Genomic DNA, 115,343 nt, shown 5'->3' with positions numbered 1-115,343 from the left:
TGCCGCCATCATTGCTAGCGTGCCCGCTGCATTTTTGGCTCTTGGCTTCTTGAAAAACGGCACCGCGTTACTAATGGCCTCCACTCCTGTCAGAGAAGACGAGCCAGAAGAAAAAGCTCGTAAAATCAAAGCCACTGAGATGCCCGGAATCACGGTTCCCGGAATGGCTGTTGCATTTAGCGGCTCTTGGCCGGTAAATATTTTAAATAGGCCAACTAAAATCAATAATGTGATCACAGCGATAAAAGCGTAAACTGGGAACATTAAAAAACTGGCAGATTCTCGTAAGCCTCGCAGATTAATCAGCATAATCAATAATACAATTACAATTGAAATCGCCACTCGATGAGCATAAAGCGAAGGAATCGCAGAAATTATTGCTTCGGAGCCGGCTGAAACCGAAACCGCCACCGTCAGCATATAATCCACCAATAAAGACCCTCCGGCAATCAGTCCAGCGTTCTTCCCGAGGTTTTCACTGCTGACAACATAAGCACCGCCGCCATGGGGATAAGCGTGAATAATTTGCCGGTAAGATAAGGTCAACGAAATTAAAAGAATAATCACAAAGGCAGCAATTGGCAATGAATACCAAATAGCAGCGGCTGATAAAGTGACCAGTACCAAAACAATTTGTTCTGTCCCATAAGCAATCGAGGACAAGGCATCGGACGATAATAAGGCCAAGGCAGCAAAACGACTTAATTTCTGCTCGTCGTTGTCGCCTGATTTTAACGGTTTACCTACTAAAAGGCGTTTCAAGTAATCCAATTTTTACTCCTCTTTCTGAAATTTTCTCTCTAAAAATTTTCATTCTCAAACAACGCCTAATACTACTGCTAGCGAGGTTTAAAGTCAATTGATATCTGTGTCTTGTTGCGGATTCTCATTATTTTATCTAACAAATTCAACATTCAAAAGACCTGCATTTATTCAATTGTGAAAAAAATTTTTTTCTTGTTCCAAAATTTTCGATATTCGTAAATTCGCAGAACTTCCTGTTAAAATTTGACTCTCAATTAACTAATTTGCTGTGCATCAGTTCAAGCCAAAATTATTCTTCAAAAGATATCTCACAAGGCCAGTCGCCTCATTTTAATGTCTTATGGCAAAATGATGAGATTTATTTGGTGAAATTTTAAAAGCCTGTGATTAAAGACCTTCACGGTACTCTTAATCACAGGCTTTACTATTCGTTTAAAAAAATTATTTAACTATTCTAAAGGTTTTAATCTCATAAGGAGTTAAATCAAACTCAATAGCGTTTTTTCCAAGTTTCTCCTCATTTTTTTCCATCAAATTTGTAGCAATAATTTCTTTGGCAAGTATTGAAAGTTTCACCTTTCTGGAGCCACCAGTATGATCATGTACTCTTAAAATCCAGCCATTACCATCTTCAGCCACCTTCAAAGCATCTACCATAAGTGGTAATTGGTCAGCTGCTTCGAGTTTAAAATTCAGGCTCTCAAGATCTACACCATTAGCTACAGCTAAAGAATCATTGATTTCCCAAGCCTCTTCAACAGTTTTCCCGGCAACAAAATCCCCCTGATGTGGTAAGAGACTATAGATAAACTCGTGATCACCGATATCTGCTGTTGGATCTGGATAAATGCCGCCTTTTAGAAGCGTCAATCCCATAACATTTTCCTTGATATCATAACCATATTTGCTATCATTTAATAGACTGACTCCATAATTTCTTTCTGAAAAATCAGCCCACTGATGGCCGACAGATTCAAACTGAGCAAAATTCCAACTGGTATTGCTATGAGTAGGCCGTTTAACATTGCCATATTGAATATCGAAAGTCGCCTCGGTATTACGAATATTAACGTTGAAGCGGGCTTTTAGCAATCGCTGCCGCTCCTCCCAATGAGATTTTGTCAGAAAATCAATCCGTTTTGTATGATTATAAATTCTCATTTCTTGCGACAGAGTAGATTTTCCAAAGCTATATTCAAAAAGAATTGAAGTGTAGATTGAATTATTTTCCACAATAGTGATAGAATCCGCTTCAAGTTCAATTACTTTTTCTTTGTAAAAAATATCAATGTCCCAAGCATCGTAATTTAATGGCTTATCTTCAAACAACTGCAGCACATTCCCTTTACCTTCTATAACCTCACGACTTGCCTCTTTATCGAAAATACTGGTCAACTGGCCTTTTTGATTCCAAGATAGATGATAGAAATCAGTTTCTAAACTGTTCTCAGCAACTTGGCTGACTGCTTTTTGCTGAGTTTTGGCTGTTGTCCCTTCTTCAAATTCAAGATTTACTTGAGCAAACTGTTCAATATTTTCAATGAGTAGCGTGTAGCCATCTGCTTCTTTCACACTCTGAATTACTTTTCCAGTGGCGTCTTTGTAGATTCCTGTTCGTTTTTCCGGAATGGTCACTAAAGTATTTCTTTGCCAGTTAGCTGTATTGATTAGCGTAAGCTTATCTTGATTAGCAGTGGTAAACTCATTCGTTAACTGCTCAAGTTCTGTAACAACTTCCGCAATTTCTTTTTTGTGATCCTGATAGACTTCTTTAATCGAGGATCCGGGAATAATATCGTGGAATTGGTTTCGTAACAAAACCTCCCAGATATCATAAAGTTGTGTTTTCGGATAAGTCTGTGCTTCTTGCATTTCTTTAAAACTATATAAAATTTCTAGTTTTCGTAAGGCCAATTCAATTTTACGATTCATTTTTTTAACAAAGGCTTGAGAGGTATACGTCCCCCGATGATACTCTAGGTATAATTCGCCATCCCAAATATGCACAGGATCTGTTGCGTGATTAATTGTCTCATGTAGTTTAGTAAAATAGTCATTTGCTTTTCCTGTTTTGACTGCTGGTAAGCCAGGTATTCGGTCCATTCTCCGTCGATTTTCAAGCATGTCGCGGGTCACACCACCGCCGCCATCGCCATGTCCATAAGAAAGCAATAGATTACTATTCAATTCCTTATCTGCATAACCTTTATAAATCCCTAAGACGGACTCCGGTTCCAACTCGCCATTATAGGTATAGAACCACTCTTCTGCCCAATCATTATTTTCGCCGACAACTGGTGTCGTAATAAAATGAGTTAAAATATCAGTCCCATCAATCCCCCGCCAATAAAAAGTATCATGGGGCATCCGGTTAAATTGATTCCAACTAATTTTCGTTGTCATGAAGGTTTCAATTCCTGATTTTTTCAGAATTTGTGGTAAAGCCCAGGAATAGCCAAAAACATCAGGCAGCCACAAATAATGCATGTCTTTATCAAACTCTTCTTTGACAAATTTTTTACCATGCAAAATTTGTCGTGTTAGTGATTCTCCCGAAGGAATATTACAGTCAGCCTCAAGCCACATTGCACCGTCGACTTCCCAACGTCCTTCAGCAATTCGTTCTTTAATCTTTTTATACAAATCAGGATAGGCTTGTTTGATATATTTGTAAATTTGCGGCTGAGTTTGCAAAAATTCGTATTCAGGATATTGTTCCATCAAGCGAAGTACTGTTGAAAAACTTCGAGCAGCCTTCTCACCTGTATGTTTCAAACGCCACAACCATGCAACATCAATATGGGTATGTCCGATAGCCGTAATTTCTACTTTGGCGTCTTTCGGTAATTTATCAATTTCTTGGTTTAAAAAATGATCGCTTTCTTTAACTGACTGATAAAAAATTTCACTTCCAGGATAGGACCAATCAATTAGGTTAAAAGCATTATTTAGCTGCTTAACTAGCAGATATTTATCTGGATTATCATCTGCTAACTGTTGGGCAGTCTTTAAAACCATGTCGCTTAGGAAAAATAAGTCATCGGCAGTTGGCCTTTGCTTAGCTAATTCGGCTGTCCGAAATTCATGTACTTGAATAATTTCCGGGCCACCACCCTCAAGTCCAGACCAAAGTTTCAAGGACACATTAATTTTTTGGTTGCGATATTTTGGGTCAACATACACTTCCTTATGATTTGAATCGACTCCCTGATAAGGCTCACCATTGATAAACATTAAAGATTCAAAGCCATCATTATAGCCTCCGCCAGTTCGACCAAAGTCAAAGATGAACCATAAATCCTCATCATCAGGGATTTCAACCTCTTTTTGAACCCATAAATATAAATCTCGTCCGCGCCACTGTTCGCCTAATGAAATCTTTCCAGAAAAATCTTTCGGTGGGAAAAGCTCTTCTTTTGAAATATCTTCCTGAGCTTGCCACTCCTGCAAGTTAATTAGTTGTGAATAGCGATAATTCTTAAGCTCATCAATTCTTTTCCTCAGCTTTTTTATCGTTAGATACTGTTCAATCATCCTTTTGTTGCTCCTCCCATACTAAATCCTTTAGACATATACGTTTGCGATAAAGCATATAACACGACAACCGGAATCGTGTACAGAACGGAAAAGGCTGCTAGTCTGCCATAATTGACCATGCCAAAATTCCCAAAAAACTGGAAGATGGTCACAGAGGCCGGCATTTTATCAGGCGTTTGAATTAAAATGTAAGGAACAAAAAAGTTCCCCCAACTGCCTGTAAAAGTAAAAATGGCGACTGTAAAAATCCCCGGTACCATCAATGGCGCAACGACTTTTCTCACTCCTTGCCAAGTAGATGCTCCATCAATCCAAGCAGATTCCTCTAAGTCAATAGGAACTGAATCCATAAAGTTTTTCATCATCCAAATACCATAAGGAAGTGAAGAAGCAGTTAGGAAAAATGTGACTGCTATCAAGGAATCCTGAAATTTCAAGAAAATAAATAGTTGATAGACTGGCACAATTACGGCCGTCATTGGTAATGAGGTCATAAAAAGAACTGTCATCAGAAAACTTTTTTTGTATCTTAATTGATAGCGTGATAGCGGATAGGCCGCCAGTACGCATAAGATGACGACAAACAATGCCTGACAACCTGAAATTAATATTCCAATTACAAAAGAGCGAATGATACTTGGATCAGTTAAAATCGAAGTAAAATTTGAAAAAGTAATTGATTCAGGGATTTTTAATGACTGGATGGCACCTGTATCAACTGAGGCAAAAAGCATCCATAATAGTGGTAATAAAAATAAAAGTGCCAACGCTGAAAGTAATACATAATGAACAATCGTTTCGATTTTTTCAGAGCGTTTAACCATCTCTTTCACCTACACCTTCACTTTTAGAGTTTTCATGTAAATTAGGCTAGCAGCCGCCCCTAATGCTAAAAGAACTAGGGAAATTGCTGTTCCGTAGCCAAGTTGATAACTGACAAAGGCTTGCTTATACATGAACACTGGTAAAGTCGAAGTTTGATTACCCGGTCCACCACCTGTCATTGTGTAAATCAATGTAAAGACTCCTAATGTTTGCAAAGTTACTAACATTAGATTTGTCGAAATAGTCCCTTTTACCATTGGAATAGTAATTTTCCGAATGACTTGCCATCTAGAAGCACCATCCATAATAGCTGCTTCTTCGACTTCTTTTGGAATATCATCTAATGCAGACTGAAAAACCATCATTGAAAAAGCTGTTCCCCGCCAAATATTGGCAATGACAACACTGGCCATTGGAAAAGTAAATAACCAGGCTATTGGCTCAAAGCCCATTAAACCGACTAACCAGTTCGCAGTTCCATTGTCACTTAAAAAAGCCACCCAACAAAAGGAAACAACCACTTCTGGAGTCACCCAAGCTGCGATAATAATTAAGCCGACAACTCGTCTGAAGGTTTTATTTTTTTCTTTCATCATAAAAGCAATTAAAAAGCCTAAAAAACATTGGCCTATCACGGCTGAAAATAAAACAAAGACAATTGTCTTTACTACACTAGTCCTAAAGTCCGGATCACCAAACATCCGGGTAAAATTCTCAAAACCAATAAATTTCAACTCACTTGCCGCTGCACCAGTTAAAGCCAAATTGGTAAATGAAAATATAAATGTTAAAATAATTGGCCCCACAAAGAAAATCAATAATAAAATCCAAGAAGGTGTTAAGAAAAATATTGCCTTCTTATTATCTGAAAATGCCTTCTTTTTGCCGGGTAGTTGTGCCGATTTCTCCATCTGATCCACCTCCAAATAAATAGTCTGTGACATAAGTTGGCATGTAGCTTTTGATGCACTTTTTGCCTAGAATAATTTCACTTAAAATTTATGTCACAGACTTTATCGATTGTTGCTAACTACTCAACATTTTCTTCTCCGACAATTCTTGTAACATTTGTTGCATATTCAGCAGCAGCTTCTTCTGGAGTTTTACTACCCGTTGCAACTGCCTCTACCATTGTTTGAATTTCGACAGAAACGTTCGGATATTTGTCATCAGCTGGTCTGAAATGTGCGTAAGATAAAAACGAAGTTGCTTCTTCAATGAACGGTTGTTCAGTATACTCAGGTAGCTGTGCTGAATCATCACGAACAGTTAGGTTGCCTTCTGCAATCGCACGGGCGGCTTGTTGTTCTTCCCCACCTAATGCTTGAATTACACGCCAAGAAGCTTCTTTGTTTTTAGCTTTTTCAGGAATAGCCCAGGTCCAGCCACCGGACATTGTCGTAAATGGTGGTTCGCCGCCATCTTGAGTTGGCATTGCCGCAAAGCCAAAGCGTTCTGTCATATTTTCAACTGGTGTAGAGCCTGTTTCCGTCCAGTTACCAGAACTCCAAAATCCATCTAAGACCATACCGACTTGATCATTAGGGAACATATCTTGGAAAATTACAGAACCATAGTTACTATTAATCGCAATAGAAAGAGATGGTCCTAAGCTCTTTTCGTTATATACTTCATTCACAAAATTCAAGGAATCAATAATACCTTGCGAATCAACAATCCATTTTCTAGATTCAGAATCAAATAAAGTATCTTCTGTTCCGTACAAAAGCATCTCAAAGGTTTGCATTGAAACCGATTCTCCATTGGCTTTAGCAACCCCCATTGCAAATGGAATCACATCAGAGTTAGAAGATTTGATTGCCTCAGCTGCCGAAATAATATCTTCCCAAGTTTCCGGTTGCCAATCTGTAGGCAAGCCTGCCGCTTCAAAAACATTTTTGTTATACCAGATTCCCCGCGAATCAGAAGTACCCGGGACAGCATAGACACTGCCGTCTTGAGCAGTTACACCAGTTTTTAATTCTTCTGTATAATTGCTCCATTGATCCCAATCTGCTAAATAAGAATCTAGATTAGTTAAGTAACCTGCATTGGAATCAGAATTTAACATAAAAGTATCTTCTGCTACTATATCTGGGGCAGTACTTTCTGATTGCATAGATAAAGCAACTTTTGAGAAATAATCTCCTTCACTTGCGGTGATTGGCGATAAAACAATTTTAATATCATCATTTTCTTTTTCAAATTCAGGGATAAATGTTTCGTTTAAATAATTAGTCATCTTATCGTTATCACCCGTGTTGCGCCAAGTGATTTTTACTTCGGTTTTTCCTGAACTATCTCCACTACTGCCGCTATCAGCTGTGGAATTATCTGCCCCTCCACAAGCACCCAATGCTAGTGATGCACAAAACAAACCTGTTGCAAATGCCATTTTCTTTTTAAACACCATTACTTCTTCCTCCTAAATCTAAATTTTTAACAAGCCTACCTTATGTAAGCGATTTTATAATAACGCAGTTTTCTTCCCTCCGTAAATTCGTATTTTCTCGAAAAATATCGTTTTCTTGACTATATTATCATTTTTGTAGACTAAGTAAAAAAGTGAGTATTTTTATTAAATAACCTTCATTGACAAGCCCTCGCTTTTTTTAGATAATTGTGAAAACGCAACCAATATTGTGCTTGTTTCCATGAAAGGAAGAGTAAAATATTATGAAATCAAAAACCTACCGAAAAATTTTCTTTTCTTTTTTACTAGTCATTTCTATTTATTCCATTTTTGTTATTTACATTTTTGCAAAAAATGAAATTGATCAGCACCACGCTGAAGAGAATATGAAGTCGCAACTTCTTTTACAAAACATTTCATTTCAGCTAGATCAGCAAATGAATTTTGCCATGAGTTCATTTACTTCACTGGCTGATCAACCATCCGTGGTCGAATATAGTCAAACCTCTATGACAGACTATGATTTGTATTCAAAAGTGTACGATGAAATTAAAGCCAATAATGTGCTGATGAAGACTCCTAGTTATTCTGTTGCTGTGATGAATTTGAAGAACAATCTTGTAGTTAGTTCAGATGGCTATTTTTTAAAGTTTGATTTCTTAAACTTTTTAACTAAAAATTCCAGTGTTGATACTTTATTAAATGAGATTGTCAATTCAGAATACGATGTCTCAATTGTGGAGACACAAAATGACCAATTCATTTTAATTTATAAAAAAGCTATTGCTGATGAAACAACTTACTTTTTGGCATACTGGAATAAAAATGAGATGACTACCTTACCTCTAGACAATCTACAAATAGTCAGTGCCCAGGCGGTTAATCCAGAAGGAAATTTGCAAAATATCTCTACTGACAATACTATATCTAGCGAAAACCTTGAACCTGCTGGGATAACTAAAGAATCCGATTTATTTCCATTCTTAACCTTTGCCCTGCTGTCTCAAGATAACTTTTCCGGCGTATCCCTTACTACAATTTCTTCTTTATTATTACCAGTCTTGTTACTGGGAATAATTGGCTCATTTTTACTCTTTGCATTAAGTAAACGCACCTATGAACCGTATCTCCAAGCACTTAACACTGTAAAATCTAATTCAAGTATTAATTTATCTGATAGTGACCTATCATTAGCAATGAATGAAATTATTGAGCGTTCCACCAGCCTCAATTCTTTTCACGGAAAAGTCTCAGAAGAAATAAAGGAACTCTTTATCAAGAATCTACTGCTTAACCAGTATGATATTACGCAAACAAAAAATTTGTTACCATCTTTCCATCTTGAACATTTGAATAGTAAAGGTTTTATCGTCTTCCTTTCCTTTTTGGAAGGTACTACTCAAGATGCAGCACTTGAGACAGCCGAAATCGGTAGGGCTCGAAAATTACTGTTGCAGGAAATTGTCCCCGAAAGTAATTTTGAAACAATTTCTTTTAATGAAAACAACTTCGCCGTAATCATAACTGGTTATCGCCAATCAGAGATTTTATCTGCCCTCGATAATTTCCGGGAAAATATTGCTGATTCTGCAAACTTGAATATCTACTATTTTCTATCTAAGCCCTTCAGCAATATCGAAACGTTTAAATCTGTTTTTCTTGAATCCTATGATTGGTTAATTGAATCCTTCACAGAATCGTTATCTGAACAGACGCATTTTGAACAAGAGTATGTTGGGACAAGTTTTTCTTATTCGGTTGAAGAGGAGCAACAACTGATTCATTACCTGAAGGTTGAAGATTTTCGACACGCCATTCAAATATTTAAGCATATTCTCGGCGATAATTTGCAGCATGATGCTGAACTAAAAAATATTTTTGATTTTACAACTGCCTTCAGCTTAACTATCAAACGAATTATCGTTGAAAAAAATCTTGACTCAGCAACTTTTTATAAGGAAAACAAAAATGACTTTGAGTTATTACGTTATGGAACAAGCCCAGAACAAGTAAATGTGGCCTTAGAGAATATTTTTAGTTACTTAATTGAAAGTATCCAAGAACTTTCAAATTCGAGTATTTCAAAAATCGACGAAATTATTCACTACATCAACGAAAATTATCAAGAAGATTTATACTTAGGTGCTATCTCTGAAAAGTTTGGTCTCACTGAATCTTATTTAAGCCGGTTAATAAAAGAAAAACTGGATATGACTTTTAAGACTTACTTGAATAATCTAAGAGTCCAAAAAGCTAAAAATATTATGGCTTCTAGTAATGTCTTAATTCAGGAGGTTTCTGAAATTGTTGGATTTAAAAATGTGAACTCTTTTATCCGTGTTTTTAAGCAAATTGAAGGAATTACCCCCGGGCAGTTTCAGCGAAAAAAAGATAAAAACTAAGAAAGAAAAGAGGAAAGTATTTCAAAAATTAGCTTGCTTTTTCCTTTAATGATATTTCGAATCAGCCATTTTTATCTGCCCCTTTGACACGCAACGTGTCAAAGGGAATAATAAGGGTGACACACAATACATCGTGTAATTTAGCAGATTCTTGTCATAATAAAGTCAGGGGGGACAAAGATGGATATTGGGGCAAAAATTAAAGAGCAGCGCCTGCATCATGGATTGACGCAAGAACAGCTTGCTCAACATTTAAATGTTTCTCGTTCAGCCTTATCTGGTTGGGAAGTCGGCCGCAATTTACCAGATATTGCCAGCTTGATTCAACTTGCCGACCTCTTTCAACTTTCCCTCGATCAATTATTACGGGAGGAATTGAAGATGAAAGAATTCTATGTGAAGGATCAACCTTTGAATACTAGCCGGGATTTTGAATTTATGGATAGCTTTGGCAATGCTATTTATCAAGTAAAGGAAGTCAGTTTGTTGCCAACACCTAAAAGCTATCACCTGTATCATAAAGAGAAAAAAATCGGAGAAATTAGTCAGCGGCGCTTCAATTTCCTACCTCGTTTCTATATTAAGATGACCGGTTTCAAACAAGTGCTCATCAAAAAAGATATCGAAGCCTTTCGCACCAGCTATCAAATTCAGGGAGAATCTTTGAGCATTAGTCCCGGCTGGCTCACCAAAAATTTTGACGTCATGCAAGCGGGCCGAAAAGTCTTAACGGTCAGTAAAGGTAGTCCTCTTTGGTCAAATGGGTATCGGATTATTATTTTAGATTTGGCACTTGAAAAATTGCTGATTGGCTTTATGGCCGGAATTTTGCTGATGCAAAACTTTGAAAGGCCCTATACGGAAAAATAATGGACAACAAAAATAGCTGTTAAACCCGGATAAATGTATCAACCCCCAAAAGTTAGACTAAAAATCTAACATTTTGGGGCCACTACAAAATTGCTCCGCTGGTTTAGCAGCTATTTTTTTCATGATTGCTTTTATTGATTTTTTAAAAAGCTAGAGATATATTTTTTGGCCAACTGCAAACTCGCTTGATTATTCGGCCAACAAAGCTGTTTTTCAATTGCTGACTGCCAAGGTAGCCAACGATATGCTTGATGTTCTGCCGCTGCTATCACTACCGACGTTTCTTCAGTAATCCCTAAAAAGACTTCCTTTTGAATCAACAACTGCCCAGCCTCAACTAACACTTCTTGATGGCCTAAAGAAATCAATTTTTCTGGTGCCAGTTGAATACTTGTCTCTTCATTGACTTCTCTGATGGCCGCTGCCAGAGCGGTCTCGCCTTTTTCAATGCCACCAGTGATTGGCTGCCAAAAAGTATAATCGAAATTGTCTACTTGCAAAATTAGCAGGCTGGCTATTTTTGAATTATAAAGCCACACTTCAACACTTGCTTTATTCTGCATCTTTCACCTCGGAAATTTTTTAGCCATAAAACGAAATTGCCTTTTTTATCATAAATTTCAGCGCCGAGCCTATTCAAAAATCGGCCACTGGCGAGTGGTATCAAAACTTTCAGCTTCATCTTGGGCCTTTTTAACAATCGCATCTGGATAATCCAGCACCTTCAATAAGCGAATTGCATTTCGGGTTCTGGCTGGTCCTTGGCGCAAGACATAATCAAAGGAGACCCCTTGGCCTTCTGTCACCTGTTCTTCAAAATGGACATCTGTACAATAGTTTTTCAGAATTTCGGTTAGCTCAATATCGTGGGTGGCCACATAGACTAAAGATGGGTAGTCGCTCAGCCATTTGACAATGCTGGCGGAGGCGGAAATTCGTTCAATTGTATTGGTCCCTTTTAAAATTTCGTCAATAAAACAATAGCAGCGTTCTTTGGTTTTCACTTTTTCTAAAACCCGCTTGATGGATTTAATTTCAGCGACAAAATAACTGTCGCCTTCAAAAATATCATCCTCCACCGCCATTGAGGTCAACACATGACCCCGCTCTAAAATAAATTCTTCCGCCAAACAAGTATAAATCGTTTGTCCCAAAATACAATTTAAGGCAATCGCTCTGACATAGGTGGATTTTCCGGAGGCATTGGAGCCGGTCACCAGTGTATTTTTCTGCCAGTCAACGGGATTGGCCACCGCATTTTCAACGAGGGGATGATAAACTGTTTCCCCTTCAACGCCGCCTTTTTGAAAGGTCGGCGGACAGCTGACTGGCAACAGTGAGCGATAATTTAAGACGGCTGCGGCTACCTCCAACTTGCCTAGGACCTGCCACAAATCAATCGCTTCTTGATTGTGCTTGGCTATCCGGTCGACAACAAAATGATAGGAAATAAACGGCAGCATCAGCATAATATTAATGTATTCAAAAAACATTTCCGATTCGCTGTTAGATTTAATTCTAAAGGAGACGGCAAATTTTAAAATACTCTGCAACGGCTTGAGGGATTGTTTAATCTCTGCTTGTTTTGGCGTTGCGACTTTAGAAATTTTCTTAGCAGTGCTAATCGACTGCACCAAATAAGACATGCTGCTTAATTCCATATCGAGTTCTTGTTTTTTCGTCTGGTAGTAGACAATATTAAAAATAATTGCCCCTAAAGCAATAAAAAGCCCAATGCCTAAATTAAGGAATAGCAATAAAATACCAAAAAACGGCAGCAGCCCCAGTAAAATAAAAAACCATAGGGAGCCTAAACGATTAGTTGCGCTTTGGGATAAATAGCGCACAACAAAGTTTTTGTCCCGTTTGCCTAATTTAGCAAAGGCATACTCGACGTCTTCCCGCTGCTGGGGATTTTCCTGATAAAAAGTGATTAATTCCTCCAGTTCTGCTTGGTCGGCTTCGCTGAAATTAAAACTTCGCAGCCGCTGATACAAGGCTTCAGAACCGATACTGGAATAGGTGTGATTGATTTGGTCAAAAATATCGATTAAATCCAAATCATACCAAGTGATGTCATCGACTTCACTATCGGTAGTATGATATTTTCTAGCTTCCAAATAGGCTTCCTTCAAACTTTTTTCTTTATCAAAAGCGGTGGAGTTGGGTAATTTCCCCCAACCATAGCGAACCTGCCGCCGCAGTTTAATACTATTCCAAATACTAAAAGCAATTAGCAGCACAATCACCGCTAAGATAATGCAAATTATAAATAATTGTTCATTCATGCAACTGCCCCCTCTTCATCAGCCCATTATACCAAATAAAAAAGCGACAAAGAGAGCCATTTCACAAATCAGAAAAATATTTTTTCGATTTTTCGACCACTGAAAAAAGTCCCCGCCTAATTTAGACGAGGACTTTATGCAAGCTGCTTAGATACTCAAAAATTTCAATCTTGATTACTGGTAGAAAACATGAAACCAGATAATAAATTTTTAATGGAAAATATGACTTTCATGGGACTTCTTCGTTAAGACTTTTAGTTTGTCAACAATATATGGATAGAACCAAACGCCGATAACCGCAAAGACGATGAAAATGCCGATTAAAATCGCAATATAAGTCACAGCATTCGGCCAATAAATACCGCCGGCGGATTCCCGCAGCAAATCAACCGCATAGGTAAATGGCAGATACGGATTGATTAATTGGAAGAATTTCCCAGAGACTTGAATCGGATAGTTCCCACCACCGCCGGAAATCGACAGCACGAGAATAATTATCGCAATTCCCTTGCCGACATTGCCGAACAACGCAACTAGGGTATACACCATCATTGAAAAGACGAGGGCAATCAATAGTGAAAAAATCACGCTATACACTGGTTGCGCCACATCGACCCCCAGCAAGAAAATATTTCCTAAGACGACAATAATTCCTTGAGCTAATCCCATTGTTAAAAATGTCAACAGTCGGGCAGAGTAGGTTTCCCGTTTAGAAAATTTACCTTTGTCTTTTTTGTCTAAGAAATACTCCGTTGTGGCGATACTGGAGAAGAGAACTGCCCCCACCCACAAACACAGCGCCGTGTAAAACGGCGTGCTGGCGGAGCCGTTGTTGTCAATCGGATATAAAATATTTTCCTGTAAATCAACCGGATTGGCAAAGAAATCACTCTCGGCAGTCGCATCTGATTTTAAGAGTTTGATAATTTCGCCTAAGTCATATTCGCTTTCCCCTTGCCGAATCGCACCGGCGGCTTTTTGAATGCCGGTTTTAATACTCGGCCAATCGTTATTGATTAAATCCACAGCCGAGCCTAGCGCCGTTTTTAATTCGGGTAATTTTTCATTGACCGTCGTCAGTGTGTTTTGGATGTCGGTTTCAATACCCGGCCAATCATTTTTCAAAAAATTGGCAGCAGTATTTAGTCGCGTTTCCAAAGTTGGCAAGGTATTATTATATAAATCAGCGCCTTTATTAATCGCTGCGACAATGGTATCCATGTTGTCGTTAAGCATCGTGCTGGCATCGTGGACCTCTTGGCGAATTGCCGGCAGCTGCGCTTGATATTTTTCTAAAATGGTAATGGCGTTGCTGACGGTGGTCGAAGTCGAGGTCAGCAGCGAATTAAAATCAATTTGTTGCGCCTGATTCAACAAGCCCTGCGCGGTGTCAATCGTTGTGATTAAATCAGTCAAAATTGTACTAACCGTATTGCTGATACCATCAGCGTCAATGCTTGCGGCCACGTTGGCAACAGCATCAGCCGCTGTTTGCAGTTCTGTCAGTAGACTATTGGCTTGATTGATGAAATCATCTGAGTCCACCGCTGAAATTAAATTATTGACCCGTGTTTGCAGTGTTGCCAAATTAGTTTTGGCATTTTGCAGACTGCTGATAACCGTGGCCAAATCTGTGTTCCCAGCAGCATTTTGTAAATCATTTAAAAAACTAATTAAGTTATCAATAGTAGTTTGCTGTTGCGTCAAGCTATCAGAGAAATTCTGCAGACTTTGTTTAATTGCAGCTTTTTCATCAGGAGTCAGCTGATTATCGGCAATCGCACTTTGAATCGTTGCGCTAATAGAAGACGTGGTGGTCGCAATATTGCCGATGGATTCCACCACTACTTTGACACTACTAGTAATGCTAGGCAGCGCATTTTGCAGCTGCTCTGCACCATTTTTAGTCGCCGTCGCAAACTCATCTGCCTGTTGGCCTAGTTGTTCAATCTCCGGTAAAGCCGTTTGCACCTGCTGGATTATTTGCAGCCCTTGTTTAGCTTCGTCAATTCCTTCGGTCATCGTGTTTGCCACAGAATCAAAATCACTATCGATTTCTGCCAGCTGTTGACCAGCGCTTTGAATTTCAGGGATTTTTTCCTGTAGGGTTAAAATAATACTCGCCTGTTGTTTTAACTGGGGCATTTTGTCATTTAAATCAATTAATTTTTCCCCAAGGGCATCAACCTCTGGCAGATAGTCAACAAACTGATTCACTAAATCCAATTTGTTTTCAATATCTGGCAGTTGATCGTTTAGCTCCAGCACTTGATTTAAATAGCCGTCAATGGTGTCCATATTTTCATCTGTATCTAAAATCAAACTCTCCAATTTATTAATGCTTAATAAATTAGCGTCAATATCATAGCCGACTTCATTGAAAACTTTGACCAAAGTATCACTGGCGGTGCCGACAAATTGACTGGAAATCATCGTTTGAATCGTCGTCGCCCCTTTATCGGTAATTTTCGGCGCAATCGCATTAATTTTTTGATTCAAGGTGTACTCAATTTGCGGCTTTTTGATGTCGCCAGTCGTAAAACTTAATAAATCCTCAGAAAAATCGCTGGGAATCACAATCCCCGCATAATATTTACCAGATTTCACGCCTTCTTCTAAATCAGCTTCTGATTTAACAAAGACCCAGCCCAGCTGGTCATTGTCGTGGAGTTCTTCAATCACCTGATCGCCGATATTAATCGTCTGGTCATTGAAGGTCGCATCTTGGTCTTCACTGTATACCGCCACCGGTAATTCTCCGGTATTAGAATACGGGTCCCACAAGGCTTTTATATTGAACCAAGCATACAGAGATGGGATGACCATCAGCGCAATAATTAATAAGGTAGCAATCGGATTTTTGAAAATCCGTTTCCAGTCTAAAATATATAAGGTAAAGGTATTTTTTATATGTTGTAAAGCATCTTTTCCGTGTTTCACTAGTCTTCCCTCTTTACGTTTCTTTGCCAAAAGCCAACCGATTCTATCGCTCAATAAATGTAGCAGAATTTCCAGCATCCCTCAACTGACAAAGCCTTGCTGCAACCCACTTTTTCGACAAATTACGACAGGTGTCGTATTGAAAACTCTTTCTTGTTAATTTTTTCTTAAAAGCTCTTCTCTCGTTTTTTACTTTAGCATGGGAAGCGACCGTGAACCATTGTTACGCCTTGACTTGTGCAGAATATAGCAAGCAAACCGCAAATTTTTTTCTGCGAAACTTTTAAAAATAACCTGACACAAAATAAGCAGCAAGCAACGAAAGCTCTATGCCTTCATCACTTGCCGTTTATAAAAACGATTATCGACTGCCAAAGCTGGAAAATCAGCCGGCAATTCATTTTTTTTAATTTCAATGAAGTTATTGCGCTGGTAAAAATGCTGGGCTGCTTGAAAAACTTCATTTGTACCCAAATAAATTTCTGAAAAATGCTCTCTTTGGGCAAATTGCAGCAACGCCTCCAGCAAAGCTGCTCCAACCTTCGCCTTGCGAAACTCTGGAGCTACGAACATTTTTTTCAATGCTCCTTGCTGGTCGTTAAATTTCGCCAGGGCAATCGTCCCGATTAGCTGGCCTGCTTCCGTAACAGCCAGCCAAAAATTTCCGCCCGGCTGCTGATACACCTGTGGGATTTGCAATAAATCCGGCTGCTCTGCTATGCCAATCGCAATGCCGAACTCTTCCCGTTGAATATCACAGATAAATTGAGCAATCTCTTGTGCATTTTCATTGCTAAAGGGTTGAATAATTATTTTCATAAAGACCTCCTATTTTTGCCTTCTGCCAGTCACTTCTCAGTGTTGCTTTTCAAATGAATAGACTAGTAACGGCAGCGTACGCCCGGGAATACTTGTAGGCCGTTCGCTAAGATATTCAAAACCGTATGCTTGGTAAAACTCTTGAGCATGGGGATCAGATACCACATATAATTCACTGACGTTTTTTGCTTTGCACCACTCAAAAGCTGTTTGCAAAAGCCTTGCACCAATTCCTTTTCGAATCACTGTCGGATTGACAAAAAGATTATCTAGAAAAAATTTTCCCGCTGGATATTCCTCCTCAAAAACAATTGAAAAATACCCTAACAGCTGCTTTTGATTCTCCGCTACTACAGTAGTGCTTTTTTTAAGATATTCTGGCGTGATAGTCAAATCTTTCCGCCATAATTCCAAATATTCCTGTGGATATTTCCAATAACTTTTAGCCGCAAAAGTTAGTTCGGTTAGTTTTTCTGCATCTTGCTGCGTTGCTGGTCTAAAATTCATCTAACGACTCCTTTATATGGCTCCTTTTTACATACTGTTTTGTTCTGCCGTCAGCTTTTAACTTAATAGCATCTTCACGACAAAATCTCAAAACGATTGCTACCACTACGATTGATTTTTTCAGCAAAAGCTAAAATAGCCCGATACACTTTTTTCATAAAATAAAAATCCGCTAACTCAGCGAAATCTATTTGCGGTAAAACTTTAAAGGTGACCATCACTTTTTCTTCAGTAATGGTTATCGCAATTTCTTTTATATATTGCAACTGCCGCATCCCAACAGCCTGATAGCCAGCCTGCGCCAAGCGAGACGTTGTGATATCTAGCTTATCACTGAAAATCAAAGCCAAAGTCATCAACTCAGTTGAATTAAATCCATTGCTGTGATTTTCAATTGCCGACAAGATTAGCTCTTGGTGGGGAGGAGTCAAATGATGGGTTGCGAAATATTCTTTCGCAAAGTCCCGGCCTCTTTTCGCATGCCCTTCTTTTCCTTGAAGAGCACCTGTATCATGCAAAATCGCCGCAATTTTAGCCGCCTCCAAATAATCTTGGGGTACCGTCAGCTGCTGCAAGATAGTCTCCACCATTTTAGTGACATTGTTGACATGATCCCAATTATGATAAGCCCAGCCACCAGTCGCATCTTCAAACTCGCCAATTTTTTGATAGTGGGCCTGCAAAAGCGGGTCTTGATAAATACTTGTAAACATTTCCTCCGCCTTCTTTCAAAATGATATTTCTTTATCATACCATAGAAATAAGTTGTGTTTTACTGGAAAAAAGCTGCCAGCAACAACAAAACTATATTATACTAATAATTAGCATCTTACTTTTTACGATTACTCTGCCAGTATAGAAAAGAGGCCTCCTGTGAACAAATACTTGTCCAAGCTGAAGCACCAGCATTTAATTATTTTATTGATTTTAGCCCTAATTGCTCTGCTGTCTATTTTCCCAGCGGCTTTAGGAAATTTTGTCTACTGGCAAGACGACATTCACTTTCATGTAAATCGCTTGGAAAGTTATACTGAAGCTCTGAAGCATTTAGATTTTTTCCCGCGAATCTTTAGCAGTATGGGAAATAATTTTGGTTATGCCGCTGATCTTTTTTACCCGTCTATTTTATTGGCTCCTTATGGCCTTTTCCGGCTCCTTGGCTGTAATTTCAGCCAAGCTTTTTACTTGTTTCATTTCACTGTGAGTTTTATAACAGCTGCAATTGCGTTTCTTTGCTGTAAAAAATTTGGCCAGCCAGTTAAAGTCAGCTTACTTTTTTCAGCGTTTTATACCCTGTCCACATATCGCCTCATTGATCAAAATGTTCGTGGCGCTCTGGGAGAGACGATTGCCTTTGCTTTTATCCCTCTGGTTTTCTTTGCCCTGCACCAAATTCTATTTGCTAAGAAAAATAACTGGCTGCTGTTAGCCTCCAGCTTAACTTTTTTAATCGCTAGCCATTTGATTACTGCTTTTTACACTGTCATCGCAGTGATTATTTTCTTTGGCATCTGGACTCTAAATGCAAAAAAAGCTGCTATTAAGCTGGCCTTTATCACGCTAGTAAAGGCTGCTGCAGCAACGCTTTTATTCTCTGCTTGGTTCTGGCTACCATACCTTGAACAAGTTTCAGCTATTGCATTTAATTTCTCTAAAACCAGCTTGTGGAGTTCCGGCCTTGATTTTTCTTTGGGGACGTTATTACAAAACACTATCTCAAATGCCGGCCGTTCTGCTGACGGACTGGAGCCTAATTTCGGCATTCTCATTTTAATCGCTATCATTACTGGCTTGCTTCTCTTTAAAAAAATATCAAAAACTGAAAAACTACTGCTAGCCATTACCATCGTATTCATCCTACTATCGACCAATCTGTTTTTCTGGTCTCTTTTTAAAGATACCTTTTTAGCCGTGGTCCAGTTTCCATGGCGCTTACTCATCTTTGTCAGCTTTTTTGGCTCTCTCCTAGCGGCACTCTTAGTCAGCCGCTTAATCAACTTAGAAAATAAATTCAATTTCATTTTAGCTATCTGGGCTATCTGCTTTTTGACCATCAGTTTTAATGGCAATGTCTATGCCCGCTCGGAATATAATCAAAGTTCATTTTTAGATAACGAAAATTACACTGAATTTGATAGCAGTCAATTAGGTCACGGAAAAGAATACATTAAAAAAGACACACCAGCTAATTATCTGTTGCAAAATCCATATCCCAAAACCAATGATTTCCACCAATACCGCACGCTTATCACCCACAGTTACCAAAAAGATACTTACGAGCTTACAACTACAGACGCCACAGCCTTGGAATTACCAAAATTTTATTATCTCGGCTATCAGATTGAAGTAAACGGCACCCCAACCGATTATTATGAACAAAATGGCGTTATCGGTATCGATATATCTGCTGGGGAAAATAAGATTGAGGTTGTGTATGGTGGGACTGAAATTCAGCGCTATGGAATTTGGTTATCTTTAGGTAGCTTGATGATCATCAGTATCGGGAAAATCGCCCTTTATTTGAAAGCGAAAAAAGTCTGAGTCACTAGCAGGCTTTTTTATTTTCTTTCCACCCGCCCCAGAAAAAAAACTACCGCAGGCAGTTAACCCGGTTAAGAGTAAAAAAATCAGCGGCGAATTGTGCCATCCCCAAAGGCTAATCAAATTGCCACCGACAATCGGCCCGAGGGTAGAGCCGATTTTGATTACCTCTGAAATACTGAAATAGACACCTTTTTCATGCTCCTGCGCCAATTGGTCCACCGCATAATCAAAGCGGGCACCTAATAATAATTCAGCAAGTGAGTAGCCAGCAATAAATAGCAACAACCAGAATAAATTTGGAAATTGCAGAACTGTCAGCAGACTGCCAGCAAATAAAAGATTGCTCAGAAGTAGTACGCTGGAAGATGAGCGCTGACTGCTGATTTTTAAAATTGGAAATTGCAGCAAAATGATTAAAATGGCACTTAAAGATAACAATAAGCTATATAGCTCTCCGCCTTCGGGTGAGCGCCAAGTCAAAAATTGGGCGATTGTTGAGTTGAGCTGTGAATAGCCAAAATAAGAACAGGCCACGCCCAGTAAAAGCCAAATAAAAGATTTTTTCAATTTGAAATTTGGTCGTGGACTTTCTTTTGTAAAATTTTTCTCCGCAGTCATCTGCAAGCTATCTTCTACTAAAAAAAAATTTTCGATTCCCACCACTAGATAAGCCAAGCTTAAAAAAAGATAAGGCTGAACGGTTTCTTCCAGATGAAAAAAGGAGTTGAGCAAGGGCCCGCAAACAGCGCCAAGATTAATGGCGCCATAGCGTAAATTGAAGATCAGTAGCCGTTTTTTTCCGCCGGACAAACTGAGGGCTTTTTTACAAGCCGGTTCATAGAGAACATAACAGATACCGTTTGCTGCATTTAGTAGGAGAAACTGAGAAAAGTTTTCTGCCAGTGAGATACCTAAAAAAATTACACCCCAGACAATTGGTACTACAATCAATAGCTTTTTTAAGGCTATCCGGTCAACTATTTTCCCAGAAAAAAAGGAACACAGAACGCTCAATAAAGGATTGACGCCAACAATCAAGCCCACTTCAGCGGGAGTGAAGCCAGCTTTTTGGCTCAAATAAATTGCCAGATAAGGAACACTCATAAAGTAACAGACTCTAGAAATCAATGTGCCGGATAATAATATTTTGCTATTGCGCTGCTTTGCTTTCATAAAAAAACCTCCTTGACCTGTGCTACACTGAGTATAAGAAGAACTGCCGAAAGTCGCTTAAAAATGTCAGTATACTAACAAACAGGAGGTAAGCCGATGCATTATGGGAAAAATTTAAAAGCGGTGCGCAGAGCTAAAGGAGTTAGTCAGGAAACTTTAGCCGCCGGAATTATGTCCCGTTCAAACCTCTCTAATTTTGAAAATGAGCTGTATGTCCCTAGCTTTGATAAGGTGTTGGAATTATTACGGCGCTTAAATATTAGCGTGGAGGAATTTTTAGCCCTCTGTTCGGCTGATTACCAGCTGCTGCAAAACTTTCGCAGACAAATTGTCGCCGCTGAAGCCTTGGGGGATTTGGCAACTATAAAAAAAATCAATCACCAACTACCTAGCTTAACCGAAAAAAATCTAGACTTTGCTGATTTATTTCTACTGACTAATTATGTCCTCTTAATTTCTGGAGAGGACCCCTCGCTGACCTATTTAGAAATAAAAGAACAAGCTGGCCACACACTTTTGCGCAATGGCACCTGGTATAGTCAGGATTTTAGACAGTATAATAATTTTTTTCATCTTTATGCTTTAGCTGAAAATCAGATTTTTTATTATGCTGCCCGTAAAAAATATCTACGGGAACAGACACTTTTGGAAACTCCTTACTTAGTCAATTTATCTTTGAACTATTTCATGCAGTTGGCAGGTTTAGCCCATTTGCATGAGGCCCGCGAAATTTATCATTTTGCTGAAGAATTGATTGATTATCACCAACTGACTGCTCAACGGAAAATCTTAGACCATTTGCGTTACTCCTTAACTGGAAGCTCTGAGAGTCAACAAGCTATCGACGAAAAATTACTGCATTATCTTCAGCAGGTAATGGTATTTGCTGGAAAACATGCGAGCCAATAAAAAAGAATCAGCGCCGCAAAGTCAGAAGAAAATTCTAACTTTACGGCGTTGATTCTTTGAGTAACCGATATTAATTAAGCTTCAAATTGATTGGTTTCAGCCAATTTTTTAAACCAGTAACCGGATTTTTTGATTGTCCGTTTGCCATCTTGATCAAGGTCAACGGCAATAAACCCGTAGCGATTTTTATAGGCATTCATCCAAGACCAGTTATCCATGCAAGTCCACATATGATAGCCTAAGCAATTAGTGCCCTCAGCGATTGCTTGAGAGACATATTTTAAATGACCGCTGATAAATTCAATCCGGTAGTCGTCTTCAATCTGGCCATCGGCATTAATATATTTTTCTTCCCCTTCAACGCCCATGCCATTTTCGGAAATAAAACACGGAATGTTGCCGTAATTTTCCCGGGTATTCGTCAAAATATCGTAGATGCCTTTTTCATAAATTTCCCAACCACGATAAGGATTCATTTTTTTACCGGGCATATCATAATTATCAAAATAATCATCCGGCATCGGACCATGACTATGATCGATTGGTGTTTCCTTAGCTTTGATTCGCCGCGGTTGATAATAATTTATTCCTAACAAATCGACGGTATTATTTTTAATTGTATCTAAATCGCCAGCTTGAATTTCCGGCAGCATGTCCAACTCTTTTAAAATTGTCACCAATTCTTCGGGAAATTCGCCTTTAACAGCTGGGTCCAAGAATGAACGGTTGAAGAAAGCATCGGCAATTTTTGCGGCCTTCACATCTTCTGGATTTGCTTCATCCCTTGGGTAACTTGGTGTCAAATTCAAAATAATTCCAATTTCACCAGGTAAATTCATGGCATGATAGGCTTCAATTGCTTTCGCGCTGGCTAAATTTTCATGATAGCCAACAATCACTGCCTTGCGCATATCAATTTCATTTGGATAATGAAATTGATAGAGATAACCGCCCTCAACTGGTACAACCGGCTCATTATGGGTAAACCATTTCTTCACACGATTGCCAAATAGTTCAAAACAAGTCTTGGCAAACTCGACATAGGCATCCACCGTTTTGCGATTGACCCAGCCGCCTTCTTTTTGCAGCGCCATCGGCATATCAAAATGATACAAATTGAAAAATGGTTCAATACCATTGGCAATCAATTCGTCGATATAGCTGTTATAAAATTTTACAGCTTCAGGATTAACAGCTCCCCGGCCTTCTGGAATCAAGCGGCTCCATTGAATTGATGTCCGAAAAGAATTGTGACCAATTTTTTTCATCAGCTGAATATCTTCTTTATACTTTTTATAGACCTGCGAAGTTTTTTCTGGTCCTACGCCGTTAAAAAATTTTTCCGGCTCCTCTTGGTACCAAAAATCCCAAATGCTGTCTCCTTTCCCATCATTTGGGAAACGTCCTTCCGTCTGCGGCCCACTCGCTGAAGAGCCCCACCAAAAGTTTTCTGGAAATTTATATTGCATCCTATTCTTCCTCTCTTATGTTTTAAGTATATGATACCTAACAAAACGAATTAAATCAATCATTTTTAAAACTATGACTAGACATACTCGAAAAATTCTGCTAAATTATGAAAGTAATCGATTGCAAGAAAAATTTAGAGGTGAAGAAAATGAATGGGTTTATGGATAAACTATCAGAAAAAATTATGCCCTTAGCAAATAAGCTTGGGCAAAATCGTTATCTAGCCGTTTTAAGGGATGCCTTTATGTTGTCATTTCCATTAACAATGTTCGGCTCAATTGTCGTAGTAATTAACAATTTACCTTTTTTCAGCGATGCCACGAAGGGAACGCTATCTACACTTTTTGGCAATGGGCAAAATGCAACCATGAGCATCATGACGGTTTTTGTTACATTTGGTATCGGCTATTATTTATCAAAATCATATGATGTCGAAGGAATTTTCGGCGGAGCCGTTGCGTTTGCTAGTTTCTTAATTTTAACTCCCTTCTTCATGGTGTTAGAAAATGGCGAGGAAGTTTCAGGAGTGTTGTCTTTAGATCGCTTAGGAGCTAAAGGGATGTTTATTGGTATGATTGCTGCCTTTTTAGCTACAGAAATTTACTGCCGCATCACAAAAAGAGGTTGGCAGATTAAAATGCCTGATGGAGTGCCACCGGCTGTTACTAAATCTTTTGCCGCGTTAATTCCGGCGGTTGTCACCTTAACTGTTTTTCTGATTATCAATGCAATTATGACTGGCGTGTTCAATGCCAATCTGCATGATGTTGTTTATGAAGTGATTCAAAAACCATTAACAGGTTTAGGTAGTAGTTTACCAGCCACTTTGATTGCTTTATTTTTAGTTCAGTTCTTATGGTTTTTTGGTTTGCACGGACAAATCATTGTCAATTCAGTAATGGATCCAATTTGGAATACTTTAATGTTGGAAAATTTGGATGCCTATAAAGCGGGGCAAGATTTGCCTCACATCATCACCAAGCCTTTCATGGAAACTTTTACCGTTGGCTTGGGAGGTTCTGGGATGACCTTAGCCGTTGTCATTATTATGGCTTTTGTGTTGAAGAAAAAACAATATCGTGACATTGGCCGCTTGGCTTTGGCCCCCGGAATTTTTAATGTGAACGAACCGGTTATCTTCGGTCTGCCAATTGTGTTAAATGCTACCATTCTTATTCCTTGGGTCCTCGCACCATTAGTTGTGACCACGCTAAATTATTTGGTCATGGCGGCCGGCATCGTACCGCCTCCAACCGGCGTTTCAGTCCCTTGGACAGTACCGATTATTGCCAGCGGAATTTTAGCAACTAATTCTTGGCTAGGCGGAGCCTTGCAAGTTGTCGACTTCCTCATCGTCGCAGCACTTTGGTATCCATTCATGCGGATGCTAGACCGCCAAGAAGTTAGTGACATCTAGTCTCAAATCTAAAAGCCAAGGCAAAGCTCAGCCCTTTGCTTTGGCTTTTTTCACGATTGTCTAGACAAACAAATTTAGCTATAATATTTTTGAGGTGGAAAAAATGCCAAAATACGAAGAAATTGCCAATACAATTAGAAACCGCATCAAAAGTGATATCTATCCGCCTGATTCGCTATTGCCAAAACAAATTGATTTGGTCAAAGAATTTTCAGTCAGTCGCATGACCATCCAAAAAGCCTTAGATATTTTAACTTTGGAGGGATTGTTGACTTCTAAAAAAGGAGTAGGTACGACTGTTTTGCGTCAGCCTTTTTTGACTAAGGACACGTCGACACTTTCTGAGTACGGCGGCTTAAGTCAGGAAATGGCCGAAGCTGGCCGCAAACTGATTAGCCAAGTCATTGAATTCAGCGTTGAATTTCCCGATGCCATCGTCCAAGAGCGCCTGCATATCACCGAAGAGGAGCCGGTGTATAAAATTGTTCGTCTGCGCATCGTTGAAAACGAGCCCTTTATTTTGGAGCACACCTACATGCCGATTCACTTGATTCCAAATTTAAAAAAAGAAACTTTGGAGTCCTCTATCTATCAATATATTTTAAATGAGCTGGGCTTTAAAATTACCGGAGCCTATCGCACTATTCACGCGGACAAAAGCAGCAGCTATGATCAAAAATATTTAAACTGCGGCGAGCATGATCCCGTTTTGGAGATTCGCCAAATTGTCTATTTGCAAAATGGCCAACCCTTTGAATATTCCCGCAGCCGCAACCGCTATGATGTTAGAGACTATTCTTTTTTAGATTTAAAAAAATAAAAAAGTCTGCCATTCTGGTCATCATATTTTGAGAATCAGAATGGCAGACTTTCTAGTTTTTTATCAACTAAAGCAGATGATGATTATTAGGGAAATCCTTCAAAACGAGCCAACTCTTTGCTAACTTTTAAAACCACGATAACTAGACTCAAAAGTTTCTAGCAGCTATCAAGGGTTTTAAACTCTCTAGCCAAAAGAAAAATAGCTTTCAAAATTAGCAATTTTTTGGGGAAATTTCTAGTAACTAGTTTGCTCCTTGCCAGCCATTTTCAAATTGTTTTACCATATACAAGTGATGCTCGTGGAACAATTTTTGCTCCAATTCTGCCATACTTGCCCAAAAGATGGGTTCTTTTTCAACTGGCTCAGCGATTTTTTCCAGTAGCTGACAGGCGTAAAAATAACCGATATTATGCTGTGGCCACTCAGGATATTGTGGTGATACCCAATGCTTTTCAGCTTGTCCCAAAAATTTGCTAACATGGGCTGAAAAACCTGTTTCCTCTAAAATTTCCCGCTGAAGGGCAGCAATTGGCTCATCCTTTTCTTCGAGGCCTCCGCCAACTAAAAACAAATAGCCATCCGTTGCGGCGACAGTCAAAAATTTTTGCTGGGCATTTTGAATAATCCCATAGGCGCCGATTCTTTTTTTATATTCCAAACGATGCTCTCTTTTGCCAAAAGATTCCATGACGCACCTCTTTTCTTGGGTTTGTGGTTATAATATTGTGTTTTTTTGAAAATGATGTAGATGTGATTGTTTCAAACAAATACCATCCTTACATTTAGCTATAAAGCTTACTCCGATATTCTCCAAAGTTAAACTAAAAAATTCTCTCTTAACCATTCTACAATTTAAACTCCCTATTTTACCAAGTAATATTTTCTGCTTAAAATTTTTTCAAAAAATCCCCCTCCCCTTAAATGATTTTTCCAACTGACCAGTTTATCTAGGTAAGGAGAGGGGTGTGTCAAAATGCAAACGAAGCCGAATTACAATTTGCTGTACGTGACGCAGTTTATTTGTTCGCTATTTATAGTGGTGGTTCACAGCGGGACCCTGACGGAAAATCCTGAACTTCACTTTGTGATTAAAACGATGATATGCCGGGTAACTGTGCCCTTTTTCCTCGTTGTGAATGCCTTCTTTTTCAGACAGAAAAATGCTGAGGAGCGCAAAATTTGGCTGAAAAAAATTTTGCAGACGTATCTTTTCTGGTCACTGATTTATCTGCCTTTGGGGCTACAATTTGTCCAACAAGAACTCCAGCTCAGCGGTCTGCTGCTGATTCCCGCAGCTCTGGTTGGCTTAATTTATACGGGAATTTATTATCATTTATGGTATTTTCCGGCACTTTTATTTTCCCTTTATGTCGTCCCGAAACTTTTACGAAAGTTCGGCTACATAAAATTGGCTGGGCTCCTTTTATTGCTATATATAATAGGAGCCAGCGAAACATATTCTGCTTTTATCACCATGCCCTTTTTAAAAAATATTTTGAACGGCTATCTTGCCTTCTTTTTCACCACGAGAAATGGGGTATTCTTTAGTTCGATCTTTATTTTGATGGGCTTTTTCATCGCTGATCATTTTGAAAAAATTCAACGGCAAAAAAGCGTCTTGACGATTGGTTTATTAGCTAGCTTTGTCCTGATGGCCATTGAGGGGCCGCTGATTTACGCCAACCAAGGGATTGATAAGAATTTTCTCTTCTTTTTACTGCCGCTGCTGTTCTTTGGTTTTCCTTTGCTGCTAAAAGCCTCAGCCAAGAAAAGCCTCAAGCCGTTAAAGAAAGCTGGGCAATTTATTTTCTTTGTCCATTTGCTTCCAATTGAAATATTCAATACACTAACCATGACAGGCAATGAAGTCACAGCCAATTTAGGTTGGACACGCCTATTTTTGGGGGTTTTTATCCCCATCTTGCTTTTACGAATTGGGCATATGCGAAAAAGGCGCCAAGGCAATACCATTTTTTTAGAAAAAGCTAAATGATTTTTCAGTACAGACTGTTTTTTTTGAGGGGATGAATGATGTGACGCAACTGCGGGATTATTTGCTAATTAGACGCATCCGGGCCGGCGATGATGAGGCCTGGGAAGAGTTAGTCAATCTATATTATGGAACAATTTACAGCTATTGTTTTCGCCGCTGTTATGGGCAGCGGCAATTGGCAGAGGATTTGACTCAGGAAATCTTTTTGAAGTTAATCAAAAATCTGGAGCGCTTTCAGTTTACTGGCAAGTTTTTTAATTATCTTTTTACGATTGCCGTCAATACCTGTAATAGCTATTATCAAAAGAAAAATTTTGACTATGCTGAGCTCCATGAAAATATTGCTGAGCAGGCCGAAAGCGAGGCGGCTCTAAAGCATTTGGTTGCCGCAGATACGGCCGAAGAGCTGCAAATTTATTTAGATGAGCTGCCGGATATGCAAAGAGAAGCCTTGATTTTAAAATATTTCCATCAGCTAAAGGTCAAGGAAATCGCTAAAATTACCGAAGTCAGCGTTCCCACTGCCCAGTCCCGCATCAATCAAGGGCTGAGCAAACTTAAAAAAATGCTGGATAGAGAGGAGTTTCATTTTGAATAAGAAATTAACTGAATTATTGCAGGCTCAAGAGTTACCGATAAATGAAGCCAAAAAATCCCAGCTGCTGGAACTCGGTCGCCAACAACTGGCGCAACAGCAAGCCACACGTTTTTCCTTTTGGCAGCTCTTCAAAATCACTTTCCGCTTTATCAGCTTGAAATTTTGGCTGGCACAGCTTTTAGTTTTGGGCATCTTGCTGGCTTATCTCCTATTAATGTTGAACAATCAAGGCGCTGAATCGGGTTTCGTTGCCAACTATGTCACAATTAATAGCAGCATTAGCATGCTGACCTTACTGTTTCTCTTTAGCAATATTTTGATTTTCGGCAATCTGGTTACACCTTTTCTTCACGGGATGGCCCCGTTAGAGCAAACTTTAAAATACAGTTTGCGGGAACATTTAATCATGAAACTAATCATTTTTGGCCTTTATGATTTGTTGTTGGCTATAGCAATTGCCTTATTTTCTGAATTTTTATTATCATTACTATTTTGGCAAATCGTACTGTTTCTCCTTGTGCCCCTTAATTTATTATCTTTGTTGTTATTGAGTCTGCTGACAATAGGACGACAAAAAATTCTCACTATTGGGAAATGTCTGGTCGTCGGTTTATTTATCGGTGCTTTTCAAATCATCGCTTCCCGAACGGATATCTATCAACAGCCACTGTTGTTCTGGAGTATTGCGTATCTGCTGACAGCCGTGGTTTTGGGGCTGCTACTCTATCAAAATTTCCGCAAAAAGAATTGGGGGCAAAATTAATGGAATTATTATTAGTCGATATCAGTAAAAACTACGACGACCAGCCCGTTTTAAAAGACATCACGATGCGGTTGTCCCCGGGCATCTACGGTTTTTTAGGGGAAAATGGCGCTGGAAAAACGACCCTGCTGCAGATTTTGACTGGCTTAACCAAGCCCAGTCAAGGGGAAGTTCTCTACAACTCTAAAAATATTTTGGAAAATTTAGCGGCTTTTCACAGTGAGTTAGGCTTTTTACCACAGGATTTTAATTATTATCCGGAATTTACCGGCCTGAAATTTATGCTCTACTTGGCAGCGCTAAAAGGACTTAATAAAAAAGTAGCCAAAAAGCGTTGTCTGGAATTATTAAAATGGGTTGGCCTCAGCAGTATGCAAAACAAAAAAATCAAGAAATACTCTGGTGGCATGAAACAGCGGTTGGGTATTGCACAGGCTTTGATTAACGATCCAAAAGTTCTCGTCTTGGATGAGCCTACGGTCGGACTTGACCCGAAGGAACGGGTTAAGTTTCGCAAGCTACTGAGCTCTTTTTCCCAAGAAAAAATTGTCTTGCTATCGACCCATATCGTCTCAGACATTGAATACATTGCCGATGAAATTTTTATTTTAAAAGATGGTCAGATTGCAAACCACGGCACAGCGGCGGAGCTGGTTGCCACTGTTGAAAATTTTGTCTGGGAAGTGGTTGTCACGCCGGCCGAATTAAAAAATTTCAGCGCCAAGTATCCCATCAGTAATCAAAAAAATGAGGACGGCACAATAATTTTACGGGTTCTCACTACAAAAGCGCCTGCAACTAATGCCAAACCGGTCCAGCCAACCTTAGAAGATCTTTATCTCTATTATTTTAGAGAGGAGCAAAGCGATGATTGACTTAATAAAATTTGAAATGGCAAAAATTACTAAGGAAAAAATTTTTGGCGGCGCCTTTTTGATTATGCTGATTGTTGTCTTAGCTGTGATTTTGGCGACCTTGTACGGCACAAATTTAATTAGCGGCACAGAAGGTGAGCGTTATGCCGGTCAAGAAACTGCCAACCGCAATGCAGAAATTGCCAACGCTTATGCCGGCGATTTAACGGATGCAAAAATTGCCGATATTTTAAGTGCCTATTTACAATCTACGCAAGAAAACAAACGGCAAATAGCGGCTGGCGAAGACAAGCGAGATGATTTTTTTGGGGCTTTCCCTTACCAAATTCAAAACACTTTTATTTCAGACAAGCGGGAATTTTCCCTGCAAATTGATGCCGCTTTTGAAGAGCATCAAACCCTCAGCCTCTCAGATATTAATTATCATTCCATTGAGGATTTGAATTTCTATGGTGCTAAAAATGGTACCTCACCAGTGCAAATGGGCAATAACTTACCTTGGGGCGAACTATTGGAAACGGTCGGCCGGGCTTTTTTACCGCTAGCTCTATTTTTGATTTTAATTTGTGCCAATTTGTTTTCCATGGAATTCTCCCGCAATACCATACCCGTGGTGGCCACTACTAAATTTGGTCCCACCAAGATGATTTATGCCAAAATCATCACCGCTTGCGTCATCACTATCAGTGTCTATTTGCTATTGCAGGTCGTGATTTTTCTGAGCTTTTTCTATCTTTATGGGCTATCTGGTTGGCAGGTCAGCATTCAAGCCAATTTCCCTTGGCGCCTGTTTGATTTTCCAATTTTGCTAAATCAAGTGCAAGTGTTACTGATTAGTTATGGCATGCAGCTCGCCGCTCTTTTGGCAACCGTTGGCTTCACTAGCTTAATTGCTATTTTCGCCAAAAATCCCTTTAATTCTTTGGCCATTGCTTTAGGTGTCTTTTTTGCTCCACAGCTGCTGAGGGAATTCATCCAAAGTGGCATTATCGCCAAATTTTTAAGCTTATTTCCGATTAACAATGGCGACCCCGGCACATTCTTTCGGACCTTAGCCTCAGGAGAAACTTTTTTTACAGATAATTTCCTTGTCAACATCAGCCTTTTATTAGCCTTTTTCATATTAGGCAAACTGCTTTTTGACGCCATTATCTGCTGGCGGATGAAGCAATTGAATTTTTCTTAAATTTTTCAGATGAGGTTGTAACGTTCCTTAAAACAGCACTGAATTTTCCGAACAATATCTGGCAAGCACCAGCAAATATTGAGAAGTTGCGACGAGGTCTTCTGGAACACAGTCCCACATGTACTTTCTGCCTCGAGGATTCACTAGACCACACTCACAAATGCAAAATAATTCGGGATTTCATCTGTTAACAAGACTGATGTCATAGCCTCTTTTGTTATGCTGAAAAAAGCTTGCCCCTCAACGTCAGTCTGCTATCATAGACAAAAAGCGAGGTGCTTGGATGATTAAAGGAAAACAATTAAAAATTGGCGACACAATCGCCTTTATTAGCTTATCAGCAGGGCTAGCCGGCATTCCGGCGCTGGCCTACCGTTGGCAAATTGCCAAAGAACGTCTTGAGAAAATGGGTTATCACGTTGTGTTGACCGAAAATGCTTTGCAATCACCAGAATTTTTGCAAGCTCACCCAGAAAAAAGGGCAGCTGATTTAATGGCCGCTTTGAAAAATCCTGAGATTGATGCAATATTTTGCATGGTCGGCGGTGCGGACACCATTCGCCTGTTACCATATATTGATTTTTCCGTTATCAAAGCCCATCCCAAAATTTTTGTCGGCTACTCTGACACCACCATCAATCATTTTATGTTTTACCATGCTGGCGTGACCTCCATTTATGGGCCAGCCGTGTTCACTCAATGGGCTGAAAATGTTCAGCTCAGCGACTACACCACGCAACATTTTTTTGATTTAGTTGCCGAAAAAAAAGTCCCGTTGCAGCTTGAAAGCGCGCCGGTTTGGACAAGCGGCTTTCTCGATTGGAACAACCCTGAAAATCAGCTGATTCCAAGAAGCTGGCAGCCAGAAACCCACGGCCACGAATTTTTACAAGGCAGTGGTACAGTTTCCGGCACCCTTTTAGGCGGCTGTCTGGAAACTTTTTTTATGATGATGGGCACAAAAATTTGGCCATCAGCGACTGAATGGCAGGGGAAAATTTTATTTATTGAAACCTCTGAGATGAAAATCTCACCTGAATGGCTGCAGATTTTTCTGCGGGGGCTATCCGCCCAAGGAATTTTCCATCAGCTTAACGGCATCTTGATGGGCAAGCCTCAAGATGAAGAATATTATCAAGAATACAAAGATGTTCTCCTTGAAATCATCAAGGATGAATGCCAGCTACCCAACCTAGCAATTGTTTACAATTTAAATTTCGGTCACGCCGATCCAATTGTCAGCCTGCCTTTTGGCTGTGAAGTCCAAATTGATTGTGACCAACAGACGGTTGCCTTGATGGAGGCAGCAGTCGAATAAAAAAGAGACACTGTTCAAAAGCAAATCAATAAAGTGACCACACCAAAATTAAATTTTCGGGGTGGTCACTTCGCAATAAAGGACATTTTTTTAATGTCCTTTATTGATGCTGATAAACAGACGTCTCTTTTATTTATTTTCTAAAAAATCCTCAATCATGCGCATTTCATGCAACGCCACTTCTTTTGGCAGCTGATCCAACGGGAAAAAACGGCAGTCGGTGCTTTCATCCGTTTCTGTCAAAATCTCTCCGCTAAATTTTTCAATCAAATAGCTGGAAGTCACAAAAGAACAGGCGTCACCATTGGGATAAGTATAGAAAAAATCCGCCCCGCCAAAAACATTCAACAGAGTTAAATCTTTTTCCTCTGCCACTAAGCCAGTTTCCTCTAGCAATTCTCGACAAGTGGTCGTTTTCGGATCCTCATTGATTTCGACAGAACCCGCTGGCAATCCCCAAAAACCATTATCGCTACGTTGAATAAAAAGCATCTGCTGGTCCTTCAAAACAATACCACAAGCTCCCGCCACCACCAGCGGCCGACTGCCAACTTCTTTTCTTAAATCTAATAAATAATCTGCCATAAATTCTCCTTTTTTAGTTATCCAAATTTTATTTAATTGTAGCATATGAATTTTGTGAAAATAATTAGTGCATGGTTTTGTTTGGGGAACAGTGTTTCTTTCTTCATTTCCCCACTAAATCAACTTAAATCTCTTCAACAATCCTCCTTCATGACTAATGTCATAAATAGTCATGACGAAAGCTTCTTAATTCAGCGGCAGAATTTCGCTAAACTTAGCTTATCAACAAGAGATGAGGGAGCGAAAATGAAAACAATCGTCAAACTAAAGCAAGTGACTGTGACATTTAAAAAGAAAAAGGCCTTAGCCAATTTGGATTGCGAGCTATTCGCCGGCGAAGTCGTCGGGCTAGTTGGACCCAATGGCGCTGGCAAAACAACTTTGATGAAAACCATCTTAGGTCTGACGCCAACGAGTCAAGGTAGCATCACAGGCCAAGAACAAAAGATGGCCTCACTGATTGAACAACCTGGCCTTTATCCATTTATGACAGGCCTTGAGCATCTGGAATTATTTTCTGATCAGAGCCGTAGCCAATTGGAAATTGACCAGCTGATTCAGCTGCTAGACCTAACAGAATTTATCAATCAAAAAACGAAAGATTACTCACTTGGCATGAAGCAACGTTTAGGAATTGCCTTAGCGTTATTAAACAAACCGCAATTAGTGATTTTAGATGAGCCGATGAATGGACTCGATCCTTATTCAGTCAAACTTTTAAAAGAAGCCATTTTGATTTATCGCAAGGCTGGCATCAGCTTTTTGATTTCCAGTCACATTTTAAGTGAACTGGAACAAATCGTCGATCGTGTGCTTTTGGTAAAGGCCGGCGTGCTCGTCGAAAATGTCGAGCACCCAGAATTGTTGAATGATTTTGAAGAAGGCTTGTTAGCCAAATTAGCTTAAGGAGTGGATGACTATGACAACGACTATCAAACAAGAAGTATTCAAATTAACAAAGCAACAACTAATTATAAAACAAAGCCTTGCACTAACTCTTTTAATTATTGGCATGGCTCTTGTCACCAAATTTGGAAATTTTGAATTGCTGACAGCTGAAAACTTGGTCCCAACTTTATTTAACAGTAGTTGGTTGATTGTCTTTTCCATGGTTTATCTGGCCAGCCAAATCTTTTCGATGGAATTTCGTTTTGGAACAATCAAAAATATGCTGCAAAAAGATGGCAGTCGCTCAAAAATATTCTTCAGCAAATTTTTACTACTGGTAGGCTATTCCTTTTACCTAAACATTTTGGCAATGATTTTGACGGTAGCAATCAGTCTGGTTTTGTTCCCAGAAGTTTCATTGGAACAAAGCGCTATCTGGCAGACGCTACTGACAACAGTCGGTGCTGGTTTTGTCGGCATGTGGCTGTTTGCCAGCCTGTCTTTGATGATTTCATTAATCGTGCAAAATGAATCTTTGGCGGGAATGTTAGGACTGATTTCTTATTTCATGTCCTCTGTGCTGGCAGGTGTCCAATTCTTAGTATTGGATCAGGCCGCTTGGCTCAAATGGAATCCCTTCAATATGCTAAACTTGGCCAATCAATTAGCAGACAGCAGCTTGTCCCAGATGACTTTGTTATCCACTGGTCAACTGGTTATCGGAAATTTTGTCTACATCGCTCTTTTCATTTTAATTGCCAAAGTGGTCTTTCAGCGGAGAAAAATTTAAATAATATTGCTAAAAAATGGCTTTTCGTTTTTAATTAAAGTAATCAGCTGGAAAGGATGGCCTATGCAAAAATTTCACTTATTTCCAAAGGGCGAAACTGTCAGCTCCATTATCTGGATGCTCTTTCTCCTGATTCCAATTATGTCATTATTTCCATATGATACATTTCAACGGCAATTTGCCGGTGTTTTATTACTACTATTTGCTTGGTGCTACCGCAACACTTTATTCCGCGGAAAATATTTTTATTACTGGCTACTGCTGCAATATCTGATTGCTTGGTTTTATACTTTGAATTTAGGCTATGTCTATCTCTTTATGTTTCCTGCGTGGCAATTGGGCTTTTCCCCGCTACGCAAACAACAATTTTGGTTGTTTTATGTCGGTCAGCTGGCCCTAATGCTTTCCGGGATGCTTTTAGGTCCGTTGCAAAATCCGGCTTTCGGCGGCAATCAATTAATTATGAGCATTGCCTTTAGTTTATTTACCGCTGTGGCGCCACTGGCTGGTCAGGAATTTTATCAGCAACAGGAACAACGCAAACAGCTTTATCAAGCAAATAAACGGATGGAGTCTCTGATAAAAGGTGAAGAGCGCAACCGGATTGCCCGTGAGCTCCATGATTCCTTGGGCCAATCTTTATCAGTGATGACGATTAAACTGGATTTGACGCAAAAAATTCTCGCAAAAAAGCCCGACTTGGCGAAAGACGAGCTGAAGGAGGTGGAGCATTTATCCCGCTCCACTTTGAAAACTGTCCGAGAAATTGTTTCCGATATGCGCAGGCGCTCCATTCCAGAAGAAATGGTCGACATCAACCAAGCGCTGACTGCAGCTAAAATTATTTTAACCACAGAAAACGAAGAACTAGCTCAGTCACTAGGCAGCCATCAGCAAACGGAATTGAGTAGCATTTTACGGGAAGCCGTCACCAATATTATCCGCCATAGCAAAGCAACCTACTGCAAAATTATTTTTCAACAGGCAGATGAATGGCTGCAGATTAGCATCCAGGATAACGGCATCGGCGCCAAAAATTTAATTTCTGGAAATGGTCTGACAGGCATGCAGGAACGAGTCCAAAGTTTGCAGGGCACGCTGGTCATTCAAGATGACCACGGCACGCTATTAAGAATTTCCTTGCCGCTGGAATATGACAGCACGGAGGAATAAAAAAGTTTTTAGCCTATAAAAAATTTCCCACCATGTGCGAAGCATTCTCCTGTTTGAAGCTAGCGAAAATACTAGTTCGCAATTTAATTGCAAACTATTTTTTCATTTCTTACTGCATAGTAAATTAGTTTGCATTATAAAATTATTCGGAAAAATTGGAGGTTAAAGATGATTAAAGTATTGATTGCCGAGGACCAAGGTGTGCTCTCCTCCGCTTTGGCGATGATTTTAAATCTGGAGGAGGATATTGAGGTTGTGGGAACCGCCAAAGATGGCGTTGAAGCCAGCTTGCTGCTTGCCAAATATCAGCCGGATGTCCTGCTGACAGACATCGAGATGCCCCAGAAAACAGGATTAGATTTGGCGGCAGAATTGCAGGACAGTCCGATTAAGGTCATCATTTTAACCACCTTTGCCCGGGACGGCTATTTTGAAAAAGCCGTCGCTACTAAAGTCGCTGCTTATCTCTTAAAAGATACCCCCAGTGAAGAATTAATCGAGCATATTCGCTCAGCGATGGCCGGCAAAACTTTTTATGAGCCGAGCCTCATCACCGGCTATATGAACAATCAAAAAAATCCCTTGTCCCAAAAAGAGCAGGAAATTTTAGCTTTGATTTCCCAAGGCGCAACCTCTAAGGACATCGCCGGCCAGCTTTATTTATCCGATGGCACCATTCGCAATTATATTTCAGAAATTATCAGCAAACTAGGTGCTAAAAATCGCATTGACGCTGCCGCCAAAGCAAAGGAAAATGGCTGGCTCTAGATTTTTGATTTTCCTGTTGAGTAGTCTGCTTAATTGGGAAATAATTTTTCTATAGTTAACTTCTCGAGCATCGCTGTTCTTTGGTCAGCGGTGCTCTTTGTCATGCCACCAAAGCTGAGCCATTTTCTTTTTTTAATGCCCAATTGTTTAACCGTCGCTCCTAAAAAAACTTTTTTTATTGGATTACCGCAAACAAATTTTAAATACCACGTCGGTGATGTAGCCGTCGTGATAATTGTTAAGCTGGAAATATTATCTAACAGCCCTTTGACACCAGTCTTAGTGACTTGATAAGCAAATGTCATTTTCATGACTTTGTCGAAAAAGCCCTTCAGCATTGCCGGCAAATCATTCCACCAGATCGGTGTAATCAGTAAAATTTGATCCACCTGCCGAATCATCTGCTGATACTTGGTGACTAACGGATCGCAAGTCGCCCCTGTTTTGAACAGGCTCAATTCCTCAGTTGTATAGCTCGGATTAAATTGATCTTGATATAAATCAATCAACAGATACTCTTGCCCCGCAGCCTCTAAATCCACCAGCACTTTCTCTAAAACGGCATGATTAAAACTGCCCGCATAGGGATGACAATAAACGATTAGCTTTTTAGGCATCTTTCTCTCCTCCATCCAGTAAGTCCGACAAGGTTCGTTCAATTATTTCCGGCTGCACGATAAGCACACCACGGCTGGCTAACAATGAGTAGCCCTGTAAAAAGGCCCACAGTCGTGCGCTCAACGAGGACAAACTCTCCGCCAAATTAAATTCTCCACGGGCCTCCTCGACATACTTTAGAAACACCGTATAAAGTGTTTGTGATTGAGTATCGTTTGCCACTTGCTCACTATAGGGACTAAAAAATAGAAACTCCATCTGCAAAGGCTCTCTCGCTAATTTCTGAAATAAAAATCCAGACAACTGCCGCAAACCAGCCTTACCGCTATTTTCAGTAGGGAATTTTTTTTGATATTCCCGTAAAATTTCCTTCGCCAGCTCATCTAGCACCTGTTGAAACAAATCCACTTTGTTGGCAAAATGTTTATAAATATTGGCCGCTGAAATCCCACTAGCCTGCGCAACTTCCCGCAAAGAAATTTCCTGAAAACTCTTCTTTCGCAGAAGATAACCGGTCTGTTTTAAAATTCTTTCCTTCGTATCTGTTTTCCGCAAATCTTCCATAAAGGCCTCCCATAAAAAAGGTTAACGTTGTTATCGAAAAAACGATAACACCGTTAACCTAAATTTGTCAAATCGAAGAGAATCCCCCAACGAAAAATTTCCCCCACTTACTTTCTGCTATAATTAAATTTACTATTGAAAAGGACAAGCTTATGAACATAACTATCAAGGAAATAAATCATGGCCAAGTTGTCGGTTATCAGCTGACTCCCGAAGAAAAACTATCGATTGGTACTGTCATTATTTTTGGCGGTTCTGAAGGCAGCTGTCGCCTAGACTTAGCCAAAAAAATTTGCGAGAACGGCTATGAAGTATTAGCCCTTTATTATTTTGGCAGACCTGCTTTAGCCCCAACCTTAGACAATATCGATATCAGCTTTTTTTCACAAGTGCTGGATTTTTTAGGTCCACAGCGCCAAGCGCCCATCACGCTCCTCGGCCTTTCGAGAGGGGCCGAGTTGTGTCTAATTTTGTCTGCCTACTATCCTGAAATCAAGCAGCTAATCTTGATTTCCCCTAGCAACTACTTTTTTCCCGGCCAAGCTTTGCAGTCAGCTTGGGCTTACCAAGGCCAAGCCTTGCCTCATGTCCCCATGCCAAGAAGTTTTATTTTCAAAAATTATTTTAAAAGGAAACGTCCTAGCATCGCCATTTTTGAAGAACTACTTTCTCAAACCCATGCTTTAGAGCACTATCAAATTCCTGTCGAAAATTTTTCTGGTAAAATATTATTATTTTCCGGTGGGCTCGATCAGACCTGGCCTGCTTCTGCCATGGCTCAGAAAATTGCCAGCCGAGCGCAAGATGCTCAGCACCTTCATTATCCCCGTGCCGGGCATAGCTTTATCCATAACACTTATGATGGGCCTGATTGGGAAGCCGACCTCTTCGCCGACCACCAAAGCTGGCAGATTATGCAAAAATCTTTAGCCCAGTGGCATAGAACCAATTTGTGAGGGAAGAATTTGGACAAAGGTTGTAAAGCGATTTTGTTGATATCATAACAAGACTTGAATATTTTACTGATTAAAGCTGGGTAAGGATTCATTTAATAAATAAGTCTCCACTAAATCGTTCAACCCCATACAGGCGTGCTGTTTAATCTATTAGTATGATAGTGGTAATGTGATTTACAGCAAAATTATGGAAATTCTCCTAGCGAATTATGTTTCATAAACGGCTGTTTATGGCACGTTGTTTTTGAGAGAAGTTTTGGTAGAGGTTTTGCCTGAAATTTTGGCGAAATTTTGAGTTTTTTATTCTCTCCCAAAAACTATCGTTTTTGAAACGCAAGGAAAAACAAATAATCCACCAAGAATTGTCTTGGTGGAAAAAAATTTTACTTAGTTGATGAAATCCGTCGTTAGTGGACTAATCTTCGTTAATTTAGTGTGCTTCTTTGTCCAACAATAACCTGTGAATAATCGATAAATAAAACAAATTTTGGCTTAACTCTTGAAATAGTCACTTTCCTACGACTAGTCTTTGCTAATATTCATAATATCTTCGTCAGTCCGATTTCCATAAATTTTGAATTTCTTTAATTCAGTTTCAATTTTCTGGAACTCATCATCAGACAACTCAATATCAGTGGCTTTTTGATTTTCTACTATTCTTTCAGCACTTCTTGTACCAGGAATAGGTACAACAAAATTATACTTCTTTAGCATCCAAGCTAATGAAACTTGTGCTGTAGTTGCACTTTTTTCTACAGCAATTTGGTTCAGATAATCCAGTAATGGCTGATTCAAGGAAATGTTTTCATCTTTAAATCGTGTAATACCACGACGTATATCATCACCATAGTAATTTGTATTTTGTCGAACTTTGCCGGATAAAAATCCACTAGCTAAAGGTGCAAATGCAACAAATCCAATTCCTAATTCTTGACATAAAGGAATTACTTCATCCTCAAACATTCTTTCCATGATGGAATATTCACTTTGAATAGCTGTTAGTGGTGTAATTTCATGTCCTGTTTTTATATCTATGGCTTCTACTTGAGATAACCCCCAGCCACCTATTTGCTTTTCGGAAATTAATTTCCCCATCACTTCAGCTACCCATTCAACTGGAAAATCTTTATTTCTTCGATGTTCATAATACAAATCAATATAGTTTGTCTGTAGTCGTTCCATTGATTTTTTTAGATGTTTTCGAATATCTTCTTCAACTTCTTCTTTTGACATCTTTTTCCCGTTTGTTCGTATATTAAATTTGGTGGCAATCTGAACATTGGATCTATGTGCTTTTAGCGCTTTACCAAGTAATACTTCATTTTTACCTGATCCATAGCCTTCAGCTGTATCAAAAAAAGTATAGCCTGAATCTAGAGCAGCTTGTAGCAGCTTCAAGCTTTGATCTTCGTCGGGAATTTCACCATATCTGTGAGAAAGTCCCATAACTCCATATCCTATTTCTGAAACTCTTAATTGATTTAGCATTCTTGTTTTCAATAATTATTCCTACTCTCTTTTTTAAAATAACGTATTACTATTCAGTGAGTTTTCAGGGATTTTTTGAATAACATCCCAATGTTCAGCAATTTTCTCCCCTTCAAATCTAAAAATATCCATACCGACAATGCCTAAATCATCTGGGTTCATCTGGAATAAAATGTGAGTTATAACAAAATCACCGTCAGCAAACAAATGTTTAAAATCAACTGTTCTATTTGGAAATTCATTTTTTAGATCATTTACATGTTCTAGCAAACTATCTCTACCATCACCTGCCTGTGGATTGTGCTGAATATAGTCTTTTGTCATCAATTTTTCTGCTGTTTTTGCGTCACCTTTTAACATGACTTCATTATAAAACTCAATTATCTTTTTCTTGTTTTCCTCTTGTTGCTTACTTAAAGTTTCTACTTCTACCATTTTATATTATCTTCCTTTCGTCAAATCTACTTTTTTTAGTGCACAGCGATAACCATACGTTGTCATACAACGACCACAATGACGACAGTCGGATGGTAAATGATTTATTTCGTTCCACCGATTCGGTAAATTTGGTTCCCTTATCAGGGGTCGAGCCATTCCGAATATTTCTACGTCATATTCGTTAAGCATCAAATCCAAATCTTCATATCGCTTTAAGCCACCTGTTAAGATTAGTGGGATTTTCATTGCTCCCTGTAGCTCTAAAAATGTATAAGAAATTACTCCCTCATATTCAACTGAGTTCAATCCATTTGATTCTAAAAGTAAACAGAGTTTCATCAATTCAGTTGGTGGTAAATCAATTGAATTTAGCTTTATTGACACATGAAAATTGGGGTCAAATTCTTTTATCTCTCCGATAATTTCAATAAAAATTCTGCTTCGATTAAAAATATCACCTCCATACTCGTCTGTTCGTTTATTCATCGCCGGGTTTAAAAAACTACTTAAAACAAAATTATGAGTACCATGAAGTTGGATACCATCAAAACCTGCGGTCAACGCTCTTTTTGCTGCTGAAACAAATTTGGTTTTAACCTCCTTTATATCGTCTACGTCCATCTCATTAATTTCGACAGGAATATAAGTATTATTTCCAATCTTTCTTTGGTAAATCCCAAGAGCCAGTTGAGGCATAACTTTACAATTATATGAATGAATCATATTAACTAGCTCCTGATAATCATCCAATGGAGCCTCTTGATGCAATCGTAATAAACCAGTATTAAAATGGTCTACCTCAGCAACACTCGTAAAGCTAAGGAATATTAGTCCAACACCACCTTGAGCTAGTTCTTCATAGATGCCCATAAGATCGTTTGGTATACCGCCTTGTGATGTTGCTAGATTTTCTCCTGTTGCAGATCTAACTAATCGATTTTTTAACTCAATAGTATCCAAATCTATACTTTCAAAAATTTTCTTCATTTATGAGGCTCCTTTCCTATCAATAAACAATAATAATCACAAATGGGTAGTATTTGAAGTCTAAATAGGCGATAATTGCATAAGGTAAATACCTTATACCAAATCATATTGGAGGGACAAAAATGTATAATAATCAACTAGATGCTTTTATTATGGCAGCTGAACTTGGTAGCTTTTCTAAAGCAGCTAAAGCCCTTTATATCACACCATCCTCATTGATTCAGCAAATTAATATTTTAGAAAAAAGAATAGATGTTTTACTTTTTGAAAGGTCATCTAAGGGCGTCACCCTTACACCTGCCGGAATCTCATTGTTTGAAGACGCAAAGAACATCGTTCGTATGTCTAAAATGTCCATCGAACGTGCACAGAGTATTCAGTCTGATAGAGAATCCATAATTCGTGTTGCAACTTCATTTTTTACGAAGTGTCGTTATGTTACAGATATATGGAATCAAGCAATTGTACAAAATCCAAAATTAAAAATCGAACTCATTCCACAAACGGCTTTAAAGGAATTAACAAAAAACCCACTAGAAAATCTAGGGGTTAATTTTGATTTACAAGAAGGGGTTTACTTATCAGGTTTATATAAAAATAATGGGAATTTTTTTCAATTGTCATCAGCCAAAATGTGTATAGGGGTTCCTTCTCAACACAGACTATATAGCAATGAAATAATTAATTTTAGCGATTTAGAGAATGAAACAATTATTTTGTCTAGACAGGGTAATTCAGAATCATTCGATAAAGTAAGAAATCTCTTAATAGAAAATGTACCAACCATCAACCTCATAGATGTTGACTATTATGATATAGATATTTTTACGACCTGTGAGATAAATAATTTTCTTTTACTTTCTCTTGATGTTTGGGAGGATATTTATCCCACGGTGAAAACTATTAACCTCAATGTAGACATTACTATTCCATACGGAATTATATATAGTTTGGATTTAAACAATGAAGTATCTACTCTAATATCTACTGCCCAAGCCATGAAAAAAAATGGATTTTTTCTAAATCGTTAATTTTAGCTTTTTTTGATTTCAAACTGAAAAAGTATAATATTCCATTTATCAATTTATGTTTTCTCGCTTACTGAATTTTTCTTGTAGTTCCTAAAAATGTTAAAGATTATCTTTGTTGTTAAGTTTAAAATTTCTGTATCTCCATCTGAATTCCACAAGTTAAACCTAGTGGATTACCTTTATCTTTTAGTCCATTAAACCCTGAGTTTGTCTACTTCTACCTTAGACTGTATCTAGTTGCTTCAGATTAATTAAATTACACCTAGCTTTTTGCTGAAAATTTTATTTCACTAATTGTTCTTACTTACAAAATCAGTAATACCAGGCATCTATTATTTAGACCAATGAATCAAACGTCCTTTTCACAAGCAAACACCCGCCAAACGTTGGTCTGGCGGGCTAGTTTGTCTAATGGTCATTATGTGAACTTGACGTTAAATAACAAAATTATTTGTTCAATACTCATTCGAATATCCAGATTCTTCTTTTGATTAGTACCTGCTTTCGAAAGATGATAATCAATGATTCAACTCCACATAACATCATTCGTCAGTATTGGTGTTTTTACATTGAAAATACACACTAACACTCTCACAAATGACTTCGAAAAATTACTTCTGGTTGATAAGCAGTATTTACAACTTCTTGTTCAGACAGCATAAAATCAACTACGGCTTTACCAATTTTATTTAACTGAAAATCAAGAGAAGAAAATCCCATACTTTGGCTATATGGAGTGTTGCCCTCACCAACTAGTTGATAATCTTGCATATGATAGATATTTTGTTCCTGCAATGCTTTTGCAATTCCAGCTGCTATTTGATCTGCTGTTGTGTAAATAACTTGAGGCACTTGTCTTGTTCGAAAAAGTTGTTTAGCCCAAGTATAGCCGTCATCATAACTTTTCAATCCAATAAAATAATCTTGATTCTCCACCGGCGTTTCAAAGTATTCTTTGAAGACTTGAATTTTATTTCGAGAGCTTCTACTCAGTGTAGGCTCTCTCTCAATAGTAAAAATAACTTCTGACAAGTTCTTACTCTTTATTTCTCTAAAAACAGCTTGATAACCTGCTTTTCTATCAGGATATATCATTGGAATAGCTGAATCTTTGAGTTTTTCAACTGAGATTACTTTACCATAGTCTTTTAAATTGTTGAGTATTTTCTCTGGCGTATTCGTTGAAGTGAGAACCAGACCGTCAACAATTTTCTTCTTAAATAATTCAAAATAGGATTCCTCTGCTATGGTTTCATAATAAGTTGGTAAAAGCATTATACGATAATTTTTTTCTTTAGCATGGTGTAAGATCGAGTTGACCAATTCATCGTAGCAATAATCATTAACTGGTAAAATAATTCCCAACATATTGGTCTTACCGGTACTAAGATTAATCGCATTTCCATTGGGGATATAACCTAGCTGATCTGCAACGGTTCGAACTCTCTCTTGTAATTCAAGAGATACATATTTTTTGGAATTCAACACTCGAGATACCGTAGTTTTAGAAACTCCAGCAATTTTCGCAATATCTGAAATAGTGGGCATGGTTTTGTTTTCACTCCTTGACAAGAAACGCGTTCCAGCATTTATACTTACTTCATGATACCGATTTATTAAAGAAAAAGGAAGGTAATTGAGTATGGAAATTGAACACATTGGCCTTTGGGTAAAAGATTTAGAAAAAATGAAAAATTTTTATTGTGAGTATTTTAAAGCAAGTGCATCTGAACTTTACCATAATCCTAAAACAGGATTTCGCTCTTATTTTCTAAGCTTCTCAAACGGTGCTAGATTAGAAATCCAAAACAAATCCGGTTTATCCGAGTTAAATAATTTTGCTTATGGTTTTGCTCATCTAGCAATTAAAGTTGGCCCACCAGCCGTTGTGGATGAAATGGCAAAACAATTTCTATCAGATGGTTTTGAAATAACGAATGGACCCCGTTGGACTGGTGACGGTTATTACGAAGCTGTGGTAAGTGATCCCGAAGGGAACTTAATAGAGTTGACTGCATAAGCTCAACAAGTGTTAAGTTTTCAATATAGAATTATAGGTACCTTACTTAATATTTAAACTGCCAGAAACATAATAAGATTTGAAATGGTGTGATTAAAATAGAAAAAGACTTTGATTATGAACAAATGCTTGCAGGCGAACTTTATAATGCTTACGGGATTCTTCCTGAAAATAATTCATCCTTAGGTAAAAAATTAGCTCAAGAGATTAATTCTTTGCCTATCGGTAACTATGAAGAAATAGTAACTCTTGAAAAAAAATTATTTGGTAAAACCGGAGCTTCAATCTATGTCAATCCACCACTATATGTTGATTATGGACGACATATCGAAATTGGAAATAATTTTTATGCAAATATGGACTGTATTTTTCTAGATGTTAATAAAATTATCATCGGTGATAATGTATTAGTCGGTCCACGTGTCAGTTTCTATACAGCAGGACACCCGACTGACCCTGAAATTCGAGCAACGGATCTTGAATTTGGCTTACCCATAATCATCGAGGATAATGTTTGGATTGGTGGAAATTCAGTAATTTTACCTGGAATTACTATTGGCAAAAATTCAATCGTTGCTGGCGGCTCTGTAGTTACTAAAAATGTTCCAGCCGATTCTATTGTTGGTGGCAATCCGGCTAAATTTATCCGATTGATTGATCAACGAGATAAAGATAAATGGCAGAAAAAAATGTGTGAGTATAATTCAGGTAAAAATCAAAAATGAAGAAACAACAAATCTTAATGATCCGAAAAAGCTGTCCAGATTTTTTTGGCCAGCTTTTTACTTGGTATAACGTGATTTATGTGATCCTTCAGAAATCCATCTCATAAACTATCGTTTTTGATACACAAGAATAAACAAATAATCCACCAAGAATTGTCTTGGTGGATAGTAATTTTTATGAGTAGATGAAATCCGTCGTTAGTGGATTCAATTGAAGATAAATATTGACTGATTTCACTTTCATTTAGTCGCCTTACTTCACTATTTTGGAAAACTATATATTTCTCCATCCGAAATAAAGCATTCTTTTTCAAGGATATATAAATCAACAATATAGTCTAACTCTTCTAGCCTTTTCATTCTTTTGAAACCTAATTTTTTAAGTACTTTTACGGAGGCCGTATTATTTAGGTCAGAGGTTGCAAAATGGCTGATTTGGTTAAAGTGCTTGAACATATAGTCCAAAAAAGCTTTGCCAGCTTCTGTTGCATAACCACGCCCCCAGCTATCTTGACAATATCCGTAGAGAAATTCATAGTTATCACTACTTTTCATTCTTCTAACACCACAATAACCTAAGTATTTCCCTGAATTTTTTTCAATCACTGCAAGTTCAAGTTCGTCACTTTCATTGCCAGTTTCCAAATCATTTTGAAATTTCTTCTTTCTTTCCTCGTAGCTCAGTGTGGTTATACCACCTGTATATTTTTTTGCTATCGGGTCAATCATCATCTGCCAAAACCTTTCGTAATCTTCCAGTGCATGCTCTCTTAACAATAATCGCCCAGTTTCAATTTCCATACGATTCTCCATTTCTGTTAAACTATCCATTCTCAAGATAAATACATAATGTATTCGTTTCTATTTCTTATCACCATACTATTCAACCAATAATCAAGTGTCTTGCAAATTTAATTATAAATTTCTATTCTATCCCATTGAACAAATGCCATTTTTTCCTTCCAAAAAATTGGTGTTCTTCAATCATTATTGTAGCAAAGTAAAATTACCAGTTCCAGTAAACTTAAAAGGTAATAATTAACCAAACTTGACTACTGAATCCACTAAACCCTGAGTTTGTCTACTTCTACCTTAGATTGTATCTAACTGCACCAAATTAATTAAATTACACCTAGCTTTTTGCTGAAAATTTTATGTCACTAATTGTTCTTGCTTACAAAGTCAGTAATACCAAGCATCTATTATTTAGACCAATCAATCAAACGTCCTTTTTCACAAGCAAAAGCCCGCTAGACGTTGGTCAGGCGGGCTAGTTTATCTAATGGTCACTATGTGAACTAAGCACTCAATAACAAAATTTGGGATATGACTATCCGAAGAACTAATTATTGAGATAGCCAATAGCTTCACCAATTGCATGTCCCATAAGATAAAAAAATGCTAGAATGAAGCAGCATAGTCCAATTATTTTCAATACATTCACTGTTTTTTGAAGATGAACTAAATCCTGAGTATCCTTTTCAATTTTGTTCATGTATTCTTCGTCTCCTTTTAGCATAAAATCTAAGGATGTTTCGTAAAGATTGCTGACAAGAATTAGACTGTTAATGTCTGGCAAAGTTTTTCCAGTCTCCCAATTTGAAATAGTTTGCCTAGATACTTTAATGTTTCTTGCTACTTCTTCTTGAGAAAGATTTCGTTTTTCTCGCTGTAATTTCAATTTAGCTGCTAGTTCCATAAACAGCCCCCTTTTATTTATACCTATCATATATGACTTACAGCGTTATTTCAGCCAAATATCTTTATATATGATATCCAATGTATTTGACGTAAGTTAAAACATTAGCATTTTTACTCCGATTTTTTACTTTGTATAAGGAGTTTTATATCTACCACTTATCCTCGTCATCTAGTTGAAACTCTCCCATTAAAACGCCTTTTAAGTAAACTTCATAATCAGAATTAGTTTCTTCTTTTGGCATTTTTTCAAGGCATTTCCGAGCATAACATTTCATTTCTTCAAAGGTTAGGTTGTTTTTGTCCACTAAGCAAGCAATTTGAAATTGCAAGCCAATGTTAGTCATCTCCAACTCTCGTATACGTTTTTCTAAGTTATTCATAATCTAGAATCCTTTCATTTTTTTATATTCAAAATATATCACACTAACCTAATAATTAATTTACTTAATTTACTTTGCATAACGTGATTTATCTAACCTACAAAGAAAAGGCCACTAAGATAGACTAGTGGCCAAGGAGTAAAAAGGAAAAGTGTTTCATTTGGGGTACTTTGTTGGGATAAGTCATTAATACTTTGAAATATGTTTCAAGAAGCGCTACTAACTGGAGAAAATTAGTGTGGAAATTTGACATATTACTCCTATGAAAAAATCATAAAAAACAATTCAAGATGGTAGCAAAAATTAACTCTGATTAACCATGAATTTTTTGGATTTACTAGTTTTCAAATCGCTTTTATGCTGGTATTCATGTATTTTACTAGTAATTTCAATTATTAATTAAACCTCTCGTATAGCTAGCCGGCACTTTATAAAATATTTTTTTGGATAATAAAAAAATAAGACAACATACAATAACAGCTGGCGGTAAAAAGATAGAAATTGTAACAAACTTTGGCGTAGTATAAGAAACCTCAAGAACATTGGGTCCCTTCTGCTGTAACACTTTGATAATTCCAATCTGACTATGCTGAACCTCATCTGCAGTCAAGCGTTCGCCATTAAGAATTAAGCTCGTATTTTTATAGCCCACAATCGGAACCATGGTACGTTCACTATCCTCCCCTACCCATTTAACCAATAATTTATCTTTTTTTATTTCTTTTCCAAAATACTCCTCCGAATCTATGACTTGCGCTTTATACAACTTGTATTTTGTTGCTTCATAATTTTCGTACACGGGTAAATAATCCGGCGTCGATTTTTGAATGTAGGTTAACGCAAGGCTAAGATCTTTACTATAAAATGACTCTTTTATTTCCTGAGGGGAATCAGCAGTAAGGTATGTATTGGTTACAGAGAAGATATAGTCTTCAGGTTTTGACCAAGTTGTCAATAAGACAATCTGCAAGATTAAGGTTTGCAAAACAGCGAAACCTATCATTTTAGAAATACTAAATATTTTTAATTCTTTGAAGTCATAATTATTTAAAAGTAATCCCACAGCCAGCAAAAACAAGACAATTGCTGGTATGACAAATCGAAATGGAAATTGAATTAATTGGGCAATTTTTACATTTTCACTTAACAGAAAAGTCCAAGGGATTAGATTCGAAGACAAAACTAAGAAAACAATTCCTGTCAATATTGTAATTCTAAGAAATGGGGTCAGGCTGGTTCTAAATTTGAAGAAAATTCTTATCGTCGTTATCATGATGAAAAAAAGAAAGAAAGGTGTAAATAGGCAATAGAAACTTTGATAAGTAATAGTAGCCTCTGCCATGTTGTAATTAATAAACGGCGCTAGAATTTGATTGTTTGAGTATAATTGCCACAGATTTCCCCACAAATTAAGTGTCAATAAAAAGAAAATGATAATTGAAACAATAGTCTTACCAACCATTTTGAATTTTTCTCGAGTATGAACAAAGGCATATATAAAAAATGGCACATAAATCATCATTAGAAAAAGCGTCGATAAAAAATGAACCTGGAACATCAATGCCGTAAAAAAACCTAATTCCAAGACATTGATATCGTAATCGTTAACCATTTTTATTATGGGGATCAGACAAAGAGGTAAGATTGCGGCTCCCCAACTACTAAATCCCTGTCTAGTAATCCAATATTGAACGGCAAAGGTCGTTAAATAAACACAGGAAATGGTTACTCTGATTGGTATACGTACTTCTAATCGCCTTAATAAATAATACATGGAGAACCCTGAAACTAAATAGAGTACTAAATTGGAGACCACTTGAAAATTAAACCACGTTTGTGATAATAGCAATATTCCACCCATTAAATAAGCTAGATAAGGGCTATACACAGCATTGACAATTCTGCCTGATTGCTGAAAGCCATATAAACTAATAAATGGCTGGTAATTGCCTTCTTTGATTTGCATTGCTGCATCGTAGAAGCGATTGAAGTGAAAGACTGAATCTGAACCGCTAATCATATTTTGCGATACTAGTTGTGGTAAGAGCAAGACAAGCGTGATTAGCACTAGAAAAATCACTGGATGTGACTTCAATTTTGAGTATATAGTTTTTTTAAATCTCGAATACATTATCCTCACCTCTTATAAGAATGATTTTTCAGCTATTTATCCTCATCTAGATAAACCTTCGTCGTATAAAAAGCATTTAAATGAATCAAAAAAAGAGCTTTGTGCAAATTGGTTACAGCGCTCCTTGCATTTAGATAAAAGGAAATTTTAGTTAACCTTAGCTATCAAAGGTCGGTATATCCCCTCAGAGTTCCTCCACTCAGACCTCTGGTTTATCTAATTTTATTGATTCAATCAAATCATATTTAAACAACTTAAAAAATTTATCTGAAAAGTTTTGGATACATAGTTAATCATCTTAGTCGTTCAGTACCTGAACGACTTTCGGATGAGAATCTTCAAAAGTAAGCATCTGCCAAACTTTCGTCAGGCAGGCTGTTTACTCCCATCAAGATTCAATTAAATGTCGCCTTCGTTTCCTAGTAACTACTTGCCGATTCATCATTTACACTATCCCCTGTATACTGATTGCGAACATGTTCCTCATAGGCTTGTCGATAGTGTTTAGTGCTTTCTTCATATATCAGAAGCCCAATCGAAAAAGCAGATATCGTCACTAATATAGAAGTAACAATAATTTTCAAGATTTTTCTGCCTTTTTTTAAATCCTTATTCATTTCAGCGACTGTTTGGGAATCACCCAATAATAAGTTATCTAAAGATAAGTGAAATAATTGGGCTAGTAGAATGAGACTTTCCAAATCCGGATTCGTTTTTCCGTTTTCCCAATTGGATATAGTTTTTGGTGATACTGATATTTTTTCAGCTAGTTCCTCTTGAGTAAGTGAAAATTCTTTTCTCTTTTCTTTTAACACGTTATGAATATTCATATTATTCGTCCCCCATGATAATACATCCTTAAACCCATTTTCCATCCAATATATTTCAAAAACCAGGAAAAATATTTCCTTTTTTTATTCTACAGTAACTAGAAAAAATTTACAGACCTTTATATATCAAGCTTAATTCGATGGTAAATATCTTACTGAGGAATTTTCTTTAAAATAATATTTAAAGACGTTGGTATTTAATCCCCAAGTAAGTGGAGGAATTTTTTTTAAAAAAAGGAAGTCATGAGTTATGATTTTAGAGCGACAATGTTATTTACAATAGGTGCTGAGTGAGCGTAATTATCAGAGTCAAAACTTAATCATATTGATTCAATCGTAGTAGTTGTTGTTAGAACGATCGGCATTAACGAAGCTACTTGATGAAGAAGCAAAAAGCTTAGAGTGAGCCGAACAGAATAAATTATCAAAAATGCTAGATATATGTCTATTCCACTTAACCTCTGAGTCTATCTACTCACGAATTAAACAATTTCTAGCTCTTAGGCTAATTAATTTATAAAAGGCAATTTAATGAGGTTTCGTTTCACTAAATGTTTCTGTTAACAAAATCAGTAATCCCTGTATCTACTAGCTAAACCACTGAATCAAGCATCTTTCCCACCAAATACACCTCCAAACATTGTTCTGGCATCTTAATTACCTAGTCTACATTTTATGAAATAGCCTATTACACAATATTTTTTAATGTTTTATTTATTTTGCGTGCTACACTATTAATAAAACTAAAAATGGGGTTCAATATGAATGAATTGACGATAAAAAAATTAGAGGATTATTCAGCACTCAAATACAAGGACACAGGTATAACAGAAAGTCTTTTTATGAAACTGGTTGAGGAAATTGGTGAAGTTGCTGAAGTTTTAAATCAGATTCAAGGCCGAAAAAAGAAGCCGCTGGATAACTCTTTAGCAAATGAATTAGTTGATGTTATTCATTACACATTTGCTATTGCTGCTCTTAATAATATTGATTTAGAAAAAGCCATTATAGAAAAAGACAAAGAAGGATCACGTAGATATAATCAATCCCCCAACCTTTCAGAGTATCTTTCTGGTAACTCTGTATAAAAGAGTTGGATGACCGAACCCATATCCTTAGGTAATCAATAAAAAAACAATCGTATTATTATGAAGGTTGGATTGGTACAATGAATTTATTCCTAAATTAGACCATCTAGTTTAAGAAAAACAATAGTTGGAGGAACATATACTATGGAAAAAAATAGTTGGCAGGATTTATACGAACACGCTATCGCTGTCTGCAAGGAGCGGGAAGTCTCTGAATTTATGTATGCCGGCAGTGTTGCAGCTGCGGTTTTGACAGATACGGGAAAAATATATACGGGGATTTCGCTTGATACGGCTTGCTCAATTGGTTACTGCGCTGAACGCAATGCGATTGGCACTATGCTGACTGATGGGGAAACGTCAATCACAAAAGTAGTTGCCGTTAAAGGGACTGAGGTCATCATGCCCTGTGGTGTTTGCCGTGAATTTATGATGCAATTAGGCGGCCAAAACCGCCAAATGGAAGTGTTGACTAGCTTGAACCCGCTTAAAACGATTACCTTGGCTGAGCTTATTCCGGATTATTGGGCGTAAAATAAATCCAAACATAACAAAGGGGGCAGCAAATGATTACAACAATTTTATTTGATGTGGATGGTACTTTAATTGACACCTCTTATGTGATGCGAAAATCCTTACAGGAAATTTTGAAAAATGAAAAACAGCTAGAGGTTTCCTTTGAGGATTTGCAGTATATTTTGGGGATTCCCGGGCGTCAAGCCTTAGAAAAGTTCACAACGAGCCCGCAGGAAATAGTTGTACTACATGAAAAATGGAGTGCAAATGTTTTAAATTATCTCTCAGAAATCACTGTTTTTCCTGGCATTACTGAGGCCATCAAGTCGTTGCATAAAAAAGGCGTTAAATTGGGCATTGTCACTTCAAAAACCCAGGCCGGAATTGCTACTGAGTTTGAACAATTTGGACTATTGCCTTATTTTGATTGTGTAATGACTGCAACGGATACAACTTTCCACAAGCCTCATCCTGAACCAATTCTAAAGGCGCTTAACCTGTTGGGTTCTAAAAAGAAGCAAACTCTTTTTGTTGGAGATTCGCCACAGGATAGTGCCTGCGCGCAAGCTGCCGGCACAAAATTTGCCTTGGCGGAGTGGGGAACGCTGGACAAAGAGCTCTTCAAAGAAGCTGATTTTTCTTTAAGTACACCTGCAGAGCTGCTGACTATTATCTAAGCCAGTTGTTACAACCGACTTTGAAAAACTCGAAAAATTTATTCCCCATTTTTTATAGCAAAACTTAGTGAAGCAATCTCTTAATTAAAATCTACCTTGCACAAAGCAAACTTCTCAAACCAAGTAAATATACTCTTAGCCTTAGAAAACCCAGATTTCTAAGGCTATTTCTGCTGATTAAATGCGGAAAGTTCCCTCCAGTTTACTACGTGGCAACTCCCCGCGTAAAAAAACATCCATCATTCAGCTAACATCCCTTAATTTTTACAAAAAAATTCAATTTCGCATGTAATATTTTTCTGTTATTTTGGAATGGTCTCCATTACCTAATGTCTCACCCTTCTTATCTAACTTCACGATATTTAACCTAACCAATGTGACTAATCTTACTGAAATGTTAGATTTTTCTTGGCAACATGGTGCTAGAATGATCTTATCAAGTTAACTGAAAAAAACATAGGTCTAGCAGAACAAATAAGGAACTTACTTACGAATAAAATTATCTAAAAAAATATTCTGTAAATTTTCATTCGCTCAATCTGCAGCAGTTTTACAGACGGCAACTGCAACCGAACTTTCTCTAGGTCTGCGGAGACAAACCTGTTCTACTAAACTGACAATTGCTATGTTGAAAACTTTCAGGCACCAAATTGAAAAGAGGAAAAATCATGAAAAAAGAAACGTTCAATACACCATTTAGCAGATATTTTCCAAGAAAAGTTGTCCGCCATTTATTAAGTAAAGTCGATGCTGTTTTGTCGGCCAACGATTCCGCAATCAGTGAAGAAGAGCATGAGTTGCTGGTAAACTTTAAAAACGATTTGCTGAATAAAAAGCTGTATTATGAACGGGCTAGCCTGAATTTTGCTAGAACAGCTTACCCGCTAGTTCTCAAAAGGGCCGTCAGCGAGCCAACTCAACAGCTCTACTTAGAAGTTTTAAGGTTGAATCCTAAGTTGGTCAACGGTTTCTTGGGCTATGAGTTACTTTTTAAAAATATATTTGGAGTGAGGTAAGGAGTTTTGTGAAAGCTATCCCGCTGATTATCGCAAAAATTGATCCGGGATAAAATTTTAAGCGGCAAAATTTGCATTCAACTCAGCAAGAGAAAGTTTTTATAAGCTAAGTGAGGAGTGGGTTGTTATGAAATCAGAGGAAAAAATAAACTTAATGTCTTTAGATGGGATGACAGAAGCATATTTTGTCACCGAAATGGACCGGCTGGATTATCTGGGCTCAGCCCTAGTCAATGCTTATTTAGCAAAAGATAATTTTGCTGAGGAATTTCAAATTATTAAGCAGAAATACCCTACGTTTAAATGGTACTCGGTAACCCTTAGCTAACTATTTAAACGTGTTGAAAGTTGGGAAACTGTTATGATTGTCCTTTCGGATAGAGACAAGGCCTATAAACATGCACTCCAAGTCAATTTTCCAAATGCCCAGATTGTTGTTCAGTCAAACTAGCACTTTACTAAGCTTTTGAAAAAAGTTATTTCAATTGGATGCTAAGAGGCTTTGCAATTTTTTGATAATTTCATAGGAGGAATCTTTTTCTGCTGCAAAGAGTAATTTTTGATTCAGCTGATCAATTTTTAATTTGACCTCATCTGCAATGCGCTTGCCTTCATCGGTTAGCGATAGCAGATGACTTCTTTTATCCAGACTGATTTCTTTTTTGACGAGCCCTTGTTCAACCAGACTGTTAATGCTACGGGTAACAGAACTCTGATTTAATTTCACTAAAGGCGTGAAATCCTTTTGGGTGATGTTGGGATTATCATCGAGTTTAATTATATAGAAGTAATTATTGGAATTTAGGCCCAGCGGTTTTAGAAGTTCATTGATTCTTTTTGAAATATCCCGCTCAAGAATCGCTATTTGTTGAATCAAATCATTTTTATTATTCATTTGAAACCTCGCAAATTTTGTGTGCTTTTAATTTAACGAAAAAATGTTTAAGAAGCAAGTCTTCTTGGCTATATCTTTTACAACTGCTAAACAGCTGAATTAGGATTTCAAATAAATTGAATTGGTTTTGAGTAGCGTCCAAATTTTTGTGTTTGCTCCTTGAATTCTTCCTTAACAACGGAAAAATGACCTTAGCTTTTTAAAAATAAATGCATTTGCATGTAAATTGTGAAATATGCTACAATAACTTCACTATCACACGAGGAGGAAATTATTATGATTTTAATTACATCTGCTGCTGGCAATACGGGGCGGTCAATTGCCACTCATTTAATAGCTGCTGGCTTTGACGTTGCTGTGACTGATATTAATCCGCAGGTGGCAGAAATTCCTGGTATCAAAAAATCTTTCGTTGGTGATTTGACAAACTTAGCATTTATCAATCACATCATGAGTTCTGCCGATCAAGTTGTCTATATTCCCCCATTGTTTTCTGCGGAGGAAACTCTGATTGGTAAACAGCTGATTGATAGCGCCATCGATCATCAAGTGAACCAATTTGTTTTCATCTCAGTCACTCATCCAATTTTATCAACGCTGCTCCAACATATTGCCAAACGTGATGTTGAAGAGCACCTGATTTATCGTGGGATGGAAACGCAATTTCCTTACACGATTTTACAGCCGATGCATTATATGCATAATTTTAATCCCGCTATTGTCGAACAAACCGGTGAGTATCGAATTTTTTATGGGAGCGATAGTAAAGTTGCCTACGTCGACACCACCGATGTTGCTGAAGTTCTAGCAGATATCCTCCGTAATATTGAAAAACATAACAAAGCGACTTATGAATTAGTCGGAACACAGCCTTACTCACCTAATGACTTGGTTGATATGTTCAACCAAGCGTACAATAAAAAAGCCCGAGCTATCTATGTTCCCGTTGAAGATTTTCTTGACCAAATCAATGCCACTGATTTGTATTTCCGCAAAGGCTTTGAGCAACTGGCAGATTCTTATACCACTTGGGGCTTGGATGGAAATAGCAATGTTCTGGAATTTTTACTGGGCCGCAAGCCAACTTCTTTTGAAGATTATTTACGGGCACAACAAAAATAAGCAACCTGTCTACGAGGCAATCAGAATCTAAAAAAAATCATCGCAAAATCATGTGCTGCGGATTCTCGGTCGGAATCTAGCAGGCAGATTTTGTGATGATGGTTGCATTGACTCTCGAAAGTCAAATTTTTGAGGAGTAGTTTTCTTATTGAGCTACTCTTTTTTTAGGTTTTCTAGTGTAAAGGTAAATCAGCAAATACTGAATAATGATAGAGAGGACCAGCACAGCAGCTACAATGTACCTGCCTGTCATCGTCTCAAAAAATTGTGAAAACATTGTAATTCTGGAAAAGATTCCAATGATAGCACAGCTGGTAATCGCCGGTATAAATACCACCCAGAGTTTTCTATTATCATGTGTTTGTTTGAAAAATAAAACAGCGATGACTACTAGTAAAATCAAGATGGTCAGTATGCCCCAAATTCCGGTAATTCTGAATTGATAAGGAGTTTGAACCATCGTTAAGAGCAGCACTCCGCCGGCTAAGAGCACACCAAGGAGAATCACATTGAACACATTAACAAGCTTCTTTTTCTTTTGATACACACTGGTACCAACTAACCAAAATATCAAGAAGGCGATAGCTAGAGAATATACAGCTACAATCGCAAATGCGCCGACATCGAAGGCCTTACTAGGTAATATTAAGGCAGGAAATAGGCTGAAGACCGTGTAAGCTCCTAATGCTGACAAGATTAATTTTAAGAAATCCTTGATACTAATTGGGACAGCCTGTACCAGTTCATCGGCAATTTCCTTAGGTTGTCTCCCAAAATATTCCTCAGCATCAATGCCTGCTGCTTGAGATTCCAAGATATCTTGTAAAATTTCAAAGGCTTTTTCTTCGATTACCAATTCATTTTTGAAAGTCCCTTTTGCTCTAAGATAAACTACCAAATCCCCGTAATAACTTTGATTTGCTGGATTTAATTGCTTTTGAAGCTCACTATTTTTTTGAATTAACTCATCTGTTGTCATCATGTGTCATCCCTTCTTTTCATCTACATTCAGCAGCCTATCAACATTTTTTTTGAGGTGGCCCCACTCTTCTATAAACTGCTCTTTTTCAAGCTCCCCTTGCTCAGTCAAATTGTAATATTTTCGACTAGGCCCATCTGGTGAAGGAACGCGATACCCTTCAATCAATCCTTTTTTTTCTAAATTAAGCAACAGAGGATAGATTGTCCCTTTAGGAATTTGATCAAACCCGATTTTCTCTAATTCCAAGCTTAGCGTATACCCATACAAGGTATCTTGACTAAACAAAACCAGAATGCAACCGGAAAGAATTCCCTTCAACATCTGCGACGACCTATTGCTAACTGACATTTAATCACCTACTTTTCACCAACTATATTGCAATACATATTAGCTTAAAAATGGTTTAGCCCACCTTTCACTAGATTGCAATACATACTAGCTATTTTTTTCTTTTTAATTTTTCTATACTAGTCAAACCTATTTGTATTACGGACTTTGTGGATTTACTGAAAAATAAATTTGACTGAAATTGGGCTAAATTCAAAAATTGAGGGAAATAAAAAAGCCAAAAATTATTTTTTTGGCCTTAATTTGCTCTATGTTAAAAAGTAGGTAGGTAGAAGATAAAATGTCCTAATTAAATTTAAAATGTGTTCAACTGATTTCATGTTTTCTATTTGTACTAGCTTTTACCAATTCTAATAATTTCAAAATTCTTTTCTACAAACTTTTCAAAAATCAAAGCGAGAAACAGGCGTTGCTCTTTGCCCAGAATAATTGCCTTCAAAATTTCGATTAAAAATACAAGAATACAGTACATTCAAAATGTACTCTACCGCAATTTGCGAAGAAAAGTTAGACACTTTGAAGGTGCTCTCTTCTTTATTCGGCAATAGGAGAGTTTCTGTGGCATACATTGCTAACGGGCTCTCAATATCTCCGGTGATGGCAATAATCGGTGTGCCATTTTGAGCAAACGTTTTCGCATCATTGACAATCTCCGCGGTTCGTCCACTATAAGAAATGAGTAGCGCGACATCCTCTTTAGTAGCATTGGCTGCTAGATGATATTGTTCTGCCTGCAAATCTATTGTCCGCAAATAAATGCCAATTCGAACTAACTTTGTTTTTAAATCCCGTATTCGAATATAGTTATCACTTACGCCAATTCCATATATGTTTTTAGCAGCTATCAATATATCAACGCTGTGATTTAGCTTTCTAGTACTCAATAATTCTTGAGTAACTGTCACTGTTTCAGACATTAACTGAGCTATTTTTTTTGAAATTAGCAAGTCCGTATCACGAGGCTCAAAAGGTGTATTAGCATCCACGTCTGTCACCTGCTGATACTTGGCAGTCAAGGCTCTAGCAAAAGCTATTTTGAACTCCTTAAACCCGGAATAACCACATTTCTTTGATAAGCGGACGATTGTTGATGTCGAGGAATTTGTCTGCTTCGCTAAATCATAAATGGATAACTCTAAAAATTCTTCTTCATGACTTAGCAAGTATTCGACAATAATTTTTTCATTAAAGGTGAATTTTTCTGATTGTTTAAGCTGATTGATTAGATTCATTTTTTCCTCCTGTGAAACATTGTTTCAATGCTAGTATAGCGAACTTGCAAAAACACCGGAACAAAGTTACTAAAACTCAATAAAGCGTTTACTTTATTTTCATAAACCTTATGCTTAAGAAAAACATATTGGAGGATTATCAAATGGATAAAGTAACAAATTGGGTAGAACGTTCCCTCGTTCCAAAAGTTTCAAAAGTAACTGAGCTGCGTTACTTCCAAGCCTTACGTAATGGTTTTTTTGCTATTATGCCGTTAACAATTATTGGTTCCATATTTATGCTGATTACCGATTTTCCATTGGCGGGCTATTCAGATTTTGTAGCCTCGATTTTTGGTCCAGACTGGGTGGATTTCATCTCGCCAGCTTATCGTGCCACATTTAACATGATGGGCTTGATGTTTGCTGGTACAATGTCCTACAAGCTTGCTGAAAGCTATGACATGGATAAATTAACTTCCATGATTTTCGGTATCGTTGCCTACGTCATTGTCTTACCTAAAACTGTAACGACAGATTCTGGGGAAGTCGTTGGTCGCGTTCTTTCTTTTAATTGGCTAGGCACACAAGGTGTTATTACAGCAATTATCATGTCAATTATCTCAGTTGAAATTACTCGTTTTTGTTTGAAAAAAAATATTGTCATTAAAATGCCTGAGAGCGTACCTACGATGGTAAGCAAAGCCTTTAGTGCCTTAATTCCTGGTTTCTTTATTGCCTTAATTTCTTTGATCATCAACGGTATCGGTGTTTTAGTTGCAGACTCTTTCCCTGAATTGATTTACTCTATCATCCAAGCACCCTTACAAGGTATCATCGGCTCACCCTTTGCCATCATAATCGTAGCCGGCTTGAATGGATTATTATGGTGGTTTGGGATTCATCCAACGGTAATCAATTCGATGCTCTATCCAATATTGTATGCAAATGCGGATAATAATCAACTACTAGCTGAAGCTGGTAATCTAACAACACAGACTGGTAACTTCGGAACAGTCCAAATGTTGGATCAATTTGCAACAATTGGCGGGGCCGGCTGTACAATCGGGCTAGCAGTGGCCATGATTTTAGTGGGACGTTCCTCTCGCATGAAGGCCATGTCAAAAATTTCTTTTGTACCCGCACTTTTTAATATTAACGAGCCCTTGATTTTTGGCTTACCGGTTATCTTTAATCCGTTAATTCTAATTCCTGTTACCATTGCACCAATTGTATCTGTTGTAATCGCCTATCTATCTATGACGGTCGGTTTTATGCCGATGTTCACTAATATTCAGGCACCTTGGGCTACGCCTTTCCTTTTCTCAGGATTCTTAGTCGGGGGTTGGCAAGGTGCTGTCACGCAAATCGTTGCAGTGCTAGCTTGTATCGTTATTTATTATCCTTTTGTAAAAGCTTTAGACAATCAATACAACAAAGAAGAGTTACACGAAATTCCGGATACTATTTAGGAGGTCCTACCTGTGAAAGAACAAGAATACTTTGAGAATATTTGCTGTGAGGTTGAAAAAACTAACGCACGTGCATATATTCCGATGTCACCTGACATTGTCCAGACCTCTTCTTTTTATTATGAAAATTACGAAGACTTTATGGCAGCCAGTGATGATGAAAAAAATCATTATGTTTATACCCGCGGAACAAATCCAACGACTGAAAATCTTGAGAAGAAATTAACTCGGTTGGAGGGGGGCGAAAAATGTAAAGTCTTTGCTTCAGGTATGGGAGCCATTGCCGCAACTTTTTTCACCTTGTTAAAGCAAGGTGATCATGTCCTAATGGCAAACACAATTTACGGTGAAGCTGTGGCCCTTGTTCGCTATATGAAAAAATTTGGAATCAATGTTGATCGCGTTGATGTAGCCGAAACTTCTGAATTAAAAACATTAATTACCCCTGCGACCAAAATGATTTATTTTGAAAGCCCGTCATCACAAAAATTTGAATTATTAGACTTAGCTGAAATCACTGCTCTAGCAAAAGAAAATAAGATATATACTGTCATTGATGGTACATGGGCCGGTCCTTTGCTCCAAAAGCCATTAGCCTATGATATTGATTTAGTCATTCTTTCCTTATCAAAATATATCGGCGGCCATTCTGATATTGTTGGCGGAGCAGTTATTGGCAGCAATCAGCTGGTAGATGATATTTTTGAACATGGTCATCAATCATTAGGCGCCGTTAGTAGCCCTTTCAATTCTTGGCTAGCCATTCGCGGATTGAGAACTTTGCCCGTCCGAATGAATCATCTATCGAATGCTATTACCGAACTATTAGATGAGCTTACGAAAGACCCACGGATAGCTAAAATTTATCATCCCCACTGTGGTTCTGATCAACAAAAGCAGCTGGCAAAAAAATATTTATCCGGTTACGGTTCTCTATTTGCGATTGATCTTGTCGATTTAGATTTTGAAAAACTAAAAGTATTTGTCAATCACTTGAACATTATGTCAATTGGCGTAAGTTGGGGCGGCTTTGAGAGTTTAGTTCTACCTGCCTACAAGGGAAACAATGAGCAGCAACTAAAAGATCGTGGCCTTCCAATCTCCCATATCCGTATGTATTTAGGACTTGAGGACCCACAATCTATTTTGGAAGACATTAAACAAGCCCTTGATACTGCATATGGACCATTATCATAAAATCTATACCTGAAAAGCCGGACTATTTATTTCAAGCAATAAATAGTCCGGCTTTTCATTAACAGTTTTTCTATCAATCTTACCTCTCAAATACTGCCTTCAAAATCAGCTGCTTTTTGATAAGAGTTCAGCTAAGCCACTTTGGTTAGAATCACAGAAAAATCATCAGAAAGAAATCTGTTTGATTGAGTCTCCATTCGAATCAACCAAATAGATTTTCTTTCTGATGATATCTTAAAACTTTACGTTGTCTCATCCCTACAAATCCCTAAACCAGCAAAGAATACAACATTTGATTCTCTTTCAAATCAATATACTTTGGATCGAAGCCTGCCAGGTTTTCTAATAGAGCCGGCAAATCTTCTTTGTTTCGCAGCTGGATGCCAATCATTACTGGACCCATGCCGCGATTGATTTTTTTGGTGTATTCAAATCGCGTGATGTCGTCATTGGGACCTAAGATGTCCGTTACAAATTCCTTTAAGGCGCCGGGACGTTGTGGGAAATTGACTAAGAAGTAATGCTTCAAGCCGGCATAAATTAATGCCCGTTCGTCAATTTCTGACATCCGATTAATATCATTGTTGCCACCGCTGATGACACACACGACGGTTTTGCCTTTAATTTCTGCGGTTAAATGATTCAAAGCGGTTACGCTTAGAGCGCCGGCTGGTTCCACTACAATGGCTTGTTTAGTGTATAAATCCAAAATGGTGGAACAAACTTCGCCTTCGTCAACTGTGATTAATTCATCAACGTAGGCGGTAGCGTGCTCATAGGTCAGCTGACCAACTTCTTTAACGGCTGCCCCATCAACAAATTTATCAATCGTTTCCAGCATCACCGGTTTTCCAGCAGCACAGGCGGCCGTCATGGAAGGCGCCCCTAAAGGCTCAACACCCACGACTTTGGTTGCAGGCGAAACGCCTTTGGTATAGGCGGCAACTCCGCTAATTAGCCCACCGCCGCCAACTGCTGTTAAAACAAAATCAATTGCAACATCCGCTGCCTTAGCCTCGTTGAAAACTTCGACCGCTAGGGTGCCTTGACCGGCAATAATTTTTTCATCGTTAAATGGGTCGATAAAAACGAGCTGATTGACTTGGCTGAATTCTTTGGCGGCCGCTGCGGAGGCATCAAAGGTATCGCCGATTAAACGGACCTCGACAAAATTTCCGCCAAAAAATTCGACCTGGGAAATCTTTTGATTCGGTGTAGTTGTCGGCATGAAAATAGTCGCAGGAATTTGCATTTCATTACACGTATATGCAACTCCTTGGGCGTGGTTACCGGCGCTGGCACAGACGACGCCTTTTTTAATGGCGTCATAAGGCTGGGACTTAATCGCATAATAGGCCCCCCGCAATTTAAAGGAGCGAACCTTTTGCAGGTCCTCTCGCTTTAAATAAACTTGGCAGTCATATTTTTCTGAAAGATAGCGATCATATTGTAAAGGCGTCTGATCCACCGCCTCAGCAATCTTCTCATAAGCCTGTAACACGTCTTCTGCTGTAACCAACGACATACTTCCACCTCTTATTAGTCATTTTTTGATACGAAGGGCATCATTTTACGAAGGTCGGCGCCAACTTTTTCAATTGGATGACCGGCGTTGTCTTCACGCATTTTGTAGAACTCTTTAAAGCCATTTTTGTTATCATCGATAAAGCCTTTAGCAAAATTTCCGTTTTGGATATCCGTTAAAACAGCCTTCATATTTTTCTTAGTCTCAGCCGTGATGACCCGTGGACCAGAAACATAATCGCCGTATTCCGCAGTATTTGAAATAGAGTTCCGCATTTTTTCAAAGCCTCCTTCATAAATCAAGTCCACGATAAGTTTCATTTCATGACAAACTTCAAAGTAAGCTAATTCTGGTTGGTAACCAGCTTCGGTTAGGGTTTCAAAACCTGCTTCAATCATGCTAGTCAAGCCACCACATAACACAGCTTGTTCACCAAACAAATCGGTCTCAGTTTCTTCTTTAAAGGTCGTTTCTAACACGCCGACACGAGTTGCTCCAATTCCTTTTGCATAAGAGAGAGCTTTTTCACGAGCGTCGCCGGTAGCATCTTGGAAAACTGCAAATAATGCTGGTACCGCAAAGCCTTCTGTAAAGGTCCGGCGTACGAGATGGCCGGGGCCTTTTGGTGCTACTAAGAACACATCGACATCTTTTGGAGGAGTAATGACGTCAAAATGAATGTTGAAGCCGTGGGCAAAGACTAATGAATTGCCCGCTTCTAAATTCGGGGCAATTTCATTTTCGTAAAGTGTGCCTTGAATTTCATCTGGCGCTAAAATCATTACAACATCCGCTTTTTTAGTTGCATCGGCAGCTGATAATACTTCAAAGCCATCATTTCTGGCCGCTTCGGCAGATTTACCTTCACGAATTCCGATTACGACTTGATTGCCGTTGTCCCGTAAGTTTTGGGCATGGGCATGTCCCTGTGAGCCGTAGCCGATAATTGCGATTGTTTTGCCTTCAAGCTGATTTGTTGCAACTGAATCATCATAATATACTTTTGCCATAATACTAATTCCTCCAATTGGTTGGTTTATTCAAAAAGCCTGCGCTTTAAGTAACTAATTATTTTTCCCTCTGGTAAAGCCGGTGATGCCGGTTCGGGCGACTTGTTTAATACCGTAAGGGGCGACCACATCAACAAAGGCGTTGATTTTTTCGCTGGTGCCCGTCACTTGGATGACGATTGTTTTGTTGCCAACGTCGATAATATTGCCGCGAAACGGATCGATTAAAGCTAAAATTTCCGAACGGCTGCTGGCGGGGGCATTGACCTTGACTAAAATTAATTCTCGTTCAAGATGGGGCTCATCGGTAATATCCGAGACCTTTATCACGTCAATCTGCTTATTTAGCTGCTTGGTGACTTGTTCGCTTTCTGCCAAATCTGCCACATGAATGACGATTGTAATCCGGGAAACATTCTCCAACTCGGTTGCTCCGACGGAAATACTATCAATATTTACTTGGCGGCGGCTTAACACGCCACTAAAACGGTTTAAGACTCCCGAATTATTATTTACGGTTGCAGTAATGACTCTTCTCATTTACTCCACACCCCCAACATCTGATAGTTTGGTTTGCCGGCCGGTACCATCGGCAAGACATGCTCTGTGTTTGACACGACGACTTCGATTAGTGCCGGGCCGGACTTTTCAAAGGCGGCTTTAAAGTCCGCTTCAAAGGTCGCTGGATTGTCAATCCGGGTGCCAGCAATGTGATAGGCCTCGGCCATTTTGACAAAATCCGGTTGGCTGCTAAACACTGACTCTGAGCGGCGATTATCAAAAAAGCTTTCCTGCCATTGCCGCACCATACCGAGAGAATGGTTGTTCATCAAAATTACTTTTAAATCGATGCCGTAATCATTTAAAATTGCCAATTCTTGATTGGTCATTTGAAACCCGCCATCGCCGACAAAAACAACGACCTCTTTTTGCGGTTGGCCTAGTTTGGCACCAATCGCGGCGGGAATGCCATAGCCCATCGTGCCTAAGCCGCCGCTGGTGATAATCTGGTTTTCATTTTCAAAGGGATAATACTGGGCGACCCACATTTGATGCTGGCCAACATCTGTCGCAACGATTGCTTGACCGCCTGTCAGCTCACCGACTAGTTCTACTACCCGTTGCGGTTTGATTTCATCAGTGGCTTGCCGATCAAAATTAAAAGGATGCATTTTCTTACGGGACTGGTTTAGCTTCCGCCACTCTTCACATTTTGGTTCTCTGGAGCCGGTGGCAATCAACTGTTTCAAAGCTTCCTTCGCATCCCCTACAATTGGAATTGCCGTTTCAATGATTTTCCCGATTTCAGCCGGGTCGACATCGATATGTGCAACAAGCGCATTGGGGGCAAATTCCCCTGGCGCACTAGCTAAACGGTCGTCAAAGCGGGAACCAATGTTGATCAGCAAATCACAATCCGTTAGAGCCATGTTTGCAGCAAAGGAGCCGTGCATCCCCCCCATGCCCAAAAACAGCTCATGTTCATAAGGAATGCTGCCTAAGCCGAGTAAAGTCGTTAATACCGGTACTTGGAATTTTTCGGCAAATTCAATTAACTCTTGACTGGCGTTGGCTTGGATGACTCCCGCACCAGCTAAGACAACCGGTTTTTTCGCTTCGGCAAGGGCTTCAACTAATTTTTTGACTTGCAACTGATTAGGCTGAAAAGTTGGTTGATAACTTGTTAAATTTACTGGCGGGAGCTTAACCGGTGTCATTTGCGATACCGAAATATCTTTTGGTAAATCAATTACGACTGGACCTTTACGACCGGTGGTGGCAATGTGAAAAGCTTCTGCCATCATGCGGGGCAGGTCTTCAACTTCCCGCACTTGATAATTATTTTTAGTGATGGGCATCGTCAGCCCCAAAATGTCTGCCTCTTGAAATGCATCTTTACCAATCCCCGCTGTCCCTACCTGCCCGGTGATGACGACTAAGGGAACTGAATCCGCCATCGCATCGGCAATGCCGGTGACCGCATTGGTAGCTCCGGGCCCGCTGGTTACAATCACAACTCCTGGTTTTCCGGTAGCTTTCGCATACCCTTCGGCAGCATGGACGGCACCTTGCTCGTGACGAGTGAGAATATGTTTGAAATCAGCGGAGTAAAGGGCGTCATACAAAGGTAAGACTGCACCGCCGGGATAGCCAAAAATCGTATCCACACCCTCATCCTTCAAGGCTTGCAATAAAATCTCAGCACCTGATTGTCTTTTTTCTTCTTTCATAAGCATCCATCCTTAATCCAGTAAATCTTCTGGTAATTTCATCACACCTCCTGTATGAGCAGAGGTGACTAAAGCCGTATAGCGGGCCAACCAACCTTTTTTAACTTTTGCTTTAAAACGGGGCAGCTGATCTTGTCTTGTAGCAAGGGTTTCTTGGGGAACATTTAATTCAATCCGACGATTAGTCAAATCAATCGTAATCTCATCACCATCTTCAATTAGAGCAATCGGTCCGCCGGCTGCCGCTTCAGGTGAAATGTGCCCGACGGCGATTCCCCGAGTGGCTCCGGAGAAACGGCCATCAGTAATCAGTGCAACGTCCTTGCCTAAACCGCGACCAACAATACTTGAGGTTGGCGCTAGCATTTCCGGCATTCCCGGACCGCCTTTAGGCCCTTCATAGCGAATGACCACGACATGTCCCGCCTGGACTGTGTGATTATCAATCGCCTCCACTGCTTCATCGTGGCTGGCAAAACAAATCGCTTTGCCGACAAAGGTTTTAATCGAAGGATCTACTCCACCGACTTTAATGACACTGCCCTCTGGAGCGATGTTGCCATATAAAATCGATAAGCCGCCGACCGGACTGTAAGGATTTTCCTTTGGATGAATCACATCCGTATTTTTAATGGCCGCCGTTGCGACATTTTCTCGTAAGGTATCGCCAGTGACCGTGATACGGTCGGGATGAATCGCCGTTTCCAAATCAACTAACTCTTTAATAATTGCAGAAACTCCGCCAGCTTCATGGACATCGTGCATCGAGTAAGCTGAAGATGGTGCAATCTTGGAAAGATAAGGTACTTTCTTAGCGATTTCATTGATGTCTTCTAAGTTGTAGGGAATCTCGGCTTCATTTGCAATGGCTAGCGTGTGGAGCACGGTATTCGTTGAGCCCCCCATTGCCATGTCTAATGCAAAGGCGTCATCAATCGCTTCTTTGGTGATAATGTCTCTTGGCTTCACTTGATTTTTCACTAAATCCATCAACTTGAAGGCCGACTGGCGAACTAATTCTCTGCGTTCTTCAGAAACGGCTAAGATTGTCCCATTGCCCGGTAAGGCCATACCTAAAACTTCCATCAGGCAATTCATGGAATTAGCGGTAAACATTCCGGCACAGGAGCCACAGACGGGACAAGCATTTTGTTCCATAAAACGAAAATCTTCTTCGCTCATTTTACCGTCTTTAAAGGTTCCAACTGCTTCAAACATCGAGGAAAGTGTTGTTGAGTGACCTTTAGGATCAATGCCGGCCTTCATAGGACCGCCGGAGCAAAAAATGCCCGGCACATTGGTTCTCACAGCCGCCAGTAGCATTCCGGGAGTAATTTTGTCACAGTTAGGAATATAAAAGACTCCGTCAAACCAGTGGGCATTAATTACTGTTTCCGCAGCGTCTGCAATCAATTCACGGCTAGGTAATGAATAACGCATGCCGATATGTCCCATCGCAATGCCATCATCAACGCCAATCGTGTTGAACTCAAAGGGGATTCCGCCGGCTTCAATAATCGCCGCCTTAGCAATGTCGGCCAATTCCCTTAAATGGACGTGACCGGGAACGATATCGATATAAGAATTACAGATAGCGATAAAAGGTTTTTGCATATCCTCAGCATTTTTTACCTGCCCGGTAGCATATAACAGGCTGCGGGCGGGGGCCGCATCTATTCCAACTTTAATTTTGTCACTGCGCATAAACAACATCTCCTTAGTTTTCATTACTGCTGCTAATTTTTTAAATTAAAAAGGCATCCCCGTAAATTTAGGGATGCCTTCGTCAGAGCCCCATCTACCAAAGACAAACAGGACTCAAAGTGTCAGAAATTTTCTCTGCCTTCAAAGTCCTAGATCATAAAATTAAAATGACTAAATTTTGTCTTGAGTTTTTCATAGGGGTTACTCCTCAATTAACTTGGATTAAATTTCCGTGTGAAAAGATTGTGCTTTTGTTAAATATTATTCTTAATGTTCTCATTTGTCAATATAAAATTTTGGATTTGTCTGAAAATTCTTAATACTATTTCGTTTTTAGCGGAAAATTCTATGGATAATAAGGGAGATGGCTAGATTTTGACTAAAAACCAGTCAACTATTACAGACATTGTAGCGAGCTCCAAAAGTTTGATTTTTGGTCTAACTTTTTAGAGTCACTACACATAGCAAGCCCCTTTTTTCTTAAAAAGGAAAAAGCAAAGAGAGGAAGCTGGCAAATTTTTATTCGCTAAGGTTCCTACTCTTGTTGCCAAAAAAAGTTTAGTGAGGCTGTGACAATAGCTAAAACAAAGTTATGGGATTTTCTATATTAGGGCTTAAAAAATCTGTACAGTTAAAACAGTCTGGATATTTTAATCCCTATTGCCAATAGCTGGGAATCGCTGCCTCATAATCTGCAATCGCAGCTTGATAATTCATAGTAATTGAAATGTCGTCCAAACCATTTAATAATTTATCTTTCCAAGTGGCATCAATGTCGAAGGAAAATTTCTGGTCGCCGGCGCTGATTTCCTGAGCAGCCAAATCAATCGTCACTTGATTATCCTTAGGCAAAGCCGCCAAAAAATCTCGTTCTGCTTGGGGTAAAACAATTGGTAACAGGCCATTTTTAATGGCATTCATATAAAAAATATCGCTAAAGCTGCCGGCGATGACCGCCCGAAAGCCATAATCAAGAATTGCCCAAGCGGCATGTTCTCGCGAGGAACCAGAGCCAAAGTTTTCCCCTGAAATTAAAATCGAGGCTCCCTGATAGGCTGGCTCATTTAAAATGAAATCAGGATTGTCCTGTTGCCCTGCGCTGTAACGCCAATCGTTGAAAAGAAATTGGCCATAGCCCTTTTTTTCAATCCGTTTCAAAAAGACTTTAGGAATGATTTGATCGGTATCGATATTATTATTCATAAGCGGGACGCTTTGCCCCGTGTGCACTGTGAAAGTTTCCATATTCTTCTCCTTAAATGGTTGTTCTAATGTCGACAAATTTTCCGTTGATGGCTGCCGCTGCCGCCATGGCCGGAGAACAGATATGCGTGCGGGAATTTTTTCCTTGCCGGCCTTCAAAATTGCGGTTTGACGTAGAAGCGCAATGAATGCCTTCTGGCACGCGGTCTGGATTCATCCCGAGACACATTGAACATCCCGGTTCCCGCCATTCAAAGCCCGCTGCTTGAAAAATTTTATCTAAGCCCAGGGCCTCCGCTGCTCTTTTAACCGGTCGTGAACCGGGTACAACAATGCCGGTCACGCCATCTTTAATCGTTTTGTTTTCAATTATCTTAGCCGCTTCTTGCAAATCAGAAAGCCGGCCATTGGTACATGAGCCAATAAAAACATATTCGATATTAATGTCAGTCGGATTTTGTCCCGGGACCAAGTCCATATACTGATAAGCCCTCTCATCATTGATATCTTTGATTTCCGGCAGCTTGTCAGTAATCGGAATGCCCATGCCGGGATTAGTTCCCCAAGTGATAAAAGGCGCTAGATTGTTGACATCTAATTCCAATAGCTCATCAAACTGAGCACCTTCCTCTGTTTTCAACTGCTGCCAATCTTTAATGGCAGCCGCCATGTCGGTTGGTGCATGTTGTTTACCAGCGACATAGGCGAAAGTTTTTTCATCTGGCGCAATTAGACCCATCTTAGCGCCACCTTCAATCGACATGTTGCAGATGGTCATGCGTTCCTCCATCGAAAGAGCTTCAATCGTGTCGCCTAGGTATTCCACAGCATAACCGACACCAAAATCAACGCCATATTTGGCAATCAAAGCCAAAATAATATCTTTGGCATAGACGCCCTCAGGCAATTGACCAGTAATTTTTACGCCCATTTTTTTGGGTTTACTTTGCCACAAGGTTTGCGTTGCAAAAACGTGTTCCACCTCGCTGGTCCCAATCCCAAAAGCTAGCGCTCCGAAAGCTCCATGAGTTGCCGTATGGGAGTCACCACAGACAATTGTTTTTCCCGGCTGCGTCAAGCCGGTTTCTGGTCCGACCATATGCACAATCCCCTGCATTTCCGAACCGTTGTCACACAGCTCGATGCCAAATTCTTGGCAGTTTTCCCGCAGCGTGTCGATTTGCTTTTTCGAGATCAAATCGGTGATATTGTAAATATCCTTAGTCGGCGTGTTGTGATCCATCGTCGCAAAGGTTTTCTTTTTTTGATGCACATCCCGCTGATTTTCCCGCAGTCCTTCAAAGGCTTGCGGCGAAGTCACCTCATGAATAAGATGCAGATCGATATATAAAAGCTGGGGTTCGCCTTCTTTTCCTGTGATGACATGTTTTTCCCACAGCTTGTCAAATAGAGTTTGCGCCATTATCTTACCTCCGTCGATTGTAGTGTATTGATGACTTCTTGTGTAAATTCTTTGGTTCCGTATTTCCCGCCTAAATCGGGAGTATAAATCCCGGCGGCTATCACCTGATCGCAGGCCTGTTCAATTTTTTCAGCACTGGCAAAATAACCAAAACTTTGTTTTAACATCATGGTAATCGAATAAATCATCGACAAAGGATTCGCTAAATTTTTCCCGGCGATATCCGGAGCCGACCCGTGAATCGGCTCATATAATGAAGGCCCATTATCACTGTGGCTGGCACTTGGCAAAACGCCGATGGAGCCGGCCAAGACAGAGGACTCATCACTTAAAATGTCGCCGAAAAGATTTTCCGTGACAATCACGTCAAAAGCTGTCGGCATTTGGATAATTTTCATTGCGACGGAATCCACCAACTGATTTTCAAATGTGACCTCTGGATATTCTGCCGCAATTTCTTCGGCGATGGAGCGCCAGAGTTTGCTAGTAGCCAAAACATTGGCCTTATCAACAGAGGTGACTTTTTTCCGTCTAGTTTTCGCCAGCTCAAAGGCTTGGCGGATAATCCGTTCAATTTCTTTTCTCGTGTAGACATTGGTGTCTAGCGCTTCTTCCGGACTCAATTTTCTCGGTTCACCAAAGTAAATGCCGCCGGTCAGCTCTCGGACAACAACAAAGTCCGTGCCCTTGACTATCTCTTCTTTAATCGGTGAAAATTTCACTAGTTCGTCTAAAATCGTAATTGGACGAATATTGGCAAAGAGGTTTAAAGATTTTCGCAAGGCCAGCAAGCCTTTTTCAGGAGTTTCAGAACCTGTCTGCCACTTTGGTCCGCCGATGGCTCCCAATAAAATGGCATCGGCCTTTTCACAGGCCGCCAGCGTGTCTGCCGGTAAAGCCTGTCCCGTTTCATCAATGGCAGCTCCGCCAAAGACTTTGTCCTCAATCGTAAACTCCAATTGATTGATTGCTGAAATCGTCTTTAAAATTTCTAGACCGCTTGCCATAATTTCTGGGCCAATGCCATCGCCCGCCAGTGCTACAATTGTCTTCATGCTTTTTGCTCCTCTTTAAAAATATTTTTCATCGTTTCATTTGCCTGCAGATAAGCCAACGCTGAAGCCTTCAAAACATCAAAATTGATGGCAACGCCGGTATACATGTGGTGGGTTTCGATGTCTTCAATCATCACCCGCACTTCTGCTTGGGAATCTTCCCCTTCAGTTAGCGCGCGAATTTGGTATTCCGCCAGACGAACGGGCCGTGCATAAACTTCGTCAATTGCCGAATAAATTGCCTCAATACTTCCTTGACCAACCGAGGTGCCGACGTAACTAGTCGTATTTTTCGGACACTTAATTTCAACAATGGCCCCTTGCTTGCCGTTAGCAACATATTGCAGCTGTAAATTTTCCAAAACACTTTGGGCTTCTTGCACCTGCTGTTGTGTCGTCACTAGCGCATGCAGGTCGACATCGGTAATCTGTTTCTTTTTATCTGCCAGAGCTTTGAATTTTTCAAAGGTTGCATTTTTCTTATCCTCACTCAAATCGTAGCCCAGCTCTTTAATCTTAGCGAAGAAAGCGTGGCGCCCAGAAAGTTTGCCCAGTGGCAGTGAATTGGTTTGAATACCCACCAATTGCGGTGTGATAATTTCATAAGTTTCTGGATTTTTTAGCACGCCGTCTTGATGGATACCTGACTCGTGGGCGTAAGCATTGCCGCCGACAATCGCCTTATTTTTAGGAATGGCGATTCCTGACAATCTGGACACCAAGTCACTCGTTTTTTTCGTTTCCGCCAGAACAATTTGCGAACCTGCTTGGTAAAAATCTTTTCTGACATAAAGGGCGAGCGCAACTTCTTCAAGGGCGGTATTGCCAGCTCTTTCACCGATGCCGTTGACCGTTCCCTCTACCCGATTGGCGCCATTTTCAATGGCCGCCAGCGCATTAGCTGTCGCCATCCCCAAATCGTCATGGCAATGGGAGGAATAAATAATTTCTTCGGTAGTCTGAATTTTTTCTCGCATTGTTTTAAAAATTAGTCCATATTCAGTCGGATTAGAATAGCCAACTGTATCGGGAATATTGATGATCGTCGCCCCGGCATCTACTGCCCGTTGAACCGCCTCCACCAGAAAGTCAATCGGTGTCCGCGTCGCATCCTCCGGTGAAAATTGTACCTTGGCAAAATATTTTTTAGCATAGGTCACATGCTCGGTAATTGAATCTAATACCTCATCAGGAGTCATTTTCAATTTATATTCCATATGCACTGGGCTAGTAGCCAGAAAAACGTGAATCTGCGGATACTTGGCTCCCTTTAGCGCTTTATACGCTGCATCAATGTCTTCTTTTTTGCAACGAGCCAAGCCGGCAACAGTCATTCTTTGACAAGCATTGGCAATGCTTGTCACCGATTCGAAATCCCCCGGCGAAGCATTGGGAAAGCCGGCTTCGATGGTATCAATGCCCCATTTTTCTAATTGGAGCGCAATTTGTAATTTTTCTTGAGGATTAAAATTTACCCCCGGTGTTTGTTCGCCGTCCCTCAATGTCGTATCAAAAAATTGTATTTCTCTGGCCATAATCATTTCCTCCTAATGAAATAAATGTATAAAAAAAGCATTCCATAAAGTTTTTAACTTTATGCAATGCGAACAGGACTCCTTTTATCTTTTACAAGAAAAAGAGCCCCGCTAGATTAATAAGTAAACGTATGAACGTGAATAGCCTTTAATTTGATTGGTCATTAAAATCACCTTTTAATTTTCAGAATTTTTAGTTAATTTAGTATGCAGTCAACGATACTGGTAAAAGGAAAAAATGTCAAGTGTTTTTTCAATATTCAGAATAAAAAGAAATTTACTTAATCATTCTCTACTTCAATTCCATAAGAATAACTTATCCCTCAGAAAAATAAAAAATCGCCTGTAAAGGAGACTTTTTCAGGCGGTTGATAAGTATTATAGATTGTTTTAAAAAGCTTGACTGAATTATAAATTTTTTTTGGATTGAAAAAATAATTGCCGAGTGATAGATTTTATAACCTAAGAGAGTCTGTTGTCTTCAACCTCGGAACTTTTCTTGTTGGTCCTTTTTGAAATCATCCACAGCCCGATGCCCATGGTCACTCCACTAAAAATCAGGCCTAAAATGGCGTTGGCCGTTGCCTGATGCTGGGAATCAGAAGAAAAAGATAAAATGGCGCTTTGCGTTAGCACCAGGCCAATCAATGACGAAGATAGATTCAGCAATTTTACCGCTTGTAGCAGCAAATTTTTCTGACGATTGGCTTTTAAAATGCCATAGATGCTGACGCCCACCTCAGTAAATGAAATGGTGGCAATCGCAATTGCCACATTCGGTTGATAATAAACCGTCTCTTGATCAATAAATAAATGCAGGGCATAAATTAAGTAGATAGCGCTGGCCACTAAAATGAGCAGACCAACCCGCCGATAATAGATTTTTTCTTGATCGGCGGCTTTGCCCATGCCCAATACGCCCTGATGTTTGCCTAAGCCAATAGCGGCTGTGTAAAATGCGTTCACCCCTAAAAAGATGGAGAAGGATAGCAGGGCAAAAATGAATTTACCGCAAGCGATTCCGTAGCTACCGATTGCCGACCATTTTAGACGTACGACTTGATTTTTAATATCCAACATGGCGGCTTTGCTCCTTCGTATTTATTCTTTACTTGATGGCAGTTTGACGATAAAACGACTGCCTTTTCCCAGCTCGCTGTAACAAGTAATTTCAGCTTGTAGTAATTCTAAAACCTGCTTCACCAAGGCCAAGCCTAGCCCGTTTCCTAATTGCTTTCGTGAAGAATCCCCTTGATAAAATTTATCAAAAAGATGCTGTAGGGTGTGGCTATCCATACCCACACCAGTATCACTGATTTCGACAATAATATGCTCGCTGGTGGAGGTTTGCTCAATCAGAATTTCTCCTTGATTATGGGAAAATTTAATAGCGTTGGCTAAAATATTCCGCCAGATTAGGTTCAGCAAATTGCAATCCAAGTCCACCAAAGCTCGATCTTCTAATTCGACTTGTACCCGCAGTTCTTTTTCATCAAAGAGGGATTCAAAGGATAAAATAACCTCAGAGAGTTCAGCAACTAAATTATAAGGTTGGCTTTTAGGAATGATGCCCTGATTTTCCAATTTATTTAATAATAAAATATTGGTAATCGTCTCAGTCAATTCGTCAGCTGCCTTGATAATAACTTCGAGATGTTCTTTCTTTTCAGCTTCCGTCAAAGGTGCAGACTCCAGTGCCTCCGCATAATTTTTAATAACAGCTAATGGTGTTTTCAGCTCATGGGAGACATTGGAAACCAAATCAGATTTCAAGGTTTCCAACGAGCCTAATTCTTTGACCATTACATTAAAATCAGTGGTCATGCGAGCTAAATAAGGATTACTCTTTTGGGTCAAATTAGGGTCGATGTATATTGAAAAATCACCAGCCGCCACTTTTTTTGAGGCCTCCGACAAAGCCGCAATCGGTCGGTCATAGGCCCGATATTTTCTTACTGTTGAATAGACGCTGACCAGTGCCGCAATCACAAACCAATAGATAAAATACCAACCGGCATTCTCCACGGCAACTGCCAGCGAAAATTCATTCCCCTGAATCAGACCAGGAACAGAACCAATGAGCAACAATACCACGAAAGTCCGAAAAAAACCGCCCATATCAAAGGGCAGAATTTTTGATTTTGATGCTAAAATTTTCATCAGCGGGCCACCGCCTTGTAGCCGACTCCGTAGACTGTTTTGATTTCAAAAGCCTCTACTTGAGAAAGCTTATCCCGCAACTTAGTGATATAAACATCCACTGAACGCAGGGTTGAATCACTCTCAAAACCCCAAAATTCATCCATCAATTGAGCTCTCGAGAAAGCTTGGTTGGGATTGCTTAGCAGCTTAAATAAAAGATTAAACTCCCGATTTGTCAGCTGAATTTCTTCGCCGTCATTCAAAGCCGTCATACTTTTTTTGTCTAAAATAAACTGACCCAGCTCAATTTTTTTCTCGCTGGAAATATTCACTCGCCGCAGTATGGCTTCAATCCGCCAAATTAACTCTTCAGGATTGACCGGCTTCACCAGATAATCATCAATCCCAATACGAAAGCCTTTTTCCTTGGACAAGGAATCATCGCGGGCGCTCATAAAAAGAATCGGAATCTGCTTATCCAAAGCCCGCACCATATTGGCAAAGGCGAAGCCGTCAATTTCCGGCATCATAATATCAGAGATAATCAAATCAAAATTTTGATTATCCAGCGCGGTCAAAGCCTCATTGGCCAATAAATAACCCTGCGCTTGATAGCCATGCTGCTTTAATACTTCCAAAATAACTTTATTGAGACGGGTATCGTCCTCCACCAGTAAAATCTGCACCATCGTTATTCACCCCGTTTTTACCTCTATTATATGTCATCCATCACAAAAGGCGGCTGCCTTTTTGACAGATTTCATAAATTAAATCGAAATCAGCCTCGACCTTCGGCTGCAGCTGTTGCCTTTTGAACGCTTTTACCTTTTGGTGAGCAAAGTAAACGCCAAGCCAAGCGGCAAAGCCCGGCACCGCAAAAAGAATACTCTTCAAAATGCTGCCATCTGTCACCGCAAAGACTGAGAGGGCCATAAAAGCACAGCCAATAATAAACATTGAGACTGCTATCAAGTTAGGCACTGTTTTTTTACTTTTTTCAGCATGTTGAATATCCACTACAATACTGTCAAACTGGCGTTGCAGGCGGGTTAGCTCCGCCTTATTTCTAATTTTTCGGTTGCGTTTAAATTGCAAAACTTCTTTTTGCCGAATTTTCTCACTGCGTTTATCCAGCAGCTCCCAGCCAAAGTTTTGATAGCCATCAATATAAATGGCCGTCACAGCTGGTGCCAAAGCGACATCCAGATATTCGTAGCCGATAAAATTTTTCTCCTGTTCCATTTTGCTCTCCTCTTTCAAAAAAGGTTATGTACAGGCGACTGGTTGAAAATTTTCTCCATGCCGCCAATGATAAAAAGATATGATTCTGTTAGTCTTTTTCTTCTAAAAATTTGTCAACAAACTTCTTTTCAATCCCTTTGTAGGTGTCCACAACGGTATCTTCAATTTTTTGATAGCCGCCAACCACCGTTTTTTCAATTTTTTTATTCGCATCAATTAATTTCTTTGCTGTTTTAGGCGTTTTTAATTTGTATTCTGTCATGATAAATCGCTCCTTGTATTTATATTTAAAAATTGCTGAATTAGTGTAAACAAACGAAATTTAGTTGCTAGTTATCTTGTGGCTTTTGGTGATTTTTTTAACTGCATAAGTCGCTATCATCGCCAAAACTAGCGAGCCAACCAGCGCCGGTAAAATTGAAATTCCTAATACCATTGGACCATAAACCAACAATTGATTGGCTGCAACTGCCCCCAACGCTCCTAATACTAAATTGATGGCCCACAACATACCGCTGCGTTCCTTTGAAATAAAATCTACCAATAGTGTCCATAGGCCTGCCACAATGATTCCCACGATAATACTTACAATTGTTATACTCATTTTAAAATTCCTCCTGAAAATTATTTATGTTTTTTTCTAATAATTAAGCCTGTCACTAATAAACCAACGCCAATCGTTACGATTGTAGCTACCTTCTTATTTACCATTCGAATTCCTCCAAACTTTCTATCGCTCTTAGCTACAAGATGAATATAACTGGAAAATGTCACCAAATAGTTCATGAATTGTTGCTAAAATATTAAAATGATTTTTATGCTAATTTTTAAAACAAACTTGCGATAGCTTTTGAAAGCCAGACAATTACACCAATCATTGCTACACCTCCTCAAATTAATCAATGACATCGCAACACTATTTAAACTGTTTCTTAAAATAAATCAGATTTCGCAAAGAATGGTGAAAGACATCCTCTACGAAGCTAAGCAACACGACAATCAGACCCGAAACAAGCGCTAATGCTATCATCCTCATAACCCCTTTTCAATGCTTCTATGGCTCTAGTTTACTGAGGGATTATTTAAGACTTGTTCAGGAATTGTTTGGGAAATGTTAAATGGCAGAAAAAAATCCTCACAGCAAAAGTTGTGAGGAATTACGAAGTTTTTATTGTGCTAATTTTTCACCAATCACAGCCAACAACTGCTGCGGATTGGTCAGCATTAGCAAATGATTTTCCGGAGTAATGGCTGTCAGCTTCACTCCTGCAATGGGCATACTAGAGAAAACATAACTAGTCTCAAGAGCCAGCCGCTGCAAAATTTCTGCAGGATTAACGCCGCTAAAGGCTGACAAAGCCTTTACGTAATTGTGATTTGAGGTGGTCACTCGTAGCTTTTCCGTTAAATTATCCAGTGCAATTTTTACCAATGGTGAATTTTCTTGAGCAGTTTCGTCTAAGACGCTGTTCAAGTAGGCTTGTTTATCGGAAAATTCTTCGGGACGTTCGGCAAACAGCGCAGGAATTGCGTCTTTTTCCGGCAATTGTTGAAAGCCATCAATCAAAATCAGCGGATTGTTGATGAAATTCTCCTCTAAAAAGCTGAGAAGAACGACTGTTCCAAAAGATGCTGAGATAATCACGGTTTCCGCTGTCAGCTGTACGTGCAAGTCTCTGAGCTGATTAAGAAAATCAGCCTTACTTGTTAGCTGTTCTAAATTTTCGTCTGTATAAGTGAGATAAGCAAAACTTTTAGTAGGAAACTGCTCGGTCACAAATTGCCAGACCGAGGCTTCCCAGCCGAGGGGGCCAATCAATAAGATATCTAACATATTATCTCCTTTTAACATTCGTTTTATAATTGTACAACTGTTGCCAAGCGACTCAGATTTTCTTGAAATGCTTGTTTTATTATTGGTTTAACTAGTGAAAGGGGAATGCTTAAAAAATTGGGTTCCGTTAAATGAAGCACTTGGAAAATTTGCGTGTGCTGGCGTTGGCTTTCTAGGACAAACTCTAAATCATAGGCCAGCTTGCCGCCAGTGCTGTGATAAATAATTTTGCCGTCATCTTCGGTCACAGATATCTCCTCAACAGCGTTCAACGCATGTCCTGACCTCGTTATGCTGATTCCCGTTTCGCTATTCTGCAAGGAGCTAATCTCCGGAGCCCATCGTGCGATATTTTCCAAATCTAATAAGAAATCTCGAACCCTTTCAGTCGTTGCTGTCGTACTTGTGACATTTGTAAATAGTGGTTTAGTCATGTTAAACCGCCTCCTTTATTTGATAAACAAAGGATAACGAAATCTAGGTAATTAAAAAAATAAGCGTTCTTATATTTTCTTGAACACTGCTTCTTGAAATAAATCCTCCAACAGAGCACTCTTACTGCTAGCAGATTGAAACTGGCTGCTTTCAGCTGACTTTTCGGCAGTCAAAGCTAATAAATAAAATAAATTGGCCAGCATGAAATGCGAGTTGCGGCTAGTAATAAACCCAACGCCCTCTTCAATCATGGCGGCTGCTGCTGGATAATCCGCCAATTCAAACAACGCTAAAGCATCCAAGTAAAAAATAATATTCAGATTTGCTTCATATGGCGCAGTCTTTATATCCAACAGACTTTGTTCAAGATAAGCTATTGTACTCTTGTGCTGTTGACGCTTGGCGCTGATAATTGCCAAGCTAGCAAAAGCCAAACGGGTTAAGCTAGAGGGTTTAGCAGCCTGTTTAACCTCTGCTAAAGACAATTTGAAGTTTTCCTCAGACTGTAGCATACTCTGGCTATTATGAAATTCACAGCAACCTAAATAGTAATAGTAAGCTTGAAATTGCGCTTGCGTGGTCAGCTGTTCCAAGATTTCAGGTTGCAGGAGAAATTCTTGTAACTCTCTATACTGATGGGAATTGCATAATTCCTCGACCTTTTGACTAAAGGAAAGATTCTCACTGATAGCATAATGGCTATCCAAAACCAAAACTTCTGCCTGAATTTCCAAACGTTGACATAGTTGAATCATCAGTCGACTATTGGGTAAATATTTACCAGCTTCAATCGCCGATAACATCGGTTGTGAGCAAATATCTTGGCAGACTTGCTTTTGCGACAAACCTCTTTGCTTACGTAGAGCCTTTAAAGTGTGCCCAAACTGTTGTTTTTCCATTGGCAGTGTCCTGCTTTCATTTCCGATTTGTTCCATAAATTATCCCAATCCAATTAAGAAATGTCAATTTCTGTCTCCAGCTCTGCCAGCCATGAAAATAATACCTCTTGAGATTCATAGGCTGCACCATTTTGGCAATGGAGGTCAGAAGAAAAGTTCTCTTTATTGAAACAGACTAATTTTTTTCGGAGAGCAGGAATTTTTTCAAAGAAGTTTAGGCCCAGTCGATAATCATAATAATTTTCTTTTTCTGCCAAAAAGATTAAGCAATCAGTGGTTAAGTTGCTATAGGCTAGCTCTTCGCTAAAAGCAGCTGTTTTTTCCAAAAGATCATTGAGGCTAGTGGCACCAAATACCCATTTTGCGTGCTCTACCTGCCAGTTTAAAAATTTGTGATGGCGAATATACCAGCTGCAAATATTTTCCAATCCTGCGGGAAAGCCCTTCTCCAAATAAGGATGCAAAAATTTTGGCAAGGCAAATTTAAAAGATTCCTGCATGGAAGGGAAATAATTGTATAAGACCACTTTATCAAACAACTGGTGTTCAAAGCTGGCAGTCCTCGCCAGCAGCAAACCGCCTAAGGAGAGGCCAATACCAATTTTATTTTTCAAGGGCCCACGTTCTTTTTCATAATAAGATACGACTGCTTTAACAGCTAGGTGCCAATTAGCTGCAAAGGGTTGCTGATAATTTCTGATGACTGCCGACTGTCCTGGACCTTCATAAAGAACCACATCATAGCCAGACTGTGTAGCGGCCTGTACGTTAGTAAAATACAATTCCTCCAACAACGCATCAAAACCACCACAGATAAAAATGGTGCCTTTTGCAGCTTGCTGTGTGGAAAAATAAACAGTGCGCAACTTCAGATCGTCATACTCAATTTCATTTCTCACAAAGGTGATTTTTTTCAAATCCAGCCCCTGATAAAACAAATCTACTGAATTTTGATAAGCCTCTCTTTTGCGAGGGTCACTTGGCGACAGGAAAAATTCGGCCGCTTGATAATAGCGGCTTCCTCTAAAGTATGCAGCTGCTGCAAGTTCCTGCAGTCCGTTTTCCTCTAATTGTTGCCCGCGTCGCTGCAATTTCTCAGCAACCTTTTGCCACTGGACATACCAGGATTCATAATTGCCATCTTGGATTTTTTCAGCCACCGTAGCCACTTCCCCATAATCTGCTCCGCCAAAAGGGGCATACCACATTAAACGGGTTGTCTCAAACTCAAATGCAAAATTCTTAAAAAAGTGTTTTTTCATTCTACTCGCCTTTTCTTTCCTGATGTTGCCAACTGATTATTTTGGCTCATGCTATAATGAAATTCATTATAATAAGTTGCTATCATTTAGAAAAGAGGTTACCTCAAGGTGCAAAACAAAAATCTTCATAATGAACAACGCTTGCGAGAGGTGGCGCTGCCGTTATTAGGCAAGTGGGTGCCCTTTATAATCCTGTTGTTAGTCGAAAAAACTTATAACTTTGCAGAACTTGATCGGGCAATGGCTGGCGTTTCCCGCAAAGTATTAACGGAAAATCTGCAGCAATTATTAGCTTCTGGTCTGATTCAAAAGGAAGGGGCAAGCTCAACTGGCTTTCCAGTTAGCTATAGCTTGACTCCCTTGGGCCTCAGCGTGTTGCCGATTTTAGAGACAGTTAAAAGTTGGTTGCGGGAAAATGAACAAGCTATTTTAACAAGCCGGGAAAACTTTGAAACGATGAAAAAAAAAACTTTAATCTGAAAATTCCTTCTCAAACGAGCAAGCAATTTTTAGACTAAAGTATGTTAAAAAATTTGGATTTCTCAGCCAACTTCCCGCCGCTCCGCCAACATCAGCTCTACCATTCGGCCATAGCTGGCGACGCCATCGCTTTGATTGTTGGCCTTTAAATAAGTGTCATTGACCTTGGTAGAGAAATGATAAAATAAGCCACGATAATTACTCAAATAGGCCGCATAATAGGCCCGGTCCTCCTGAACTTTTTCAGAAAGATTTTCTCTGATAGCCGTTGCTTGTTCAGCATTGACCCGATTTAAAGCTGAGATAGCGTGGTTGAAGGCTAATGACAATCCGCTGTAATTCATCAGCGGATTATCAACTTTCTGACTAGCAAGATACGCAATAAAATTAGCTTCATCTTCCCGCATAAAACCACTTTGATGTGCCAGCTCGTGGGCCATTGTCGAAGGAATCATGTAAAAAGGCACCTGTTTGTTAATATTGGATTCCATCGTAAATGGAAAAAAAACACCGGAAATTCCCGCCTGCGACATCACCTCTGATAATAAAACCGGCTTGGGCTTAGAATATAACGAGCGCTCTAGCACTGGATAAGTTTCTGTCAATTTCGCTACTGCCGTCACCGAAAGTTCTGCATAGGCTTCAAAATCCTGTGAAGAATAAATATCCTCCGGTAATTGGGCCCGAATCGTGTCTAATTCCTCGGCCAACTCGAGACAGAGCTGCTGCAACTGGGTTTCATCGGTTTCCCCTAACGTATAACCCGTGTAATAAGTAAAGGTTTGGCGATAGTAATTTAATCCGCACAAAGCTGTAAAAACAAAATAAACCATACTGAAAATTCCAAAACCTGTTGCTAAGGCTTTATAAGCAGTCCAACCTCGATGACTTTGACCCTTGATTATTTTGCGGATATAAAAAATCAGTAAAGCGACAACAAAAATGATAAATAGCACAACCACCCACTCTGTCAAAGAAAACGAGACTAATGATGGCAAAAAGCCGACGACAGTGGTCAGCTTAGGATAAATAGTTAAACTATAAACCTGCTCTGTCCAGACGGGATTAGCTTTGGCATACTGGGTCAACAGGAAGGCCAAAACGCCCGGAATCAGCCACAGCCAACGTTTCAATAAAAATTTTTTCATGGGTTCCCCTTTAATATAGCATTCTTCCTGCTTTTATTTTACAACCTGTAGGGAGGGTCTTTCAATCAAAAAAATTCTAGAAGCGACTCAAGCTAGTTGAGCGGTTTCTAGAATTTTATTGTTTACTTTTTCTTCTTGCCTTTTGATGGCTTTTTTTCCATCAAGTCATGCAGCTTTTGGTTTAATTCCGTCAGCTGGTTTTCATTCCACGGTGAGTTGCGGCGAAAATCTGTGAAATGTAAATCGGCGGTATCTTTTTTGATATAATTTTCGGTTTTTTGGATTGTTTTATAGAGCTCATGGGCCGATGTTCGCAATGCCCCTTGAGAAAAGACGACCCACTGCTCCGCCATATCACTGGTGGCAACGGTAACCTGTGTGGCGATGGTATTTAATTCCCCCGCCACCCGTTCAATATAGCTGTCGGCGGTTTCGTTTTCTTTAGTGAAGACAACCGTCAGCTGATATTTTCGATAATCCTGTTGAATCCCAGGAACCAGTTGAGCATCAAACACGACAATAATTTCAAGGCCTTCATATTTAGCATAATTGGAAAGGCGATTGAGTAATGCTTCTCTGGCATCCTCCAGCAAATCTTGTTTTTTAAGCTGCACTAATTCCGGCCATGCACCAATCATATTGTAGCCGTCAACAAGTAATAATTGCTTTTTCACGACTGACCACCGCCCCGTTGACTAAAGGCTTGATACATCAGCAAGCCGGCAGCCACACTGGCATTTAAACTTTGAACGTGGCCGGTCATCGGAATCGTCAGCATCTCATCGACTTCTTTTTTCAAGCCTTGACTCATGCCCTTGCCTTCATTGCCGATAATCAAAGCAATCGCTCCTTGGGCATTCCATTTTTGAAAATTAGTGCCCGTCATATCCGTGCCAAAAATCCAGAAATTTTTCTCCTTCAAACGCTGAATCGTCTGACTCAAATTGGTTACTCTGGCAATCGGTACATATTCCACGGCACCGGTTGAAGCCTTAGCAACCACCGGCGTGATACCGACAGCCCGATGCTTAGGAATAATCACACCGCTCACACCGCTGGCATCCGCCGTCCGCAAAATCGAGCCAAAATTATGGGGATCTTCGATGCTGTCTAAAATTAAGAAAAATGGTGTTTCGGTTTTAGCCAAAGCCTGCTCCAATAATTCTTCTAATTCCAAATATTCATAAGGTGTCGTGGCTAAAACGATACCTTGATGGACACCTGAGCTGCTCCAGTCATCTAGTTTAGCTTTGGGGACCCATTTGACTGGGACGCTATGTTCTTGAGCTAATTCTTTTAAACGCTGAATCTTTTCCCCTTTGGCATCCTCCTGCAAAAATAATTTATTACCTTTGCCCTGGGTTAAAGCCTCCACGCTGGCGTGGTAGCCAAAGGTAAAATCTGCGGATAATTCAGCCGGCTGGTCAGCTTGATTTCTGCTGGGGGCTTCGTCATTACGGCGATTGCGCTTGGCTGGTTGGTCATTGCGTTTGCGCTGATTAGCGCCGCCGAAATTTTTTGAACGCTGGTCATTTTGGTGTTTTTCTGGTCGTCTAGCCATTGGTCTCCCTCACTTTCTCAATGCACCAATCAATTAATTCTTCAAGGCGCTCTTGTTGTTTAGTTAAATGCAGATAGCCCATCAAGGCTTCAAAGCCGGTGGAAATCCGATAGGTCATCACATCGGCATTTTTGGCGGTCGTATGGCTTTTGGCATTGCGGCCTCGTTTGTAAAAAAGAATTTCTTCTTCTGTCAGCAAGTCTGCTGCCAGCAATTCCTCCATCAAAAAGGCTTGGGCCTTGGCGGAGACATAATTTGTCGCCATATGATGCAATTTATTAGGCCGGGTTTGGCCCTGCTCAACTAAATAATCACGAATGTAAATTTCATAAATCGCATCGCCGACATAGGCTAGTGCTAAGCCGTTTAATTGTTGATAATCTCTCATGCTTCTCTTCTCCAGCGAACTCCCTGTGGGGTGTCTTCCAAAATAATTCCCTGCTCCTTCAACTGATCACGAATTTCATCACTGCGGGCAAAGTTTTTATCTTTGCGGGCCTGATTGCGCTCTTCAATCAACACTTCAATATCGGCATCCAACAATTCAGCTTCTTTAAAGAAAATCCCGAAGACCGCCAGCATTCCAACGAAAACCTGCAAGCCTTTTGTTAAACTGGCTTGACTAGCTGTGCTAGCTTCAAGATGGGTATTCAGCCACTTCGCTAAATCATAGACTACCGTGATGCCGTTGGCGGCATTAAAGTCATCGTCCATCTCTTGAATAAAGGCCGCTTCAAAGGCGGCAATTTCTGCTAAGCTGGCAGAGGTTGCTGTCTCAGCTGCAAAATCCTGCTGCAAACGGAATTGCACATTTTCATAAGTGTTCCGCAATTTTTGTAAATTAGCGGTAGCCTCTTGTAGCGTAGCTTCACTATAGCGAATCGGTCGGCGATATTGCGTCGTCGCCATAAAGAACCGCAGAATCTGCGGGTCAATCCGCTGTATCATCTCATGGGCAGTCACAAAATTCCCCAGCGATTTGCTCATTTTCTCATCGTCGTCGCCGATGGTCACGTAGCCGTTGTGCATCCAATAGTTTGCAAATTTATGGCCGGTCTTTGCTTCACTTTGGGCGATTTCATTTTCATGATGGGGAAATTCTAGATCTTGCCCGCCACCATGAATATCAATCGTGTCGCCCAAATGTTTCGTCGCCATCACCGAGCACTCGATATGCCAGCCGGGGCGTCCTTGTCCCCAAGGCGACTCCCAAGCAATCTCGCCAGCTTTGGCACTTTTCCATAAAGCAAAATCCAGCGGGTCTTCCTTTAAATCCAATTCAGCGCCAGTCCGTTGGCTCGCTCCGACTTCTAATTCATCAATACTCTGGTCACTTAATTGTCCGTAATCTTTAAATTTCCGTGTGCGATAATAGACGTCGCCGCCAGATTCATAGGCAAAGCCTTTGTTGACCAAGACTTCGATAAATTCAATAATATCGGGAATATGGTCCATCACCTGCGGGTTCAGCGTCGCCGGTTTAACATTTAAAGCGGCAGTGTCCTCTTTAAAGGCGGCAATAAAACGCTGGGCTACTTCTGGAGCAGACAATTGTAATTCTTGAGCCGCCCGAATAATTTTATCATCCACGTCGGTAAAGTTTGAGACATAATTTACCGCAAAGCCGCGGTATTCAAAATAGCGGCGAATCGTGTCAAAGGCTACGGTACTGCGGGCGTTGCCGATATGGATATAATTATAAACGGTCGGTCCGCAGACGTACATCGCCACCTGACCTTCTTTTAATGGCCTAAAAATTTCCTTTTGGCGACTCAAGGTATTATAAATTTTAATCATTCAACTTTCTCTCCTTTAATCCTGACAACTTTGGCTGGAATGCCGACAGCCGTTCCATAATCGGGAACATCGGTAATCACTACGGCACTGGCGCCGATTTTGGCGGCAACGCCAATCGTCACCGGCCCCAAAACTTGGGCATGGGCTGAAATCATCGCTCCTTGTTTAATAGTAGGATGACGCTTGCCTTGGTCTTTGCCGGTACCTCCCAAGGTCACCCCGTGAAACAAGACAACATCGCTTTCCACCACCGCCGTCTCACCAATCACCAAGCCTGACCCGTGATCGATAAAAACACCGCTGGCAATCTCAGCTCCCGGATGAATTTCAATACCGGTGATAAAACGCCAAAACTGAGCGTTGATTTTAGCTAATAAAAATCGCTGATGGCGATATAAAAAATGTGACAAACGGTGAAAAAATAGTGCATGGACACCGGGGTACGTCAAGACAACTTCAGCTGTCGAACGTGCTGCGGGGTCATTGCGCTTGACTGCGGCAATCGCTGCTTGCCACCAACCCATAACTCTTCCTCCTTTTAACAGAAAACTACCTATCTTTGCTTCTTAACCAACAAGACCAACAAGCTTGCTCAAGTCATTTAACCGCCAAAAAACACGCCTTCAGAATAAATTCTAAAAGACGTGCTTTAACGTGGTTCCACTTTTGTTTACGAGTTGCGCCAGTCATTAAATTGAAAGCTCCGTTAGAAAACAATTCTTTTAAAAAAAATGTCTCACGGACTTCCCTTAAAACTGAGTCACAGTCTCGCCTCAAGTGGATAACGGTCACTGCCGTTTTTGACTACTTTTCGTCAAAACCATTCCGGGATGCACTTCACAAAAATTAACTATCTGTTTGCAGCGCCACAGACTCTCTGAAAATTAATTTTTTGCTACTTCTTCCCTTCAAAATGTTTAAAGGACTTGGTTTAAATGGGCAAGAACTTTTTCTTTGCCTAATAATTCAATTGTATCGGCTAATTCAGGGCCATGCATTTGACCGGAAACAGCCACACGAATCGGCATAAAGAGATTTTTCCCTTTAACGCCGGTTTCTTTTTGAACGGCTTTGATTGCCGCTTTGATTGTCGGCACATCTAAGACTTCCATTGATTCTACTTGATTTTTGAAGGCTTGTAAAACAGTCGGCACTGTTTCGCCAGCTAAAACCTCTTTACTAGCTTCATCCAAGACCGGATGTTCAATAAAGAATAAATTAGATGCTTCCACGATTTCTGCCGCATAACTCATTTGCGGTTGATATAAGCTGACAATTTTTTTCAGCCACTCTAATTTTTCCGCTGAAACAGGTTCCGTTACCCGGCCATCAGCAATCAGATAAGGAATGGCCATGTCGGTTAAAGTATCTAGGTCTAATTCCTTCATGTAATGATTGTTGACCCACTCTAATTTTTTGCCGTCAAAGGCCGCTGGTGATTTGCTCAAGCGGTCTGGGTTAAACATGGTCACTAATTCTGCTTGGCTGAAGATTTCGTCTTCGCCGACTGGTGACCAGCCTAATAAGGCGATAAAGTTGAACATCGCTTCTGGCAAGTAGCCCAGCTCCCGATATTGCTCGATAAATTGCAGAATACTTTCATCCCGCTTGCTTAATTTTTTACCTGTTTCAGAATTAATAATTAATGTCATATGGCCAAAGATTGGTGCTTTCCAGCCAAATGCCGCATAAATCATTAATTGTTTTGGCGTATTGGCGATATGATCATCCCCCCGTAAAACGTGGGTGATTTCCATCTCGTGATCATCAACGGCTACCGCAAAATTATACGTTGGCATACCATCGCGTTTTTGAATCACAAAATCGCCACCGATATTATCGGATTCAAAGACGATTTCGCCTTTGACCATATCTTCAAATGTGTAAGACGTATTTCTCGGCACTCTAAAACGAATTACTGGTTGTAAACCTTGCGCTTCTTTTTCCGCTTGTTCCTCTGGGGTTAAATTAGCACATTTGCCAGAATAATGAGGCATTTCGCCGCGGGCTTTTTGTGCATCCCGCTCTGCTTCCAACTCTTCTTCTGTACAATAACACTTATAAGCCAAATTGCTTAATAACAGATGGTCAATTAATGGTTGATAGATATCCTTCCGTTCTGATTGACGGTAAGGACCGTACTTGCCAGGATTTTCTGGCGATTCATCCCAATCCATGCCTAACCAGGCTAGATTTTCTAGTTGGCTTTTTTCGCCATCTTCAATATTGCGTTTTTGATCGGTGTCTTCAATCCGAATAATAAAATCGCCATCGTTATGACGGGCGAATAAATAATTGAAGAGTGCTGTCCGGGCATTCCCAATGTGTAGGTGGCCAGTTGGACTTGGTGCATAGCGTACACGTACTTTTGACATGAATTTTCCTCCTTAGTTAATCTGTCAGACCAGCAGTCGGTCACGATTTTTTACTTATTGCCAACGTCAGCTTTTGTAAAAAAGCTGGTTGAAAAGTTGGCAAATGAATCGTAAATTCCAATTTCTTCTGCTGGTATTCCAGATATTTGACAGCCGGTTTCACTGTCTATCTGCAAGCAAACGTGCAAAGGTAGCGACAAACTTTTTGAATGAATGTCCTAGCCTCTGCGCTCCATCTGCATTTTACCCTCTTCCTAATCATTAGTAAAGGTCAATCAACTGTATTAACTCTCGTCATTTTTTTCATTGATGCCCCGACCAGAATGGGCCGGTTTAGCAAAAATCATCCGGCCAGCCGCTGTTTGCAGAGCGCTGGTGACAATGACATCAATTTGCTCATTCATATAATGTTGGCCATCTTCGACCACGACCATCGTGCCGTCATCCAGATAAGCGACCCCTTGCTGGCGTTCTGTTCCGGCCTTGACAACGAGAACACTCATCGCCTCTCCCGGAATCACCACTGGCTTCACGGCATTGGCCAAAGCGTTGATGTTCAACACCGGCACATTTTGAAATTCAGATACCTTGTTTAAGTTGTAATCATTGGTAACGACAACGCCGTCTAACAGTTTTGCCAATTTAATCAGCTTGCTATCTACTTCGGAAATATCTTCAAAATCACCGTCGTACATTTCCACATCAATGCCATCTTCTTTTTGCAGCGCATTTAAAATATCCAAGCCGCGGCGGCCGCGCACCCGTTTTAAGCTGTCGCCGGAATCGGCAATGTACTGCAATTCATACAAGACAAAATTAGGAATTAAAATCGTTCCTTCTAAAAAACCAGTCTTCGCAATATCGTAAATTCGACCGTCGATAATCACGCTTGTATCGAGAATTTTATATTTGTGGAAAAAATCCTCAGCCTTGCGATCCAGCATTTGTCCTTCAGCACTCTCATCCGCTTTTTTACTGCGGGGAGTAAAAATCTTGCGCCATTCTTCAATCCGAGTCGTTCCCACCCGAAAACCTAGATAGCCAAAAATTAACATCAAGATAATCGGCAAAATACTGTTGATCACCGGAATTTCAATCCGATACAACGGTGTCGAAATGATGACCCCTAATGTCAGGCCGATAATCGCCCCAACAGCTCCAAATAATAGATAGGTTAAACTTACCTCGCTAATCTCTTTTTCAATGCGGCGAATCAGGCGAACAATGTATTTTGCGAAAGCCAAAGATAATATAAATAGAATAATGGCACCAATCAGGCTGTTCGTAAAATGATTGTTCAGCCAATTATTATCTTGTTGGCCTAGCATCTGCCAAAAAAACGGCAGGTAGGAAAATCCCAAGCTAGCGCCAATGATTGCCATAATCAGCGAAATCATTCTCTTTTGCATAAGCTACTCTCCTCGTGTCTGTCTTTCAACTTATTTTTTATAATCAAGCTCTGACTGCTGAAAGTCCGCAGACCAATCTGGCTGCCGCCCTTCAGCAGAGGGCTGATAATCTTAATTAAAAACTTTTTTCAATGTTTCAGCTAAAGTGGCGACACCGATAACTTCGATGCCTTTAGGCGGCTGCCAACCGCTTAAATTATTTTTAGGGACATAGACTTTGGTAAAGCCTAGCTTTTGAACCTCTTTAATCCGCTGTTGAATATTGCTGACTCGGCGGATTTCACCGGTCAAACCAATCTCACCGATAAAACATTCTGTCGGCTGCGTCCCTTTTTCTTTATAGCTCGAAGCAATGCTGACGGCTAAGGCTAAGTCAATCGCCGGTTCATTTAATTTTACACCGCCGGCCGCTTTTAAATAAGCGTCCTGATTTTGCAATAGCAGTCCAGTGCGTTTTTCCAACACCGCCATAATCAGAGAAACCCGATTAAAGTCCAATCCCGTAGTCGTTCGCTTTGCATTGCCAAACATTGTTGGCGTGACCAAAGCTTGGATTTCAACTAAAATCGGTCGGCTGCCCTCCATTGTCACAACGATTGCTGAACCGGTGGAGCCCGCCAAACGTTCCTCTAGAAAAACCTGCGAGGGATTCGCTACTTCCTCTAAACCATTTTCATGCATTTCGAAAATGCCGATTTCATTCGTCGAGCCAAAGCGATTTTTAACTGCCCGTAGAATTCTAAAGGTATGGTGCTTATCCCCTTCAAAATATAACACAGTGTCCACCATATGCTCCAACATGCGAGGCCCGGCAATCGAGCCCTCTTTGGTGACGTGCCCGACAATAAAAATCGCAATGCCATTCGTTTTGGCCAACTTCAATAACTCTGCTGTCGTTTCCCGAACTTGACTGACACTGCCGGCCACACTGCTGATGTCCGGTTGGGTCATCGTTTGAATCGAATCGATAATCACATAATCCGGAGTCAAATTTTCAATGGCTCGACTAATTTCATGCATATCCGTTTCCGGATATAAATAAAAATCACCCTTACCATTACCGAGGCGGTCAGCCCGCATTTTAATCTGCTGGGCACTTTCTTCCCCTGAAACATACAGCACCTTGCCACCAATTTCTGCCAACTGTTGAGAAACTTGCAGCAATAGCGTTGACTTCCCGATACCCGGGTCACCACCGATTAACACAAGGGAACCCGGCACCACGCCACCGCCTAAAACTCGATTTAGTTCTTCTAAATTAGTTCTAATGCGGGGCTCTTTTTTGGTGGTCACTTCTGTTAATTTTTGCGGCTTGGCTTTTTCGCCGGTTAAACTAGTCCGCACCCGGCGATCTGTTGTATCTTGTTCAATTTCTTCCACTAAAGTATTCCATTCACCACAGTTAGGACAGCGTCCCAAATACTTTGGTGAAACATACCCACAATTTTGGCAGACAAATTGCGTTTTTGCTTTTGCCAAAAGGATTCCTCCTAGCTCATTTCAAGGTAATAAATTTCTCAAGAGAAATTTAATTTTATCTTCGTACGAGTATCATTCCACTAAACAGTTACAGCGTTACAATTCATAAAAAAATAAAAAAGGTTCTTCTATCGTTAGATTCTGCGAAAAGTGGAACTGACACCTAGCTCATTTCAAGGTAATAAATTTTTTTCAAAAATTTAGTTTTATCTTCGTACGAGTATCATTCCACTAAACAGTTACAGCACAGTAACAACGCTACAATTCATTAAAAACTAAAAAAGGTTCTTCCATGTTTAATTCTGCGAAAAGTGGAACTGACACCTAGCTCATATTAAGGTAATAAATTTTTCCAAAAATTTAGTTTTATCTTCGTACGCATATCATTCCACTAGACAGTTACAGCGCTACATTTCATTAAAAACTAAACAAGGTTCTTCTATCGTTAGATTCTGCGAAAAGTGGAACTGATAACTGATACCTAATCTTTGCCAGATGAGCCAAAGCCGCCGGTGCGTTGGCCACCGGTTTCGTCTTGGTCGGCTTTTAAAAATGGTAAGAAGATACCTTGACCGATGCGTTCGCCTTTTTTAATTTGAACGTCCCGCAGGCCAAAGTTGGTCAGCTGAAACATAATATGACCTTCATTATCAGGGTTTTCATAATAATCACTGTCAATCACGCCGATGCCATTGCTTAAAACTAAAAGGCGCTTTAAAGGATTGCTGGAGCGATTGGCCAGCTGTAAAAATTCGCTATCTCCCATGTAGGCTTTAATACCCGTTGCCACTAAAGTCGGCTTGAAGGCTTTTTCGTCAGCCAAAGCTTCATCAGGCTGACGGACGGTATTCAGCAAGGTTTTAAATGCCGTATTTAAGCCGGCCTTCCAAATACTGGGAATCACCACATCATTGGCGGCTTCAAAATCATAACCAGCGGCTTTGTTGGTGGCCCGCTGAGGAATATTAATATTTTGGTCGCTAAAACTTGTTACTACTTCAAATCCACGAGTTTTCATTAATTTATGCGTTCCCTTCTGTCCTTTTTGTTGAATTCTCCTTAGCGAATGTAAACTGCTTTCTAAATTTTCTGAAACAAAGTAAAAATTAAAAAGATTCGCTAAATTTTTTACAAAAAGGTATAAAGTTATTTTAACATAACACGCCTTTAATTCCGACGAGTTTCACTGATTATCGATTAAGTTTTTAGAAGTTTTAAATTTCATTTTAAAATAAGTACAAGGATTCACAAAATTAATAAAATTAGGCTTTTGCCATTTTACTCTTTCTGTTATAATGTATTTCACATTTAAATTTAATAATTTTAAGAAGGAGCGATTTTAGTATGACTGTTTTTAATTTCTCAGCTGGTCCCGCCGTATTACCGAAACCTGTGTTGGAGCAGGCGCAATCGGAAATGTTAGATTATCGAGGCAGCGGCATGTCCGTGATGGAGCTGAGTCATCGTTCCTCCTTATTTGAAAACATTATCCAAGAGGCCGAAGCTTTATTGCGGGAATTAATGAACATTCCTGATAATTATCAGGTTCTATTTCTGCAGGGGGGCGCCAGCATGCAATTTTCGATGGTGCCGCTGAATTTGGCCCAAGGAAAAAAAGCGTTATACGCCAACACTGGCTCATGGTCGAAAAAAGCCATTTCTGAAGCGAAAAAAATTGCCGGTGTCGAGGTCGAGGTCATCGCCTCTAGCGAAGAGCAAAATTTCACCTACATTCCAAAGATTACACCAGACATGATTGACCAAGATGCGGCTTATTTGCACATCACTACTAATAATACGATTGAAGGCAGTGCCTATCAGACAATTCCTGATGCCGGCAAGGTGCCGATTGTCGCTGATATGTCCTCAAATATTTTAGCGAATGATTATAAAACAGAGGATTTCGGCATTATTTATGCCGGTGCGCAAAAAAATATCGGCCCCGCAGGTTTGACTGTTGTGATTATCCGTGATGATTTACTTGGCCTGTTCCCAACACCAAGCGCCATGTTGGATTATAAAATTCAAGCGGACAATCATTCCCTTTATAACACGCCACCAACTTTTGCAATTTATATGGCAAAATTGGTCTTTGAATGGGTCAAGGCAAATGGTGGTGTTGCCGGTATGTTAAAGCAAGACCAAGCAAAAGCTGGACTATTATACCAGACGATTGCTGAATCCAACTTATTTACGAGCCCCGTTGACCAAGACAGCCGTTCGATTACCAATATTCCCTTTGTAACCGGCTCTGAAGCGTTAGACAAAAAATTTAATCAAGAAGCCTTAGCTGCTGGCTTTGAAAATTTAAAAGGCCATCGTTCTGTTGGCGGTATGCGGGCGAGTCTCTACAATGCCTTTCCGTTTGAGGGCGTTGAAGCCCTAGTTGCTTTTATGAAACAATTTGAATTAGAAAATGGAGGAAATTAAGCATGTTTGATATTAAAACCTTTAATGCAATTGACCCGCAAGGCTTAAAATATTTTGAAGATCCAAATTTCACCGTCAATCAAACGGAACAGCCGGCGGGAATTATTCTGCGCAGCCAAAAATTACATGATTACGATTTTCCAGCTTCTGTTCTTGGGGTCGCTCGTGCTGGTGCGGGAACCAATAATGTGCCCGTCAAAGAATGCGCCGAAAAAGGCATCGTCGTCTTCAACACTCCCGGCGCCAATGCAAATGCTGTGAAGGAATTAGTTTTAGCTAGTCTCTTAGTTTCCGTCCGGCCACTAATTCAAGGCTCAACCTGGGTTCAGACCTTAACTGGAGCAGATGTTGAAGAACAAGCCGAAGCCAATAAAAAAGCCTTCGTCGGACATGAATTAGAAGGTAAAAAGTTAGGTGTTGTCGGCTTGGGCGCTATCGGTGCCATGGTCGCCAATGACGCTTACCGTTTAGGCATGAACGTGACCGGCTATGATCCTTATGTTTCAGTCGACACGGCTTGGAATATTTCTCGCCGTGTCAAACGGGCGAACGGCATGGATGAAATTTTTGCCACCAGCGATTTTATCAGCCTGCACGTGCCCCTTTTAGAAAACACGCAAAACTTAATCAGCACCGAAGAATTGCAAAAAATGAAAAACGATGCCGTTTTGTTAAACTTTGCTCGGGGTGGTTTAGTTGATACCGATGCTGTTTTGAAGGCCTTAGATGCAGGTGAAATCAAACAATACATTACCGATTTTGCCGATGAACGCTTATTGCGCCATGAAAAGGTCTTAGTCTTTCCTCATTTGGGAGCATCAACGGAGGAGGCTGAAGTCAATTGCGCCAAAATGGCGGGCCGCACCTTGAAAAAATTCCTGTTAACCGGTGAAATCAAACGCTCAGTCAATTTCCCCACGGTGGAAATGACCTTTGCTTCGCCTTATCGTTTGAGCATCGTCAATAAGAATGTGCCGAACATGCTAGGGCAGATTTCAACAATTATTGCCGGCATGGAAATCAATATCGACACCATGATTAACCGCAGTCGGGATGATTTAGCCTACACGCTAGTCGACATCGATGAAACCGATGAAGCCAAAATTCAAGAAGTGGCCAAACGAATTGCCGACTCTGATAATATTGTTAAAGTCCGCGTGATTAAAAATCCAGAGGAGGGCGGTTTCTAATGGTTGAAATTCATCCCTTCGCCGGTATCCGGCCCCATGAAGATTTAGCAGAAAATATTGCGACACTTCCCTATGATGTTTTGAATTCGAAAGAGGCCTACGAGTTGGCTAAGGACAATCCTTATTCTTATCTGCACATCGACAAGGCGGAAATTGATTTGCCAAAAGAACTTTCCCCCTATGATCCGCAGGTTTATCAAAAAGCCGCCAGCAATCTGCAGGCCTTTTTGCAAAAGGATTGGCTGATTCGTGATGAAAAAAAAGTATTATATCTTTATGAACTGACGATGAATGGCCGCAGTCAAACGGGTTTAGTAACCTGCACGGCGATTGCCGATTATCAAAACGGCTTAATCAAAAAACACGAATACACCCGGCCGGAAAAAGAACTAGATCGCATCAATCATATTGATGCCTGCGATGCCAATACATCACCGATTTTTCTGACCTATCGTAGTGAAGCTGGCATTCAGCAACTTATGCAAGATTGGCAGAAACAACATGCGCCAGTCTATGATTTCACCAGCTTCCATGATGTTGCCCATCGGGTCTGGGTGATTGACGATGTCGAAGTCATTGCCGCTTTAGTGCAGGGCTTTGCCGACAATGTGCCGGCGTTATACATCGCTGACGGTCATCATCGCACCGAATCAGCCGTTAAAGTTGGTCTTAAGCGGCAGGAGACCTATCCCGATGCCGGTCCCGCTGCTGAATTTAATTATTTTCTTTCCGTCATTTTTCCTAAAGAGGAATTGGCAATTTTAGATTACAATCGGGTGCTGAAGGTGGCGATTGCGCCTGACTTTTTAACAAGACTCACGCAGTATTTTACAGTCGAAAAAGTTGCTGCAGGCAAACCGCAGCAGCCTAAAACCTTTGGCATGTATTTGGATCAGCAATGGTATCAATTGACCATTAAACAGGAACTGATACCCAATGACCCGGTGGAACAATTAGATGTAGCTTTGTTGCAGCATTATGTCTTTGAAAAGGAATTTGCTATCCAAGATATTCGCACTGATAAACGGATTGACTTTATCGGTGGCATTCGCGGTATGGCGGAGCTGGAAAAACTGGTGGATTCTCAGGAGTGGACGGTTGCCTTTGCACTTTATCCCACCACCATGGATGATTTATTAAATGTGGCGGACGCTGGCAAAATTATGCCGCCAAAATCGACGTGGTTTGAGCCGAAACTGCTGAGCGGATTATTTCTACATGACTTAGCTAGTCAAAACAAGTAAAATAGAATAAACTAAACGAATCCCTTTGCTTTGGTGAAGGGATTTTCCCTACATTTAGAATGAAAATTTTTACATGAACGAGGAGTTTCCTATGCGTCAACAACTTGATAAAGCCCAGCGGATTGTCGTCAAAGTCGGCACCTCCACTTTAATTTATCCCAACGGCACAATTAATTTAAGTGCCATCGACCAACTGGCTTTTGTTTTAGCCGATTTAAATAATCAGGGCAAGGAAATTATTTTGGTTTCCTCCGGTGCGATTGGCGTCGGGCTCAATAAGCTGCAAATGGCCACCCGACCGCCAACCATTCCAGAGCAACAGGCTGTAGCAGCGGTTGGACAAACGGAGCTGATGAATATTTACGCTCAGCGGTTTTCAACCTATAGTCAACAAACCGGTCAAGTATTGATGACCCGTGACGTGATTGATTTTCCGGAAAGCCGCCAAAATGTGACCAACACTTTAGAGCAGCTTTTGCAAATGCAGGTCATCCCCATCGTGAATGAAAACGATGCGGTGTCTGTCGATGAATTGGATCACCTGACTAAATTTGGCGATAACGACCAACTGTCGGCGATTGTCGCCCAATTAACCAAGGCCGACATTTTAATTATGCTTTCAGATATTGACGGTTTTTATTCCGCCAATCCCTTGACCAATCCCGAAGCAAAACTTTATTCCCACATCACCGCCATTGACGAAAATTTGATGGCACAAGCAGGTGATAAAGGCAGCAGCTTTGGCACTGGCGGCATGCGCAGCAAACTAAAAGCCGCCCAGCGGGTCTTAGAAAACGACAGTGCCATGGTCTTAGCCAATGGCAAGCAGCCGCAAATTATTTTTGAAATTTTAGCCGGCAAAACTATCGGCACTTTATTTGTCGGCAATAAATAAGCCGCCAAAGCTTTCGCAAAAGAGCTATTGCAACTACTGCCGTAAAAAGAAAAGGAGCTATCATGATGACAGATTTAATTACTTTGGGTCAACAGGCAAAAGCCAGCTCCCATGAACTGGCTTTACTCTCCACTTTAAAAAAAAACATTTTACTGACAAAGATGGCGGAGGCTTTAATTGCCAACACCACTGAAATTTTACAAGAAAATCAAAAGGATTTGAGCCAAGCCGCGGCCAATGGCATCAGTGAAACCATGCAGGACCGCCTTCGCTTAACTTCTCAACGAATCACCGAGATGGCAGACGGCATTCGCCAAGTCGTGACTTTAGACGACCCCATCGGTGCTGTCGATAAAATGTGGCGCAACGCCGACAATCTGTTAATCGGCAAACAGCGGGTGCCATTAGGGGTGATTGGCATCATCTATGAATCGCGCCCAAATGTCACTACTGATGCCGCCAGCTTATGTTTCAAAACTGGCAATGCCGTCATTTTAAGAGGCGGCAAGGAAGCCTTCAATTCCAATCAAATTTTAGTCAAAATTTTACAAGACACTTTGGCGGAAAACAACGCCAATCCCCACGCTATTCAGTTTGTCGATGACACCTCGCGGGAAACGGCGACAGCTTTGATGAAGCTCAACGATTATCTCGACGTGTTGATTCCCCGTGGCGGCGCCGGCTTAATTCAACGGGTAAAAACCACTGCTACCGTGCCAGTGATTGAAACTGGCACCGGCAACAACCACGTTTATGTGGACAAAGATGCCGATTTAGAAATGGCGGTCAAAATTGTCGTCAATGCCAAGGTGCAACGGCCCTCAGTCTGCAATTCGATTGAAACCATTTTGGTTCATCAAGACGTGGCGGAGATTTTCCTGCCGCAATTAGAAGCCTACTTGAAGGCACACGCCGCTGAAACACCGGTGGAATTGCGGGCCGACCAAACGGCCGCCAGCTTTTTATCCGAAACAACACCTGCGACAGAAAGTGATTGGCAGACGGAATTTTTAGATTATATTTTGGCGATTAAAGTGGTGGATTCCCTCGAAGCGGCCATCATTCATATCAATCGCTACAACACGAAACACTCAGAAGCAATCGTCACCAAAGACTATCATGCTTCACAAAAATTCTTAAATGAAGTTGACGCCGCTGCAGTTTATGTCAATGCCTCCACTCGTTTCACCGACGGCTTTGTCTTTGGCTTTGGTGCCGAAATCGGCATCAGCACCCAAAAACTTCACGCCAGAGGACCGATGGGTTTGCATGAACTGACTTCGATTAAATATATTATTTACGGCGAAGGCCAAATCAGGGAGTAAAGACGATGAGTAAACCATTCAAAAAAGACGGCCACACCCATACCGAATATTGCCCCCACGGCAATGTGCAGGATGTCGAAGAGCTGATTCAAAAGGCCATTCAGCTAGACTTTAGCGACTACAGCATCACCGAACACGCTCCGTTACCGCCGGAAATCATGACGACGCAAGCCGCCGGTAATCCCGAAGTCTGGACAACTGCGGCGATGGCGTTAAACGACGTCGAGCATTATTTTAAAAAAATGCAGCTGCTGAAAAAAAAATATGCCAGTGATATTCAGCTTCACATTGGCTTTGAGCTGGACTATTTTGACGCTGCCCAAGACTGGACGACTGATTTCTTAAATGAATACGGCCCTTTAACCGATGACGGCGTCTTGTCTGTGCATTTTCTGCCAGGCAACGGCGGCCTTTGGGGCATTGATTATTCCTTTGAAGAATATAAACACGGGGTTGTCGACTCCCTTGGCAGCTTTCAAGCAGCCCAAGAATTGTATTATCAAAAAGTTTTGGCTTCTTTACAAGCGGACTTGGGTCCTTACAAACCAAAACGCTTAGGTCATATCACCCTTTGCCAGAAATTTGAAGCCCTCTTTTCAGAGGAAACCAACTTATCCTTGGAAAGCCTCCAGTTGATTCAAGAATTATATTTAAACACGATGCAACAAGGCTATGAATTAGACTTGAATACGGCGGGCTTTGACAAAGCCGCCTACGGTAAAAGCTACCCCGGACCCGGCTTAATCAAGCAGGCTTTGGCACTGCGAATTCCGTTGGTTTATGGCTCAGATGCCCACAGCTTACAAGAGGTTGGTCGTTACTATGATAAGGTCGCTGAATTTTTAGGGTAAACAAAATTGCAGACAGGATAGAGAAATTTGGAAACGAGCTGTTTTTTTACCGGCAGCCTCCAAGATTTCAAGCTATCCTGTTTTTTTACCACTAAAAAAAACTTATTTTTTTCCTAATTTTTATTGGAGAAATTGATTCTATATTTAATTATTGAGATAATGACGCCCACAGGCTATAATGAACTTGAATGGAGTGATTTGCTATGAAAGAATTAACCAAACGTGAAAGACAAATTATGGAGGTCTTTTGGCATGCTGGCGAACCCCTGTCAATTTCAGATGCCCACAATTTAGCCAGCGACATCAGTAAAAATACGATTGCCGCTGTCATCAAAAAACTATTTCAAAACGACCTGCTAAAAATTGACTCTGTCGGTTACAGCGGAACAGTTTTGACCCGCAAGTATTTGCCGACCATCAGTGAAGAAACCTTCGTGGCCCGGGAAATGTCGCAAGAATCTCTTTCCAATTTAGTCGCTAACTTTATCGACAGCTCACCAGATTTGGCTTCACTAGGCGAGTTGGAGGATATGATTAATAAAAGAAAGAGTCAGCTAGAAGAAGGCGGTGACTAGGGTGCGTTTCTCCCTTTCATCCTTCCTGATTTCGCTACTTTTTGTTGTAATTCTGGTCTTGATGCTGCAATTTATTCTCTGGAAGAAAAAAAGCATCAAAGTCATCCGCAGTGACTTTATTTTCGGACTCTTTCTGATTATTTTCCTGCGCTTGATTTTGCCAATCGAATTACCGACCACAATTACTTTAAAATCTGAACATGTAATGCCGGCGATTTTCACCTTTTTTCAAACGGAATTTTCCATCGCCGGCCAGTCCTTTTCTGTATTGACGCTGACCTTGGTCCTTTGGGGCATTGGTACGGCAGTGGGCCTATTGAAAATGTACCGCAGCCATCGCCAGTTGCGGCGCACAGTTGGTCGCTTTAAACAAACGCTACCTCTTGAGGAGCTTTTCTTCCTCGATACCCAAGATTTTCAGTTTCTCAAAAAGAAACAGATTCCCTTGATTCAATCCGAGGTCATTTTTTCCGCGATGGCGGTAGGCATTTTTAAGCCGAAAATTATTCTCTCAAAAAAAGTTCCCCTAGACAGTCCTGAGCTGAAATATATTTTGAAACATGAAATCCAGCATCTCCGCAACCATGATATTTTATTTAAATATCTGCTGGACGTTTTAACTGCCATCTACTGGTGGTTTCCTTTTATCTATCTGTTGCGGCGCCAGCTAAATTTGATTATTGAGCTGCGGGTGGACAATCAAGTCACCAAAGCGCTGCCCCAGACCGAATATTTTGCTTATGTCGAGTCTTTGGTTGCCGTCGTCAAAACGTTGGCCCCCGCCGCTGACAAAAAAGCGGCGGACAAGGCGGTCTATTTTTCTCAAGGTTCCCGCAATGTTTTATATAAAAGAGTCACCTTTTTATTAGAGGGCTATGAAATCAAGCGCACAAATTATGCGCTGCTGGCGATTTTAGGCGTGATTATTTTAGCGACAACTTCCATTATTTTTGAGCCTTATAATGATGACAGCGCCGCTTTAGATGGCACCCTCAGCCTAGACGACCTCAGTGATCTTGATGCATACCTGCTCCACACCAAAGATGGCAAATATTATTTGTTTTACAACGGTGAAAACTTAGGGGAAATTTCTGACACCAATCAGGAATTTTTTGCCAATCTACCAATTCACGAGGACAATTAAAAAGCCTTTATCTCCTTCAAGGACAACTTGAATAAGATAGAGGCTTTTTTTAATTTCTTAATGGTAACAAAGGCTGCGGAAAAACGTAGCTGCAAAAAATGTTCACCGTAGCATCTAACTGGTTTTAACATTTTCAAAAATAATAAAAGCTACATGGGTCGGGACCTCTAATTGATTGCTGATAATCCGCACCGCCAAAATCTCATCTTCAGTATTGCGGATGATGGTGTGAACCTTCAGCATACTAGCCTGATTGTCCAACAGTGACGCAATCAGATTTTTTTCCTGCGCTTCTTTTCTGAAATAATTAATCACACTAATCAGTGCGACAATTAAAAAAATAATTCCCAAAAATTCTAGCATCAAAATCTCACCCGCTTTCTAAACAAGCCTTCAGCCTACTTCATTTATCAAAAAAATCCCAACTCATCATCGACAGATTTATAATCTTTAGCAACTGTTTACAATTCCATTATACGGTATAAATTTATAGTGTCAATATTAACTAATATTTTCAGCAATTAAGTCAGTCTATTTAGGGGAAATTTAAGCAGTCAAGATTTCCCAAGCTCTTACATTTCTTAAAAAAAAGTTTATCTGAATAGTTTAGGTAAACTGCCTCTTAGGTTATCAAATAAATGAATGCAAAAAGCTTCTCTTCAAATTTTGCCTTTCAATTCAACTGCTTCTGCTAAAGAAAAAAATTTGTCTTGCTTGGTTTTAAACTTTTCATTTTTAAACCAGACAACTTGTGCTAAAATAAAAGATGTTCGGACATATTGTGAAAGAGAGGGGCGGTTAGATGGGTGTTAGTAAGTATCAAGCCATCGCCGATAATTTAAAAAAGAAAATAGTTCAAGGGGAATATGCTTTAGATGCAGCCATCCCATCTGAATTGCAACTGCAAAAAGACTATGCCGTCAGCCGGCACACCGTGCGCCAAGCAATTGCCTTATTAGTCAACGAAGGTTATTTGCGGGCTGAAAAAGGTTCAGGAACTTATGTCGATAATGCCTATTTAGCTCCGGCGGTCGCATTACCTATAAAAGAAAATAAAACGATCGGTGTCATTATCACCTATTTATCCGATTATATTTTTCCATCAATTATCCGCGGCTTGGAAAAAACTTTGCGCCAGCAGGGCTACTCCTTGTTGTTGGCTAGCACCAATAATGACCATCAGCAGGAGCGGGAATGTTTAGAAAAAATGCTGGACTACGGGGTGCAGGGCTTGATTATTGAACCCACCAAAAGTAATCAATACAATCCCAACATTGCCTTATACGTTAAACTACGCGAACAAAAAATTCCGATGGTCATGATCAATGCCGCCTATGAGGAATTAGCGCTGCCCTCCCTTTGTGTTGATGACACGCAAGCGGGCTTTTTAGCGACAGAGCTATTGATTAAAGAAGGCCATCAGCAGCTGCTTTTTATTGCTAAAATTGACGACCTGCAGGGGAAATATCGACTAAAAGGCTTTATCCAAGCCTGTGAAACCTATGATGTCCTTTTTGCTTCAGAGGATATCATCACCTACACAACTGAAACCCGCAAAGAAATTTATCAGCAGGTTTTAACCCGCCTCAACCAAAAAGCCGTTACGGGCATTATTTGTTACAACGATCAAATTGCCAGTCGTTTACTGGACGTTTTGGAGGAGCATCATTTCCAAGTGCCCCAAGCAATTTCGCTAGTCGGCAATGACAATGCCTCCGTCAGTAAAGTCGGCAAAGTAAAATTAACCACCTTGGAACATCCTAAAGAAAAAATGGGCGTGGACGCCGCCAACTGGCTGATTCAAGCCATTGAAACTCAGCAGGAGCCGCCGAGCATCCTTTATGAACCAAAATTAATTAAACGGGATTCGACGAGGAAAATTAAGTAAAAAAACTTTTTTAACGACAGCTGTTTTCAGCTGTCGTTTTTATTTGTCCGTACAAAATGAAAAGAAATTGTTTACATGTACGTACAAATATTTTATAATAAAAGTGAATTTAAGGGAGGGGATTATCATTACGACGCAAGAACAAATTTCCACCGCAAAATTGAATATTATTGATGGCAACACGGCCTTAGGGATTGAATTTGGCTCAACACGGATTAAAGCTGTCCTGATTGGAGCGGATTTTACCCCAATTGCTTCTGGTAGTTACGAATGGGAAAATCAATTGGTGGATGGTGTCTGGACGTATTCGCTTGATGAAATTTGGAAGGGCTTACGCCAAAGCTATCGGAAAATGGCGGCAGAAGTCTTTGAACTTTATGGTGAAAATCTAGTGACTATCGGTTCGATTGGTTTTAGTGCAATGATGCATGGTTATTTAGCTTTTGACCAAGAAGACAATCTGCTGGTGCCCTTTAGAACTTGGCGCAACTCAATGACCGGTGAAGCGGAGGAAAAATTAACCGCAGCGTTCCAATACAACATCCCGCAGCGTTGGAGTATCGCTCATTTATATCAAGCCATTTTAAATCAAGAGGCACACCTAGCGAAGTTGGATTTCTTCACGACTTTAGCCGGCTACATTCATTGGCAGCTGACTGGTGAAAAAGTTTTAGGCATTGGAGATGCTTCCGGCATGTTCCCGATTGATAGCAAAACGAAGAATTTTGCCCAAGACAAAGTGGCCATTTTTGAAAAATTAGCCGCTGAAGCTGGTTTTAGCAAAAAATTAAATGACCTCTTACCAAAAGTTTTGGTTGCCGGCGTGGACGCTGGTCACCTGACGGAAGAAGGAGCTTATCTTTTAGACCCGACTGGTACTTTGCAAGCGGGGATTCCTCTGTGTCCCCCTGAAGGCGATGCCGGCACGGGCATGGTGGCAACCAACAGCGTGGCTCAGCGCACCGGTAATGTTTCGGCGGGAACCTCGGCCTTTGCGATGATTGTCTTAGAAGAAGAAATGCAAAAAGTTCATCCAGAAATTGATTTGGTAACGACGCCAGCTGGTGATTTAGTCGCGATGGTTCACACCAACAATTGTTCCTCGGAAATTAATTCTTGGGTCAAGCTCTTTAAAGAATTTCTCGACAGTCTCGGTTTAGAAGTCAGCATGGATAAACTTTATACGACTTTATTTAACAAAGCCCTCGAAGGCGATCCCGACTGTGGCGGCCTGATGTCCTTTGGTTACCATTCCGGCGAAAATATCACCGGTGTCAATGAAGGGCGGCCATTATTTGTCCGCACGCCAGAAGGTAAATTTGATTTAGCGAACTTTATGCGGATGCACCTATCTAGCGCTTTTGGTGCGATGCGCATCGGCATGGAAATTTTAAAAACGGAAAATATTAAAATCGATAAATTAGTCGGTCACGGTGGCATTTTCAAAACGCCAGAAGTTGGTCAAAGAATTTTAGCCGCTGCGATGGAAGCGCCGGTGACGGTGATGGAAACGGCTGGCGAAGGAGGAGCTTGGGGCATCGCTATTTTAGCCGCCTACTTGAAAAATGCCCAGCAGGATTTAGAAAGCTTTTTACAGCAGCAGGTTTTTGCTGAGAGCGCTGGTGTTACCATCACTCCGACTGAAGCTGATTTAGCCGGCTATACGACTTTTGTGAAACGTTATGAAAGAGCTTTGCCGATTGAAAAAACGGCAATTGACTATCTGAAATAAGTTTTAAAGGAGGTTTTTAAACAACATGTTAGAGCAACTAAAAGAAGAAGTTTTCCAAGCCAATCTCGAATTGCCCAAACACGGATTAATCAAATACACTTGGGGCAATGTTTCAGCAGTTGACCGGGAGCAAAACTTATTTGTCATCAAACCCAGTGGCGTCGATTACGATACGATGCAGGCCAGCGACATGGTCGTCTGCGACTTTGACGGCAAGGTCGTTGAAGGAAAATTAAATCCTTCTTCTGATACCCCGACCCACGCCGTCCTCTATAAAAAGTTTGCCGAAATCGGCGGCATCGTCCACACCCATTCCACTTGGGCCACAGGTTGGGCGCAAGCGGGCGTTGACTTGCCGGCGATGGGAACAACCCACGCTGATACTTTTTATGGCAGCGTCCCCTGCGCTCGTTTTTTAACGCAGGCGGAAATTGATGCCGGCTATGAAACTGAGACCGGCAACGTGATTGTTGAAACTTTTAAGGAACGCAACATTCAACCGCTAGAAATCCCCGGTGTCCTTTTGCACGGCCATGCCCCTTTTACCTGGGGCAAAGATGCCAATGCCGCTGTGATGAACGCCGTTGTATTAGAAGAAGTTGCCAAGATGAACTTCATCGCTCGCCAGCTTAACAGCTATGCACCAGAACTGCCGCAACGGATTTTAGACAAACATTACCTGCGCAAACACGGTGCAGATGCTTATTACGGACAAAAATAAAATCATATAAAGGAGATTTATCAGATGTTATCAATTGGAAAAAAAGAATTTTGGTTTGTCGTAGGTTCCCAACATTTATACGGCGAAGAAGCTTTAAGAGAGGTTAAAAATCACGCAGAGGAAATGGTTGCTTCCTTAAATAAAAGCGGCAAACTGCCTTATCCTGTCGTTTTACAAGAGCTAGCAGTAACACCTGCTGTCATCACTAAAATCATGAAGGAAGTCAACTATCGGGATGAAGTCGCCGGTGTGATTACATGGATGCACACCTTCTCACCAGCCAAAAACTGGATTCGCGGCACCAAATTATTGCAAAAACCTTTGTTGCACCTCGCTACCCAATACAACGAAAGTATTCCTTGGGCCACGATTGACATGGACTTTATGAACTTAAACCAAGCTGCTCACGGGGACCGGGAATACGGCTTCATCAATGCCCGCCTGCAAAAAAATAATAAAATCGTCGTTGGCTTCTGGCAATCGGAAAAAGTTCAGCAGCAAATTGCCGAATGGATGGATGTCGCTGTTGCCTACAACGAAAGTTTCAATATTAAAGTAGCGCGTTTTGGCGACAACATGCGTAATGTTGCCGTGACAGAAGGAGACAAAGTTGAAGCGCAAATTCAATTTGGCTGGACTGTTGATTATTTTGGCATCGGCGATTTAGTGCAATACGTCAATGCTGTAACTGAGGCAGAAGTCGATACTTTATTTGAACAATACAAAGAAATGTACGATTTTGATTACACTGATTATGATCAAAAAACTTGGGAAGACCATGTCAAAGTCCAAGCCCGCCAAGAAATCGGCCTGCGCCGTTTTCTAGAAGCCGGTGATTACACGGCCTTTAGCAGCAACTTTGAAGATTTATACGGTATGCAACAATTACCAGGTTTAGCTGTCCAACGCTTAATGGCAGAAGGCTATGGTTTTGCCGGTGAAGGCGATTGGAAAACAGCCGCCATTGACCGTTTACTAAAAATTATGGCCCATAACAAAGCGACCGGCTTTATGGAGGACTACACTTACGAATTAACACCCGGTAAAGAAGCCATTTTACAATCCCATATGATGGAGGTTGACCCCGTTTTAGCCGCCAACAAACCAAAAATTGTTGTCGCTCCGCTCTCCATGGGAGATCGGGAAGACCCTGCCCGTTTAGTCTTTGACGGTATGGCTGGCGAAGGTGTGGCGGTTTCGATGGCCGACTTTGGTACTAACTACAAATTATTAATCAATGAAGTCGATGCCTTTGAACCAACAGAAGCAGCACCAAAATTACCAGTGGCCCGCATCATGTGGACACCACGGCCAAACTTTCATGACGGCGTACAATCTTGGATTGAAACCGGCGGCGGTCATCACACAGTCGTTTCACTAAGCCTGACTTCAGACCAAATTGAAACATGGGCTAAATTAGTCGGTTTAGAATTTGTAACAATTAAATAAAGGACATCTAAAAACCGCTGGTAAATAAATGCCAGCGGTTGTTTTGTTCTTTTAATTCTCTAAGGCCGCCAATTTCTCTAAGGCCGGCCCACTCACCCGAAAAATACGCCATTCATCCATCGCCACGGCCCCCATCTTTTGATAAAAATCAATCGACGGCTGATTCCAATCTAGCACCACCCACTCAAAGCGACCATAATCCCGTGCGACAGCTAAATTCGCCAAGTAAGCTAAAATCTGTTGGCCAAAGCCCGCTCCCCGAAATTCTGGCTTCACAAATAAATCCTCCAAGTACAATCCCGGCTTACCGACAAACGTCGAAAAATTAGTAAAAAATAAAGCAAACGCCACCGGTTGTTCATCGACTTCACCGATAATCACTTCGGCCCGCTGCTTTTCAAATAAATTTTCCCGCAACAGCTCTTCTGTAGCCGTCACATCCGTCAGCATTTTTTCATAGACTGCCAATTCTTTGATAAAATTTAAAATCAAGGGCACATCCTGCTCCGTCGCCCTTCTAATGACCATTTGTTCCATACCTAGCTCCCTCAACTACTCATTTTTTATTTTAACCAACTTATAAAATCGTCGAAACCTCGTTTGTAAAATAACTTCAGAATACTGCCGTAGCCTTCAACATTTTTTGAATCTCAATTAATTTGACTCAACAGCCTCTTTAGTTTTTATTCTGTTACATCACCCGATTAAAATGTCGCAGCGCTAATACTTCTACCACCTGACCGGCAATAATCACCCAAAAAGCAATCATCAAGACTCTCTCCAAAGAAATAGTGACATTCATCTCCGGCAGAAACAACAGTAGTCCTTGGGCCAAAGCGACAACCACAATCAAACCTTGAAAATAGCCATTGGCAATTCGGCTCGCTCTTTTTTCAATTTCCAGCCAGCGTTCATCCCCCTTTGCCGGCATGCGGAGACGGTAATAATGACTATAAAAATAGATAACTAATAACACTAAAGTAATACTTAAAATAATGATTTGCTCCATTACTTGCCCTCCTGATCAGTTTGTTATCATGTTTAAAGATTAATCAAAAATTCTGTGATAAACGAAACCAACAGGCCCAGTATCGCCCCAATTACTCCAAATGTAAGAACAATCAAGGACTTTTCCAAAAAATATTTTTTGCTATTCCGCTGTTTGCGAATGTCATCTAAATCCGTTTTCCCATCAGTAAAAGCAACGATCTCTTTGAATGTCTTAATATCATTTTTCTTCTTTATCTTTTCAATCTTCATGGCAAAATACATACTGATGGCCCATAAGATGCCCAGTGGAAGATAACCCCACACACCCCAGATAGTAATGCTAACAATTCCTACAACAATAGCAGCCAACAGAAAAAGCCCCATCCATTTCCCATACCTATCCATCTCATCATTTTGAATCATGCGCCGCATTTGATCCACGTCTCCCTTCACTAATTCATCTAAAGTAACGTCAAAGAGGACACTCATTAATAACAAATTATGAACATCTGGATAGCTGCGTTCATTTTCCCAGTTGGAAATAGTTTGGCGGGAAACATAAATTTTCTCCGCTAAATCCTCTTGGGAAAGCTGATCACGGTCCCGTAATTTCTTAATTTGTTGACTGAGGTTCATCTTCTTCATCCCTTCGATTTCAGCTTAGTTGTTGGAGAAGTTTTTGACTAGCAAAGGTCTTTATCATGGGCGATTTTGCGTTGTCAAAAGTCTTTATCAACGAAAAAACAGCGTAATATCAAGCTTTTTAATTTTCTTCATTATCCCGATTAATCAGGTGCAGAATTTCAGCTCCTTGATACTCGTCCAGCTCTTGTAACACTGCTGGCCGCAAAAGTTCAATCTGTTTCAAAGGCAGCCATAGAATTGTTTGCTCTTGGGAATCAGTGCTGCGGTATTGTTTCTGATAAGGAACACTCCCGCGATAAATAAATAACAATTCATGAAAGCTATCGGCCTCAATATCAAAGAAATTCTCAACTATTGCCATCAGATTAAGGTCACTGACCGGCTGCTGCAATTCCTCAAAAATTTCCCGTTTGAGACCCACGGCTGAATTTTCGTTAAATTTCAGCCGACCCCCGGGGAGTGACAGCCGACCATTAGGGAAACGGCTGACCAAAAGCTGACCCTCGTGTTCTAGCCACGCCGCCACTCGAATATTTAGTTTTCCTGCTGGTAAAGAGACCGTCAAATCGTTAGGCATTTTCATCAAAGAACCATTCTAAGACCCGCTGAATCCATTGGTCCCAAAAAATCCAATTGTGCTCGCCGGGTCCCTCCTCAAAAGTATGGGCAACACCTAGTTTAGTCATTTGACCAGACATTCCAGCACTAGCTGCATAGAGAGGGTCTTCAGTTCCGCAGGCCAGAAAAATGCGGGGAATTTCCTGACCGCTGGCTACTAGTTTATTCAATAAATACAAAGGGGCATTATCACTATTGGCCACCTCATCTAAGGGGCCAAAGATACCCTCCCAATATTTCCGAGGCCGAACCTCCAGCATCTGCTCCATTTGCAGACCTAAAACGACTGCTCCTGAGAGAGAAGCTACGGCCGCAAAGTTTTCAGGTTTTCTTAAACCAAGTTTTAAAGCCCCGTAGCCTCCCATTGAAAGTCCAGCCGCATATGTTTTTTCCCGTTTAGTAGAAATTTGCGGAAACAGCTCGTGAACAATCTCCGGCAATTCCTCCGCAATAAAAGTCCAATAGTTCATATCATAAGTCGTATCGGTATACCAGCCCAAATCAGTCGAAGGCATCACCACAGCAATCTGATAATCCGCCACATAGCGTTCGATTGACGTGCGGCGAGCCCAGACGCTGTGATTGCCGTTCATACCATGAAGCAAATATAAAACCGGGACATCCTCATTGGCCCCAAGACTGCTGCTACCGATTTTTTTCTCCGTCTTTTGCGGCAATACTACATTGATCATGACTTCCATTTCTAAAACATTTGAATAAATATTGGCTTGTAAAAAGGCCATTTCAACCACTCCTTTTGTCTTAAATAACTTTAAACATCACAGCAAGCTCAAGAGTTGCTTACTTTCATTTTTTGTTTTTGCTGATACAACATAACAACTGCGATAGCAACTGCCACCATCACTAACCCAATCAGAAAAACCCGATGCAGTCCACTGTATAAAATTTCCCGCAGCGGGGTCAGCATCTCCTGGGGCAATTCTTTAGCAGTTTGCGGATTAACCAACTGATTCATCAAATCGCTTTGTGGATCAAAGCCTTTTTGCGCTAAACCTTGCGCAGTGGCTTGATTGATTATCAAGCCAAAAACTGAAACCATCACCGTCTGGCCAATGGTTCGCACTAGCGTATTAAAAGAAGTCGCCACCCCTAAAGATTCCGGCGGCACACTACTTTGAACGCTGACAGTCGCCGTTGTGATGGTAATCCCAAAGCCTAAGCCGATGACCGCTGAAATCACTAGAAAGAAATTATAATTACTATAGGCAGGTAAAAAGAATAAACCAAATCCACCAAGCGCCACTAGACTCAACCCTTGAAGCAAAATTCGCTGCTCAGAAAATTTACTCAGCCAGCGCCCCGCTAAAAATGAGCCCGCCATCCACAGAATCGACATCGGCGCTAAGGCTAGTCCGCCGATTGCTGCACTGATGCCTAAAACTCCCTGCATCCACATTGGAATATAAACATCAATTCCTATTAAATAGCCACTCACCAATGCAGCAACTAAATTAGCCACCACGAAAAGCGGGCTTTTAAATAAGCCTAAAGTAATAATTGGATCTTCCGCTTTTTTCTCCGCTTTTAAAAAAATCACAAAAGCTAAAATGGCAATCACAAATAAGAACAGCACACTCACAGATACACCATTTTCCAACTCTTGAAATCCTAGTAGCAAACTAAACAGCGTCACTAACAGCGTTATTGTTCCCACAACATCAACCCGTTTGGCTGTTCGAGGAACTTTTTCCTCCTGTAAAAATAAATAAATTAGCCCCAGCAGGACTAAACCAATCGGCAGATTAATAAAGAAAATCCAATGCCAGCCGATTGTGTCGACAATCAGGCCACCGGCTAATGGCCCAAGAACACTAGAAATCCCCCAAGCTGCATTGTTAAAGCCTAAAACCTGTGCCCGTTTTTCCACAGTATACATATCGGCAATAATTGTCAGAGCCACCGGCATAATCGCCCCAGCACCGATTCCTTGAATGGCCCGTGCAATAATCAACGTCAGCATTGTGTTGGACAAGCCACACAGAGAAGACCCTATAATAAAAATCAAAATACCCAGCATAAAAATCGGTTTACGGCCGACCTTGTCTGCCAATTTTCCATAAATCGGTGTCATCATCGCATTGGTTAATAAATAAACTGAGAAGACCCAATTCATAATTTCCAAACCATCTAAAGAGCCGACAATTGTCGGCATTGCCGTCGTGACAATTGTCCCTTCAATCGCCGTCATAAAAGTCGCCACAAAGACACACACAGTGACTAAGGGGACATTGGTTTTTCTTGCCATTTCCTTCATTACTCCCTTATTTAGACTATCTCTTTGATTGTATCAGAAAAAAGCCGTACAACTCCACTAAAAAAATATTTATCACAAGTTAATCGCAATTCTGTTGCCAATTAAAAAATATTTTTCTAGTCAATCCACTGTTGAAGATTTGTCAACTTCCCTGATACAAAATATAAAAAGAAGGCCCAGCTTGCGCCAGTACCTTCCCTTTTCAAATCAATATAAAAATATTTTTTTCGGCTCAACTACTCGCCAATGCTTTCTCTTAAGCCCGCTACCTTGTCCAATTTTTCCCAAGGCAAATCAATATCTGTGCGACCAAAGTGACCATATGCGGCTGTTTGCTTGTAAATCGGCCGCTTCAGGTCCAGCATTTCAATAATGCCCGCTGGACGCAAATCAAAATTCTCCCGCACTGCTTCAATCAGTTTACTTTCAGGCACGGTTGACGTTCCAAAAGTATTGATTGAAATCGAAACCGGCTGCGCTACACCGATAGCATACGCCAGCTGAACCTCAGCCTTTTTAGCAAAACCGGCTGCCACAATATTCTTGGCAATATAACGGGCCGCATAACTTGCAGAACGGTCCACTTTAGTAGCATCTTTCCCAGAAAAAGCGCCGCCGCCATGACGGGCATAGCCACCATAAGTATCGACAATAATTTTGCGGCCAGTTAGACCAGCATCCCCTTGAGGTCCGCCGATAACAAAGCGTCCCGTCGGATTAATAAAATATTTTGTCTGCTCATCCAATAGATGAACTGGAATCACATCTTTAATCACTTTTTCAATAATATCATCATGAATCGTTTGATTGTCCACCTGTTCATCATGCTGAGTGCTAATCACAATCGTATCGACTCTTTGCGGCTGACCAGCCTCATCGTATTCAATCGTCACCTGCGACTTGGCATCTGGACGCAAATAATCTAACTCGCCACTCTTGCGCAACTCCGCCAACCGGCGAACTAAACGATGGGATAAAGCAATCGGTAACGGCATTAATTCCGGTGTTTCATCGACTGCAAAACCAAACATCAAACCCTGGTCACCTGCACCAATCAAATCTAATGGATCACCAGTTGTCCCCCGCACTTCTAAGGCTTCATCAACCCCTTGGGCAATATCAGGTGATTGTTCATCAATTGCCACTAATACGGCAACCGTGTCCCCGTCAAAGCCAAACTTGGCCCGTGTATAGCCGATTTCATTAATCGTTTTGCGGACAACTTTTTGAATGTCCACATAAGCACTTGTGGATATTTCACCAAAAACTAGCACCAAACCCGTAGTGACGGATGTCTCACAGGCGACCCGTGCATCGGGATCCTTTTCTAAAATCGCATCTAAAATTGCGTCACTAATTTGATCGGCAACCTTATCTGGATGGCCTTCAGAGACAGATTCTGAAGTAAATAAATGTCTTTCTGTCATGAGTTATTCCCCCTAAAATTTTTCGGTTACAAGGCATCTTCGCAGTGCGAATCCTTTCGGGAACTTGCAACGATACCTAGTATAGCAGAAAGCTTCGGAAAACCCTACAGAAATCAATGCAAATTTCCTAGCCAGTCCAAAAGCCTCCTGCGTTGTGAACGACAAGAGGCTAAAAAGTTAAAAAAAGTTTTGCAAAATTTCTTATTCCTCAGAACCAGTGTTAGCTATCACTACATTATTCCATGTAAAACAAGTGAACATGAACGAAAAATTTTTCATATTCTGCTTTTATAAGTTCTTAACTAGCAGCATGGGAAACAACTTCAAGATTGTAGCCATCCGGGTCAAAAATAAAAGCCGCATAATAATTTTCATGGTATTGCGGTCGCAGTCCAGGTCCACCATTATCAACCCCACCGGCCTTCAACGCTGCAGTGTAAAAAGCCTCCACCTGCTGACGACTCCCGCCAAAGGCCAAATGAATGGGGGAAACATCGCCTTTTACAATCCACAAATCGCCACCGCTCTCGGCGCTAAAACAAACACCATGGGGCATTTCAATCTTTACTTGATAGCCCAAAGGTTTCAAGGCCTCCTGATAAAATTCCTTACTTTTTGCCAAATCACTTACACCAATACTTAAATGATCAATCATGTGTGCTCCTTCTTTCTTAACTACAGGTATTTTCTCAAGTATAACAAAAACAAGTCAATAAAAGAAAGCGGATACTTTAGACCACAAAAAAAAAGACTGCAACTAAAGCAATCTTCGAAGTGACCCGTACGGGAATCGAACCCGTGTTACCGCCGTGAAAGGGCGGTGTCTTAACCGCTTGACCAACGGGCCGAATATTAATAATGGGCCTAAATGGACTCGAACCATCGACCTCACGCTTATCAGGCGTGCGCTCTAACCAGCTGAGCTATAGGCCCCAAACAAATGAAGTAAAGCGGGTGACGAGAATCGAACTCGCGACAACAGCTTGGAAGGCTGTGGTTTTACCACTAAACTACACCCGCAAAAAAATGGCGCGGGACAGAATCGAACTGCCGACACATGGAGCTTCAATCCATTGCTCTACCAACTGAGCTACCGAGCCATAAAAAAAGCGGTCTGGACGGGACTCGAACCCGCGACCTCCTGCGTGACAGGCAGGCATTCTAACCAGCTGAACTACCAAACCGTTTTAAAGGGTGATACGTACTTTTATTAAAAAGTAATTGCGGGAGCAGGATTTGAACCTACGACCTTCGGGTTATGAGCCCGACGAGCTACCAGACTGCTCCATCCCGCGATAATATTAAAAAAAGGAGGATAAGGGATTCGAACCCTTGCACGGTTTTACCCGCCTGACGGTTTTCAAGACCGTTCCCTTCAGCCGGACTTGGGTAATCCTCCAGCAATGACCCGTACGGGAATCGAACCCGTGTTACCGCCGTGAAAGGGCGGTGTCTTAACCGCTTGACCAACGGGCCTAAAAAAATGAAACGGAGAAGGAGGGATTTGAACCCTCGCGCCGGTTTCCCGACCTACACCCTTAGCAGGGGCGCCTCTTCAGCCACTTGAGTACTTCCCCAAGAAAAATAATGGGCCTAAATGGACTCGAACCATCGACCTCACGCTTATCAGGCGTGCGCTCTAACCAGCTGAGCTATAGGCCCCAAATTAATAAAACTAAAGCGGGTGACGAGAATCGAACTCGCGACAACAGCTTGGAAGGCTGTGGTTTTACCACTAAACTACACCCGCATGGCGGTCTGGACGGGACTCGAACCCGCGACCTCCTGCGTGACAGGCAGGCATTCTAACCAGCTGAACTACCAAACCAATATTAGTTTTATTAAATTGTACTTTTGATAGTCAAAAGTAATTGCGGGAGCAGGATTTGAACCTACGACCTTCGGGTTATGAGCCCGACGAGCTACCAGACTGCTCCATCCCGCGATAATATTAAAAAGGAGGATAAGGGATTCGAACCCTTGCACGGTTTTACCCGCCTGACGGTTTTCAAGACCGTTCCCTTCAGCCGGACTTGGGTAATCCTCCAGCATTAAAAATTAGAAAACAATGGACCTTGTAGGACTCGAACCTACGACCGGACGGTTATGAGCCGTCTGCTCTAACCAACTGAGCTAAAGGTCCAAGCTCTAAAGTATCGCGGCGGAGGGGATCGAACCCCCGACCTCCCGGGTATGAACCGGACGCTCTAGCCAGCTGAGCTACACCGCGAAAATATAATTTTCATTAAAAAATGAAATGGAGCCTAGCGGGATCGAACCGCTGACCTCCTGCGTGCAAAGCAGGCGCTCTCCCAGCTGAGCTAAGGCCCCATGATGTTACAAAATAATCGGGAAGACAGGATTCGAACCTGCGACCCCTTGGTCCCAAACCAAGTGCTCTACCAAGCTGAGCTACTTCCCGTTAAAAACTATAATGCACCCAAAGGGAGTCGAACCCCTAACCTTTTGATTCGTAGTCAAACACTCTATCCAGTTGAGCTATGGGTGCATGGTGTTTTCACACTATGCCGAGGACCGGAATCGAACCGGTACGGTGATCACTCACCGCAGGATTTTAAGTCCTGTGCGTCTGCCAGTTCCGCCACCCCGGCTTGTTTTTACTTAAAGCGGAAAACGGGGTTCGAACCCGCGACCCCCACCTTGGCAAGGTGGTGCTCTACCACTGAGCTATTTCCGCAGTTTTCCTATGCCGGCTAAAGGACTTGAACCCTCGACCCTCTGATTACAAATCAGATGCTCTACCAACTGAGCTAAGCCGGCTTCTATGCGGGTGAAGGGACTTGAACCCCCACGCCGTAAGGCGCTAGATCCTAAATCTAGTGCGTCTGCCAATTCCGCCACACCCGCATCGTATGAGTCGTACAGGGCTCGAACCTGTGACCCTCTGATTAAAAGTCAGATGCTCTACCAACTGAGCTAACGACTCATATGGAGGTTAACGGGATCGAACCGCTGACCCTCTGCTTGTAAGGCAGATGCTCTCCCAGCTGAGCTAAACCTCCAATGATTAAGACAAAACAACTGCGTGGCGACGTCCTACTCTCACAAAGGGCAACCCTTCACTACAATCGGCGCTAAGAAGCTTAACTTCTGTGTTCGGCATGGTTACAGGTGTATCCTTCTCGCTATCGCCACCACACAA

109 protein-coding genes, 25 tRNA genes, 1 rRNA gene, 1 riboswitch and 1 other annotated feature (1 of these 137 running past the window's edge) are annotated in these 115,343 nt (G+C 40.5%); of the genes, 41 read left to right on the top strand and 94 right to left on the bottom strand.

The window, feature by feature from the left end; all coding sequences use genetic code 11:
* The 5 genes from ACYSNU_RS15995 to ACYSNU_RS15975 all read right to left on the bottom strand — a co-directional run.
* Positions 1-771 carry the 5' end (the start) of an APC family permease gene (locus tag ACYSNU_RS15995; protein ID WP_461738169.1) on the bottom strand. 1,059 nt of this gene lie to the left of the window's left edge, so the window shows 771 of its 1,830 coding nt (coding positions 1-771); the start codon lies at positions 769-771; its stop codon lies beyond the left edge, outside the window.
* A 435-nt stretch (positions 772-1,206) separates the two neighbouring features.
* Positions 1,207-4,299: an alpha-mannosidase gene (locus ACYSNU_RS15990; RefSeq protein WP_461738168.1), complete on the bottom strand. Its 3,093-nt coding sequence runs from the start codon at positions 4,297-4,299 to the stop codon at positions 1,207-1,209.
* Positions 4,296-5,126 carry a carbohydrate ABC transporter permease gene (locus tag ACYSNU_RS15985; protein ID WP_461738189.1) on the bottom strand — a complete coding sequence of 277 codons (831 nt, stop codon included), beginning with the start codon at positions 5,124-5,126 and terminating at the stop codon, positions 4,296-4,298. Before ACYSNU_RS15985 ends, ACYSNU_RS15990 begins: the two co-directional genes overlap by 4 nt.
* Positions 5,127-5,135: 9 nt before the next feature.
* Complete coding sequence (locus ACYSNU_RS15980) at positions 5,136-6,038, bottom strand: carbohydrate ABC transporter permease (RefSeq protein ID WP_265459684.1); 903 nt, start codon at positions 6,036-6,038, stop codon at positions 5,136-5,138.
* 119 nt (positions 6,039-6,157) lie between these two features.
* The gene (locus tag ACYSNU_RS15975) at positions 6,158-7,540 is read right to left on the bottom strand and encodes an extracellular solute-binding protein (protein ID WP_461738167.1); all 1,383 of its coding nucleotides are present in this window, start codon (positions 7,538-7,540) and stop codon (positions 6,158-6,160) included.
* 737 nt (positions 7,541-8,277) lie between these two features.
* On the opposite strand from ACYSNU_RS15975, the gene ACYSNU_RS15970 reads away from it, so the two are divergent.
* A complete protein-coding gene (locus ACYSNU_RS15970) occupies positions 8,278-9,942 on the top strand; it encodes a helix-turn-helix domain-containing protein (RefSeq protein ID WP_461738166.1) in 1,665 nt (554 codons plus the stop codon).
* A 180-nt stretch (positions 9,943-10,122) separates the two neighbouring features.
* On the top strand, positions 10,123-10,812 hold the full coding sequence (locus tag ACYSNU_RS15965; protein WP_461738165.1) for a helix-turn-helix domain-containing protein: 690 nt from the start codon (positions 10,123-10,125) through the stop codon (positions 10,810-10,812).
* A gap of 131 nt (positions 10,813-10,943) precedes the next feature.
* Here the strand turns inward: ACYSNU_RS15965 and ACYSNU_RS15960 are convergent, their stop codons facing one another.
* The 6 genes from ACYSNU_RS15960 to ACYSNU_RS15935 form a co-directional block, all read right to left on the bottom strand.
* Positions 10,944-11,375: an NUDIX hydrolase gene (locus tag ACYSNU_RS15960; RefSeq protein WP_461738164.1), complete on the bottom strand. Its 432-nt coding sequence runs from the start codon at positions 11,373-11,375 to the stop codon at positions 10,944-10,946.
* Positions 11,376-11,444: 69 nt separating this feature from the next.
* Positions 11,445-13,100 carry a MutS-related protein gene (locus ACYSNU_RS15955; protein ID WP_461738163.1) on the bottom strand — a complete coding sequence of 552 codons (1,656 nt, stop codon included), beginning with the start codon at positions 13,098-13,100 and terminating at the stop codon, positions 11,445-11,447.
* Between the two features lie 210 nt (positions 13,101-13,310).
* Positions 13,311-16,040 carry a YhgE/Pip family protein gene (locus ACYSNU_RS15950; protein ID WP_461738162.1) on the bottom strand — a complete coding sequence of 910 codons (2,730 nt, stop codon included), beginning with the start codon at positions 16,038-16,040 and terminating at the stop codon, positions 13,311-13,313.
* A gap of 327 nt (positions 16,041-16,367) precedes the next feature.
* Positions 16,368-16,859, bottom strand: a complete 492-nt coding sequence (locus tag ACYSNU_RS15945) for a GNAT family N-acetyltransferase (RefSeq protein ID WP_461738161.1) — start codon at positions 16,857-16,859, stop codon at positions 16,368-16,370.
* 36 nt (positions 16,860-16,895) lie between these two features.
* Positions 16,896-17,366: a GNAT family N-acetyltransferase gene (locus tag ACYSNU_RS15940; protein WP_461738160.1), complete on the bottom strand. Its 471-nt coding sequence runs from the start codon at positions 17,364-17,366 to the stop codon at positions 16,896-16,898.
* A gap of 74 nt (positions 17,367-17,440) precedes the next feature.
* Entirely contained in the window at positions 17,441-18,079 is a 639-nt protein-coding gene (locus ACYSNU_RS15935) for an HD domain-containing protein (protein ID WP_461738159.1), read from the bottom strand.
* Positions 18,080-18,239: 160 nt separating this feature from the next.
* Here ACYSNU_RS15935 and ACYSNU_RS15930 point away from each other — a divergent pair, with 160 nt between their 5' ends.
* Positions 18,240-19,907: a YfhO family protein gene (locus ACYSNU_RS15930; protein ID WP_461738158.1), complete on the top strand. Its 1,668-nt coding sequence runs from the start codon at positions 18,240-18,242 to the stop codon at positions 19,905-19,907.
* Here ACYSNU_RS15930 and ACYSNU_RS15925 read toward each other — a convergent pair.
* Positions 19,842-21,083: an MFS transporter gene (locus tag ACYSNU_RS15925; RefSeq protein ID WP_461738157.1), complete on the bottom strand. Its 1,242-nt coding sequence runs from the start codon at positions 21,081-21,083 to the stop codon at positions 19,842-19,844. The genes ACYSNU_RS15930 and ACYSNU_RS15925 overlap by 66 nt on opposite strands.
* Before the next feature lie 96 nt (positions 21,084-21,179).
* Here ACYSNU_RS15925 and ACYSNU_RS15920 point away from each other — a divergent pair, with 96 nt between their 5' ends.
* Positions 21,180-21,992, top strand: a complete 813-nt coding sequence (locus ACYSNU_RS15920; protein ID WP_461738156.1) for a helix-turn-helix domain-containing protein — start codon at positions 21,180-21,182, stop codon at positions 21,990-21,992.
* Between the two features lie 74 nt (positions 21,993-22,066).
* Here ACYSNU_RS15920 and ACYSNU_RS15915 read toward each other — a convergent pair whose 3' ends face one another.
* Positions 22,067-23,461, bottom strand: a complete 1,395-nt coding sequence (locus ACYSNU_RS15915) for a glycoside hydrolase family 1 protein (RefSeq protein ID WP_461738155.1) — start codon at positions 23,459-23,461, stop codon at positions 22,067-22,069.
* A gap of 149 nt (positions 23,462-23,610) precedes the next feature.
* Here ACYSNU_RS15915 and celB point away from each other — a divergent pair, with 149 nt between their 5' ends.
* Positions 23,611-24,879, top strand: a complete 1,269-nt coding sequence (gene celB / locus ACYSNU_RS15910; protein WP_265459669.1) for a PTS cellobiose transporter subunit IIC — start codon at positions 23,611-23,613, stop codon at positions 24,877-24,879.
* A 103-nt stretch (positions 24,880-24,982) separates the two neighbouring features.
* Positions 24,983-25,699 (top strand): GntR family transcriptional regulator, encoded by a 717-nt coding sequence (locus tag ACYSNU_RS15905; RefSeq protein WP_461738154.1) that lies wholly within the window; start codon positions 24,983-24,985, stop codon positions 25,697-25,699.
* A 244-nt stretch (positions 25,700-25,943) separates the two neighbouring features.
* On the opposite strand, the gene ACYSNU_RS15900 is transcribed toward ACYSNU_RS15905, so the two are convergent.
* Entirely contained in the window at positions 25,944-26,390 is a 447-nt protein-coding gene (locus ACYSNU_RS15900) for an NUDIX domain-containing protein (RefSeq protein ID WP_461738153.1), read from the bottom strand.
* A 285-nt stretch (positions 26,391-26,675) separates the two neighbouring features.
* On the opposite strand from ACYSNU_RS15900, the gene ACYSNU_RS15895 reads away from it, so the two are divergent.
* From ACYSNU_RS15895 to ACYSNU_RS15870, 6 genes are all read left to right on the top strand, one after another.
* Positions 26,676-27,695 (top strand): acyltransferase family protein, encoded by a 1,020-nt coding sequence (locus ACYSNU_RS15895; RefSeq protein WP_461738152.1) that lies wholly within the window; start codon positions 26,676-26,678, stop codon positions 27,693-27,695.
* 31 nt (positions 27,696-27,726) lie between these two features.
* Positions 27,727-28,293 (top strand): RNA polymerase sigma factor, encoded by a 567-nt coding sequence (locus ACYSNU_RS15890; protein WP_461738151.1) that lies wholly within the window; start codon positions 27,727-27,729, stop codon positions 28,291-28,293.
* On the top strand, positions 28,286-29,056 hold the full coding sequence (locus ACYSNU_RS15885) for a hypothetical protein (protein WP_461738150.1): 771 nt from the start codon (positions 28,286-28,288) through the stop codon (positions 29,054-29,056). The genes ACYSNU_RS15890 and ACYSNU_RS15885 overlap by 8 nt, the downstream gene beginning before the upstream one ends.
* Positions 29,056-29,931 carry an ATP-binding cassette domain-containing protein gene (locus ACYSNU_RS15880; protein WP_461738149.1) on the top strand — a complete coding sequence of 292 codons (876 nt, stop codon included), beginning with the start codon at positions 29,056-29,058 and terminating at the stop codon, positions 29,929-29,931. The genes ACYSNU_RS15885 and ACYSNU_RS15880 overlap by 1 nt, the downstream gene beginning before the upstream one ends.
* On the top strand, positions 29,924-31,117 hold the full coding sequence (locus tag ACYSNU_RS15875) for a hypothetical protein (protein ID WP_461738148.1): 1,194 nt from the start codon (positions 29,924-29,926) through the stop codon (positions 31,115-31,117). Before ACYSNU_RS15880 ends, ACYSNU_RS15875 begins: the two co-directional genes overlap by 8 nt.
* A gap of 283 nt (positions 31,118-31,400) precedes the next feature.
* Positions 31,401-32,435, top strand: a complete 1,035-nt coding sequence (locus ACYSNU_RS15870) for a S66 family peptidase (RefSeq protein WP_461738147.1) — start codon at positions 31,401-31,403, stop codon at positions 32,433-32,435.
* 129 nt (positions 32,436-32,564) lie between these two features.
* On the opposite strand, the gene ACYSNU_RS15865 is transcribed toward ACYSNU_RS15870, so the two are convergent.
* Positions 32,565-33,020, bottom strand: a complete 456-nt coding sequence (locus tag ACYSNU_RS15865) for an NUDIX domain-containing protein (RefSeq protein WP_461738146.1) — start codon at positions 33,018-33,020, stop codon at positions 32,565-32,567.
* 246 nt (positions 33,021-33,266) lie between these two features.
* On the opposite strand from ACYSNU_RS15865, the gene ACYSNU_RS15860 reads away from it, so the two are divergent.
* The 4 genes from ACYSNU_RS15860 (at position 33,267) to ACYSNU_RS15845 (ending at position 36,639) form a co-directional block, all read left to right on the top strand.
* Entirely contained in the window at positions 33,267-33,926 is a 660-nt protein-coding gene (locus ACYSNU_RS15860; RefSeq protein WP_461738145.1) for an ABC transporter ATP-binding protein, read from the top strand.
* Positions 33,927-33,939: 13 nt separating this feature from the next.
* Complete coding sequence (locus ACYSNU_RS15855) at positions 33,940-34,698, top strand: ABC transporter permease (protein ID WP_461738144.1); 759 nt, start codon at positions 33,940-33,942, stop codon at positions 34,696-34,698.
* Positions 34,699-34,761: 63 nt separating this feature from the next.
* The gene (locus ACYSNU_RS15850; RefSeq protein WP_461738143.1) at positions 34,762-35,871 is read left to right on the top strand and encodes a sensor histidine kinase; all 1,110 of its coding nucleotides are present in this window, start codon (positions 34,762-34,764) and stop codon (positions 35,869-35,871) included.
* A 168-nt stretch (positions 35,872-36,039) separates the two neighbouring features.
* On the top strand, positions 36,040-36,639 hold the full coding sequence (locus ACYSNU_RS15845) for a response regulator (protein WP_461738142.1): 600 nt from the start codon (positions 36,040-36,042) through the stop codon (positions 36,637-36,639).
* Between the two features lie 29 nt (positions 36,640-36,668).
* Here ACYSNU_RS15845 and ACYSNU_RS15840 read toward each other — a convergent pair whose 3' ends face one another.
* Together ACYSNU_RS15840 and ACYSNU_RS15835 are read right to left on the bottom strand one after the other, a co-directional pair.
* Entirely contained in the window at positions 36,669-37,256 is a 588-nt protein-coding gene (locus ACYSNU_RS15840; protein WP_461738141.1) for an NAD(P)H-dependent oxidoreductase, read from the bottom strand.
* Positions 37,249-37,821 carry a TetR/AcrR family transcriptional regulator gene (locus tag ACYSNU_RS15835; protein WP_461738140.1) on the bottom strand — a complete coding sequence of 191 codons (573 nt, stop codon included), beginning with the start codon at positions 37,819-37,821 and terminating at the stop codon, positions 37,249-37,251. Before ACYSNU_RS15835 ends, ACYSNU_RS15840 begins: the two co-directional genes overlap by 8 nt.
* A gap of 152 nt (positions 37,822-37,973) precedes the next feature.
* Here ACYSNU_RS15835 and ACYSNU_RS15830 point away from each other — a divergent pair, with 152 nt between their 5' ends.
* Positions 37,974-38,777 (top strand): acyl-CoA thioester hydrolase/BAAT C-terminal domain-containing protein, encoded by an 804-nt coding sequence (locus ACYSNU_RS15830; protein WP_461738139.1) that lies wholly within the window; start codon positions 37,974-37,976, stop codon positions 38,775-38,777.
* A gap of 522 nt (positions 38,778-39,299) precedes the next feature.
* Here the strand turns inward: ACYSNU_RS15830 and ACYSNU_RS15825 are convergent.
* The 3 genes from ACYSNU_RS15825 to ACYSNU_RS15815 are packed head-to-tail and all read right to left on the bottom strand — an operon-like array spanning position 39,300 to position 41,690.
* Positions 39,300-40,277, bottom strand: coding sequence for an aldo/keto reductase (locus tag ACYSNU_RS15825; protein WP_461738138.1), 978 nt, complete (start codon positions 40,275-40,277; stop codon positions 39,300-39,302).
* A gap of 21 nt (positions 40,278-40,298) precedes the next feature.
* Positions 40,299-40,700, bottom strand: coding sequence for a nuclear transport factor 2 family protein (locus ACYSNU_RS15820; RefSeq protein ID WP_461738137.1), 402 nt, complete (start codon positions 40,698-40,700; stop codon positions 40,299-40,301).
* A 6-nt stretch (positions 40,701-40,706) separates the two neighbouring features.
* Positions 40,707-41,690 carry an oxidoreductase gene (locus tag ACYSNU_RS15815; RefSeq protein ID WP_461738136.1) on the bottom strand — a complete coding sequence of 328 codons (984 nt, stop codon included), beginning with the start codon at positions 41,688-41,690 and terminating at the stop codon, positions 40,707-40,709.
* Positions 41,691-41,812: 122 nt separating this feature from the next.
* Between ACYSNU_RS15815 and ACYSNU_RS15810 the strand changes: the two genes are divergently transcribed.
* On the top strand, positions 41,813-42,721 hold the full coding sequence (locus ACYSNU_RS15810; protein WP_461738135.1) for a LysR family transcriptional regulator: 909 nt from the start codon (positions 41,813-41,815) through the stop codon (positions 42,719-42,721).
* A gap of 591 nt (positions 42,722-43,312) precedes the next feature.
* Here ACYSNU_RS15810 and ACYSNU_RS15805 read toward each other — a convergent pair.
* A complete protein-coding gene (locus ACYSNU_RS15805; protein ID WP_461738134.1) occupies positions 43,313-44,269 on the bottom strand; it encodes a LacI family DNA-binding transcriptional regulator in 957 nt (318 codons plus the stop codon).
* A 94-nt stretch (positions 44,270-44,363) separates the two neighbouring features.
* Between ACYSNU_RS15805 and ACYSNU_RS15800 the strand changes: the two genes are divergently transcribed.
* Positions 44,364-44,741 (top strand): VOC family protein, encoded by a 378-nt coding sequence (locus ACYSNU_RS15800; RefSeq protein ID WP_461738133.1) that lies wholly within the window; start codon positions 44,364-44,366, stop codon positions 44,739-44,741.
* Positions 44,742-44,839: 98 nt separating this feature from the next.
* The gene (locus tag ACYSNU_RS15795) at positions 44,840-45,466 is read left to right on the top strand and encodes a sugar O-acetyltransferase (RefSeq protein ID WP_461738188.1); all 627 of its coding nucleotides are present in this window, start codon (positions 44,840-44,842) and stop codon (positions 45,464-45,466) included.
* A 261-nt stretch (positions 45,467-45,727) separates the two neighbouring features.
* Here ACYSNU_RS15795 and ACYSNU_RS15790 read toward each other — a convergent pair whose 3' ends face one another.
* The 5 genes from ACYSNU_RS15790 to ACYSNU_RS15770 form a co-directional block, all read right to left on the bottom strand.
* Entirely contained in the window at positions 45,728-46,267 is a 540-nt protein-coding gene (locus ACYSNU_RS15790) for a GNAT family N-acetyltransferase (protein ID WP_461738132.1), read from the bottom strand.
* A 541-nt stretch (positions 46,268-46,808) separates the two neighbouring features.
* Entirely contained in the window at positions 46,809-47,165 is a 357-nt protein-coding gene (locus ACYSNU_RS15785) for a helix-turn-helix domain-containing protein (protein WP_461738131.1), read from the bottom strand.
* 151 nt (positions 47,166-47,316) lie between these two features.
* Positions 47,317-47,547 carry a hypothetical protein gene (locus ACYSNU_RS15780; protein ID WP_461738130.1) on the bottom strand — a complete coding sequence of 77 codons (231 nt, stop codon included), beginning with the start codon at positions 47,545-47,547 and terminating at the stop codon, positions 47,317-47,319.
* Between the two features lie 388 nt (positions 47,548-47,935).
* On the bottom strand, positions 47,936-49,678 hold the full coding sequence (locus ACYSNU_RS15775; RefSeq protein ID WP_461738129.1) for a hypothetical protein: 1,743 nt from the start codon (positions 49,676-49,678) through the stop codon (positions 47,936-47,938).
* A gap of 419 nt (positions 49,679-50,097) precedes the next feature.
* A complete protein-coding gene (locus tag ACYSNU_RS15770; RefSeq protein WP_461738128.1) occupies positions 50,098-50,508 on the bottom strand; it encodes a helix-turn-helix transcriptional regulator in 411 nt (136 codons plus the stop codon).
* 761 nt (positions 50,509-51,269) lie between these two features.
* On the opposite strand from ACYSNU_RS15770, the gene ACYSNU_RS15765 reads away from it, so the two are divergent.
* From ACYSNU_RS15765 to ACYSNU_RS15745, 5 genes are all read left to right on the top strand, one after another.
* Positions 51,270-51,596 (top strand): MazG nucleotide pyrophosphohydrolase domain-containing protein, encoded by a 327-nt coding sequence (locus ACYSNU_RS15765; protein ID WP_461738127.1) that lies wholly within the window; start codon positions 51,270-51,272, stop codon positions 51,594-51,596.
* Positions 51,597-51,740: 144 nt separating this feature from the next.
* The gene (locus ACYSNU_RS15760) at positions 51,741-52,130 is read left to right on the top strand and encodes a cytidine deaminase family protein (RefSeq protein ID WP_461738126.1); all 390 of its coding nucleotides are present in this window, start codon (positions 51,741-51,743) and stop codon (positions 52,128-52,130) included.
* Between the two features lie 32 nt (positions 52,131-52,162).
* Positions 52,163-52,789, top strand: coding sequence for an HAD family hydrolase (locus ACYSNU_RS15755; RefSeq protein WP_461738125.1), 627 nt, complete (start codon positions 52,163-52,165; stop codon positions 52,787-52,789).
* Positions 52,790-53,457: 668 nt separating this feature from the next.
* Positions 53,458-53,805: a hypothetical protein gene (locus ACYSNU_RS15750; RefSeq protein WP_461738124.1), complete on the top strand. Its 348-nt coding sequence runs from the start codon at positions 53,458-53,460 to the stop codon at positions 53,803-53,805.
* A 127-nt stretch (positions 53,806-53,932) separates the two neighbouring features.
* Complete coding sequence (locus ACYSNU_RS15745; protein ID WP_461738123.1) at positions 53,933-54,133, top strand: hypothetical protein; 201 nt, start codon at positions 53,933-53,935, stop codon at positions 54,131-54,133.
* 153 nt (positions 54,134-54,286) lie between these two features.
* Here the strand turns inward: ACYSNU_RS15745 and ACYSNU_RS15740 are convergent, their stop codons facing one another.
* Positions 54,287-54,700, bottom strand: a complete 414-nt coding sequence (locus ACYSNU_RS15740; RefSeq protein ID WP_461738122.1) for a MarR family winged helix-turn-helix transcriptional regulator — start codon at positions 54,698-54,700, stop codon at positions 54,287-54,289.
* Positions 54,701-54,976: 276 nt separating this feature from the next.
* Here ACYSNU_RS15740 and ACYSNU_RS15735 point away from each other — a divergent pair, with 276 nt between their 5' ends.
* Complete coding sequence (locus ACYSNU_RS15735) at positions 54,977-55,822, top strand: SDR family oxidoreductase (protein ID WP_461738121.1); 846 nt, start codon at positions 54,977-54,979, stop codon at positions 55,820-55,822.
* Positions 55,823-55,967: 145 nt separating this feature from the next.
* On the opposite strand, the gene ACYSNU_RS15730 is transcribed toward ACYSNU_RS15735, so the two are convergent.
* The 3 genes from ACYSNU_RS15730 to ACYSNU_RS15720 form a co-directional block, all read right to left on the bottom strand.
* Positions 55,968-56,804: a hypothetical protein gene (locus ACYSNU_RS15730; protein ID WP_461738120.1), complete on the bottom strand. Its 837-nt coding sequence runs from the start codon at positions 56,802-56,804 to the stop codon at positions 55,968-55,970.
* A gap of 3 nt (positions 56,805-56,807) precedes the next feature.
* Positions 56,808-57,125 (bottom strand): PadR family transcriptional regulator, encoded by a 318-nt coding sequence (locus ACYSNU_RS15725; protein WP_461738119.1) that lies wholly within the window; start codon positions 57,123-57,125, stop codon positions 56,808-56,810.
* A 410-nt stretch (positions 57,126-57,535) separates the two neighbouring features.
* Complete coding sequence (locus tag ACYSNU_RS15720) at positions 57,536-58,384, bottom strand: MurR/RpiR family transcriptional regulator (protein WP_461738118.1); 849 nt, start codon at positions 58,382-58,384, stop codon at positions 57,536-57,538.
* 143 nt (positions 58,385-58,527) lie between these two features.
* On the opposite strand from ACYSNU_RS15720, the gene ACYSNU_RS15715 reads away from it, so the two are divergent.
* Positions 58,528-59,835, top strand: coding sequence for a PTS sugar transporter subunit IIC (locus ACYSNU_RS15715; RefSeq protein ID WP_461738117.1), 1,308 nt, complete (start codon positions 58,528-58,530; stop codon positions 59,833-59,835).
* A 12-nt stretch (positions 59,836-59,847) separates the two neighbouring features.
* Positions 59,848-61,032, top strand: a complete 1,185-nt coding sequence (locus ACYSNU_RS15710) for a trans-sulfuration enzyme family protein (protein ID WP_461738116.1) — start codon at positions 59,848-59,850, stop codon at positions 61,030-61,032.
* A 268-nt stretch (positions 61,033-61,300) separates the two neighbouring features.
* Here ACYSNU_RS15710 and ilvA read toward each other — a convergent pair whose 3' ends face one another.
* From ilvA to ACYSNU_RS15615, 19 genes are all read right to left on the bottom strand, one after another.
* Positions 61,301-62,557, bottom strand: coding sequence for a threonine ammonia-lyase IlvA (ilvA, locus tag ACYSNU_RS15705; protein ID WP_461738115.1), 1,257 nt, complete (start codon positions 62,555-62,557; stop codon positions 61,301-61,303).
* Positions 62,558-62,571: 14 nt separating this feature from the next.
* On the bottom strand, positions 62,572-63,567 hold the full coding sequence (gene ilvC, locus ACYSNU_RS15700; protein ID WP_461738114.1) for a ketol-acid reductoisomerase: 996 nt from the start codon (positions 63,565-63,567) through the stop codon (positions 62,572-62,574).
* 54 nt (positions 63,568-63,621) lie between these two features.
* Positions 63,622-64,107, bottom strand: a complete 486-nt coding sequence (gene ilvN, locus ACYSNU_RS15695; RefSeq protein ID WP_265459616.1) for an acetolactate synthase small subunit — start codon at positions 64,105-64,107, stop codon at positions 63,622-63,624.
* Positions 64,104-65,804: a biosynthetic-type acetolactate synthase large subunit gene (gene ilvB / locus ACYSNU_RS15690; protein ID WP_461738113.1), complete on the bottom strand. Its 1,701-nt coding sequence runs from the start codon at positions 65,802-65,804 to the stop codon at positions 64,104-64,106. The genes ilvN and ilvB overlap by 4 nt, the downstream gene beginning before the upstream one ends.
* A 6-nt stretch (positions 65,805-65,810) precedes the next feature.
* On the bottom strand, positions 65,811-67,502 hold the full coding sequence (gene ilvD / locus ACYSNU_RS15685; RefSeq protein WP_461738112.1) for a dihydroxy-acid dehydratase: 1,692 nt from the start codon (positions 67,500-67,502) through the stop codon (positions 65,811-65,813).
* Positions 67,503-68,159: 657 nt separating this feature from the next.
* Positions 68,160-68,747, bottom strand: coding sequence for a 3-isopropylmalate dehydratase small subunit (leuD, locus tag ACYSNU_RS15680; protein ID WP_461738111.1), 588 nt, complete (start codon positions 68,745-68,747; stop codon positions 68,160-68,162).
* Between the two features lie 10 nt (positions 68,748-68,757).
* On the bottom strand, positions 68,758-70,128 hold the full coding sequence (gene leuC / locus ACYSNU_RS15675; protein WP_461738110.1) for a 3-isopropylmalate dehydratase large subunit: 1,371 nt from the start codon (positions 70,126-70,128) through the stop codon (positions 68,758-68,760).
* Complete coding sequence (leuB, locus tag ACYSNU_RS15670; protein WP_461738109.1) at positions 70,128-71,183, bottom strand: 3-isopropylmalate dehydrogenase; 1,056 nt, start codon at positions 71,181-71,183, stop codon at positions 70,128-70,130. The genes leuC and leuB overlap by 1 nt, the downstream gene beginning before the upstream one ends.
* Complete coding sequence (locus tag ACYSNU_RS15665) at positions 71,180-72,718, bottom strand: 2-isopropylmalate synthase (protein WP_461738108.1); 1,539 nt, start codon at positions 72,716-72,718, stop codon at positions 71,180-71,182. Before ACYSNU_RS15665 ends, leuB begins: the two co-directional genes overlap by 4 nt.
* Positions 72,719-73,180: 462 nt before the next feature.
* The gene (locus ACYSNU_RS15660) at positions 73,181-73,798 is read right to left on the bottom strand and encodes a hypothetical protein (protein WP_461738107.1); all 618 of its coding nucleotides are present in this window, start codon (positions 73,796-73,798) and stop codon (positions 73,181-73,183) included.
* A gap of 21 nt (positions 73,799-73,819) precedes the next feature.
* The gene (locus tag ACYSNU_RS15655; protein ID WP_461738106.1) at positions 73,820-74,878 is read right to left on the bottom strand and encodes a HAMP domain-containing sensor histidine kinase; all 1,059 of its coding nucleotides are present in this window, start codon (positions 74,876-74,878) and stop codon (positions 73,820-73,822) included.
* Positions 74,878-75,549, bottom strand: a complete 672-nt coding sequence (locus ACYSNU_RS15650) for a response regulator transcription factor (protein ID WP_461738105.1) — start codon at positions 75,547-75,549, stop codon at positions 74,878-74,880. The genes ACYSNU_RS15655 and ACYSNU_RS15650 overlap by 1 nt, the downstream gene beginning before the upstream one ends.
* A 40-nt stretch (positions 75,550-75,589) precedes the next feature.
* Entirely contained in the window at positions 75,590-76,102 is a 513-nt protein-coding gene (locus ACYSNU_RS15645; protein ID WP_461738104.1) for a hypothetical protein, read from the bottom strand.
* An 88-nt stretch (positions 76,103-76,190) separates the two neighbouring features.
* Positions 76,191-76,364 carry a hypothetical protein gene (locus ACYSNU_RS15640; RefSeq protein WP_461738103.1) on the bottom strand — a complete coding sequence of 58 codons (174 nt, stop codon included), beginning with the start codon at positions 76,362-76,364 and terminating at the stop codon, positions 76,191-76,193.
* Positions 76,365-76,424: 60 nt separating this feature from the next.
* A complete protein-coding gene (locus tag ACYSNU_RS15635) occupies positions 76,425-76,706 on the bottom strand; it encodes a hypothetical protein (RefSeq protein ID WP_461738102.1) in 282 nt (93 codons plus the stop codon).
* 564 nt (positions 76,707-77,270) lie between these two features.
* Positions 77,271-77,936 (bottom strand): hypothetical protein, encoded by a 666-nt coding sequence (locus tag ACYSNU_RS15630; RefSeq protein ID WP_461738101.1) that lies wholly within the window; start codon positions 77,934-77,936, stop codon positions 77,271-77,273.
* 23 nt (positions 77,937-77,959) lie between these two features.
* Entirely contained in the window at positions 77,960-78,370 is a 411-nt protein-coding gene (locus tag ACYSNU_RS15625; protein ID WP_461738100.1) for a hypothetical protein, read from the bottom strand.
* 69 nt (positions 78,371-78,439) lie between these two features.
* A complete protein-coding gene (locus ACYSNU_RS15620) occupies positions 78,440-79,270 on the bottom strand; it encodes a helix-turn-helix transcriptional regulator (RefSeq protein ID WP_461738099.1) in 831 nt (276 codons plus the stop codon).
* 53 nt (positions 79,271-79,323) lie between these two features.
* Entirely contained in the window at positions 79,324-80,532 is a 1,209-nt protein-coding gene (locus tag ACYSNU_RS15615) for a dipeptidyl aminopeptidase (RefSeq protein WP_461738098.1), read from the bottom strand.
* Between the two features lie 108 nt (positions 80,533-80,640).
* Between ACYSNU_RS15615 and ACYSNU_RS15610 the strand changes: the two genes are divergently transcribed.
* Complete coding sequence (locus tag ACYSNU_RS15610) at positions 80,641-81,012, top strand: winged helix-turn-helix transcriptional regulator (RefSeq protein WP_461738097.1); 372 nt, start codon at positions 80,641-80,643, stop codon at positions 81,010-81,012.
* Between the two features lie 62 nt (positions 81,013-81,074).
* Here the strand turns inward: ACYSNU_RS15610 and ACYSNU_RS15605 are convergent, their stop codons facing one another.
* From ACYSNU_RS15605 to ACYSNU_RS15560, 10 genes are all read right to left on the bottom strand, one after another.
* Positions 81,075-82,160 carry a DUF3810 domain-containing protein gene (locus ACYSNU_RS15605; RefSeq protein WP_461738096.1) on the bottom strand — a complete coding sequence of 362 codons (1,086 nt, stop codon included), beginning with the start codon at positions 82,158-82,160 and terminating at the stop codon, positions 81,075-81,077.
* A gap of 122 nt (positions 82,161-82,282) precedes the next feature.
* Positions 82,283-82,834: an NYN domain-containing protein gene (locus tag ACYSNU_RS15600; protein WP_265459602.1), complete on the bottom strand. Its 552-nt coding sequence runs from the start codon at positions 82,832-82,834 to the stop codon at positions 82,283-82,285.
* Positions 82,831-83,721, bottom strand: coding sequence for a 23S rRNA (guanosine(2251)-2'-O)-methyltransferase RlmB (gene rlmB, locus ACYSNU_RS15595; protein WP_461738095.1), 891 nt, complete (start codon positions 83,719-83,721; stop codon positions 82,831-82,833). Before rlmB ends, ACYSNU_RS15600 begins: the two co-directional genes overlap by 4 nt.
* Complete coding sequence (locus ACYSNU_RS15590) at positions 83,714-84,109, bottom strand: Mini-ribonuclease 3 (protein WP_461738094.1); 396 nt, start codon at positions 84,107-84,109, stop codon at positions 83,714-83,716. Before ACYSNU_RS15590 ends, rlmB begins: the two co-directional genes overlap by 8 nt.
* Positions 84,106-85,518, bottom strand: a complete 1,413-nt coding sequence (cysS, locus tag ACYSNU_RS15585; RefSeq protein WP_461738093.1) for a cysteine--tRNA ligase — start codon at positions 85,516-85,518, stop codon at positions 84,106-84,108. The genes ACYSNU_RS15590 and cysS overlap by 4 nt, the downstream gene beginning before the upstream one ends.
* Complete coding sequence (epsC, locus tag ACYSNU_RS15580; RefSeq protein WP_461738092.1) at positions 85,515-86,042, bottom strand: serine O-acetyltransferase EpsC; 528 nt, start codon at positions 86,040-86,042, stop codon at positions 85,515-85,517. The genes cysS and epsC overlap by 4 nt, the downstream gene beginning before the upstream one ends.
* Before the next feature lie 111 nt (positions 86,043-86,153).
* Positions 86,154-86,439 (bottom strand) — a binding site (T-box leader).
* Positions 86,436-87,893 (bottom strand): glutamate--tRNA ligase, encoded by a 1,458-nt coding sequence (gene gltX / locus ACYSNU_RS15575; protein ID WP_461738091.1) that lies wholly within the window; start codon positions 87,891-87,893, stop codon positions 86,436-86,438. It overlaps the preceding feature by 4 nt.
* A 284-nt stretch (positions 87,894-88,177) precedes the next feature.
* Positions 88,178-89,302 carry a PIN domain-containing protein gene (locus tag ACYSNU_RS15570; protein ID WP_461738090.1) on the bottom strand — a complete coding sequence of 375 codons (1,125 nt, stop codon included), beginning with the start codon at positions 89,300-89,302 and terminating at the stop codon, positions 88,178-88,180.
* A 111-nt stretch (positions 89,303-89,413) separates the two neighbouring features.
* Positions 89,414-90,781, bottom strand: a complete 1,368-nt coding sequence (gene radA / locus ACYSNU_RS15565; protein ID WP_461738089.1) for a DNA repair protein RadA — start codon at positions 90,779-90,781, stop codon at positions 89,414-89,416.
* Between the two features lie 481 nt (positions 90,782-91,262).
* A complete protein-coding gene (locus ACYSNU_RS15560; RefSeq protein WP_265459594.1) occupies positions 91,263-91,799 on the bottom strand; it encodes a dCTP deaminase/dUTPase family protein in 537 nt (178 codons plus the stop codon).
* A 326-nt stretch (positions 91,800-92,125) separates the two neighbouring features.
* On the opposite strand from ACYSNU_RS15560, the gene serC reads away from it, so the two are divergent.
* The 8 genes from serC (at position 92,126) to ACYSNU_RS15520 (ending at position 100,435) form a co-directional block, all read left to right on the top strand.
* The gene (gene serC / locus ACYSNU_RS15555; RefSeq protein WP_461738088.1) at positions 92,126-93,211 is read left to right on the top strand and encodes a 3-phosphoserine/phosphohydroxythreonine transaminase; all 1,086 of its coding nucleotides are present in this window, start codon (positions 92,126-92,128) and stop codon (positions 93,209-93,211) included.
* 2 nt (positions 93,212-93,213) lie between these two features.
* The gene (locus ACYSNU_RS15550; RefSeq protein ID WP_461738087.1) at positions 93,214-94,401 is read left to right on the top strand and encodes a phosphoglycerate dehydrogenase; all 1,188 of its coding nucleotides are present in this window, start codon (positions 93,214-93,216) and stop codon (positions 94,399-94,401) included.
* Positions 94,401-95,645 carry a DUF1015 domain-containing protein gene (locus tag ACYSNU_RS15545; protein WP_461738086.1) on the top strand — a complete coding sequence of 415 codons (1,245 nt, stop codon included), beginning with the start codon at positions 94,401-94,403 and terminating at the stop codon, positions 95,643-95,645. The genes ACYSNU_RS15550 and ACYSNU_RS15545 overlap by 1 nt, the downstream gene beginning before the upstream one ends.
* Before the next feature lie 91 nt (positions 95,646-95,736).
* Positions 95,737-96,540: a glutamate 5-kinase gene (gene proB, locus ACYSNU_RS15540; protein WP_461738085.1), complete on the top strand. Its 804-nt coding sequence runs from the start codon at positions 95,737-95,739 to the stop codon at positions 96,538-96,540.
* Positions 96,541-96,605: 65 nt separating this feature from the next.
* Entirely contained in the window at positions 96,606-97,865 is a 1,260-nt protein-coding gene (locus ACYSNU_RS15535; protein WP_461738084.1) for a glutamate-5-semialdehyde dehydrogenase, read from the top strand.
* Positions 97,866-97,870: 5 nt separating this feature from the next.
* Complete coding sequence (hisJ, locus tag ACYSNU_RS15530) at positions 97,871-98,716, top strand: histidinol-phosphatase HisJ (protein ID WP_461738083.1); 846 nt, start codon at positions 97,871-97,873, stop codon at positions 98,714-98,716.
* A gap of 203 nt (positions 98,717-98,919) precedes the next feature.
* On the top strand, positions 98,920-99,291 hold the full coding sequence (locus ACYSNU_RS15525) for a BlaI/MecI/CopY family transcriptional regulator (RefSeq protein WP_461738082.1): 372 nt from the start codon (positions 98,920-98,922) through the stop codon (positions 99,289-99,291).
* 1 nt (position 99,292) lies between these two features.
* Entirely contained in the window at positions 99,293-100,435 is a 1,143-nt protein-coding gene (locus ACYSNU_RS15520) for a M56 family metallopeptidase (protein ID WP_461738081.1), read from the top strand.
* Between the two features lie 114 nt (positions 100,436-100,549).
* Here ACYSNU_RS15520 and ACYSNU_RS15515 read toward each other — a convergent pair whose 3' ends face one another.
* Entirely contained in the window at positions 100,550-100,798 is a 249-nt protein-coding gene (locus ACYSNU_RS15515; RefSeq protein ID WP_461738080.1) for a hypothetical protein, read from the bottom strand.
* Between the two features lie 439 nt (positions 100,799-101,237).
* Here ACYSNU_RS15515 and ACYSNU_RS15510 point away from each other — a divergent pair, with 439 nt between their 5' ends.
* From ACYSNU_RS15510 to araA, 4 genes are all read left to right on the top strand, one after another.
* Entirely contained in the window at positions 101,238-102,323 is a 1,086-nt protein-coding gene (locus ACYSNU_RS15510; protein ID WP_461738079.1) for a substrate-binding domain-containing protein, read from the top strand.
* A 127-nt stretch (positions 102,324-102,450) separates the two neighbouring features.
* Positions 102,451-104,055: a xylulokinase gene (locus tag ACYSNU_RS15505; protein WP_461738187.1), complete on the top strand. Its 1,605-nt coding sequence runs from the start codon at positions 102,451-102,453 to the stop codon at positions 104,053-104,055.
* 25 nt (positions 104,056-104,080) lie between these two features.
* Positions 104,081-104,776, top strand: a complete 696-nt coding sequence (locus ACYSNU_RS15500; RefSeq protein WP_461738078.1) for an L-ribulose-5-phosphate 4-epimerase — start codon at positions 104,081-104,083, stop codon at positions 104,774-104,776.
* 24 nt (positions 104,777-104,800) lie between these two features.
* Complete coding sequence (gene araA, locus ACYSNU_RS15495; RefSeq protein WP_461738077.1) at positions 104,801-106,225, top strand: L-arabinose isomerase; 1,425 nt, start codon at positions 104,801-104,803, stop codon at positions 106,223-106,225.
* 51 nt (positions 106,226-106,276) lie between these two features.
* Here araA and ACYSNU_RS15490 read toward each other — a convergent pair whose 3' ends face one another.
* The 34 genes from ACYSNU_RS15490 to rrf form a co-directional block, all read right to left on the bottom strand.
* Positions 106,277-106,762, bottom strand: coding sequence for a GNAT family N-acetyltransferase (locus tag ACYSNU_RS15490; RefSeq protein WP_461738076.1), 486 nt, complete (start codon positions 106,760-106,762; stop codon positions 106,277-106,279).
* A 154-nt stretch (positions 106,763-106,916) separates the two neighbouring features.
* Positions 106,917-107,234: a hypothetical protein gene (locus tag ACYSNU_RS15485; RefSeq protein ID WP_461738075.1), complete on the bottom strand. Its 318-nt coding sequence runs from the start codon at positions 107,232-107,234 to the stop codon at positions 106,917-106,919.
* A 32-nt stretch (positions 107,235-107,266) separates the two neighbouring features.
* Positions 107,267-107,851 carry a helix-turn-helix domain-containing protein gene (locus ACYSNU_RS15480; RefSeq protein ID WP_461738074.1) on the bottom strand — a complete coding sequence of 195 codons (585 nt, stop codon included), beginning with the start codon at positions 107,849-107,851 and terminating at the stop codon, positions 107,267-107,269.
* Between the two features lie 127 nt (positions 107,852-107,978).
* Complete coding sequence (locus ACYSNU_RS15475; protein WP_461738073.1) at positions 107,979-108,443, bottom strand: NUDIX hydrolase; 465 nt, start codon at positions 108,441-108,443, stop codon at positions 107,979-107,981.
* Positions 108,430-109,221: an alpha/beta hydrolase gene (locus ACYSNU_RS15470; protein WP_461738072.1), complete on the bottom strand. Its 792-nt coding sequence runs from the start codon at positions 109,219-109,221 to the stop codon at positions 108,430-108,432. The genes ACYSNU_RS15475 and ACYSNU_RS15470 overlap by 14 nt, the downstream gene beginning before the upstream one ends.
* A gap of 47 nt (positions 109,222-109,268) precedes the next feature.
* Positions 109,269-110,744 carry an MDR family MFS transporter gene (locus ACYSNU_RS15465; RefSeq protein WP_461738071.1) on the bottom strand — a complete coding sequence of 492 codons (1,476 nt, stop codon included), beginning with the start codon at positions 110,742-110,744 and terminating at the stop codon, positions 109,269-109,271.
* Positions 110,745-110,989: 245 nt separating this feature from the next.
* Complete coding sequence (metK, locus tag ACYSNU_RS15460) at positions 110,990-112,180, bottom strand: methionine adenosyltransferase (RefSeq protein ID WP_461738070.1); 1,191 nt, start codon at positions 112,178-112,180, stop codon at positions 110,990-110,992.
* Positions 112,178-112,255, bottom strand: a riboswitch (SMK box riboswitch). Its footprint overlaps the gene before it by 3 nt.
* A gap of 223 nt (positions 112,256-112,478) precedes the next feature.
* On the bottom strand, positions 112,479-112,835 hold the full coding sequence (locus ACYSNU_RS15455; protein WP_461738069.1) for a VOC family protein: 357 nt from the start codon (positions 112,833-112,835) through the stop codon (positions 112,479-112,481).
* A gap of 120 nt (positions 112,836-112,955) precedes the next feature.
* Positions 112,956-113,027, bottom strand: a tRNA-Glu gene (locus ACYSNU_RS15450).
* A 12-nt stretch (positions 113,028-113,039) separates the two neighbouring features.
* Positions 113,040-113,113 (bottom strand) — tRNA-Ile (locus ACYSNU_RS15445).
* A gap of 16 nt (positions 113,114-113,129) precedes the next feature.
* A tRNA-Gly gene (locus ACYSNU_RS15440) sits at positions 113,130-113,200 on the bottom strand.
* Positions 113,201-113,207: 7 nt separating this feature from the next.
* Positions 113,208-113,280: transfer RNA gene (locus tag ACYSNU_RS15435), tRNA-Phe, on the bottom strand.
* A gap of 10 nt (positions 113,281-113,290) precedes the next feature.
* Positions 113,291-113,364 (bottom strand) — tRNA-Asp (locus tag ACYSNU_RS15430).
* 37 nt (positions 113,365-113,401) lie between these two features.
* A tRNA-Met gene (locus tag ACYSNU_RS15425) sits at positions 113,402-113,475 on the bottom strand.
* A 14-nt stretch (positions 113,476-113,489) separates the two neighbouring features.
* Positions 113,490-113,579 (bottom strand) — tRNA-Ser (locus ACYSNU_RS15420).
* A 5-nt stretch (positions 113,580-113,584) separates the two neighbouring features.
* Positions 113,585-113,656 (bottom strand) — tRNA-Glu (locus ACYSNU_RS15415).
* 13 nt (positions 113,657-113,669) lie between these two features.
* Positions 113,670-113,757, bottom strand: a tRNA-Ser gene (locus ACYSNU_RS15410).
* Positions 113,758-113,768: 11 nt separating this feature from the next.
* Positions 113,769-113,842: transfer RNA gene (locus ACYSNU_RS15405), tRNA-Ile, on the bottom strand.
* A 17-nt stretch (positions 113,843-113,859) separates the two neighbouring features.
* Positions 113,860-113,930 (bottom strand) — tRNA-Gly (locus ACYSNU_RS15400).
* 1 nt (position 113,931) lies between these two features.
* Positions 113,932-114,008 (bottom strand) — tRNA-Asp (locus ACYSNU_RS15395).
* Positions 114,009-114,051: 43 nt separating this feature from the next.
* Positions 114,052-114,125, bottom strand: a tRNA-Met gene (locus ACYSNU_RS15390).
* Between the two features lie 12 nt (positions 114,126-114,137).
* Positions 114,138-114,227 (bottom strand) — tRNA-Ser (locus ACYSNU_RS15385).
* A 22-nt stretch (positions 114,228-114,249) separates the two neighbouring features.
* Positions 114,250-114,323, bottom strand: a tRNA-Ile gene (locus ACYSNU_RS15380).
* A 13-nt stretch (positions 114,324-114,336) separates the two neighbouring features.
* Positions 114,337-114,410 (bottom strand) — tRNA-Met (locus ACYSNU_RS15375).
* A gap of 28 nt (positions 114,411-114,438) precedes the next feature.
* Positions 114,439-114,511: transfer RNA gene (locus ACYSNU_RS15370), tRNA-Ala, on the bottom strand.
* Between the two features lie 17 nt (positions 114,512-114,528).
* A tRNA-Pro gene (locus tag ACYSNU_RS15365) sits at positions 114,529-114,602 on the bottom strand.
* 13 nt (positions 114,603-114,615) lie between these two features.
* Positions 114,616-114,689 (bottom strand) — tRNA-Arg (locus ACYSNU_RS15360).
* A 17-nt stretch (positions 114,690-114,706) separates the two neighbouring features.
* Positions 114,707-114,792 (bottom strand) — tRNA-Leu (locus ACYSNU_RS15355).
* Between the two features lie 14 nt (positions 114,793-114,806).
* Positions 114,807-114,878, bottom strand: a tRNA-Gly gene (locus ACYSNU_RS15350).
* A gap of 10 nt (positions 114,879-114,888) precedes the next feature.
* Positions 114,889-114,961, bottom strand: a tRNA-Thr gene (locus tag ACYSNU_RS15345).
* 5 nt (positions 114,962-114,966) lie between these two features.
* Positions 114,967-115,048, bottom strand: a tRNA-Leu gene (locus tag ACYSNU_RS15340).
* A 6-nt stretch (positions 115,049-115,054) separates the two neighbouring features.
* A tRNA-Lys gene (locus ACYSNU_RS15335) sits at positions 115,055-115,127 on the bottom strand.
* Positions 115,128-115,130: 3 nt separating this feature from the next.
* A tRNA-Val gene (locus ACYSNU_RS15330) sits at positions 115,131-115,203 on the bottom strand.
* Between the two features lie 21 nt (positions 115,204-115,224).
* Positions 115,225-115,340: ribosomal RNA gene (gene rrf, locus ACYSNU_RS15325) — 5S ribosomal RNA — on the bottom strand.
* Between the last annotated feature and the right edge of the window lie 3 nt (positions 115,341-115,343).

It is taken from the genome of Enterococcus sp. LJL120 (assembly GCF_054871765.1).
This window is presented reverse-complemented; position numbering and strand designations above follow the sequence as displayed.

Coding starts and splice junctions, on each gene's coding strand:
- ACYSNU_RS15770 (WP_461738128.1), bottom strand. CDS start 50,508: ATGAATATTCATAACGTGTTAAAAGAAAAGAGAAAAGAATTTTCACTT.
- ACYSNU_RS15590 (WP_461738094.1), bottom strand. CDS start 84,109: ATGAGAGATTATCAACAATTAAACGGCTTAGCACTAGCCTATGTCGGC.
- ACYSNU_RS15515 (WP_461738080.1), bottom strand. CDS start 100,798: ATGCTAGAATTTTTGGGAATTATTTTTTTAATTGTCGCACTGATTAGT.
- ACYSNU_RS15740 (WP_461738122.1), bottom strand. CDS start 54,700: ATGAATAATAAAAATGATTTGATTCAACAAATAGCGATTCTTGAGCGG.
- ACYSNU_RS15735 (WP_461738121.1), top strand. CDS start 54,977: ATGATTTTAATTACATCTGCTGCTGGCAATACGGGGCGGTCAATTGCC.
- ACYSNU_RS15615 (WP_461738098.1), bottom strand. CDS start 80,532: ATGAAAAAACACTTTTTTAAGAATTTTGCATTTGAGTTTGAGACAACC.
- ACYSNU_RS15510 (WP_461738079.1), top strand. CDS start 101,238: ATGGGTGTTAGTAAGTATCAAGCCATCGCCGATAATTTAAAAAAGAAA.
- ACYSNU_RS15455 (WP_461738069.1), bottom strand. CDS start 112,835: ATGATTGATCATTTAAGTATTGGTGTAAGTGATTTGGCAAAAAGTAAG.
- araA (WP_461738077.1), top strand. CDS start 104,801: ATGTTATCAATTGGAAAAAAAGAATTTTGGTTTGTCGTAGGTTCCCAA.
- ACYSNU_RS15960 (WP_461738164.1), bottom strand. CDS start 11,375: ATGCAGAATAAAGCAAGTGTTGAAGTGTGGCTTTATAATTCAAAAATA.
- ACYSNU_RS15525 (WP_461738082.1), top strand. CDS start 98,920: ATGAAAGAATTAACCAAACGTGAAAGACAAATTATGGAGGTCTTTTGG.
- ACYSNU_RS15810 (WP_461738135.1), top strand. CDS start 41,813: ATGTATAATAATCAACTAGATGCTTTTATTATGGCAGCTGAACTTGGT.
- ACYSNU_RS15860 (WP_461738145.1), top strand. CDS start 33,267: ATGAAAACAATCGTCAAACTAAAGCAAGTGACTGTGACATTTAAAAAG.
- ACYSNU_RS15650 (WP_461738105.1), bottom strand. CDS start 75,549: ATGGTGCAGATTTTACTGGTGGAGGACGATACCCGTCTCAATAAAGTT.
- proB (WP_461738085.1), top strand. CDS start 95,737: ATGCGTCAACAACTTGATAAAGCCCAGCGGATTGTCGTCAAAGTCGGC.
- rlmB (WP_461738095.1), bottom strand. CDS start 83,721: ATGGCTAGACGACCAGAAAAACACCAAAATGACCAGCGTTCAAAAAAT.
- ACYSNU_RS15880 (WP_461738149.1), top strand. CDS start 29,056: ATGGAATTATTATTAGTCGATATCAGTAAAAACTACGACGACCAGCCC.
- ACYSNU_RS15820 (WP_461738137.1), bottom strand. CDS start 40,700: ATGGTAGAAGTAGAAACTTTAAGTAAGCAACAAGAGGAAAACAAGAAA.
- ACYSNU_RS15775 (WP_461738129.1), bottom strand. CDS start 49,678: ATGTATTCGAGATTTAAAAAAACTATATACTCAAAATTGAAGTCACAT.
- ACYSNU_RS15990 (WP_461738168.1), bottom strand. CDS start 4,299: ATGATTGAACAGTATCTAACGATAAAAAAGCTGAGGAAAAGAATTGAT.
- ACYSNU_RS15765 (WP_461738127.1), top strand. CDS start 51,270: ATGAATGAATTGACGATAAAAAAATTAGAGGATTATTCAGCACTCAAA.
- ACYSNU_RS15570 (WP_461738090.1), bottom strand. CDS start 89,302: ATGCAAAAGAGAATGATTTCGCTGATTATGGCAATCATTGGCGCTAGC.
- ACYSNU_RS15915 (WP_461738155.1), bottom strand. CDS start 23,461: ATGCAATATAAATTTCCAGAAAACTTTTGGTGGGGCTCTTCAGCGAGT.
- ACYSNU_RS15945 (WP_461738161.1), bottom strand. CDS start 16,859: ATGAAAATAATTATTCAACCCTTTAGCAATGAAAATGCACAAGAGATT.
- hisJ (WP_461738083.1), top strand. CDS start 97,871: ATGAGTAAACCATTCAAAAAAGACGGCCACACCCATACCGAATATTGC.
- ACYSNU_RS15475 (WP_461738073.1), bottom strand. CDS start 108,443: ATGAAAATGCCTAACGATTTGACGGTCTCTTTACCAGCAGGAAAACTA.
- ACYSNU_RS15490 (WP_461738076.1), bottom strand. CDS start 106,762: ATGGAACAAATGGTCATTAGAAGGGCGACGGAGCAGGATGTGCCCTTG.
- ACYSNU_RS15895 (WP_461738152.1), top strand. CDS start 26,676: ATGCAAACGAAGCCGAATTACAATTTGCTGTACGTGACGCAGTTTATT.
- ilvC (WP_461738114.1), bottom strand. CDS start 63,567: ATGGCAAAAGTATATTATGATGATTCAGTTGCAACAAATCAGCTTGAA.
- ACYSNU_RS15720 (WP_461738118.1), bottom strand. CDS start 58,384: ATGAATCTAATCAATCAGCTTAAACAATCAGAAAAATTCACCTTTAAT.
- ACYSNU_RS15630 (WP_461738101.1), bottom strand. CDS start 77,936: ATGTTAGATATCTTATTGATTGGCCCCCTCGGCTGGGAAGCCTCGGTC.
- ACYSNU_RS15715 (WP_461738117.1), top strand. CDS start 58,528: ATGGATAAAGTAACAAATTGGGTAGAACGTTCCCTCGTTCCAAAAGTT.
- ACYSNU_RS15845 (WP_461738142.1), top strand. CDS start 36,040: ATGATTAAAGTATTGATTGCCGAGGACCAAGGTGTGCTCTCCTCCGCT.
- ACYSNU_RS15560 (WP_265459594.1), bottom strand. CDS start 91,799: ATGAAAACTCGTGGATTTGAAGTAGTAACAAGTTTTAGCGACCAAAAT.
- ACYSNU_RS15625 (WP_461738100.1), bottom strand. CDS start 78,370: ATGACTAAACCACTATTTACAAATGTCACAAGTACGACAGCAACGACT.
- ACYSNU_RS15655 (WP_461738106.1), bottom strand. CDS start 74,878: ATGAAAATTTTAGCATCAAAATCAAAAATTCTGCCCTTTGATATGGGC.
- ACYSNU_RS15755 (WP_461738125.1), top strand. CDS start 52,163: ATGATTACAACAATTTTATTTGATGTGGATGGTACTTTAATTGACACC.
- ACYSNU_RS15855 (WP_461738144.1), top strand. CDS start 33,940: ATGACAACGACTATCAAACAAGAAGTATTCAAATTAACAAAGCAACAA.
- ACYSNU_RS15965 (WP_461738165.1), top strand. CDS start 10,123: ATGGATATTGGGGCAAAAATTAAAGAGCAGCGCCTGCATCATGGATTG.
- ACYSNU_RS15905 (WP_461738154.1), top strand. CDS start 24,983: ATGCCAAAATACGAAGAAATTGCCAATACAATTAGAAACCGCATCAAA.
- ACYSNU_RS15760 (WP_461738126.1), top strand. CDS start 51,741: ATGGAAAAAAATAGTTGGCAGGATTTATACGAACACGCTATCGCTGTC.
- ilvB (WP_461738113.1), bottom strand. CDS start 65,804: ATGCTTATGAAAGAAGAAAAAAGACAATCAGGTGCTGAGATTTTATTG.
- ACYSNU_RS15550 (WP_461738087.1), top strand. CDS start 93,214: ATGTTTGATATTAAAACCTTTAATGCAATTGACCCGCAAGGCTTAAAA.
- ACYSNU_RS15785 (WP_461738131.1), bottom strand. CDS start 47,165: ATGGAACTAGCAGCTAAATTGAAATTACAGCGAGAAAAACGAAATCTT.
- ilvD (WP_461738112.1), bottom strand. CDS start 67,502: ATGCGCAGTGACAAAATTAAAGTTGGAATAGATGCGGCCCCCGCCCGC.
- ACYSNU_RS15480 (WP_461738074.1), bottom strand. CDS start 107,851: ATGAACCTCAGTCAACAAATTAAGAAATTACGGGACCGTGATCAGCTT.
- ACYSNU_RS15850 (WP_461738143.1), top strand. CDS start 34,762: ATGCAAAAATTTCACTTATTTCCAAAGGGCGAAACTGTCAGCTCCATT.
- ACYSNU_RS15840 (WP_461738141.1), bottom strand. CDS start 37,256: ATGCCTAAAAAGCTAATCGTTTATTGTCATCCCTATGCGGGCAGTTTT.
- ACYSNU_RS15890 (WP_461738151.1), top strand. CDS start 27,727: ATGAATGATGTGACGCAACTGCGGGATTATTTGCTAATTAGACGCATC.
- ACYSNU_RS15745 (WP_461738123.1), top strand. CDS start 53,933: ATGAAATCAGAGGAAAAAATAAACTTAATGTCTTTAGATGGGATGACA.
- ACYSNU_RS15980 (WP_265459684.1), bottom strand. CDS start 6,038: ATGGAGAAATCGGCACAACTACCCGGCAAAAAGAAGGCATTTTCAGAT.
- ACYSNU_RS15660 (WP_461738107.1), bottom strand. CDS start 73,798: ATGTTGGATATTAAAAATCAAGTCGTACGTCTAAAATGGTCGGCAATC.
- ACYSNU_RS15815 (WP_461738136.1), bottom strand. CDS start 41,690: ATGAAGAAAATTTTTGAAAGTATAGATTTGGATACTATTGAGTTAAAA.
- ACYSNU_RS15730 (WP_461738120.1), bottom strand. CDS start 56,804: ATGATGACAACAGATGAGTTAATTCAAAAAAATAGTGAGCTTCAAAAG.
- ACYSNU_RS15835 (WP_461738140.1), bottom strand. CDS start 37,821: ATGGAAGATTTGCGGAAAACAGATACGAAGGAAAGAATTTTAAAACAG.
- ACYSNU_RS15830 (WP_461738139.1), top strand. CDS start 37,974: ATGAACATAACTATCAAGGAAATAAATCATGGCCAAGTTGTCGGTTAT.
- serC (WP_461738088.1), top strand. CDS start 92,126: ATGACTGTTTTTAATTTCTCAGCTGGTCCCGCCGTATTACCGAAACCT.
- ACYSNU_RS15900 (WP_461738153.1), bottom strand. CDS start 26,390: ATGGAATCTTTTGGCAAAAGAGAGCATCGTTTGGAATATAAAAAAAGA.
- ACYSNU_RS15620 (WP_461738099.1), bottom strand. CDS start 79,270: ATGGAAAAACAACAGTTTGGGCACACTTTAAAGGCTCTACGTAAGCAA.
- leuC (WP_461738110.1), bottom strand. CDS start 70,128: ATGGCGCAAACTCTATTTGACAAGCTGTGGGAAAAACATGTCATCACA.
- ACYSNU_RS15750 (WP_461738124.1), top strand. CDS start 53,458: ATGAAAAAAGAAACGTTCAATACACCATTTAGCAGATATTTTCCAAGA.
- ilvN (WP_265459616.1), bottom strand. CDS start 64,107: ATGAGAAGAGTCATTACTGCAACCGTAAATAATAATTCGGGAGTCTTA.
- ACYSNU_RS15470 (WP_461738072.1), bottom strand. CDS start 109,221: ATGGCCTTTTTACAAGCCAATATTTATTCAAATGTTTTAGAAATGGAA.
- ACYSNU_RS15865 (WP_461738146.1), bottom strand. CDS start 33,020: ATGGCAGATTATTTATTAGATTTAAGAAAAGAAGTTGGCAGTCGGCCG.
- celB (WP_265459669.1), top strand. CDS start 23,611: ATGAATGGGTTTATGGATAAACTATCAGAAAAAATTATGCCCTTAGCA.
- leuD (WP_461738111.1), bottom strand. CDS start 68,747: ATGGAAACTTTCACAGTGCACACGGGGCAAAGCGTCCCGCTTATGAAT.
- ACYSNU_RS15985 (WP_461738189.1), bottom strand. CDS start 5,126: ATGGTTAAACGCTCTGAAAAAATCGAAACGATTGTTCATTATGTATTA.
- ACYSNU_RS15870 (WP_461738147.1), top strand. CDS start 31,401: ATGATTAAAGGAAAACAATTAAAAATTGGCGACACAATCGCCTTTATT.
- ilvA (WP_461738115.1), bottom strand. CDS start 62,557: ATGTCGTTGGTTACAGCAGAAGACGTGTTACAGGCTTATGAGAAGATT.
- ACYSNU_RS15875 (WP_461738148.1), top strand. CDS start 29,924: ATGATTGACTTAATAAAATTTGAAATGGCAAAAATTACTAAGGAAAAA.
- ACYSNU_RS15920 (WP_461738156.1), top strand. CDS start 21,180: ATGCATTATGGGAAAAATTTAAAAGCGGTGCGCAGAGCTAAAGGAGTT.
- ACYSNU_RS15535 (WP_461738084.1), top strand. CDS start 96,606: ATGACAGATTTAATTACTTTGGGTCAACAGGCAAAAGCCAGCTCCCAT.
- ACYSNU_RS15665 (WP_461738108.1), bottom strand. CDS start 72,718: ATGGCCAGAGAAATACAATTTTTTGATACGACATTGAGGGACGGCGAA.
- ACYSNU_RS15635 (WP_461738102.1), bottom strand. CDS start 76,706: ATGAGTATAACAATTGTAAGTATTATCGTGGGAATCATTGTGGCAGGC.
- leuB (WP_461738109.1), bottom strand. CDS start 71,183: ATGAAGACAATTGTAGCACTGGCGGGCGATGGCATTGGCCCAGAAATT.
- ACYSNU_RS15800 (WP_461738133.1), top strand. CDS start 44,364: ATGGAAATTGAACACATTGGCCTTTGGGTAAAAGATTTAGAAAAAATG.
- ACYSNU_RS15955 (WP_461738163.1), bottom strand. CDS start 13,100: ATGAATGAACAATTATTTATAATTTGCATTATCTTAGCGGTGATTGTG.
- ACYSNU_RS15645 (WP_461738104.1), bottom strand. CDS start 76,102: ATGGAACAGGAGAAAAATTTTATCGGCTACGAATATCTGGATGTCGCT.
- ACYSNU_RS15465 (WP_461738071.1), bottom strand. CDS start 110,744: ATGGCAAGAAAAACCAATGTCCCCTTAGTCACTGTGTGTGTCTTTGTG.
- ACYSNU_RS15975 (WP_461738167.1), bottom strand. CDS start 7,540: ATGGTGTTTAAAAAGAAAATGGCATTTGCAACAGGTTTGTTTTGTGCA.
- ACYSNU_RS15925 (WP_461738157.1), bottom strand. CDS start 21,083: ATGAAAGCAAAGCAGCGCAATAGCAAAATATTATTATCCGGCACATTG.
- ACYSNU_RS15545 (WP_461738086.1), top strand. CDS start 94,401: ATGGTTGAAATTCATCCCTTCGCCGGTATCCGGCCCCATGAAGATTTA.
- ACYSNU_RS15725 (WP_461738119.1), bottom strand. CDS start 57,125: ATGTTGAAGGGAATTCTTTCCGGTTGCATTCTGGTTTTGTTTAGTCAA.
- cysS (WP_461738093.1), bottom strand. CDS start 85,518: ATGATTAAAATTTATAATACCTTGAGTCGCCAAAAGGAAATTTTTAGG.
- ACYSNU_RS15780 (WP_461738130.1), bottom strand. CDS start 47,547: ATGAATAACTTAGAAAAACGTATACGAGAGTTGGAGATGACTAACATT.
- ACYSNU_RS15500 (WP_461738078.1), top strand. CDS start 104,081: ATGTTAGAGCAACTAAAAGAAGAAGTTTTCCAAGCCAATCTCGAATTG.
- epsC (WP_461738092.1), bottom strand. CDS start 86,042: ATGGGTTGGTGGCAAGCAGCGATTGCCGCAGTCAAGCGCAATGACCCC.
- ACYSNU_RS15935 (WP_461738159.1), bottom strand. CDS start 18,079: ATGTTTACAAGTATTTATCAAGACCCGCTTTTGCAGGCCCACTATCAA.
- ACYSNU_RS15940 (WP_461738160.1), bottom strand. CDS start 17,366: ATGAATTTTAGACCAGCAACGCAGCAAGATGCAGAAAAACTAACCGAA.
- gltX (WP_461738091.1), bottom strand. CDS start 87,893: ATGTCAAAAGTACGTGTACGCTATGCACCAAGTCCAACTGGCCACCTA.
- ACYSNU_RS15640 (WP_461738103.1), bottom strand. CDS start 76,364: ATGACAGAATACAAATTAAAAACGCCTAAAACAGCAAAGAAATTAATT.
- metK (WP_461738070.1), bottom strand. CDS start 112,180: ATGACAGAAAGACATTTATTTACTTCAGAATCTGTCTCTGAAGGCCAT.
- ACYSNU_RS15790 (WP_461738132.1), bottom strand. CDS start 46,267: ATGGAAATTGAAACTGGGCGATTATTGTTAAGAGAGCATGCACTGGAA.
- ACYSNU_RS15805 (WP_461738134.1), bottom strand. CDS start 44,269: ATGCCCACTATTTCAGATATTGCGAAAATTGCTGGAGTTTCTAAAACT.
- ACYSNU_RS15485 (WP_461738075.1), bottom strand. CDS start 107,234: ATGGAGCAAATCATTATTTTAAGTATTACTTTAGTGTTATTAGTTATC.
- ACYSNU_RS15605 (WP_461738096.1), bottom strand. CDS start 82,160: ATGAAAAAATTTTTATTGAAACGTTGGCTGTGGCTGATTCCGGGCGTT.